General features: G+C 63.6%; 113 protein-coding genes and 2 tRNA genes (1 of these 115 cut by a window edge). 43 read left to right on the top strand and 72 right to left on the bottom strand.

Annotated elements, in window-relative coordinates; translation table 11 throughout:
* The 3 genes from D618_RS0116290 to D618_RS0116280 all read left to right on the top strand — a co-directional run.
* Positions 1-422 carry the 3' portion of a GNAT family N-acetyltransferase gene (locus tag D618_RS0116290; protein WP_017672601.1) on the top strand. 151 nt of this gene lie to the left of the window's left edge, so the window shows 422 of its 573 coding nt (coding positions 152-573); the start codon falls outside the window, past its left edge; it ends in the stop codon at positions 420-422.
* Between the two features lie 128 nt (positions 423-550).
* Positions 551-3,226, top strand: a complete 2,676-nt coding sequence (locus D618_RS0116285) for a TonB-dependent receptor (protein ID WP_026091781.1) — start codon at positions 551-553, stop codon at positions 3,224-3,226.
* A gap of 72 nt (positions 3,227-3,298) precedes the next feature.
* Positions 3,299-3,790, top strand: a complete 492-nt coding sequence (locus D618_RS0116280; protein ID WP_026091780.1) for a RidA family protein — start codon at positions 3,299-3,301, stop codon at positions 3,788-3,790.
* A 128-nt stretch (positions 3,791-3,918) separates the two neighbouring features.
* Here D618_RS0116280 and bla read toward each other — a convergent pair whose 3' ends face one another.
* A complete protein-coding gene (bla, locus tag D618_RS0116275) occupies positions 3,919-4,704 on the bottom strand; it encodes a subclass B3 metallo-beta-lactamase (RefSeq protein ID WP_238550701.1) in 786 nt (261 codons plus the stop codon).
* A gap of 181 nt (positions 4,705-4,885) precedes the next feature.
* On the opposite strand from bla, the gene D618_RS0116270 reads away from it, so the two are divergent.
* The gene (locus tag D618_RS0116270) at positions 4,886-5,776 is read left to right on the top strand and encodes a LysR family transcriptional regulator (RefSeq protein WP_017672597.1); all 891 of its coding nucleotides are present in this window, start codon (positions 4,886-4,888) and stop codon (positions 5,774-5,776) included.
* A 67-nt stretch (positions 5,777-5,843) separates the two neighbouring features.
* Here D618_RS0116270 and D618_RS0116265 read toward each other — a convergent pair whose 3' ends face one another.
* The 16 genes from D618_RS0116265 to D618_RS19185 form a co-directional block, all read right to left on the bottom strand.
* Positions 5,844-6,545, bottom strand: a complete 702-nt coding sequence (locus tag D618_RS0116265; RefSeq protein ID WP_026091779.1) for a VIT family protein — start codon at positions 6,543-6,545, stop codon at positions 5,844-5,846.
* Positions 6,546-6,583: 38 nt separating this feature from the next.
* Entirely contained in the window at positions 6,584-7,840 is a 1,257-nt protein-coding gene (locus D618_RS0116260) for a TolC family protein (protein WP_017672595.1), read from the bottom strand.
* Positions 7,837-10,947 carry a CusA/CzcA family heavy metal efflux RND transporter gene (locus D618_RS0116255; RefSeq protein ID WP_017672594.1) on the bottom strand — a complete coding sequence of 1,037 codons (3,111 nt, stop codon included), beginning with the start codon at positions 10,945-10,947 and terminating at the stop codon, positions 7,837-7,839. The genes D618_RS0116260 and D618_RS0116255 overlap by 4 nt, the downstream gene beginning before the upstream one ends.
* Positions 10,948-10,952: 5 nt before the next feature.
* Positions 10,953-12,077: an efflux RND transporter periplasmic adaptor subunit gene (locus tag D618_RS0116250; RefSeq protein ID WP_026091777.1), complete on the bottom strand. Its 1,125-nt coding sequence runs from the start codon at positions 12,075-12,077 to the stop codon at positions 10,953-10,955.
* Between the two features lie 48 nt (positions 12,078-12,125).
* The gene (locus D618_RS0116245) at positions 12,126-13,130 is read right to left on the bottom strand and encodes a HAMP domain-containing sensor histidine kinase (protein WP_040370986.1); all 1,005 of its coding nucleotides are present in this window, start codon (positions 13,128-13,130) and stop codon (positions 12,126-12,128) included.
* A gap of 12 nt (positions 13,131-13,142) precedes the next feature.
* Entirely contained in the window at positions 13,143-13,814 is a 672-nt protein-coding gene (locus D618_RS0116240; protein ID WP_017672591.1) for a response regulator transcription factor, read from the bottom strand.
* Positions 13,815-13,829: 15 nt separating this feature from the next.
* The gene (locus D618_RS0116235) at positions 13,830-14,561 is read right to left on the bottom strand and encodes a cytochrome b/b6 domain-containing protein (protein ID WP_017672590.1); all 732 of its coding nucleotides are present in this window, start codon (positions 14,559-14,561) and stop codon (positions 13,830-13,832) included.
* Between the two features lie 191 nt (positions 14,562-14,752).
* Positions 14,753-14,829 (bottom strand) — tRNA-Pro (locus tag D618_RS0116230).
* A 593-nt stretch (positions 14,830-15,422) separates the two neighbouring features.
* Positions 15,423-15,953, bottom strand: coding sequence for a hypothetical protein (locus tag D618_RS18735; protein ID WP_040370949.1), 531 nt, complete (start codon positions 15,951-15,953; stop codon positions 15,423-15,425).
* Entirely contained in the window at positions 15,950-16,870 is a 921-nt protein-coding gene (locus tag D618_RS19775) for a hypothetical protein (RefSeq protein ID WP_152414795.1), read from the bottom strand. Before D618_RS19775 ends, D618_RS18735 begins: the two co-directional genes overlap by 4 nt.
* A 262-nt stretch (positions 16,871-17,132) precedes the next feature.
* On the bottom strand, positions 17,133-17,462 hold the full coding sequence (locus D618_RS0116210) for a hypothetical protein (RefSeq protein WP_152414794.1): 330 nt from the start codon (positions 17,460-17,462) through the stop codon (positions 17,133-17,135).
* Positions 17,463-17,476: 14 nt separating this feature from the next.
* Positions 17,477-17,902, bottom strand: a complete 426-nt coding sequence (locus D618_RS19770; RefSeq protein ID WP_152414793.1) for a hypothetical protein — start codon at positions 17,900-17,902, stop codon at positions 17,477-17,479.
* An 843-nt stretch (positions 17,903-18,745) separates the two neighbouring features.
* Entirely contained in the window at positions 18,746-20,023 is a 1,278-nt protein-coding gene (locus D618_RS19555) for a site-specific integrase (protein ID WP_081590551.1), read from the bottom strand.
* A 294-nt stretch (positions 20,024-20,317) separates the two neighbouring features.
* Positions 20,318-20,394, bottom strand: a tRNA-Ile gene (locus D618_RS0116200).
* Between the two features lie 96 nt (positions 20,395-20,490).
* On the bottom strand, positions 20,491-21,480 hold the full coding sequence (locus D618_RS0116195; RefSeq protein WP_017672584.1) for a polysaccharide deacetylase family protein: 990 nt from the start codon (positions 21,478-21,480) through the stop codon (positions 20,491-20,493).
* A gap of 75 nt (positions 21,481-21,555) precedes the next feature.
* Positions 21,556-23,490, bottom strand: coding sequence for a HAMP domain-containing sensor histidine kinase (locus tag D618_RS19185; protein WP_017672583.1), 1,935 nt, complete (start codon positions 23,488-23,490; stop codon positions 21,556-21,558).
* Positions 23,491-23,784: 294 nt separating this feature from the next.
* On the opposite strand from D618_RS19185, the gene D618_RS0116185 reads away from it, so the two are divergent.
* On the top strand, positions 23,785-24,252 hold the full coding sequence (locus tag D618_RS0116185) for an Lrp/AsnC family transcriptional regulator (RefSeq protein WP_017672582.1): 468 nt from the start codon (positions 23,785-23,787) through the stop codon (positions 24,250-24,252).
* Between the two features lie 98 nt (positions 24,253-24,350).
* Here D618_RS0116185 and D618_RS0116180 read toward each other — a convergent pair whose 3' ends face one another.
* Entirely contained in the window at positions 24,351-25,697 is a 1,347-nt protein-coding gene (locus D618_RS0116180; RefSeq protein ID WP_152414792.1) for a hypothetical protein, read from the bottom strand.
* Positions 25,698-25,927: 230 nt separating this feature from the next.
* On the opposite strand from D618_RS0116180, the gene D618_RS0116175 reads away from it, so the two are divergent.
* The 3 genes from D618_RS0116175 to gyrA all read left to right on the top strand — a co-directional run bounded on the left by D618_RS0116175 (position 25,928) and on the right by gyrA (position 30,220).
* A complete protein-coding gene (locus D618_RS0116175) occupies positions 25,928-26,686 on the top strand; it encodes a YaaA family protein (protein WP_017672580.1) in 759 nt (252 codons plus the stop codon).
* Positions 26,683-27,378: an SDR family NAD(P)-dependent oxidoreductase gene (locus D618_RS0116170; protein WP_017672579.1), complete on the top strand. Its 696-nt coding sequence runs from the start codon at positions 26,683-26,685 to the stop codon at positions 27,376-27,378. Before D618_RS0116175 ends, D618_RS0116170 begins: the two co-directional genes overlap by 4 nt.
* A gap of 139 nt (positions 27,379-27,517) precedes the next feature.
* Positions 27,518-30,220, top strand: coding sequence for a DNA gyrase subunit A (gyrA, locus tag D618_RS0116165; protein ID WP_017672578.1), 2,703 nt, complete (start codon positions 27,518-27,520; stop codon positions 30,218-30,220).
* Positions 30,221-30,223: 3 nt separating this feature from the next.
* Here gyrA and D618_RS0116160 read toward each other — a convergent pair whose 3' ends face one another.
* Genes D618_RS0116160 through D618_RS0116150 form a run of 3 tightly spaced genes read right to left on the bottom strand, consistent with a single transcriptional unit; the run spans position 30,224 to position 31,543 of the window.
* Entirely contained in the window at positions 30,224-30,613 is a 390-nt protein-coding gene (locus D618_RS0116160; protein ID WP_017672577.1) for a type II toxin-antitoxin system death-on-curing family toxin, read from the bottom strand.
* Positions 30,610-30,840 (bottom strand): AbrB/MazE/SpoVT family DNA-binding domain-containing protein, encoded by a 231-nt coding sequence (locus tag D618_RS0116155; RefSeq protein WP_017672576.1) that lies wholly within the window; start codon positions 30,838-30,840, stop codon positions 30,610-30,612. The genes D618_RS0116160 and D618_RS0116155 overlap by 4 nt, the downstream gene beginning before the upstream one ends.
* A 31-nt stretch (positions 30,841-30,871) precedes the next feature.
* Positions 30,872-31,543 (bottom strand): lysoplasmalogenase, encoded by a 672-nt coding sequence (locus D618_RS0116150; protein WP_017672575.1) that lies wholly within the window; start codon positions 31,541-31,543, stop codon positions 30,872-30,874.
* 93 nt (positions 31,544-31,636) lie between these two features.
* Between D618_RS0116150 and trmFO the strand changes: the two genes are divergently transcribed.
* Entirely contained in the window at positions 31,637-33,010 is a 1,374-nt protein-coding gene (gene trmFO, locus D618_RS0116145) for a methylenetetrahydrofolate--tRNA-(uracil(54)-C(5))-methyltransferase (FADH(2)-oxidizing) TrmFO (protein WP_017672574.1), read from the top strand.
* On the opposite strand, the gene D618_RS0116140 is transcribed toward trmFO, so the two are convergent.
* Together D618_RS0116140 and D618_RS0116135 are read right to left on the bottom strand one after the other, a co-directional pair.
* Entirely contained in the window at positions 33,011-33,463 is a 453-nt protein-coding gene (locus tag D618_RS0116140; RefSeq protein ID WP_017672573.1) for an EF-hand domain-containing protein, read from the bottom strand. It abuts the gene before it with no gap.
* 36 nt (positions 33,464-33,499) lie between these two features.
* Positions 33,500-34,162 (bottom strand): squalene/phytoene synthase family protein, encoded by a 663-nt coding sequence (locus D618_RS0116135; RefSeq protein WP_017672572.1) that lies wholly within the window; start codon positions 34,160-34,162, stop codon positions 33,500-33,502.
* 128 nt (positions 34,163-34,290) lie between these two features.
* On the opposite strand from D618_RS0116135, the gene D618_RS0116130 reads away from it, so the two are divergent.
* The 3 genes from D618_RS0116130 to D618_RS18725 are packed head-to-tail and all read left to right on the top strand — an operon-like array spanning position 34,291 to position 37,771.
* On the top strand, positions 34,291-36,288 hold the full coding sequence (locus D618_RS0116130; protein WP_017672571.1) for a TadE/TadG family type IV pilus assembly protein: 1,998 nt from the start codon (positions 34,291-34,293) through the stop codon (positions 36,286-36,288).
* A complete protein-coding gene (locus D618_RS0116125) occupies positions 36,288-36,884 on the top strand; it encodes a TadE family protein (RefSeq protein ID WP_017672570.1) in 597 nt (198 codons plus the stop codon). The genes D618_RS0116130 and D618_RS0116125 overlap by 1 nt, the downstream gene beginning before the upstream one ends.
* 14 nt (positions 36,885-36,898) lie before the next feature.
* On the top strand, positions 36,899-37,771 hold the full coding sequence (locus D618_RS18725; protein ID WP_193746735.1) for a TadE/TadG family type IV pilus assembly protein: 873 nt from the start codon (positions 36,899-36,901) through the stop codon (positions 37,769-37,771).
* Positions 37,772-37,822: 51 nt separating this feature from the next.
* Here the strand turns inward: D618_RS18725 and D618_RS0116115 are convergent, their stop codons facing one another.
* The 4 genes from D618_RS0116115 to eno form a co-directional block, all read right to left on the bottom strand.
* The gene (locus tag D618_RS0116115) at positions 37,823-39,211 is read right to left on the bottom strand and encodes a pyruvate dehydrogenase complex E1 component subunit beta (RefSeq protein ID WP_017672568.1); all 1,389 of its coding nucleotides are present in this window, start codon (positions 39,209-39,211) and stop codon (positions 37,823-37,825) included.
* Positions 39,211-40,230: a pyruvate dehydrogenase (acetyl-transferring) E1 component subunit alpha gene (gene pdhA / locus D618_RS0116110; protein WP_238550705.1), complete on the bottom strand. Its 1,020-nt coding sequence runs from the start codon at positions 40,228-40,230 to the stop codon at positions 39,211-39,213. The genes D618_RS0116115 and pdhA overlap by 1 nt, the downstream gene beginning before the upstream one ends.
* 224 nt (positions 40,231-40,454) lie before the next feature.
* On the bottom strand, positions 40,455-40,766 hold the full coding sequence (locus tag D618_RS0116105) for a septum formation initiator family protein (RefSeq protein ID WP_017672566.1): 312 nt from the start codon (positions 40,764-40,766) through the stop codon (positions 40,455-40,457).
* 83 nt (positions 40,767-40,849) lie between these two features.
* Positions 40,850-42,124 carry a phosphopyruvate hydratase gene (gene eno / locus D618_RS0116100; protein WP_017672565.1) on the bottom strand — a complete coding sequence of 425 codons (1,275 nt, stop codon included), beginning with the start codon at positions 42,122-42,124 and terminating at the stop codon, positions 40,850-40,852.
* A gap of 214 nt (positions 42,125-42,338) precedes the next feature.
* Between eno and D618_RS19180 the strand changes: the two genes are divergently transcribed.
* The 4 genes from D618_RS19180 (at position 42,339) to D618_RS0116080 (ending at position 44,218) form a co-directional block, all read left to right on the top strand.
* Positions 42,339-42,995 carry a hypothetical protein gene (locus D618_RS19180; protein WP_017672564.1) on the top strand — a complete coding sequence of 219 codons (657 nt, stop codon included), beginning with the start codon at positions 42,339-42,341 and terminating at the stop codon, positions 42,993-42,995.
* Positions 42,996-43,021: 26 nt separating this feature from the next.
* Positions 43,022-43,459 carry a phage holin family protein gene (locus tag D618_RS18715; protein WP_017672563.1) on the top strand — a complete coding sequence of 146 codons (438 nt, stop codon included), beginning with the start codon at positions 43,022-43,024 and terminating at the stop codon, positions 43,457-43,459.
* Positions 43,456-43,836 carry a hypothetical protein gene (locus D618_RS0116085; RefSeq protein ID WP_017672562.1) on the top strand — a complete coding sequence of 127 codons (381 nt, stop codon included), beginning with the start codon at positions 43,456-43,458 and terminating at the stop codon, positions 43,834-43,836. Before D618_RS18715 ends, D618_RS0116085 begins: the two co-directional genes overlap by 4 nt.
* A 160-nt stretch (positions 43,837-43,996) precedes the next feature.
* Positions 43,997-44,218 carry a DUF4170 domain-containing protein gene (locus tag D618_RS0116080; protein ID WP_026091771.1) on the top strand — a complete coding sequence of 74 codons (222 nt, stop codon included), beginning with the start codon at positions 43,997-43,999 and terminating at the stop codon, positions 44,216-44,218.
* 9 nt (positions 44,219-44,227) lie between these two features.
* Here D618_RS0116080 and D618_RS0116075 read toward each other — a convergent pair whose 3' ends face one another.
* The 3 genes from D618_RS0116075 to carB form a co-directional block, all read right to left on the bottom strand.
* Entirely contained in the window at positions 44,228-44,896 is a 669-nt protein-coding gene (locus D618_RS0116075) for a rhomboid family intramembrane serine protease (RefSeq protein ID WP_017672560.1), read from the bottom strand.
* Between the two features lie 12 nt (positions 44,897-44,908).
* Entirely contained in the window at positions 44,909-45,385 is a 477-nt protein-coding gene (gene greA / locus D618_RS0116070) for a transcription elongation factor GreA (RefSeq protein WP_017672559.1), read from the bottom strand.
* A 106-nt stretch (positions 45,386-45,491) separates the two neighbouring features.
* Positions 45,492-48,845, bottom strand: a complete 3,354-nt coding sequence (gene carB / locus D618_RS0116065; RefSeq protein WP_017672558.1) for a carbamoyl-phosphate synthase large subunit — start codon at positions 48,843-48,845, stop codon at positions 45,492-45,494.
* 59 nt (positions 48,846-48,904) lie between these two features.
* Here carB and D618_RS19175 point away from each other — a divergent pair, with 59 nt between their 5' ends.
* Both D618_RS19175 and D618_RS0116055 read left to right on the top strand, forming a co-directional pair.
* Positions 48,905-49,204: a hypothetical protein gene (locus D618_RS19175; protein ID WP_017672557.1), complete on the top strand. Its 300-nt coding sequence runs from the start codon at positions 48,905-48,907 to the stop codon at positions 49,202-49,204.
* Entirely contained in the window at positions 49,201-49,605 is a 405-nt protein-coding gene (locus D618_RS0116055; protein WP_017672556.1) for a PIN domain-containing protein, read from the top strand. The genes D618_RS19175 and D618_RS0116055 overlap by 4 nt, the downstream gene beginning before the upstream one ends.
* A gap of 8 nt (positions 49,606-49,613) precedes the next feature.
* Here D618_RS0116055 and D618_RS0116050 read toward each other — a convergent pair whose 3' ends face one another.
* A complete protein-coding gene (locus D618_RS0116050; protein WP_017672555.1) occupies positions 49,614-49,985 on the bottom strand; it encodes a ribonuclease E inhibitor RraB in 372 nt (123 codons plus the stop codon).
* A complete protein-coding gene (carA, locus tag D618_RS0116045) occupies positions 49,982-51,160 on the bottom strand; it encodes a glutamine-hydrolyzing carbamoyl-phosphate synthase small subunit (RefSeq protein WP_017672554.1) in 1,179 nt (392 codons plus the stop codon). Before carA ends, D618_RS0116050 begins: the two co-directional genes overlap by 4 nt.
* A gap of 222 nt (positions 51,161-51,382) precedes the next feature.
* Between carA and D618_RS0116040 the strand changes: the two genes are divergently transcribed.
* The 5 genes from D618_RS0116040 to D618_RS0116020 all read left to right on the top strand — a co-directional run bounded on the left by D618_RS0116040 (position 51,383) and on the right by D618_RS0116020 (position 59,309).
* Positions 51,383-51,841, top strand: a complete 459-nt coding sequence (locus D618_RS0116040; RefSeq protein ID WP_017672553.1) for a GatB/YqeY domain-containing protein — start codon at positions 51,383-51,385, stop codon at positions 51,839-51,841.
* Positions 51,842-51,922: 81 nt separating this feature from the next.
* A complete protein-coding gene (locus tag D618_RS0116035; RefSeq protein ID WP_017672552.1) occupies positions 51,923-52,279 on the top strand; it encodes a GIY-YIG nuclease family protein in 357 nt (118 codons plus the stop codon).
* Positions 52,276-54,171 carry a DNA primase gene (dnaG, locus tag D618_RS0116030; RefSeq protein ID WP_017672551.1) on the top strand — a complete coding sequence of 632 codons (1,896 nt, stop codon included), beginning with the start codon at positions 52,276-52,278 and terminating at the stop codon, positions 54,169-54,171. Before D618_RS0116035 ends, dnaG begins: the two co-directional genes overlap by 4 nt.
* 156 nt (positions 54,172-54,327) lie before the next feature.
* Positions 54,328-56,340 (top strand): RNA polymerase sigma factor RpoD, encoded by a 2,013-nt coding sequence (rpoD, locus tag D618_RS0116025; RefSeq protein WP_017672550.1) that lies wholly within the window; start codon positions 54,328-54,330, stop codon positions 56,338-56,340.
* 464 nt (positions 56,341-56,804) lie between these two features.
* The gene (locus D618_RS0116020) at positions 56,805-59,309 is read left to right on the top strand and encodes a TonB-dependent receptor (RefSeq protein ID WP_017672549.1); all 2,505 of its coding nucleotides are present in this window, start codon (positions 56,805-56,807) and stop codon (positions 59,307-59,309) included.
* Positions 59,310-59,645: 336 nt separating this feature from the next.
* Here D618_RS0116020 and D618_RS0116015 read toward each other — a convergent pair whose 3' ends face one another.
* From D618_RS0116015 to D618_RS0116005, 3 genes are read right to left on the bottom strand one after another with little or no spacing between them, the layout of a single operon-like run.
* Positions 59,646-60,161: a hypothetical protein gene (locus D618_RS0116015; RefSeq protein WP_152414791.1), complete on the bottom strand. Its 516-nt coding sequence runs from the start codon at positions 60,159-60,161 to the stop codon at positions 59,646-59,648.
* A gap of 22 nt (positions 60,162-60,183) precedes the next feature.
* Complete coding sequence (locus tag D618_RS0116010; RefSeq protein ID WP_017672547.1) at positions 60,184-61,380, bottom strand: DUF1343 domain-containing protein; 1,197 nt, start codon at positions 61,378-61,380, stop codon at positions 60,184-60,186.
* A gap of 36 nt (positions 61,381-61,416) precedes the next feature.
* On the bottom strand, positions 61,417-61,926 hold the full coding sequence (locus D618_RS0116005) for a DOMON-like domain-containing protein (RefSeq protein WP_152414790.1): 510 nt from the start codon (positions 61,924-61,926) through the stop codon (positions 61,417-61,419).
* A 175-nt stretch (positions 61,927-62,101) separates the two neighbouring features.
* Here D618_RS0116005 and D618_RS0115995 point away from each other — a divergent pair, with 175 nt between their 5' ends.
* The gene (locus tag D618_RS0115995) at positions 62,102-63,043 is read left to right on the top strand and encodes a fatty acid desaturase family protein (RefSeq protein ID WP_017672544.1); all 942 of its coding nucleotides are present in this window, start codon (positions 62,102-62,104) and stop codon (positions 63,041-63,043) included.
* A gap of 9 nt (positions 63,044-63,052) precedes the next feature.
* On the opposite strand, the gene D618_RS0115990 is transcribed toward D618_RS0115995, so the two are convergent.
* From D618_RS0115990 to D618_RS0115975, 4 genes are all read right to left on the bottom strand, one after another.
* Positions 63,053-63,622, bottom strand: coding sequence for a type 1 glutamine amidotransferase domain-containing protein (locus D618_RS0115990; protein ID WP_017672543.1), 570 nt, complete (start codon positions 63,620-63,622; stop codon positions 63,053-63,055).
* Positions 63,623-63,694: 72 nt separating this feature from the next.
* The gene (locus D618_RS0115985; RefSeq protein WP_017672542.1) at positions 63,695-64,675 is read right to left on the bottom strand and encodes a magnesium and cobalt transport protein CorA; all 981 of its coding nucleotides are present in this window, start codon (positions 64,673-64,675) and stop codon (positions 63,695-63,697) included.
* A complete protein-coding gene (locus D618_RS19170) occupies positions 64,672-65,073 on the bottom strand; it encodes a hypothetical protein (RefSeq protein ID WP_017672541.1) in 402 nt (133 codons plus the stop codon). The genes D618_RS0115985 and D618_RS19170 overlap by 4 nt, the downstream gene beginning before the upstream one ends.
* A 13-nt stretch (positions 65,074-65,086) precedes the next feature.
* Positions 65,087-66,670, bottom strand: coding sequence for a lysine--tRNA ligase (locus tag D618_RS0115975; RefSeq protein ID WP_017672540.1), 1,584 nt, complete (start codon positions 66,668-66,670; stop codon positions 65,087-65,089).
* Between the two features lie 41 nt (positions 66,671-66,711).
* Here D618_RS0115975 and D618_RS0115970 point away from each other — a divergent pair, with 41 nt between their 5' ends.
* The 3 genes from D618_RS0115970 to D618_RS0115960 are packed head-to-tail and all read left to right on the top strand — an operon-like array spanning position 66,712 to position 70,732.
* A complete protein-coding gene (locus D618_RS0115970; RefSeq protein ID WP_017672539.1) occupies positions 66,712-69,654 on the top strand; it encodes an ATP-dependent DNA helicase in 2,943 nt (980 codons plus the stop codon).
* Positions 69,651-70,196 carry a histidine phosphatase family protein gene (locus tag D618_RS0115965; RefSeq protein WP_017672538.1) on the top strand — a complete coding sequence of 182 codons (546 nt, stop codon included), beginning with the start codon at positions 69,651-69,653 and terminating at the stop codon, positions 70,194-70,196. The genes D618_RS0115970 and D618_RS0115965 overlap by 4 nt, the downstream gene beginning before the upstream one ends.
* A 5-nt stretch (positions 70,197-70,201) precedes the next feature.
* Positions 70,202-70,732 (top strand): GNAT family N-acetyltransferase, encoded by a 531-nt coding sequence (locus tag D618_RS0115960; RefSeq protein ID WP_017672537.1) that lies wholly within the window; start codon positions 70,202-70,204, stop codon positions 70,730-70,732.
* A gap of 9 nt (positions 70,733-70,741) precedes the next feature.
* On the opposite strand, the gene D618_RS0115955 is transcribed toward D618_RS0115960, so the two are convergent.
* The 5 genes from D618_RS0115955 to rpmF all read right to left on the bottom strand — a co-directional run bounded on the left by D618_RS0115955 (position 70,742) and on the right by rpmF (position 73,810).
* Positions 70,742-71,113: a MerR family transcriptional regulator gene (locus tag D618_RS0115955; protein WP_017672536.1), complete on the bottom strand. Its 372-nt coding sequence runs from the start codon at positions 71,111-71,113 to the stop codon at positions 70,742-70,744.
* A complete protein-coding gene (locus D618_RS0115950; protein ID WP_026091770.1) occupies positions 71,106-71,405 on the bottom strand; it encodes an integration host factor subunit alpha in 300 nt (99 codons plus the stop codon). Before D618_RS0115950 ends, D618_RS0115955 begins: the two co-directional genes overlap by 8 nt.
* A gap of 119 nt (positions 71,406-71,524) precedes the next feature.
* Entirely contained in the window at positions 71,525-72,517 is a 993-nt protein-coding gene (locus D618_RS0115945) for a beta-ketoacyl-ACP synthase III (protein ID WP_017672534.1), read from the bottom strand.
* Complete coding sequence (gene plsX, locus D618_RS0115940) at positions 72,514-73,584, bottom strand: phosphate acyltransferase PlsX (protein WP_017672533.1); 1,071 nt, start codon at positions 73,582-73,584, stop codon at positions 72,514-72,516. Before plsX ends, D618_RS0115945 begins: the two co-directional genes overlap by 4 nt.
* A 49-nt stretch (positions 73,585-73,633) precedes the next feature.
* Positions 73,634-73,810, bottom strand: coding sequence for a 50S ribosomal protein L32 (rpmF, locus tag D618_RS0115935; RefSeq protein WP_026091768.1), 177 nt, complete (start codon positions 73,808-73,810; stop codon positions 73,634-73,636).
* A gap of 219 nt (positions 73,811-74,029) precedes the next feature.
* On the opposite strand from rpmF, the gene D618_RS0115930 reads away from it, so the two are divergent.
* Positions 74,030-74,428, top strand: coding sequence for an MAPEG family protein (locus tag D618_RS0115930; RefSeq protein ID WP_017672531.1), 399 nt, complete (start codon positions 74,030-74,032; stop codon positions 74,426-74,428).
* Between the two features lie 158 nt (positions 74,429-74,586).
* Here the strand turns inward: D618_RS0115930 and D618_RS0115925 are convergent, their stop codons facing one another.
* From D618_RS0115925 to D618_RS0115910, 4 genes are read right to left on the bottom strand one after another with little or no spacing between them, the layout of a single operon-like run.
* A complete protein-coding gene (locus tag D618_RS0115925) occupies positions 74,587-75,264 on the bottom strand; it encodes an MBL fold metallo-hydrolase (protein ID WP_026091767.1) in 678 nt (225 codons plus the stop codon).
* Between the two features lie 37 nt (positions 75,265-75,301).
* On the bottom strand, positions 75,302-75,685 hold the full coding sequence (locus D618_RS18700; protein WP_017672529.1) for a helix-turn-helix transcriptional regulator: 384 nt from the start codon (positions 75,683-75,685) through the stop codon (positions 75,302-75,304).
* A gap of 9 nt (positions 75,686-75,694) precedes the next feature.
* Entirely contained in the window at positions 75,695-75,949 is a 255-nt protein-coding gene (locus D618_RS0115915; RefSeq protein ID WP_017672528.1) for a type II toxin-antitoxin system RelE/ParE family toxin, read from the bottom strand.
* Positions 75,950-75,995: 46 nt separating this feature from the next.
* Positions 75,996-76,715 carry a S24 family peptidase gene (locus D618_RS0115910; RefSeq protein WP_026091766.1) on the bottom strand — a complete coding sequence of 240 codons (720 nt, stop codon included), beginning with the start codon at positions 76,713-76,715 and terminating at the stop codon, positions 75,996-75,998.
* A 112-nt stretch (positions 76,716-76,827) separates the two neighbouring features.
* Between D618_RS0115910 and D618_RS0115905 the strand changes: the two genes are divergently transcribed.
* Positions 76,828-77,019 carry a hypothetical protein gene (locus D618_RS0115905; protein ID WP_193746734.1) on the top strand — a complete coding sequence of 64 codons (192 nt, stop codon included), beginning with the start codon at positions 76,828-76,830 and terminating at the stop codon, positions 77,017-77,019.
* Complete coding sequence (locus D618_RS18695; protein ID WP_017672525.1) at positions 77,016-77,348, top strand: hypothetical protein; 333 nt, start codon at positions 77,016-77,018, stop codon at positions 77,346-77,348. The genes D618_RS0115905 and D618_RS18695 overlap by 4 nt, the downstream gene beginning before the upstream one ends.
* A gap of 12 nt (positions 77,349-77,360) precedes the next feature.
* Here the strand turns inward: D618_RS18695 and D618_RS0115895 are convergent, their stop codons facing one another.
* The 5 genes from D618_RS0115895 to D618_RS0115875 form a co-directional block, all read right to left on the bottom strand.
* Positions 77,361-77,837, bottom strand: a complete 477-nt coding sequence (locus D618_RS0115895; protein ID WP_017672524.1) for a hypothetical protein — start codon at positions 77,835-77,837, stop codon at positions 77,361-77,363.
* Positions 77,838-77,841: 4 nt separating this feature from the next.
* Positions 77,842-82,149 carry a hypothetical protein gene (locus D618_RS0115890; protein ID WP_017672523.1) on the bottom strand — a complete coding sequence of 1,436 codons (4,308 nt, stop codon included), beginning with the start codon at positions 82,147-82,149 and terminating at the stop codon, positions 77,842-77,844.
* The gene (locus D618_RS0115885; protein WP_238550704.1) at positions 82,130-83,950 is read right to left on the bottom strand and encodes a hypothetical protein; all 1,821 of its coding nucleotides are present in this window, start codon (positions 83,948-83,950) and stop codon (positions 82,130-82,132) included. Before D618_RS0115885 ends, D618_RS0115890 begins: the two co-directional genes overlap by 20 nt.
* Before the next feature lie 342 nt (positions 83,951-84,292).
* Positions 84,293-86,275, bottom strand: coding sequence for a heme-binding protein (locus D618_RS0115880; RefSeq protein WP_026091765.1), 1,983 nt, complete (start codon positions 86,273-86,275; stop codon positions 84,293-84,295).
* 94 nt (positions 86,276-86,369) lie between these two features.
* Complete coding sequence (locus tag D618_RS0115875) at positions 86,370-87,752, bottom strand: multiheme c-type cytochrome (RefSeq protein ID WP_017672520.1); 1,383 nt, start codon at positions 87,750-87,752, stop codon at positions 86,370-86,372.
* A gap of 263 nt (positions 87,753-88,015) precedes the next feature.
* Here D618_RS0115875 and D618_RS18690 point away from each other — a divergent pair, with 263 nt between their 5' ends.
* Positions 88,016-88,693 (top strand): cyclic nucleotide-binding domain-containing protein, encoded by a 678-nt coding sequence (locus tag D618_RS18690; RefSeq protein ID WP_040370960.1) that lies wholly within the window; start codon positions 88,016-88,018, stop codon positions 88,691-88,693.
* Between the two features lie 7 nt (positions 88,694-88,700).
* Here the strand turns inward: D618_RS18690 and D618_RS19165 are convergent, their stop codons facing one another.
* The 14 genes from D618_RS19165 to coxB all read right to left on the bottom strand — a co-directional run bounded on the left by D618_RS19165 (position 88,701) and on the right by coxB (position 99,982).
* On the bottom strand, positions 88,701-89,363 hold the full coding sequence (locus D618_RS19165; RefSeq protein ID WP_152414788.1) for a fasciclin domain-containing protein: 663 nt from the start codon (positions 89,361-89,363) through the stop codon (positions 88,701-88,703).
* Between the two features lie 27 nt (positions 89,364-89,390).
* A complete protein-coding gene (locus D618_RS0115860; RefSeq protein WP_026091764.1) occupies positions 89,391-90,176 on the bottom strand; it encodes an SDR family oxidoreductase in 786 nt (261 codons plus the stop codon).
* Positions 90,173-90,556: a dihydroneopterin aldolase gene (locus D618_RS0115855; RefSeq protein ID WP_017672516.1), complete on the bottom strand. Its 384-nt coding sequence runs from the start codon at positions 90,554-90,556 to the stop codon at positions 90,173-90,175. Before D618_RS0115855 ends, D618_RS0115860 begins: the two co-directional genes overlap by 4 nt.
* A gap of 102 nt (positions 90,557-90,658) precedes the next feature.
* Positions 90,659-91,555 carry a class I SAM-dependent methyltransferase gene (locus D618_RS0115850; RefSeq protein WP_017672515.1) on the bottom strand — a complete coding sequence of 299 codons (897 nt, stop codon included), beginning with the start codon at positions 91,553-91,555 and terminating at the stop codon, positions 90,659-90,661.
* A 9-nt stretch (positions 91,556-91,564) separates the two neighbouring features.
* Positions 91,565-92,980 carry a threonine synthase gene (thrC, locus tag D618_RS0115845; RefSeq protein ID WP_017672514.1) on the bottom strand — a complete coding sequence of 472 codons (1,416 nt, stop codon included), beginning with the start codon at positions 92,978-92,980 and terminating at the stop codon, positions 91,565-91,567.
* 53 nt (positions 92,981-93,033) lie between these two features.
* A complete protein-coding gene (locus tag D618_RS0115840; RefSeq protein ID WP_017672513.1) occupies positions 93,034-93,540 on the bottom strand; it encodes a GNAT family N-acetyltransferase in 507 nt (168 codons plus the stop codon).
* A 31-nt stretch (positions 93,541-93,571) separates the two neighbouring features.
* Positions 93,572-94,147, bottom strand: a complete 576-nt coding sequence (locus tag D618_RS0115835) for an SURF1 family protein (RefSeq protein ID WP_017672512.1) — start codon at positions 94,145-94,147, stop codon at positions 93,572-93,574.
* On the bottom strand, positions 94,144-94,542 hold the full coding sequence (locus D618_RS0115830; RefSeq protein ID WP_017672511.1) for a DUF983 domain-containing protein: 399 nt from the start codon (positions 94,540-94,542) through the stop codon (positions 94,144-94,146). Before D618_RS0115830 ends, D618_RS0115835 begins: the two co-directional genes overlap by 4 nt.
* A 30-nt stretch (positions 94,543-94,572) precedes the next feature.
* The gene (locus D618_RS0115825) at positions 94,573-95,388 is read right to left on the bottom strand and encodes a cytochrome c oxidase subunit 3 (RefSeq protein WP_017672510.1); all 816 of its coding nucleotides are present in this window, start codon (positions 95,386-95,388) and stop codon (positions 94,573-94,575) included.
* Between the two features lie 43 nt (positions 95,389-95,431).
* Positions 95,432-96,007: a cytochrome c oxidase assembly protein gene (locus D618_RS0115820; protein ID WP_017672509.1), complete on the bottom strand. Its 576-nt coding sequence runs from the start codon at positions 96,005-96,007 to the stop codon at positions 95,432-95,434.
* A complete protein-coding gene (locus D618_RS19925; protein ID WP_193746737.1) occupies positions 96,004-96,156 on the bottom strand; it encodes a hypothetical protein in 153 nt (50 codons plus the stop codon). The genes D618_RS0115820 and D618_RS19925 overlap by 4 nt, the downstream gene beginning before the upstream one ends.
* Before the next feature lie 17 nt (positions 96,157-96,173).
* Positions 96,174-97,109 carry a heme o synthase gene (locus D618_RS0115810; RefSeq protein WP_051041411.1) on the bottom strand — a complete coding sequence of 312 codons (936 nt, stop codon included), beginning with the start codon at positions 97,107-97,109 and terminating at the stop codon, positions 96,174-96,176.
* Positions 97,110-97,240: 131 nt separating this feature from the next.
* Positions 97,241-98,908: a cytochrome c oxidase subunit I gene (gene ctaD / locus D618_RS0115805; RefSeq protein ID WP_017672506.1), complete on the bottom strand. Its 1,668-nt coding sequence runs from the start codon at positions 98,906-98,908 to the stop codon at positions 97,241-97,243.
* 15 nt (positions 98,909-98,923) lie between these two features.
* Complete coding sequence (gene coxB, locus D618_RS0115800; protein WP_017672505.1) at positions 98,924-99,982, bottom strand: cytochrome c oxidase subunit II; 1,059 nt, start codon at positions 99,980-99,982, stop codon at positions 98,924-98,926.
* A 198-nt stretch (positions 99,983-100,180) separates the two neighbouring features.
* On the opposite strand from coxB, the gene pyrE reads away from it, so the two are divergent.
* From pyrE to D618_RS0115765, 7 genes are all read left to right on the top strand, one after another.
* A complete protein-coding gene (gene pyrE / locus D618_RS0115795; RefSeq protein WP_017672504.1) occupies positions 100,181-100,774 on the top strand; it encodes an orotate phosphoribosyltransferase in 594 nt (197 codons plus the stop codon).
* Positions 100,774-101,868, top strand: coding sequence for a serine hydrolase domain-containing protein (locus D618_RS18680; protein ID WP_017672503.1), 1,095 nt, complete (start codon positions 100,774-100,776; stop codon positions 101,866-101,868). Before pyrE ends, D618_RS18680 begins: the two co-directional genes overlap by 1 nt.
* Complete coding sequence (locus D618_RS0115785; protein ID WP_017672502.1) at positions 101,865-102,605, top strand: pyridoxine 5'-phosphate synthase; 741 nt, start codon at positions 101,865-101,867, stop codon at positions 102,603-102,605. Before D618_RS18680 ends, D618_RS0115785 begins: the two co-directional genes overlap by 4 nt.
* Positions 102,606-102,798: 193 nt before the next feature.
* Entirely contained in the window at positions 102,799-103,203 is a 405-nt protein-coding gene (acpS, locus tag D618_RS0115780) for a holo-ACP synthase (RefSeq protein WP_017672501.1), read from the top strand.
* A gap of 37 nt (positions 103,204-103,240) precedes the next feature.
* Positions 103,241-104,119, top strand: coding sequence for a signal peptidase I (gene lepB / locus D618_RS0115775; RefSeq protein WP_017672500.1), 879 nt, complete (start codon positions 103,241-103,243; stop codon positions 104,117-104,119).
* A 115-nt stretch (positions 104,120-104,234) separates the two neighbouring features.
* Positions 104,235-105,539: a homoserine dehydrogenase gene (locus D618_RS0115770; protein WP_017672499.1), complete on the top strand. Its 1,305-nt coding sequence runs from the start codon at positions 104,235-104,237 to the stop codon at positions 105,537-105,539.
* 4 nt (positions 105,540-105,543) lie between these two features.
* Complete coding sequence (locus D618_RS0115765) at positions 105,544-106,479, top strand: DUF808 domain-containing protein (protein ID WP_017672498.1); 936 nt, start codon at positions 105,544-105,546, stop codon at positions 106,477-106,479.
* A 27-nt stretch (positions 106,480-106,506) separates the two neighbouring features.
* Here D618_RS0115765 and D618_RS0115760 read toward each other — a convergent pair whose 3' ends face one another.
* Positions 106,507-107,037 carry a GNAT family N-acetyltransferase gene (locus D618_RS0115760; RefSeq protein WP_017672497.1) on the bottom strand — a complete coding sequence of 177 codons (531 nt, stop codon included), beginning with the start codon at positions 107,035-107,037 and terminating at the stop codon, positions 106,507-106,509.
* Complete coding sequence (locus D618_RS19160; protein WP_152414786.1) at positions 107,034-107,573, bottom strand: hypothetical protein; 540 nt, start codon at positions 107,571-107,573, stop codon at positions 107,034-107,036. Before D618_RS19160 ends, D618_RS0115760 begins: the two co-directional genes overlap by 4 nt.
* Positions 107,574-107,670: 97 nt before the next feature.
* On the opposite strand from D618_RS19160, the gene glpX reads away from it, so the two are divergent.
* The 3 genes from glpX (at position 107,671) to D618_RS0115740 (ending at position 110,317) form a co-directional block, all read left to right on the top strand.
* Positions 107,671-108,672 (top strand): class II fructose-bisphosphatase, encoded by a 1,002-nt coding sequence (gene glpX, locus D618_RS0115750; RefSeq protein WP_040370955.1) that lies wholly within the window; start codon positions 107,671-107,673, stop codon positions 108,670-108,672.
* Between the two features lie 74 nt (positions 108,673-108,746).
* Positions 108,747-109,595, top strand: a complete 849-nt coding sequence (gene nadC, locus D618_RS0115745; RefSeq protein ID WP_017672494.1) for a carboxylating nicotinate-nucleotide diphosphorylase — start codon at positions 108,747-108,749, stop codon at positions 109,593-109,595.
* Positions 109,595-110,317, top strand: a complete 723-nt coding sequence (locus tag D618_RS0115740; protein ID WP_017672493.1) for a ribonuclease T2 — start codon at positions 109,595-109,597, stop codon at positions 110,315-110,317. Before nadC ends, D618_RS0115740 begins: the two co-directional genes overlap by 1 nt.
* Positions 110,318-110,339: 22 nt before the next feature.
* Here D618_RS0115740 and D618_RS0115735 read toward each other — a convergent pair whose 3' ends face one another.
* Both D618_RS0115735 and D618_RS0115730 read right to left on the bottom strand, forming a co-directional pair.
* Entirely contained in the window at positions 110,340-111,695 is a 1,356-nt protein-coding gene (locus tag D618_RS0115735; protein WP_017672492.1) for an MFS transporter, read from the bottom strand.
* Positions 111,692-112,027, bottom strand: coding sequence for an antibiotic biosynthesis monooxygenase (locus D618_RS0115730; protein ID WP_017672491.1), 336 nt, complete (start codon positions 112,025-112,027; stop codon positions 111,692-111,694). The genes D618_RS0115735 and D618_RS0115730 overlap by 4 nt, the downstream gene beginning before the upstream one ends.
* 129 nt (positions 112,028-112,156) lie before the next feature.
* On the opposite strand from D618_RS0115730, the gene D618_RS0115725 reads away from it, so the two are divergent.
* On the top strand, positions 112,157-112,816 hold the full coding sequence (locus D618_RS0115725; RefSeq protein WP_017672490.1) for a methyltransferase domain-containing protein: 660 nt from the start codon (positions 112,157-112,159) through the stop codon (positions 112,814-112,816).
* Between the two features lie 66 nt (positions 112,817-112,882).
* A complete protein-coding gene (gene rpoZ, locus D618_RS0115720; protein WP_017672489.1) occupies positions 112,883-113,227 on the top strand; it encodes a DNA-directed RNA polymerase subunit omega in 345 nt (114 codons plus the stop codon).
* Between the two features lie 132 nt (positions 113,228-113,359).
* Here the strand turns inward: rpoZ and D618_RS19550 are convergent, their stop codons facing one another.
* A complete protein-coding gene (locus D618_RS19550; protein WP_081590550.1) occupies positions 113,360-113,683 on the bottom strand; it encodes a GIY-YIG nuclease family protein in 324 nt (107 codons plus the stop codon).
* Positions 113,684-113,896 lie beyond the last annotated feature (213 nt).

Below are 113,896 nucleotides of genomic sequence, written 5' to 3'. Positions count from 1 at the left end.
CCGATGGCACCTATCTGCTGGTCGACATCGATGGCCAGATTGCCGGCTGTGGCGGCTGGAGCCGGCGGGCGACGCTGTTCGGATCGGACCGGTTCTCGGGCCGCCAGTCGGGCTATGTCGATCCTGCTACCGCACCCGCCAAGATCCGGGCGTTCTTCATCGCACCCGAATTCGCGCGGCGGGGCATCGGCACGGCGCTGCTCACGGCCTGCGAGGAGGCTGCGCGCGCGGCGGGTTTTTCCCAGGCCGAACTGATGGCGACGCTTCCTGGCGTGCCGTTCTATGCCACGCACGGCTATCTGCCGGGAAGTCCGATCACACAGGTTTATGACGGCGTCGAAGTGCGCTTCGTGCCGATGCACAGGTCGCTCCGCGCCCTAGGTGAGCAGGAAGCCGGCACGAACAGTATTTTCCAGGCCTAATCATGCAATCGTTGTCGAAGCCACATTGCGGTGCGGCGTCACCATGCTTCGATGACGATGACCAACGTAATCAGGGTAACGAGAGAGGATGATCTGAAAGCTCGACTTCACAACAAAGGGGGCTTTAGATGAACATGAACGGGAGCATTTCCAGGGCCGCGATGGTCGTGGCCCTGCTGGCGTCTTCGCACACGGCATGGGCGGCCAGCGCCGCCGACGATGTCGGTGCCGATGTCCAGGCAGCAGAAGCACAGGATGACGAAACCCCCGAAAGGGCCGATATCGTCGTCACCGGAACACGGCGAACCGACCGGACGGTCATCGAATCTTCGGTACCGATCGATGTCTTCACTTCAGACGACCTCAAGACCCAGCCAAGCCCGCAATTGCAGACGATCCTGCAGACGCTCGTTCCCTCGTTCAATCAGCAACGCAACCTGCTGGGCGACGCGTCCGCCTTTGTCCGACCGCCAACGTTGCGCGGCCTTCCGCCGGATCAGATCCTGGTCCTGATCAACGGCAAGCGCATGCACCGTTCCGCGCTGGTCCAGGTCGCCGGTGGCCAGCTGGCGCAAGGCTCGCAGGGCCCCGATCTGTCGCAGATTCCGGGTCAGGCGCTCGGCCGCATCGAGGTGCTGCGCGATGGTGCATCCGCACTGTACGGATCGGACGCCATTGCCGGCGTGATCAATCTGGGGCTGAGCACCAAGGACAGCGGGCTCGACATGCAGGTGCGCTATGGCCAGACCTATCAGGGCGACGGCCAGGACACCCAGGTCTCGGCGATCTGGGGCAGCAAGCTGGGCAGCGACGGCGGCTATTTCAACGTCACGGGCGAGTTCATCGACCAGAATGTCTTTGACCGTTCCTCGCCCCGCCCTGAAATCGCGCCGTTGGTCGCGGCCGGGATCACGCCCGATATTCCCAACGGCAACCGGCTGGGTCAGCCTGAAAACCGGGCCTATCGGCTGGTATGGAATGCCTCGCTGCCGCTGGGCGACAAGGACGAGCTTTACCTGTTCGGCAACTGGGGCACGCAGCGCCAGGGCAATGACTTCAACTATCGCCGCCCGATCGGCGTGACCGCCACACCGATCACCGGTCGCGGGCCGGGCTTCGGCAATACCGGCGCGCTGGGCAAGTCGATCAACACCACCTATCTCGACCGCCTGCCCAACGGCAATTTCAGCGAAACCGGTCGCACCTTCGAGGCTAGTGAGATCTTCCCCAATGGCTTCACGCCATTCTTCGAGGCCGAGAACGAGGATTTCTCGATCGTCGGCGGCTACAAGGGGGAAACCAACGGCGGCCTGCGCTATGACCTGTCGGCGGCATCGGGCACCAACAAGATTCGCTATTTCATGAGCAACACGCTCAACCCCTCGATGGGCCCCGACAGCCCGACCAGCTTCTATCTCGGCAAGCTGGTGCAAACCGAAACCAACCTCAATCTCGACCTGAGCTACCCGGTCGAACTGGGCCTGGCCAGCACGTTGAACATCGCAGGCGGGGTCGAATTCCGGCGCGAAAGCTACGAGGTGGGCCTGGGCGATCGGGCCTCGTGGCTGACCGGACCGTTCGCGGCGCAGACGGTGCAACGCGCCAACGGCACCACCTTCCTGTCGACCAAGCCGGTGGGCGCGAACGGCTTTCCAGGCTTTGGCCCGGATTCGGTGACATCAGGCGGGCGCAACAGCATTTCGGCCTATCTCGACCTGGAAGCCGATGTGCTGGAAAGCGTGACGCTGTCAGGCGCGCTGCGCTATGACCGGTTTACCGATTTCGGCGACACGGTGAACGGCAAGATTTCGGCGCGCTGGGCCGCATCGGACGCGATAGCGGTGCGCGGCAACTTCAACACCGGTTTCCGCGCGCCGACGCCTGGCCAGCAATTCACCCAGAACGTGCAGACCGCATTCCCCAATGGCAGCCCGGTACCGGTCGCGGTCGCCACGGTACGGCCGGACAGCATTGTCGGCATCGCGTACGGATCGTCAGCGCTGACCCCCGAAAAGTCGACCAGCTTTTCCGGCGGCCTGGTGCTGACTCCGGGGGGCGGCTTCACCTTCACGCTCGATTATTACAACATCAAGGTGAAGGACCGGATCGGCATTACCGGCAATTTCAACGTGACGGCCGCCAATCGCACCGCGTTGCTGGGCCTGGGTGTCGCCAACGCGCTCGATCTGGGCCAGATCAACTTCTTCACCAATGGCTTTGCCACCCGCACACAAGGGGTAGACGCGGTGCTGACCCATCGTGCCACCACCGGAATGGGCAGCTTCAACACCAGCCTGGCGGTCAACTGGAACAAGTCGAAAGTCACCGATATCCGCTCGGTCACCCCGTCCGCCGCGATCGGTGGCACCGCGCGACCGCTGATCGACCGGGTGCGCGAAGGCAATATCGAGGAATCGCTGCCACGCTGGCGCGCGGTGCTGTCAGAAACCTTCACCAGCGGCATGTTTGATGTCACCGCGCGGGTCAATTATGCCAGCAGCTTCACCACCTATTTCGCCCCGGCGACCGGCTTCGACCCGGCCTTTGCCTCGCTTTACCCCAACCCCTGGCCCAAGACCTTTTCTGCCGAAGTGTGGGGCGATCTCGAAATTGGGGTCACGTTCGAGGAGAAATATCGCATCGCCGTGGGAGGCCAGAACATCTTCGACAATTACCCCGAGCGCGAAACACGCAACATCTATCCGCAAACCGGGGGTGCAGCCAACGGATCCTTCTATCCCGACACATCGCCTCTCGGCTGGGCCGGCGGATTCTGGTACGTTCGGGGCAGCGTGAGTTTCTGAGCCGCCTCTCCCCGCCCCGGCGCGCCTGCCGGCGCCGGGGCCCATCATCTTAGCCTGCGAAAGGAAGATTCCTTGATCCGACATCTCGTGCTGACCACCGTTGCTGCCGCCCTGTCACTGGGCGTGGCGCATGCCCAATCGATCGTCCGCCATACCAACCCGCCACCTGCGATCATCCTGAGCGGTGTGACCATTCCGCCTGGCGCGGAAGTTCTGATGCTCAGCGGGCAGCTTGCCAGCCCGATCGACCCCGCCAAGACCGAGGGCATCGAAGCCTATGGCGACACCAAGACCCAGACAGTCAGCACCTTCAGGAAGATCGAGGCGGCGCTGGCCAAGCAGGGCTATGCCATGTCCGATGTGGTCAAGCTGACCGTGTTTGTCGTGGGCGACCCCAAATTGGGCGGCAAGATGGACTTTGCCGGATTCAACGCGGGCTATCGCGAATTCTTCGGCACGGCGGCAAACCCCAACCTCGTCGCGCGCTCGACGGTCCAGGTGGCTGCGCTTGCCGGGCCGCAGTTCCTGATCGAGATCGAGGCGACGGCGGCCAAGGCGAAATAGCACCGAAGCCGGAAAGTCCCGCCAAAGCCGAAGGGCGGCACCCTGACCCGTGCCGCCCTTTGCTGGCTGCTGCGCGATTGCGTCCCGGTCAACCGGGCTTGCCACTACGCAAACCGGGCAAGACCAGCCTAACGGGCGGTCTCTGCGCGCTCGCGGGCCAATCGGTCGGCGAGGCGCTTGCGGGACCGATCGGCATAGGCGCGACAGGCTCCCGGCGCGCTGCTGTAGCGCCCTTCACCTGCATTGTCGGGGTGCGCGGCGATCAGGATATCGCATGCCAGGCCCGCCATGCGCTTGTGGCTGGCCGCAAAGCCCTTGACGATGGGAGCGCTGGCGGGCGCGCTGTAGCGATAATCGTCGGACGAGACCGGGTTGAGGCTCGATGCGAAGAGGATTGCCTTGCACGCCTGTTGCTCGCACGCCTTCCAGCTCCAGCTCATGCTGCCCATGGTATGGCCGGGCGTCGCGTGCGCGGTGATCGCGGTTTTGCCAAGGCGGATCACCTGTCCGTCGCGCACCACGCGAATTCGCGTGACGCGGGGCCAACTGCCACCATAAGCGGCTTGCGGATCATCCTTGGCATGCGCACCGGCGCGGAGCCCCTCGGCCCCGCGCGCGCTGGCCAGCACGGTCGCCCCGGTATCGCGTGCCAGCGCAGCAATGCCGCCACTGTGATCATAATGCGGTTCGGTGCTCAGAATAAATTTGATGTCTTTGGGGTCGAAACCCAGTTTGCGGACATTGTCCAGGATCATCGGCGCGGCCTGGGGCAGCGCGCCATCGATCAGCACCAGCCCGGCGCCTGTGTCGATCAGCACCACGCTGAGCCCGCCGAACCCGACGAGGTAACTCGTCCCGAAAATCTTCTCCGGCGGCGCTGGTGCGAGCCATTCATCGGCCCTTTCCAAAGCCATCGGACGCGTCAATGGATCCTCTGCGTTCGGTGCGGCAACGCTTGCAGCCCCCATCAGCCAAGCTGCGATAGTCGTCATGACGATCATGTCTGTCTCCCTTCACGGCTGGAATGCCCCCCGACTGCGCATGCGACAATGGATCATTTCTCGACAAAGCCATGAGCAAAGCTCATGCTAAGCCATGGACCGCGCCCAACTCCCGCTTAATGCGCTTCGTGCCTTCGAGGCAGCAGCGCGCCACCTCAATTTCACCCGAGCCGCGATCGAACTGTGCGTCACACAGGGCGCGGTCAGCCATCAGGTGGCACAGCTTGAACACCGGCTGGGCACCCGGCTGTTCCACCGCCTGCCCCGCGGACTGGCGCTCACCGAAGAGGGCCATGCGCTGGTTCCGGTGCTGGCCGACGCCTTCGACCGCGTGGGTGCAACGCTCGATCAATATGCCGATGGTCGCTTTCGCGAGACCCTGAAGGTGGGCGTCGTCGGAACCTTCGCGACGGGCTGGCTGCTGCCGCGGATCGAAGCGTTCAATCGCGCGCATCCCGCGATCGACCTGCGGATATCGACCAACAACAACCGGGTGGACCTTGCCGGCGAAGCGCTGGATTTCGCCATCCGCTTTGGCAATGGCGCGTGGCACGGCACGCATGCCGATCCGTTGCTCGCAGCGCCGATGGCTCCGGTCTGCGCCCCCGCCATCGCCGAACGACTCACCGGCCCCGCCGATCTTGTTCATGAGTCGTTGCTACGCTCGTACCGGCCCGACGAATGGGCCCTGTGGTTTGCAGCGGCGGGCGTTCCGGTGCCGGTGCTGCGCGGGCCTGTGTTCGACAGCTCGGCGTTGATGGTCTCGGCCGCCACTGCCGGGCTTGGCGTTGCGCTGGTGCCGCCTGCGATGTTCGCGCGCGAACTCGCGTCAGAGCAGCTCGTTCAGCCGTTCGCTGCCACCATCGATGTCGGGCGCTATTGGCTCACCCGCCTGATATCCCGCCCCGAGCACGAGCCCATGCGCCGCTTTCGCGAATGGTTGATGGCCCAGATCGACGCAGGGTCGGCGCTGCCGCCAGAATGACGCGCATTGACCCTGCCAGGTCCGCAGGCCGCCTGCAGCAAAGACAGCGCTGGCCGAGTGTCCGCAGCTATAGCGCGGTGCCCACCAGCCTGCCGATACCTGCGGTCAGCGCCATTGCCAGCACGCCCCAGAAGACGACACGGGCCACCGGCCTGGCGATGGCCGCGCCCCCGGCGCGCGCACTCACCGCGCCCAGCAGCGCAAGGAACAGGATCGACCCGCCCGCCTCGCCGATTACCAGCCACCCCATCGGCAGCACGGCCGCCAGCACGAGCGGCAGCGCCGCGCCCAGCGTGAATGTCAGGGCCGATGCAACGGCGGCCTGCAGCGGCTGGGCCGCTGTGCTCGCGTTGATGTGCAGTTCATCGCGGGCATGGCTGCCCAAGGCGTCGTGCGCCATCATCTGAGCGGCCACGATATCGGCGACCGCAGGCTCGACACCGCGCCCGACATAAATCGCGGCCAGTTCGGCCTGCTCGTGCTCGGGATCGCTGGCCAGCTCGGCACGCTCCCGCGCCAGATCGGCGGCCTCGGTATCCGACTGGCTGCTGACCGAGACATATTCTCCCGCAGCCATCGACATCGCGCCAGCGACCAGACCAGCTGCCCCTGCAACCAGCAGCGCCTGGCGATCCGCGCCAGATGCCGCTACGCCAACGACAAGGCTTGCGGTGGAAACGATCCCGTCATTCGCGCCCAGGACAGCGGCGCGAAGCCACCCGATCCGCGATATCTGGTGGCTTTCGGAATGCATTTTCGTCTTTGGCATGGGGTTTTCCCTTGGGCTGATGGAAAGACCATGCCTGCTTATAGATCATCGCCGATCCAGATACTGTGACTGTCGATCAAAATGCGCGTGATGGCTCGCAAGGCGGCGGTGCGGGCCTGTACCTCGGACCGGAACATGTCCTGCGTCTGCCGCTCGGACAGCAACAGATCGGCAAGGTCGATGGCGCCGAGATCATAGCCCTTGCGCATCTTCAACACGGCAGCGACCTGGGCTTTGGCGCCATCGCGGCTGCGCAGCCAGGCTTGCCAGGCGGTGTCCGCGCTGACGACATCGGTATCGGCCATTTCCTGCACGTCAAACCCGACTGCAGTCGCCTCGGCGGCGGCAGCAGCAGCCTCGCCACTGGCGCGATCGGCCAGGGCGCTGCGATGACGCCCTCCCAACGGGATGGTGGCGATCAGACCCAGACCCGTTTCTGCCCCGCCGCGTTCGCTGAATGCGCGCACGCCGATGCTGGGATCGGCGATCCGATCACGACCAGCGCGGTCGGCCAGAGCCTGCAGCCGGTCTGCCTCTGCCTTGGCCGCGCCAACCTCATGGCTGCGCTCGATGACGAGGCGGCGCAACTCGGCCAGGCTTGCCTGCGGCAGTTCGGGCAGAGGCAGATCACCGGGCGCGCTGGGCAGGACCAGGCCCGGAAACTGGGCCTGCAACCGTGCCTTGGCGATGGCCGCGCGCCCGGCTGACTGCTGGACCTGCAACCGCGCCACACTCAACGCCGCCTCCGCCTGATCGACCTCCATCGGCGCGGCATCGCGCTGCTCAGCCCGGCGGCGGATGCTCGACAGGGAGCGCTCCAGATTTTCGGTCGCCTGACGGTCGATTTGCTCCTCGGCAGACGCGCCCAGCCAGTCCCACCAATAGTCGGCCAGCAGCAACGCCGCCTGGTGCCTTGCATCCTCCATCCGGTTTTGTGCCGCCTCGATGCCCGATGCCCCCGCCTGTCGGTCGAGCCGCGCCTTGCCGGGCAGTCGGATCGGGCGGCTCAACGCGGTGTCGAATTCGGCATAGCGCCCATCGCGATCGACCGTGCGCTGGATGACGCTGGTGGTCAGCGAAAACTCGTGCGGCCCCACGCGCAGCGCTTCATCATCGGCACGCGCCGCTTGCACGCGGGCAATGGCCGCACGCACCAAGGGGTGCTCGTCCAGCGCCGCGCGCACCTGCAGCTCGGGCGGCAGGCCGGGCTGGCCCAGCGCAGCAGACGCGCTGGCCAGCACGGCGGCGGCCAATGTGGGAAGCAGGACGGAGATCAAGGGAAACCGGGCCATCATGCTGCCTCTCCCGCCGCTGCATCGCGGTTGCCCGCCGCGCGCTCGGCCCGGCTTTCGCCAAAGCGTTCATACAGGATCGGCAGCAGGATCAGCGTCAGCATCGTCGCGCTCACCAGCCCGCCGATCACCACGATGGCAAGCGGCCGCTGGATTTCGGAGCCCGGCCCGGTCGCAAACAGCAACGGCACCAGACCGAAGGCGGCGATGGTTGCGGTCATCATCACCGGGCGCAATCGTCGCACCGCGCCCTGTCTCACCGCCTGCTCAAGGCTCAGCCCGTCCTCGCGCAGCTGGCGGAAGCAGGTCACCATCACGAGCCCGTTGAGCACCGCGATGCCGAGCAGCGCGATGAACCCGACCGAGGCCGGGACCGAAAGATACTCGCCCGCCAGCGCCAGCGAGACCATGCCGCCCACCATCGCGAACGGAATGTTGGCCAGGATGAGCAGGGCAGCGCGCACCGAGGAAAGCGTAGCGAACAGCACCAGAAAGATGAGCACGAGCGAGATCGGCAGCACCACCATCAGCCGGGCCGAGGCGCGCTGCTGGTTCTCGAACTGGCCGCCCCAGACCAGCCGATAGCCCTGCGGCAGATCCACATTGGCTTCGATGTCGCGCTTGGCGGCATCGACATAGCTGACCAGATCGCGCCCACCGACAAAGGCCTGCACCATCGCGTAGCGCGACCCGTTTTCATGCTCCAGCTTCACGGGACCGGCGACCTGGCGGATCTGCGCGACGTCGCTGGCGCGGACGAGCTGGCCCGAGGGCGCGCGATAAATCTGGTCGGCAAATGCCGCAGGGTCCATGCCATCGCCACCGATCCCCTTGATCATCACCGGAACCCGGCGTCCGTTTTCGGTGACCGTCCCGGCGCGGATGCCCTCGACATTGGCGCGCATCATGTCCTGGAGCAGGTCAACCGGCATCCCGGCGCGCCCGGCCGCAACGCGGTCCATGTCGAGCTGAAGGTAATCCACGGTGTCATTGGCCACGGTCATCGCCTCGGTGGTGCCTTCGATCTTCTCGAGCCGCCCCTGGATCTCGCCCGCCAGCCGCGAAAGCTCGTTGATATCGGGGCCGAACAGCTTGATCACCAGATCGCCGCGCGCGCCGGTCAGCATTTCCGAAATGCGCATCTCGATCGGCTGGGTGAAGGTCGGCTCGATACCGGGAAAATCGTGCATCACGGCGCGGATCTGGTCGGTCAGCCAGGCCTTGTCGGCCCGGCGCCATTCGTCGCGCGGCTTGAGCTGGAGGAAACTGTCGGTCTCGTTGGGGCTCATCGGGTCGAGGCCCAGCTCGTCGCTGCCCACCCGCGCGATCACCGCCTCGATCTCGGGCACATCGGCGAGCAGCGCCTTTTGCACCTTCATGTCCCCTGCCGTGCTGTGGCCGAGGCCGATGCTGGGCAGCTTGGTCAGCTGCACGATGATCGAGCCTTCATCCATCGTGGGAAGGAAGGTCTTGCCGGTGACCGCATAGGCCCCTGCTGCCAGCAGCAGCGCCGCGCCTGCCGCTGCGAACACCCGGCGTGGATGCACAAACGACGCGTCGAGCAACCGCGCATAGCGCGGGGTCATCCAGCGCATCAGTGCGGGTTCGTGCTGCGCTTCGCTGCGCCTGAGGCCGTAATAGGCCAGCACCGGCACCAGGGTCAGGGCCAGGATCAATGCCGACAGCAAGGCCAGCACGATGGTCATCGCCACCGGCGCGAACAGCTTGCCCTCCAGCCCCTCGAGCGTCAGCAACGGCAGAAAGACCAGGGCGATGATCGCCATGCCCGATGCCACCGGAGTTGCGACCTCCGATGTCGCGACAAGCACGCAGTTGAGCTTGCTGGCGCTGCGATGCTTCGCGTCGGACAATCGTTCGACAACATTCTCGACGACCACGACGGCACCATCCACCAGCATGCCGACCGCGATGGCAAGGCCCCCCAGGCTCATCAGATTGGCGGTCAGGCCGATCGCGCGCATCCAGATGAAGGTCATCAGCGCCGCCATCGGCAGGGCGACAGCGACGATGACCGAAGCGCGCACATCGCCCAGGAACAGCAGCAGCAGGATGACGACGAGGATCGTCGCCTCCAGCAACGCCTTTTCCACCGTGCCGACGGCGCGGCCGATCAGGTCCGACCGGTCGTAGAACGTCGCTACCGTGACGCCAGGCGGCAGTGTCGGTTGCAATTCGGCCAGCCGCTGCTTGATCCCGGCCACGATCTTGCTCGCATCCGCGCCGCGCAGGCCGATGACCAGGCCCTGCACCGCTTCACCCTGGCCATTCTTGGTCACCGCGCCATAGCGGGTGAGGCTGCCCATCCGCACCGTGGCGACGTCGCCGACGCGCACCACGCCGCCGCCTGCGCTGCGCACCACCACCGAGGCCAGATCGTCGAGCGAGGCGATCGCTCCGACCGAACGCACGATCAGTGCCTCTTCCGCGACGCTCAGCCGGCCCGCGCCATCATTGCGATTGCTGGCTTCGATCGCCGTCCTGAGGTCGTCGATGGTCAGACTGGCGGCGGCGAGCGCTGCTGGATCAGGCTGAACTTCATAGGTTTCGACCATGCCGCCCAGCGCGTTGACATCGGCCACGCCCGGCACCGTGCGGAGCGCAGGCCGCAACGTCCAGTCGAGCAGCCGCCGTTTCTCGGTCAGCGACAACGGCCCTTCGATGGTGAACATGAACATGTCGGACAAGGGCGTCGAAATCGGTGCCATCCCGCCTTCGACCGTCGCGGGCAGGTCGGCGGTGGCATTGGCCAGCCGCTCGGCGACCTGGCTTCGCGCCCAGTAGATGTCGGTGCCGTCGGCAAAATCGATGGTGATATCGGCGATCGCATATTTGGCGACCGAACGCAGGACCGTCTGCCGGGGGATGCCCAGCATCTCCATCTCGATCGGCGTGATGACCCGGCTTTCCACCTCTTCGGGCGTCATGCCGGGGGCCTTGAGGATGATCTTGACCTGGGTCGAGCTGATATCGGGAAAGGCATCGATCGGCAGGTTGGCGAACGACCAGGCTCCGATCGCTGCGAGCGCGATCGCCAGCCCGGCGACGACCAGCCGGAAATTCAGCGAGGCTTCGACGAGTTTGCGCAACATCGCGGTCAGTTCCCCGCCAGCAGCATCTTGAGTTCGCTCAGACCCGAGACGGCGACGGTGTCCCCCGGCTTCAGACCATCGGACAGGATCGTCAGATCGCCCGACTGCCCTGCGGTGACCACCGCGCGCGGGACGAAACTCTTGCCTGTGCGCACCAACACGTGCGGCTTGCCGTCGATCCGGGTCACCGCGCCGGACGGCACGCTGACGCCGGTTTGAGCGCCATCGCCAACGATCACGACCATCACCGATTTGCCGGCCACCAGGGGCGGCGCGCCATCGATCCGCGCCTTGGCGATGATCGACCGGGTCACCGGATCGAGCGAGGCACCGACCGACACGATCGTGCCGCTGAATTCGGCCATCGCCCCCGATGCAGGCACAAGGATGCGCATGCCGGGGCGCACCTTGCCCGCCAGCCGCTCGGGCAATTGCAGGTCGAGCGTGAACGCTGCGCTGTTCTCGATCACGAACGGGGCGGACGTGGCCATCACCGGCCCGCCGACCTGCGCCGTCATCGCGGCGACGCGTCCGCCGATCGGCGCGCGCAGCGTGACCTCGCCTGCCGGGTTTGCCCCTGCCTGGCGCAGGATACGGGCGTTTTCTGCGACATCGATCCGCGCGACGCGGATCTGGGCGTTCATCTCGTCAGCCCGTGCCCCGGCAATGATCCCTTCCTGCACCAGCTGCCGCGTGCGTGCAGCACTCGCTTCGGCCAGGCCCAGCCTGGCCTCGGCGCGCGCCAGCTCCGCACCATATTGCACCGGCTCGCGGCTTTTCACCGTGGCCAGCGCCTGGCCCGCCGAAACCTGCTGGCCCTGGATGACGTGCAGCCGGATGATCGCCCCATCGAACGGGGCCGTGACCGCGACCTGCGCTTCGGGCGGCAGCGTTATCGCGCCGGAGACGGTTCCCAGAGGAATGTCTGCCGCTACCCTGGCAGATACGGTGCGAATGCCCAGCCGCTGCACTTGCTGCACGCTGAGCACTCCGGGCGCTGCCTGTGATCCGGCAGCCTCTGCGCCCGCATCATCGGGCTGATCCGACCCGCCCAAAAACTGATACCCTGCGACCGCGCCGACAATCGCCAGCGCCGCCATGCCCCCGAAAATGATCTTTGCCCTGTCCATGGCATCGCTGGTGCCGGACAAAGCTGACAACCGCCTGACGGCAGCCAGTTATGGGCAAAAATCGAGGATAAGGCTGCTGCGTCCAGGGTCGGTGCGGATGGTGCCGCCATGCACCTCCATGATGCGGTGGACGATGGCAAGGCCAAGGCCCGCCCCGTCGGGGCTGGCATGGTCGGCACGGGCCGAACGCTGCACCAGCCGGTCGAGCTGATCGGATGACAGGCCGGGCCCCCCATCGGCAACACGGATGGCAGGGCTGCCGTCCAGCATCACCCGCACGGTTCCTGCAGGCGGCGTCACACGCACCGCATTGTCGATCAGGTTGCGCAACGCTGCACCGATGGCCTCGCGTCGGCCGCGCACCAGCGGTGGCAGCGTGTCGCAGACAAGCTCGATCATCCGGCCCGAGGCAATCACGCCGGGCGCAATTCGGGCGATCACATCGCTGGCAAGCTCGGCCAGATCGACATCATCGGTCGCCGTGAGTGCGGCCTGTTGCGCATCCATCTGCGCCAGCAGCATCAGCTGATCGATGAGCCGCCGCATCGCTGCGACGTCGCCCTTCAGCCGCGCAGCCTCAGGCCCCTTCATGCCGTCCAGCTCCAGCATCATCGCTGCCAATGGCGTGCGCAGTTCATGCGCAACATCGGCAGCAAATGCCTCCTGGTGCGCTGCGGATTGTTCCAGCCGCCCCAGCAGTGTGTTGACCGCGGTGGTAAAGGGCAGGATTTCGGCGGGCAGATGCGCATCGTCGACGCGGATATTGCGATCCTGACCGGACACGGCATTCAGCCGTTCGGTCGCGTCCGACAATGGCTGCAGGGCGCGGCGCATCACGAAATGGATCGCCAGCATCATCGGGATGGCGAGCGCCAGCACCGGAAGCACGACGTGCTCGGCCATCTCGCGCAGCGCTGCGCGCAAGGCATCGGGCGCGGGCATCGCGGCAAAGCTGCTCCAGTATTCCAGCAACACCGCCGCCAGCAGCAGAATGGTGCCGCCGCTGACGACCAGCGCAAGCCCGCGCGCCAGCGACCGGAAGATGGAAGGCATGGCCTGGTTCACTCACCCGCTCCGCAGCATGTAGCCGACACCACGCACGGTGTGCAGCTGCCCGGCCAGCCCCGCCTCTTCCAGCTTGCGCCGCAGCCGCGAGACAATGGCTTCGACGGCATTGGGAGTGACCGGCTCGTTGAAGCTGTAGAGCGCGTTCTCGATGGCAGCGCGCACCACGACGCTGCCCAGCCGCCGCATCAGCAGCTCGAGCAGATCGGCCTCCCGCCGCGACAGATCGATGACGCGGCCATCCAGTCGCGCCTCTCGCGTCACCGGATCGAAGCGCAGCGACCCGCTTTCCAGCGCATTGATGGCGCGCGGGCCGGGCCTTCGCAGCAAGGCCCTGACCCGCGCCGCCAGCTCTTCGATATCCACCGGCTTGACCAGATAATCGTCCGCCCCGGCATCGAGACCGGCGATTCGGTCCTCAAGCCCGCCGCGTGCGGTCAGCATCAATGCGGGCACCAGCTGGCGCAGGCTGCGCTGATGCTGGAGCCACGCCAGCCCGTCTCCGTCCGGCAGGCCCAGATCGAGGATGACGGCGTCGAAGCTGGCCCCGGCAAGGCAGTCCTCCGCCGTCGCAAGATCAGGCGCGGTGTCGCAGATGAATCCGCGTCGCCCCAGTCCCTCGGCGAGCAGTCCCGCCAGCCGGTCGTTGTCTTCGATGATCAGCAGGCGCAAGGCGCATGTCCCTGTTCAATCGTCATCGTTGGCCTCCAGCACCGGGCCGCCCAGCGCGGCGTGCTGCTCTGCATGTTCAGCCTCCTCGCGCGATCCGGGGATGAACGCCCCTGCATCATAGCGGATCACGCCCAGCACCAACAGGCCGACAATCGCTACCCCGCCCAGATGGGCCAGCATACGAAATCTGCGCGGTGCCACCGGCAACTGCCCTCCGTGCGCGGCTTTGCGGCCGGTTACCATCGCCTGGGCCAGATTGTCGTGCGTCAGCAACGACATCACCACGACGCCAACGATATGCACGACGATCAGCCCCAGCAACGAAAAGGCGAGAATCTCGTGCAGGTCCTCGCTGCCTCCGCCAGAGGTCATCCGGATACCCGTCCAGGTCACCGCCGCCGTACCCGCCAGCAGCGCCAGCACGGCAAGCCCGCCCAAGGGATTGTGCCCTATCGAGCGCTCCGGTCGCCCGGCGATCAGCTCGCGCAAATGGGGGAACACTGCGGCCGGCTTCACGAAGTTCGCGAACCGCGCCTGAGCATTGCCGATGAAGCCCCAGCACAGCCGAAAACCGATCAGCACCGCAGCGACCCACCCGGCGACCATGTGCCAGGCAGCAAGCGGGCTGTCTTCCTCGGACGATACGAAGGCAAGCGCGATCGCGACAACCAGCGACCAGTGAAAGAGCCTGACCGGAACATCCCAGACGCGGATGGTAGCACCAACAGATCGAGTCGCATGAGCCATGATAGCCTCCTATGCGACCGGGTTTGCCATCCGTGGCTGACGCGAGCCTGACATGCTGACGAAATGAGGCGCGAGCAGCCTGTGTGGCAGCGGAGTAATGTGGTGGTGTTGAATGTTGTGGTGTGGGAGTGCTTGCACAGAGCCATCAGCCCATGGCGACAGGCTGCATCGCCAGATCGATGAAGATAATGTGGTCGGGGAGACAGGATTCGAACCTGCGACCCTCTGCTCCCAAAGCAGACGCGCTACCAGGCTGCGCCACTCCCCGACTCTAAGCAGTTTCATGTTAAATCAACAACTTAACAACCACCAATAGCTTTTCTGGAAAGCCATAGCCGAGGTGCAAGCTGTCGAGGGTGTCCCTTAGGGGGGCCGAGCTAACATTGCTAGCGCAATGTGAATGGGTCGATGAAAAATTACCTGCTAGCCTAGGCGTTACAAGCTTTATGACCTGGTCAATAAGGGTAGCAGGCTTTTCAGCGCAGGTCATGCTAAAAGCGACATTACCCCTCCCTCTCTATGCCCAGCAAAATTTCTGATTTTTTGGTTTTTCCAAACTCACGGTCAACCTACACTTGTGGGCATGTCTGAGAAAATGACCTGTGGCCACTGCGGATCGATTTATGCAGTCACCTATTCTCGCGTGACCATGCGGGACAAGGATCATGCGGACTGCGATGTTTGCGGCTTTCGCCTCGATTCCTGGGACGGCTCAACCATTCCCCATCATGAACTGCTACAGCGTGGAATGCTACCTCCCCCCAAAGCGAATAGTGAGACTTAAGCAAGTACCATAGACGGTGCGAACGGTCTGAAATTGGACGTATCCGCTAGAGTTGCAGAAGACTGACCGCAATCCACTCAATCGGGGCTATCTCGATATTCCTTGTGGAAAAGCGCATGAGAGCGTTTGACAACCATCAACAGCGTCAACAAGAAATGAGCATATAGAAAAACCACGAGAGCAGGGATCAATCCCTTATCATAAGACTTTATAAATGAAACTAACGACACCACCAAAGCAGAACAGCAAACAAGAATAAGGTAGGACAGATTGGCATTCAATTCTATCAATAGTTTTTTTCGGTCAGCAAGAGTTTGAGCCATCGACATCGCAACACGCTTGTCCGTTGGCACTTCCCATTTGCGCTGAAAAATTGAAAACATTGCCACCTGGATGTTCAGTATTAAGGCAATGAAAATTCCGAAGAACGTAATTGATATGTTATATGCATCGGTTTTCAGCGTTAGGTTAAAATAATAAGAAACAGCCGCCGCAACCATTGGGCATCCGTAAAATAAAAAAACATCAGCCAATGAAGCGCGATTGCTTCGGCTGTCGTAAAGGGTTTCGCAATGATCCCGAACGATGGAGATTATATTGATTTTCATGTTTGTTTATTATTCACGATTTCTAAGAAATCCAACAGTATCTTGTCGCATTGAATAACTAGTGATTCATAAGTAGGGTGACCATCTGGCCCGCGTTTTATATCTTGCGTTATATCGATAACGCCAGCGTTGGTATCACTCCCAAAGACTCCAACCGGCCGGAATTTGCCACCAATCTTTACATCGGCATACACTTCTGAAAATTCGATACCGTCATGCAAAACAAGTCCAGCGTCACTTTTTCTCAGTGCGCCCGTAACTTCTTTGAATGTTCCGAGAATTTTGTTGCGGTTTGTAGATAACCGCACTTCAAAATTGACGGTATCAGGAACCCGCCTGCCTAAATAGCGATCAGTTACGTCTTGCGGAGCGTTACGCTTGATCAGACGAAGCCGTTTAACGGGTGCTTTACTATACAGGCCGCTTCCCTCACTCGGTATCAGCTTTTGATATTTCAAAACATACCCTGGATTTCTTGCTGCAAACTCATCTTTCGCTTGCTCCATCACCAAGCCGATGCAGGACCGACCTTGAAACGACTGGAACGCCGCGAAACAAAAATTCTTATTATCAGGCCACCAAAACTCATAAAAAAGTGGTATTTCTTCCGTGTCGTCGATTTCACGTCGGTATTTTTTTGTTTTTGTCTTGCTATTTACGAAATCGCTTTCAAAACCAAAGGTGCCATAATGCGTATAGCCCTTGCTGTTTCCTTTTCCATCTTCATCGCGTTCTTCAAAATACCAGCTACGCTCTTTTTCAGCGTGCTGGACAGCCTCATCATGATCAGCGACAAATTTTGTGAAAAATTTGGGCGGGGTAATATTGAGTTCCGTTGAGCTAAACGGAATCATTGCGCGTTCGCCCTTCTTATGCGCCGTAATCAAATAACCGCGTAGGCCAATTGCACTCGCCATCCTGACACCCCTCTTGTGGTTTTTCTATCAAAGCAAGATGCGACGACAAATTCAATGATCGTTTCAATCATAATGACGGCATGACCGCCTTACGTATTCCGCGCAGAGCTCTACGTGCCACTGATACGAAGCCTTGCCAAGTCCAGTTAAAGGCTCCGTATCACGTTTATCAGCGACTGAGATTTTGCGCCTAGTGAATGGCCACCTTTCCCCAACTCCCCTGGCTGCTGCCCGTTCGCTTTGCCGCGAGATTTTGCATGGACTAGTCCGGTATACGTCCAGCCTCGTCCAGTTCTCGCAAAACTGCTTTTTGGTCCAGGCTCATATCGTCAAGTTCGCGCTGCACCTCTGCAAGCTGCTCGCGCGCAGAATCTCGCTTAGCCACGGCATACATGCCACACATCCGCACAAGCAAATTCTGATCATCTGGCGACAGTCCACCGACTGAGCCGGCATCGCGAATAATCGCCTGCCACTCAAATGCATCTATTGTTGCCTCAGAAGCGGCGCGGCATATGCTCCCGACCTCTTCAAGGTCGTTCATTTCATCTGGCGTTATGAACAAAGGTGCAACTACTTGAAGCAGGAACAACGCACACGCTAGCATCATGCACACCTTAGAAGCATTGCAGCAGCATCGCTCGTAACTTTATCCATCTGCTGCCTGGAAGCCTTTGCGTCAAGACCTGCCCCGGCGCCGCGCAATGCCTTGATGATTCCTTCCGGAGATTCAATCACACCACTTCGCGAAATTCGCGCCATGGATTTCATCAAAAAACCTTCATTTCGCGCTGGCTCAAACACAAAATTATCAAAGCCGACATAAGCCCCATAGGAATTTTTCGCGTTGTATTCGCCACATATCACTGCCCCCTGTGCCCTGACATTGCGAAATTGAACCGCAATGGGATCAGCAGTTGCATTACGGACGGCATCGGTGGCAACTTTGACGGAAGTCTTCGATTGGCCATTGAGCGGCGTTGCGAGCAGAGCAAGGCCAACAACAATCACATTCCTGCCAACAGCATACATACGTTTCTCCAGCCACCCGAACCGGGCGGTTAGTCGGCGCGAACACAGGAACACGCCCCTACGTATTCCCATTCGGTATTTTATTTCGCAGGCCACCCGGCGTGTGCCGGTAGACCTGTGTTTTTGCCGCGTTCAGCGGGCGCTCCTCACGACTAAGATCGGAGCGACGAGAGTTGTTTAGCTAATCCAACCGTTATGTCCAGAGGTAGTGAGTGGACTACCTCCACTCAGCAAATCAATACTGCCCAAAGCATGCCGAGACGATACGACATCATAGACATGCCCCAGATTCCGTTTTAAGCCCCCTCAGGACTCGATTTGAAAGTACCCGGAGGGTGACCCAACCCAAACACCAATCATGCCCTGAGGGGCTTTAAAATCGGATTTTTCAAATACGCTATCACATCGCACAAAAACCGCCAACTTTAGTCAGCGCAAAATCAAGAAATTTCGTCTTAGCCTATGATATACACCATATATACCTTATTTTTTATATCAAAACTAGCTAACGCGTTAAGAAATAAAGAGAATATATATGTATATCCTAGGCTAAGGACAAAAAACGCAATTTAGCGCCGACTAAGTTAAATCGATTTTTGCCCGACCATCCATCCCTCCTCCACCTTCAAAACGCATCTGCTAGGAAACAATCGACGGCTACCAAAATTTAGATAAGGCATACTCTCGGATTTTATAACTCGGTACACCTTCGCCTTACTGCACCTCCAACGCCTAGCCAATTCAGAAACCGTTAAATACTCATTCATATCAAATTCCTTCAATTTTGAAGTAACCTGCATAATGCAATGCCAGTATTTTTGCGACGATTTCCGGATTAAAGCCCTAGCTATTTGGTTTATTTCTTCCAATCAGGCTTGCAACATGGTTATTCCAAGCCTCCAACGCCTTTCGCTTTTCTTCTGAAAAGGCATAGAGGTTATAATGGGCAGCCGTCCCGGTCACAGCATCTCGGCTCTGGACTGCTTCGATTACCTCACCCCGGAAGCCTTGCCGCTGCAATTCAGTCGCAGAAGTGCGACGAAAATCATGGAAAACCCATGGAGGCACTTCACCTAGCGATTTTCGCATACGGGCACTGATCCTCAGCTTAGCGCGACTATCGCTCCCCATATTCCGGGCGAGAGATCGCCGATTGGGGAACAAATGATCACAACCATCGATGCGAGGTAGGCTCTCCAGTAGCGCCAGCATCGGCTGTGTTAATGGAACAGCGTGCTCCCGCGCCATTTTCATCCGGTCAGCAGGAATCAACCAGATTTTCTGGTCGAGATCAAACTCACTCCACCGTGCCCCGAGCACTTCCATCAATCGCTGACTTGATAGCAACAGAAGCTGATAGGCCTTCCCGTATGATCCGGTTTCGGCATCGCAAGCCGCCCAGAATGCAGCTATCTCTGCATCAGACAGACGCCTAGTTCGTGCAGACTGTCGGGGGCTACGTGGCGTTCGCAACTTGTCGGCAGGATTGCGCTCAATGATAGTTCCCCCACCCGACCAACCACGTTCGATTGCCCAATTGTAAATGGCCTTGATCGTTTTGAGGGCATGGTGTGCGGTGGTGGCTCCATTGATTCGCTCGATGTTGGAAACCAATGCAACAACCTCTTGGCGAGAGACCGTGCCCGCGACCTTGCCGTGGAAAGATTGGAGATATTTTTCCACGTATCGTCGCGTCTCCGCTGCCTGCCGACGCAGTGGTTCATCATGAACCCTGCGCAGCCATTCGTTAGCCAGCGCAAGAAAACTGTCTCCGCGCTCCTCTGCTGGCTTGGAAAGCTGCTCTCGTTCCAACTGATACTGGACTCGCGCAGCCTGTCGGGCTGCTTTCCTTTGGGCTACCGGGTCGATACCACGACTCTTGTTGCGGGCTAACTCCCGCACTTTACTCCGCGCCTCTGCTAGAGTGACGGCTGGATAAGATCCGATGCCGACACGCATTTTGCGGCCATTGGACTTTGAGCGCCAGACAAACGACTTTGCCCCGCTCGGCTGTATCACGAGATACAGTCCCTTCTCAGCAGCGTCTCGATGCTCCTCGCGTTTGCCAGTGGTGTTTTGAAGTGACCGAATTCTCAGGTCAGTCAGGGGGGGTAGTTGCATACGACTTCCAGTGCCTTGGGGTGGCCCTTAGGGTGACCTCCCCTTATATGTCGTGGCGAGTCGTCCTGCGCCACAACGATGCACTTAGAGCCTAGGGCTTCCGTTGTTTTCCGGTGAGTTGAGCGCAAATTGTGCGCTCTGGTGACTCACCTTGCAACGTCATGAGTGGCTAACGGGGCTGCTCCCAAAGCAGACGCGCTACCAGGCTGCGCCACTCCCCGATCCAATGGCCGTCATCTGGCCCCTATGTCTTCCAGTCTATGCCGGCTCCTGGTGGTCCGGCGTGAGACGGGCTGGTGGGCCCGGAGGGACTCGAACCCCCGACCTAGCCGTTATGAGCGGCCAGCTCTAACCAACTGAGCTACAGGCCCGTCCCGGCTGTGCCAGAGGGGCGGTTACCCAGCGCAGGGCGACATGGCAAGCGGGAAAAGCGGCTGGATGCGGTTTCCTTCGCTCGCGCGCCGCAATCAGCGCACGACGCTGGCGTCGATCCCGGCGATGCTGGTGGGCTGGACCCCGCGTTGCGAGAGATAGGACAGCACCCGGTGCCACCAATCGTAGAACGCAGCGACATCCTCGTCCTTGCGGACATAAGGGGTGTAGCCGGCCTTCAGTGAGGGCGAGTGAAACGAGAAGTTGAGGATCGGCAGGCCGTCGTCCAGCGCGATATCGATGCCCCGGATCACCTCATCGACCGAAATCCCCTCCGGCGTCAGCGAAATCCTCTCCAGCAATCGCCCGCGCGCCATCAGCGAGCGCGTGAGCCCCGCCATCTGCGCCAATGGAAAGTGCGAACCCTGGCGGCGCAGCAGCCCCCAATAGACCGATGTCACCGGCAGTTCGATGATGCCCAGCGCCTTATCCAGCCAATAGGGCTTGAGCGGATAGCGCGAAAAGTCCGGCCCCTCGGCCTGGCTGTAGTCGAAATTGGCGCGCACCGATGTATCGTAACGCACCCCCGCTTCGCGCAGCAGATTGAGTGTCTGCGGGCCGATGCCATAGCGTCCGGCCCGATACGCGATCGGCTGGGTCCCTGTCGCCTCGGTGATCGCATCGCGCAGCGCGTAGAATTTGGCGCGCTCGAGGTCCTTGGGCAGGTTGCCGGCGTAGGTGTTGCGCTGAGTGACCTCCTCGTCGAACGGCGGGTTCACCCAGGGGTGCAGCTGGATGCCGACCTCGGCCCTGCCCTCGCGCACCAGTCGGCCGTAGATCTCCTTGCCGCGCGGATCGGAAATCACCGGCCAATCGACGAGATACAAAGGCGTTACGCCGTATTCTTCGCACAGCGTCTGAAAGTCGTTGATCGCCTCGACCGCTTCGAGCGAATAGCCCTCGCGCTTGATCGGACGCGTCCAGTCAAACTCTTCCTCGACATCGACCGTGACCAGGTAACGTGGTCCGGCATCGGGCGAGAAATGGACGAAATCATCCTTTCCCGGCAATCTTGCAAAGGTCATTCGCTTCGGTCTCGCAGCGTCGCAATGATCAGGCCGGCGGCTCCCCACCGCCAGGCCCTGCAGCGCCCCTCCCGCTCAAGAACGCGCTACTTCTGCGCTAATCCCCGCATTGGGCAAGGTCAAGCGAAGAGCATCGGGCTCCACCGTCATCTGCCCGCCATGGCTGGCCAGCAGGTTGCGCACCAGACGCAGACAAAAGCCCAGGCCCAGCAGAGGTCCACCATCACGCTGCGACGCATCGCCGCGATCGACATCGAACAGGCTTTCCTCGTCCAGCCCGGCGAGCGACTGCGGGCGGCTGAAGCTGAGATCGATACCATGTGTGCCGGTGGCAAACTGCAGCACCAGCGTTTCTGCGGGGGCACAGCTGCCGATCAGCGCTCCGGCCAGCCGCGGCACGATGCGGTCGAGCGCCTGCGCCGACATGGCGATGATGGCAGCTTCCGGCTGCGGCCCCATGTCCAGCCTGGCGTTGGAAAACTCGATCAGCGGCTGGATGCGGGCCGACAGGCGATCAACCAGATCGGCCAGCGAAACGTGCCCTGCCGGATCGTCGATGGCGTTACGATCAAGCCGCAATGCGGTATCAAGATCATCAAAGCCGCTGAGCAGCTGGCGCGCGTCTTGGCGGATGCGCTGTGCCATCTCGCGATACTCAGTGGCAACCGGGCCGAACAGCTGCTGCTCGATGATCTCGGAAAAACCCATGATCGCGTTGAGCGGGGTACGCAGTTCGTGGACGATCTGGCGCAGGCCATCACGTCCGGTCAGGCCGGCAACACCCGCATCCGGGCCCGCACTTTCCCACGGCATCGGGCGACGCACCGTGCCGCTGTACCCGATGAAACGTCCCGTCGCGCGATCGAAGCTGGGATCGGCATCGACCCGCCACTCGCCTGCCAGTGACGCTGCGCTGCCCAGATCGGCGCGACCGCCGCGAATGGGCATCCGGCGACTGAACGCGGTCGAGACCGCTGCATCGACGCCGCGGTATCCAGACATCGCGGGCATCGCCAGCGAGAGGCCATGCACCATGCCCAGCAGCATGCCCTTGGTGCTGGCGATCGCGCCATCGACGCCGGTGGCGAACTGGAAGTGCTGATGCCCCTCGGGCCATCCGCTTTCGCCGGCCGTTTCGGCCAGCTTGGTCTCGGCAGGCGTCGCTGCGACACCGCCAACCGCGCCTTCGAGCAGGCTCCAGCCTTGCGCGGCATCGACCGGACGGTCCTCCATCGCCTGGCGAATGCGGACCTCCTGCAGGGCTTCGATCCGCTTGACGATCTCGCCGATGCTTTGCGGTCCACCGGTTTCTGCTGGAGCGGGCGCACCGGTGTCGGGCTGGGCTTCTGGCTCTGGCTCTGGCTCTGGCTCTGGCTGGGCCAAAGTCACCGTTTCGAACAGGGGCTCGGGTTCAGGCGATGGCCCAGCGTCAATCAAGGTGACTGGCTCGATCAGGGGCTCTGCCTCGATCGAGGGTTCCGTATCGAGCAAGGGCTCGGGCTGGAACTCGGGTGCAGCGCCGGCTGCGGGCTGGGCTGCAAGCGGCGCGTGTTCGGCGGCGTCGCGAACAGCATCGGGCAGCGCGGTGTCGTACAGCCCCAACTGGTCGAGCAGCGCGCGGGTGCGCGGCCCAAGGTCGCGGCGGTTGCGCAGGAATCCGCGTGCCCTGGTCGGCAGCGACGGCACCAGCGCGGCCCATTGCGCATCGCTCAACCGCGCGGCGCGAATGGCGGCGCTGGCGATATCGGGACGCTCCGATGCCAGGTACTGGACGAGCACCGGCGAGACGAGACGTCCCGAAAGGCATTGCACCGTCAGCAGCCGGTCCGGCTCGGTGACCGAAGAGCGCAGCGCGTGAATCCGGCCCAGGGCGGTCCCATGGCGTTCGTCGACGTCATCGCCTGCAATCTGGCCCAGAATGTCGACCAGCTGCCGGTATTGCGCCACTGCCGCCGTTCCGGCAGGAACTTTGCCGGCCAATACGGTGGAAAGGCGATCATCGTAACGCATGTAGGTTGGGCAGTCCTTGATCGGCTTTGAATTTACAATCTGTCGATGCGATGGCGATACACTGCACGGTGCAGCGCCGACAAGCGTTAGCCATAGCGATCCGTCTGTGAAAGGGCGCTTTTTATCGCGTCGCAATGTGGGACAATTGCGTTACCGAATAATTATATTATAGGTAGGTGGCGTCTTGTTGCGGAAAGTTTCTGTGGAAGACGCCAAGACCACGGGTTGCACGCGGCATGAATGCCCGGGCAGGGCCGCAGTACCAAAATTTCAGGGCAAGGCAGGGGAAGAAGAGTGTCAAGTCTGGACCATATCGACCGGCAATTGTTGACCCGCCTGCAAGACGAGGGGCGGATCACCAATGTCGAGCTTGCCAGCAGGGTAGGGCTGACCGCGCCGCCCTGCTTGCGCCGCGTCCGGGCACTCGAGGAATCGGGCATCATCCGGGGCTATCACGCCGATATCGATCCGCAAAAGCTGGGCTTTGCCATCACCGTGTTTGCGATGGTGAGCCTGAAAAGCCAGGCCGAGAGCGACCTCAAGGCATTCGAGGATCATGTCAGCACGCTGCCGCAGGTGCGCGAGTGTCACATGCTGAACGGCGAGATTGACTTCATTCTGAAAATCGTCGCGCGCGATCTTCAGGAATTCCAGGCCTTTCTGACCTCGCGGCTGACACCCGCTGCCAACGTGGCCAGCGTCAAGACCTCGCTGACCATCCGGACATCCAAACAGCAGCCTGGCGTCCCGCTCGACGAATAGGGGCGGTGCTGGCGTCCCGGCCATCGACCGAACATGAAAACGGCAGGCCGGGCAAGATGCCTGGCCTGCCGTTTCGGCGTCCGGATTAAAAACCGAGCTTAGGCAGCAGGTGCCGCAGCCGGTGCAGCCGCACCCGTCTTCTGATCGATGTACAAGGCCCACAGCTTGGCGATCGGCGCGCGAACGCCGGTCACGCCAGCCAACGTCTGCTTGGCGGGCTCATATTTGCCCTGCTGGACCTGTGCGATGGCCTGCACCATCATCGCGCGCTCCTTGTCCTCGACATTCTTGGTCAGCGCCAGTGCGGCCAATTCCTCGGCTTCGGCGAACTGCTTGTTGGCCAGCATCGCGTCAGCGGTCGCCAGCGTCACATTGGGTGTGGCCTTGCCGCGAGAATCGCGGACCGAGTCCGGCAGCGTTGCGATGTAATCGGCGCGGTTCGAATTGGCGGTCGCCAGCGCTTCCTTGAAGGTCGCATTGCTGTCGGTGATGATGCCAGCGGCCTTGCCTTCCTCGATCAGCGCAATGACTTCGGTCGGGCGGCGGGCGGCTCCTGCAGCCTCGATATACTCCTGATAATCGCTGGCGCTGTTCAGGCCCCCTGCCATCCGCAACAGACGCATGGCATCGAGGCTCTGTTCGCTGGTGAAGTTGCGATTGTCGCCCTGCACCGCGCGGATCACCTCGTTCCAGGCACCCTTGCCGCTGTCTGCCTGCAGCAGCAGCTGCGCCCAGGTGGTGCTGTCGCTCTTGGTCGCCCGTGCGATCTGGAAACCGCGCTTCGCCCAGCTGGCGGCATACTGCTTGTCACCGGCCAGCTGCGCCTCGACCGCGCGCTGCAGGTACGGCAGGCCCTGCGCTGCGAGCGGCGCGTTGGTGGCATCGATGCTGCGTCCACCGGACTTGGCAATGGCTTCACCAAAATGCGCTTCTGCCAGCTGGAACAGGTTGACCGGCCCGGTCTGACCGGCCTGAACCGCTGACGTCAGATAGGTGCGCGCGCGACCAAAGTCGTTCTTGACCAGGGCCTTCTCGCCGATGAAGCTGTTGAACGTGCGCAACTCGACCTCGGTCGACTTGCCACTGGCCAGCGCCATTTCGACGCCCTGCATCTGCATGGCATCATCCTGCTTCTTCAAGCCGATTTGCAGCGTCATCTTGCCGGTCAGATATTTCTCATCCGGGCTTGCAGCGACAGCTGCAGCTTCGGTCAGCTTCGCCTCGGCAGTCACAAAATCATTGGCGCCGAACGCCGTCTGGGCGGCAGCAAACGCATTGCGGAATTCGGGGCTCAGCTCAAGCTGCGGCGCTTCTTCCTTGCCTTTCTTGCCCTTCTTCTCAGCGCGCTGCGCAAAGGCACCGTCGGTGGGCAACATCAGCGAGACGGCGCTCGTTGCGGCCAGAGCCAGCGCGAGGGTCATCGGGAAACGGGAAATGCGACGCATGTAATCCTCCGAGCTAAAGACACGGCCAGACCGTGCCGGGCTTATGCGACCGTTTGCCGGTCGCTTGATGAAGCCGTCCTTAATGACTCTGGCAGAAACGAACAACCGCACTTTGCGGTTCCCCGGCAAAATGCCTGCCAGGGGCTGATCCCTTGCACCAGGCCCAGTGCCAGAGCGCCGAGCGAACGCGCTTTGCATCCAGGGTCGCCCTGCGCTATCCGCCAGCGCCTATGATTATCCTTCTCTCCCCCGCAAAATCGCTGGACTTCGATTCGCCGGTTCCCGCCGTGGACCCCACACCGCTGCGGTTCGAGGCCGAGGCAGGCCGGCTGGTGCGCTCTGCAGCAAGGCTCAGCAAGGCGAAGCTCAAGCAGATCATGCCGGTGTCCGATGCCCTGATCGATCTCAACCATGCGCGCTATCGCGACTTTCACGGCCAGCCTGAACGTGCTGCTGCGTTCGCGTTCAATGGCGATGTCTACACGGGCCTGGCCGCCCGCACGCTGGACGATGCGGGGCTCAGCTTCGCGCAGGATCATGTCCGCATCCTCTCGGGCCTGTACGGTCTCTTGAGGCCTTTTGACACCATCCGCCCCTATCGCCTTGAAATGGGTACCCGCTGGGCGCCGCGACACAAATCGCTGGTGGCCTTCTGGGGGGATCGGATTGCCGCCGCGATCGCAGATGACCTGTCGGCAGCTGGCAGCGATACCGTGATCAATCTGGCGAGCCAGGAATATTTCGCCGCTGCCGACAAGGGCCTCGCCCGGCGCGGCATCCGCATCATCACCGCCGATTTCCGGCAACAGGGCCCCAAGGGTCCGCGCTTCGTCAGCTTCGATGCCAAGCGCGCGCGCGGCATGGCCGCCCGGTTCCTGTGCGAACATCGCCACAGCGATCCCGAAGCGCTCAAGGGCTTTGACAGCGACGGCTATCGCTTCGACGAGGAGGCCAGCGACGATCATATCTGGCGCTTCGTCCGGTCATGAGCCGCCATACGGTCATCATCGGCGCATCGGGCGGCATCGGCGCTGCGCTGGCGCGGCAGGCCCAGGCGCGGGGAGACCAGGTCACCGGCTTTGCCCGCAGTTACGACGGGCCGTTGCACCTCGATCTGGAGGATGAGTCCAGCATCGCTGATGCTGCCGCCTACCTGCGCGAGCAGGAGATCGTGCCGGAGTGCGTGATCGTCGCCACCGGCCTGCTCCATGCCGATGGCAAGGGCCCGGAAAAAAGCCTCAAGGGTATCGACCCGGTGTGGATGGCGCGCAATTTCGCCGTCAACACCATCGGCCCGGCGCTGGTCGCCAAGCATTTCGTGCCGCTGATGCCGCGCAAGGCCCCAGCCCACTTCGCGGCGATCGGCGCACGCGTCGGCAGCATCTCGGACAACCGGCTGGGCGGCTGGTACGGCTATCGCGCGGCCAAGGCGGCGCTGCACATGACGATCCGCAACATCGCGATCGAATGGGGCCGCCGCAACGACCAGGCCATCTGCGTCGCTTTGCACCCTGGCACGGTCGATACGGCGCTCAGCCAGCCGTTTCAGGGCAACGTCGCCGAGGGGCGGCTGTTCGATGCGGACCATAGTGCAAGCTGCCTTCTGGACGCGCTGGCAGGACTTTCAGCCGCCGATTCGGGGGGGATATTCGCCTTCGACGGCAGCGCCATCCAGCCCTGACAAGCGCAACCACTCAAGCGGCTGTATTTCCTGTTGAAAAATAGCGGCTGAACACCCGCAAAAGCTGGCATTTCGCCCCCCCGTCGCCTAGAGCCACAGGGGACGCAAAAGCGTCACAAAAGCAATTAAGGCGTATGGAATGAACGATACCACCGCACCTGCGGAACCCACCGAGATCGAACGCATCGACATCGTCGACGAGATGCGGTCCAGCTATCTGGATTACGCGATGTCGGTCATCGTCAGCCGCGCCCTGCCCGATGTCCGCGACGGCCTGAAGCCCGTCCACCGACGCATTCTCTACGCCAGCCACGAAGGCGGCTTCGTCGCCGGAAAGCCCTATCGCAAGTCGGCCAAGATCGTTGGTGACGTGATGGGTAACTATCACCCGCACGGCGACAGCTCGATCTACATGGCCTTGGCGCGCATGTCGCAGGATTGGGCGATGCGCGTGCCTCTGGTCGACGGCCAGGGCAATTTCGGATCGATGGACCCGGATGCCCCGGCATCGATGCGATACACCGAAGCCCGGTTGAGCAAAGTCGCGCTCAAGCTGCTGGAAGATATCGAAAAAGACACCGTCGATTTCATCCCCAACTATGACGGATCGCGTCAGGAGCCGCAGGTCCTGCCCGCGCGCTTCCCCAATCTGCTGGTCAATGGCGCGGGCGGCATCGCGGTCGGCATGGCCACCAACATTCCGCCGCACAATCTGGGCGAAGTGATCGACGGCTGCCTCGCCTGGATCGAGAACCCGATGATCGAGCTCGATGATCTGATGAAGATCATCCCGGGCCCCGATTTCCCGACAGCACCGCTGATCCTGGGCCAGTCGGGCGCGCGCAACGCTTATTCCAAGGGCCGCGGGTCGATCATCATGCGCGCGCGCTACGCGATCGAGGAAGGACGCGGCGATCGTCGGTCGATCGTGCTCACCTCGATCCCCTATCAGGTCGGCAAGAACGCGCTGGTCGAAACCATCGCCGAAGCCGCCAAGGGCAAGGAAGCGCGGATCGAGGGTGTCAGCGACATTCGCGACGAATCCAACCGTCTGGGTGTCCGCATCGTCATCGACCTGAAGCGGGATGCCTCGCCCGAGGTCGTGCTCAACCAGATCTGGCGCTACAGCCCCGCGCAGTCGAGCTTCCCGGCGAACATGCTCGCCATTCGCGGCGGCCGTCCCGAGGTGCTCAGCCTCAAGGACATCATCGAGGCGTTCGTCCAGTTCCGCGAGCAGGTGATCACCCGCCGCACCAAGTACGAGCTCGCCAAGGCGCGTGACCGGGCGCATATCTTGCTCGGCCTGGTGGTCGCGGTCACCAACATGGACGAGGTGGTGAAGATCATCCGCGGATCGGCTTCGCCCGCCGAAGCGCGCGCAGCATTGCTGGCGCGCGAATGGCCGATCGGCGAGATCGCGCAGTACATCAAGCTGGTCGAGGCGATCGAGGGCGAGCAGGAAGGCGATATCTATCGCCTCAGCGACCTGCAGGTCCGTGCGATCCTCGATCTGCGTCTGCACCGCCTGACGGCGTTGGGCCGCGACGAGATCGGCAACGAACTGAGCGCGCTGGCGGTGGCGATCGCCGAATATCTGGCAATCCTCTCCGACCGTGCCAAGCTGTACGAAGTGCTCAAGGAAGAACTGATCGCGGTGCGCGACGAATTTGCCACCCCGCGCCTGTCGGTGATTGCTCCGGCAGCCGATGGCATTGATGATGAAGACCTGATCGAGCGCGAGGAGATGGTCGTCACCGTCACGCTGCAGGGCTATATCAAGCGCACCCCACTCGAGGCGTTCCGTGCACAGGCACGCGGCGGCAAGGGCCGCTCGGGCATGGCGACCAAGGACGAGGACGCGGTGACCAGCATGTTCGTCACCTCGACGCACACCCCGGTGCTGTTCTTCTCCACGCATGGCAAGGTGTACCGCAAGAAGGTGTGGCGCCTGCCCGAGGGTGGACCTGCCACGCGCGGGCGGCCGATGATCAACCTGCTGCCGCTGGCGCAGGGCGAGACCATCCAGACCGTGCTGCCGCTGCCCGAGGACGAGAGCACCTGGGCCGATCTGCATGTCATGTTCGCCACCGCGAACGGAACCGTGCGCCGCAATTCGATGGATGCGTTCACCAACATCCCCTCGAACGGCAAGATCGCCATGCGCTTTGACGACGATTCCGACGACCGGCTGATCGGCGTGGCGCTGCTGACCGAGGGCGACGACGTTCTGCTCGCCACCCGTCAGGGAAAGGCGATCCGCTTTGCCGCCACCGATGTGCGCGAATTCCAGAGCCGCACCTCGACCGGTGTTCGCGGCATGAGCTTGCGCGAAGGCGACGAGGTGATCTCGCTGTCGATCCTGTCGGGCTTCGAGGCCACGACCGAGGAACGCGACGACTATCTGCGCGCTGCGCCGTGGAAGGGCAACGAGGCCGAACCGACACTGAAGCCTGAGCGGGTCGCCGAATTTGCCGAGGCCGAGCAGTTCCTGCTCACCGTATGTGCCAATGGCTATGGCAAGCTGTCGTCGGCCTATGAATACCGGCGCACCGGTCGCGGCGGACAGGGCATCACCAATATCGACAATATCGATCGCAACGGGCCGGTCCTCGCCAGCTTTCCCGCGCACCAGTCGGACCAGCTGATGCTGGTGACCGATCAGGCCAAGCTCATCCGGCTGAGCCTTTCGACCATGCGCGTCATCGGCCGCAATTCGGCGGGTGTACGCCTGTTCAACGTGGCCGACAACGAACACGTGGTCAGCGCTGCGCGCATTGCCGAAGAGGACAATGGCGACGAGCCTGCCGGCGATGCCGAAGGCGCGCCGGATACGGCGGAGTAAGCCTTAACCGGCTTGCACGATGTGATCGCGAAACCAGCGGGCGACCTCGTCTTCGGACAGGTCGCCTGCGGCGAGCTGCTGCATCATGACCGTCGCATCAGCCTTGTCGAACGCGATCTCGACAGCATTGACCATCAGGAACAGACGCGCAGCAACCCAGGCCGTGCGTTTGTTTCCATCTACAAACGGATGGTTGCGCGCGATGCCGAACGCATAAGCAGCAGCGAGATCAGCAGCTGCCGGCTCTCCATAGCCAGCCAGATTCACGGGCCGGTTCAGCGCACTTTCCAGAAGGCCCTCGTCCCGAATACCCTGGCCACCGCCATGCTCTGCAATCTGACGGTCATGCACTGCCAGAAGAATGGCCTTGTCGAGCCACTTCCAGTCGATCATTTCGCCAAAACGCGAAGAATATCGCGATCCTCGCGCATGATCTGTTCGGCCAATTCCATCTGACTCGCAAATTCGGCATCGTAGCGGTCGAGGCTGATGCGACCGTCAGCGCTTTCGCTCAGATAGATCTCGTCGCCCTGCCCCACATTCATGCGGGCCAGCACATCCTTGGGCAGGATTATCCCGGTCGAATTGCCGATCTTGATGAGTTTGAGGGGCTTGTTCATACAGATGTTATAACACGCAGGGCCTGCCCGCTCAAGCCGCGACGCGCGGGTCTCGGTGGCGCAGCGTCTGGATAACCCCGGTGCAGATCAGAAACTGGCCGAAATAGTAGAGCGGCCAGATCAGCCATTCGGGAATCGCGGAAGCCTCCAGCGGCCCCAGCTGCGCGAAGATCAGCAGGTCCGACGCCACGAACAACAGCGCGCCAAGGCCCACGCGATAGCGCGGGAAATCGCTGGTCCACGCCATCGCCGCCATCACGGCAAGGAACAGGCTGTAGAGCGCAATGCCGGCAGCCCCGCTGCGATCCAGCGGCAACGCCCAGGCGATCAGCACCACGCATGGCACCAGCACAACCGCAAACATCCGCTGGCTGAAGGTGACCGTGGCGCGCCTGTGCCGCGCATAAAGCGCGATCGCGATGGCATGACCGACCAGGAACGCGACTGCGCCATAGATCAGGTCGATTTCGATCAGCATGTCGCCGATCGCACCGAACGCCATGACCCCGCCGATCAGCCGGCCATCCGCCGAATGGTGACGCACGGTGGCAAACACCGCCAGGAAGCTGACGCCCAGCCCCTTCCAGATCATCAGGTACAGGCCCGGGATCTGGGCATCGCTGACGAAATAATAGCTGATCGAGGCCAGCAGGCTGAGCAGCAGCCAGGGCCGCGATTCCACCAGTGCGCGTTTGACGACCATATCGCTCCCCTTGCTGAATCGTCGCGTGATGGCACCGATGTGCCGATCAACGCAAGCTGGGCAAAGCCGTTATCCCGCGCTATCTGCGTGAGCATGACACGCACACAGAATTTCGATCACCAGATTCACATCATCGGCGGCGGCCTTGCCGGGTCCGAGGCAGCCTGGCAGCTGGCGCAGGCGGGCGTTCGCGTACGCCTGTCCGAAATGCGCGGCTGCGGCGACAACATGACGCCCGCGCACCAGACCGATGGCCTGGCCGAGCTCGTCTGCTCGAACAGCTTCCGCTCCGACGATGCCGACCGCAACGCCGTCGGTCTGCTCCACCAGGAAATGCGGACGCTGGATTCGCTGATCATGGCGGCAGCCGAAACCGCCAAGGTACCCGCAGGGTCGGCGCTCGCGGTCGATCGCGATATCTTCTCCGCCAATGTCACCAGGGCGCTGGAAGAGCATCCCAATATCCACATCGTGCGCGAGCGGATCGACACCCTGCCCGACAGCGGCCCGACGATCGTGGCCACCGGGCCGCTGACCGCGATGACGCTGGCCCAGTCGATCGGCGCGGCGACAGGCGAGGATGCGCTGGCGTTCTTCGATGCCATCGCCCCGATCATCCACCGCGACAGCATCGACATGGACATCTGCTGGATGGCCAGCCGCTGGGACAAGGTGGGGCCTGAAGGCGACGGCAAGGATTACATCAACTGCCCGATGGACAAGGAGCAGTACCTTGCGTTCCACCAGGGGCTGATGGACGGCGAGAAGACCGAGTTCAAGCAGTGGGAGAAGGACACGCCCTATTTCGAGGGCTGCATGCCGATCGAGGTGATGGCCTCGCGCGGGGTGGAGACGCTGCGCTATGGTCCGATGAAGCCGGTCGGGCTCGACAATCCGCGCACCGGCCGCTGGCCCTATGCCGTCGTCCAGCTGCGCCAGGACAACAAGCTGGGGACGCTGTGGAACATGGTCGGCTTCCAGACCAAGCTCAAGCATGGCGCGCAGGTCGAATTGTTCCGCACCATTCCGGGGCTGGAAAAGGCCGAGTTCGCACGGTTGGGCGGGCTGCACCGCAACACCTTCATCAACTCGCCCCGGCTGCTCGACGAGCAGCTGCGTCTGAAGAGCGCACCGCACATCCGCTTTGCCGGGCAGATGACCGGCTGCGAAGGCTATGTCGAAAGCGCCAGCGTCGGGTTGATGGCGGGGCGCTTTGCTGCTGCCGAGCTGCAGGGTCGCACGCTCGAGACCCCGCCGATCACCACCGCGCTGGGCGCGCTACTCGGCCACATCACCGGCGGCGCGGAGGCGAGCGACTTCCAGCCGATGAACGTCAATTTCGGCCTGTTTCCGCCGCCCGAGGGCGCGGTGCACAAGAAGCAGCGCAAGGAGGCCTATACCTCGCGCGCGCGGGCTGACCTGCAGCGCTGGATATCGGGTGAAACCGAGGCGATTGCCGCGGAATGATCAGCACTTGCAGCGCTGAACGGCGCGCTTGGGCCGGGTGGTGGCAAACTCCTCCGGGCTGAGCCGCCCATTGTTGTCGCTATCGGCCCCGGCGAAGCGATCGGACGTTGCCACGGCCCATTCCTCGAACGTCAGCAGGTTGTTGCCGTCCTTGTCGAGCGCCTTGAACGCCTTGGTGCGGCTGGCGAGCAGTTCCTCGCGCGTGATGATGCGGTCGCCGTTGCGGTCGAACCGGGCAAAGCGCCGCTGCTCGCGGGTCATTTCGGTGGCTTGCGGAGGCTCGGGACCACGCAGGGCACCCGGATCGACGATCGGCAGCGCGGCATCCTCAGCAAGCGGCGGCGGCGCGGCGATGCTGGCCAGTTCGTCCGCCTGCTGCTGCTGTGCGCGGATCAGGAAGAAACCGCCGACCATCAGCACGATTGCCGCCAGTCCGCCGAACAGGATCCGCATCTGTCGCCTCCAGTTCCCCGGCCCTTGCCCGGCAGCCTAGCGACCGCTCAGTCCGTGCCAGACCAGCCGGGCAAACACCCCCGGGCTGCCCCAGGGACGATCCATCGCCCCCTGCGCGATGTCAAGCTGCACCGCGCGCGCGATGATCGAGAGCGGGCGCAGGTTCCGTGGCAGCCGGATGCGCGCCAGGGCCTGCGCATCGATTCCCCGCACCGCTGCATCGAGCGCCTCTGTCCGCCGGTGAAAGCGCACCATGTCCCACAAGGCCCAGGCCGCACCGATGCGGTGCAGATCGTCCCTCGCCGCGCCCTGCCCCAAGGGTGCGAACGCCGCCATCAACTGCCCGCGCCCTTTGGCGAAGTCTGCAACCGCTGCGCTATCCTCACGGTCGAGCGCAGCCTCCCAGCCGCGGATCACACCGCCCAGCGCGCCCGCCAGATCGAGCCCCTGCGCCTCGAGCGGCAGCAGCGCGGCCAGCACCGGGTTGGCAGAGGGCCGTGATGCTACAGGTTTGGCGATGACATCATGCCACCATTGCAGGCGGATCTGCGCCAGCATCGGCTCGCGCGCCTGCAGCACGATGCCGGCAATTTGCGCATCGAACGCAAACAACGCCTGGCACCACAGCCGCATCTGCGCATCGCCATAGCCGGTGGCCAGCGTCACGAGCGGCGAAACAGGGGTTTGCGAGGCATCCATGCGGCCCGCGCATCGACCAATTTCTGCGGCGGATCAAGGTAAACATGGCGGTAACCAACTCCCTTTGAGGGCTGCTTACCATTCCGCACGTAGAAGGCACATTACGTCTCAGAGGCACTATTCATACCATGACCATCCGCCACACCGACCCACAGCGCCACGACAGCCCCGCGCAGACCTGTGCTGCCGCCCAGCCGCCGCGCCCGGTGCTCAATCGGCTGATCGGGTCGAAGCGCGGCAACGTGCTGCCCATTCTGGCGGCCAGCATTCTGCCGATGGCCGCGATGATCGGCGGCGCGGTGGACATGAGCCGCGCCTATATGGTCAAGTCGCGCATCCAGCATGCCTGCGACGCGGGCGTGCTCGCCGGTCGCCGCGCGATGGAACGCGGCAGTTACAACGACGCAGCCAGGGCTCAGGCCCAGGACTTTTTCGACATCAACTTCAAGGAAGGCTACAACCGCACCACCAATGTGGTCTTCAACACCAGCAACGCCAGCGGTTCCAGCACGGTTCTGGGCACTGCGTCCACCATCATGCCCACGACCATCATGGGCATGTTCGGCAAGGAAACGCTGACCATCGCCGTTTCGTGCGAGGCAGAACTGAACCTCAGCAACACGGATGTCACCTTCGTGCTCGATGTCACGGGCTCGATGGCCTGGACCATCCCCAATGGTTCGGGGGGAACGGTTGTCAGGATCGATGCCCTGCGCAGTTCGGTGATGAGCTTTTATGATACGCTCGCCAGCGCATCGGCTGGCAGCAATGCACGTATTCGCTACTCGTTCGTGCCCTATTCGACCAACGTCAACGTCGGCGAGCTGCTCTACGACGCCAATACGCAGTGGCTGATCGGTGCCAATCCCGCTGATACCTGGAGCTATCAGTCGCGTCGGCCGATCTGGAGCATCACCACCAGCGACACGACAACCGATGTCTCGTCGCAGTCGTCGGTCGATTATCAGACCTATGGGACCACGCTCAACCCCGCCAAATGCACGAACTATGGCAACAACGTCAATTTTGACCAGTTTCTTTGGAACTTTCGCCCCTCCCCGCAGGGCACGCCGATTGTGGTCACCAGCGGCAACGTCAAGACCACAACGAGCTACGAGCCTTATAGCTGGAATGGTCAAACGTCGAACTGGTCCGGAACGAACCGCCGTACGTGCGTGCGCAAGCGCACGACCGTCGTTGAGACGACCACCACCACAACCACGACCACCACTGTCGAATCCCCCGTCTGGCAGTCCGGCGCAACATTCGCGCGGTGGGAATATGGAAGGTTCGCCTTTCCGGTTCATGACTTCGTCCGGTCGATCAAGGCCGCGAACCCCGCCGTGCTCACGCCCAGCGAAGTCAATGGCAGTACCAGCCGCTGGACCGGGTGCATCGAGGAACGCGACACAATTCCGGGCGGTGTCATCGTCAACACCGCCAATGGCATTACCGTTGATGGCAGCAGCAATGCCCACGACCTCAACATTGATGCATTGCCCACCAGCGATGCAACGCGATGGCGGCCGTATTGGGAAGAGACCTATTTCTTCCGAAACAACGACCTGAGCATGAAGAATCACAATCTGGGCTACACAGCGTGCCCCAGCAAGGCCACCTTGCTGGCGTCGATGTCGCGCACCCAGGTGCAGGATTATGTCAACGGGCTGGTGACCGTGGGCGGTACCTATCATGACGTCGGCCTGCTCTGGGGGGCTCGCCTTGCGTCGCCACAGGGACCTTTCCAGTCGACGGTGAACGCCAACCCGGGCAATGCCGGCACAGTCAGCCGCCACATGATCTTCATGACCGACGGCGAGCTCACCAGCTATTTCGAATCTGTCGCGAGCATGTATGGCGTCGAGCAATATGACCTTCGCGTGACAGGCGGCAGCACCGACCCATCGATGTACGAACGGCAGCGGCGACGCTATCTGGCAATCTGCGAAGCGATCAAGGGCAAGGGCATTCGCCTTTGGGTCATTGCCTTTGGCACGACGCTGACCACTGACCTGCAAACCTGCGCCAGCAGCGGCAGCGCCTTCACCGCCGCCAACAGCACCACGCTCAACGCCGCGTTCCAGAACATCGCCAAGCAGATTTCGGAATTGAGGTTGACCAAGTGATGACCATGTTCGCTTTGATCAGGCGCGCAGGTCGCGATCGGCGTGGCGTGACCGTTGCCGAGTTCGGCCTGATTGCCCCAACCTTTCTGATGCTGCTGCTGGGTGTGTTCGACATGGGATACACCGTCTATGCCCGCGCGATCCTGGATGGAGCGGTGCAGAAGGCTGGACGCGATTCCGCGCTCGAAACGGGCACCAGTTCGGTCAGCGTGCTGGATAACAAGGTCAAGGCGAACCTCGGCGGCCTGGCCGAGGGGGCTGATTTTACTTACGACCGACGCAACTATCGCGACTTTGCCAAGGTTGGCCTGCCCGAAGAGCTGGACGACCGGAACAACAACGGCAGCCGGGACCCGACCGAGTGCTTCACCGACGAAAACGGCAACGGAATCTGGGATCGAGATCTCGGCAAGGAGGGCATCGGGGGTGCAAGGGACGTGGTCCTGTACACCGTTCGCATGACCTACCAGCGCAAGTTCCCGCTCTATGCGCTGCTTGGAACCAGCAGCACGGCCACCATTTCTTCGGCCACCGTGCTGCGCAACCAGCCCTTTGGCGACCAGGCATCCCAAACCACAGAGGTGATCTGCACATGATGGCGACCCCGCCCATGGCCGGAAAACCCGGCCTCATCGATAGGACTCGCAAGGCTGCCGGCGCGTTGCGTCGCGACCGTTCGGGGCTGGCGTTGATCGAATTCGCCTTTTCGCTGCCGATCTTCATCGGCCTGGGCTTTTATGGTGTCGAGATATCCAACCTGGCCATCACCCAGATGAAGATGAGCCAGATCGCGCTGAACATGGCGGACAACGCCTCGCGCATCGGCACGCTCAATTCCAACCTGGGCGCCAAGGTGATCAACGAACAGCAGATCAACGATGTGTTCCAGGCAGCATCGATCCAGGCGGGCGCGGCAGGCCTGTATCAGGATGGTCGCACCGTGCTGTCGAGTCTCGAGGTCAACGCCAGCGGTGGGCAGACCATCATGTGGCAGCGGTGCAAGGGCATGGCGATCGAGGATTCGGATTATGGCCCGCAAGGCACCGGTTCCACCGGCACGGGCTTTCCCGGCATGGGCCCTGCGGGCGACAAGATCAGCGCCACGACCGGCACGGCGGTGATGTATGTCGAACTGACCTACACCTACCACCCGCTGTTCGGCACGATGTTCATGGAAGAAAAGGAACTGCGGCAGGAAGCGGCCTATACCGTGCGCGACGCGCGCGAGATCGGCAAGGAACCGACCAACAATGTCGCGCCTGCGCGCCAGTCCACCTGCGACAAATATGACGCGATCCTGCCGCAGACCAGCGATGCACAGATTGCCTCCGCACAGGCAGCAATGTCCGCTGCGCAGAATGGCGGGGACGATGATGATGATGATGATGAGGATTTGCCGGGATATAGTGGAGGCAACAACCCCAACAATCCCGGCAAGGGGCTGTGCGTAGCGGGCCTGATCTGCACAAAGGCGGAGACTTGAACAGGTACCGGCCGGGCTGAACTGCCCGGCCGGTTCTGTTTGCAGCAGGGCTCAGCCCTTGTAGCAGACCTTCTTCACCGCAGCGATCACGCGGGCACTGTCGACCAGCGCCAGTTTCTCGAGATTGGCGGCATAGGGCAGCGGCACGTCTTCGTTGGTGACACGCAGCACCGGTGCATCGAGGTCGTCAAAGCCCTGCTCCATCGCCACCGCGCAGATCTCGCTGGCGATCGAGCAGACCGGCCAGCCTTCCTCGACGACGATCATGCGGTTGGTCTTCTTCAGGCTTTCCAGCACGGTTGCGGTATCAAGCGGACGCAGCGTGCGCAGATCGACCACCTCGGCATCGATGCCTTCAGCCGCCAGCTTTTCCGCTGCATCCAGCGCCACGCCGACGCCGATCGAATAGCTCACGATGGTGACATCGCTGCCTTCGCGCACGATCCGGGCCTTGCCGATGGGCAGCACATGGTCTTCCAGCGCCGGCACATCGAACGTGCGGCCATAGACCAGCTCGTTTTCGAGGAACACGACCGGGTCTTCGGTGCGGATTGCGGCCTTGAGCAGACCCTTGGCATCGGCCGCGTCATAGGGCGCAATCACGATAAGCCCGGGGACGCTGGCGTACCAGGGACCGAAGTTCTGGCTGTGCTGCGCTCCGACGCGGCTGGCCGCGCCATTGGGACCACGGAACACCACCGGACAGCGCATCTGGCCGCCCGACATGTAGTTGGTCTTGGCCGCCGAGTTGATGATGTGGTCGATCGCCTGCATCGCGAAGTTGAAGGTCATGAACTCGATGACCGGGCGGAGGCCGCCCATCGCAGCCCCTGCACCGATGCCGGCAAAGCCGTATTCGGTGATCGGCGTGTCGATCACGCGGCGCGCGCCGAACTCTTCGAGCAGGCCCTGCGTCACCTTGTAGGCGCCCTGATATTCGGCGACTTCCTCGCCCATCACGAACACGCGCTCATCGCGGCGCATTTCTTCGGCCATGGCATCGCGCAAGGCCTCGCGCACGGTGGTGCCCACCATCTGCGTCCCTTCGGGGATGGCAGGGTCGCTGACCGTGGCGCGCTTGGCCGGAACGATAGCCTCGGCAGCCTCTTCCTTGCTGTTAGCAGCGGAAGCGGGAGCCGGCGCAGGCTCGGCAGCAGCGGCAGGTGCAGGCGACGGTGCGGGGGCAGAGGCATCCTCGCCTTCGGCAGCAATCAGCGCGATGACCGCGCCGACCTTCACATTGTCGGTGCCTTCGGCAATCAGGATCTTCGAGATGGTGCCTTCGTCGACAGCCTCGAACTCCATCGTCGCCTTGTCGGTTTCAATCTCTGCCAGGATGTCGCCTGATGCGACGGTATCGCCTTCCTTGACCAGCCATTTGGCCAGCGTCCCTTCTTCCATGGTCGGGGAAAGGGCAGGCATTTTCAATTCGATGGCCATCAATATTGCTCCACCAGCACATCGGTATACAGGTCGGACGGATCCGGCTCGGGCGAGGTTTCGGCAAAGTCTGCCGCCTCGCTGACGACGGCGCGAATGTCCTTGTCGATCGTCTTGAGCGCATCTTCGCTGACGCCCAGACGGATGAGTTCAGCCTTCGCCGCCTCGATCGGATCGGAATTGTCGCGCATGTTCTGCACTTCCTCGCGGCTGCGATACTTGGCAGGGTCGGACATCGAATGGCCGCGATAGCGATAGGTCTTCAGTTCCATCAGCAGCGGGCCGTTGCCGCCGCGGACATATTCAAGTGCAGCTTCTGCCGCACCGCGCACTTCCAGAACGTCCATGCCGTTGACCTGCATGCCGGGGATGCGGAAGGAATCGCCGCGCCGGTAGAACTCGGTCTCGGCGCTGCTGCGCGACACCTTGGTGCCCATCGCATAGCCGTTGTTCTCGATCACGAAGATGATCGGCAGTTTCCAGAGAGCTGCCATGTTGAAGCTCTCGTAAACCTGGCCCTGGTTGGCCGCGCCATCACCGAAATAGGCCATGCACACGCCGCCGTCTTCGGAATATTTGTGCCCGAAGGCCAGCCCCGCGCCCAGCGGAACCTGCGCACCGACGATGCCGTGCCCGCCATAGAATTTGTGCTCGGTCGAGAACATGTGCATCGACCCGCCCTTGCCGCGCGAAATGCCCGCGGCCCGGCCCGTCAGCTCGGCCATGATCACCTTGGGATCGATACCATAAGCCAGCATGTGGCCATGGTCGCGATAGCCGGTAATCACGCTGTCCTTGCCCGGCGTCAGCGCCGATTGCAGGCCCACCGCGACCGCTTCCTGACCGATATACAGGTGGCAGAAACCACCGATCAGGCCGAGGCCATAGAGCTGGCCGGCACGCTCTTCAAAGCGGCGGATCAGCAGCATTTCCTTGTAGAAATGCATCAGCTCTTCCTGGCTCGCCTCGAAGCGTCCGGGCGTGCGGGGACGGGGGTGGTTGCTGCCCTCTTCAGGCAGAACAGGCGCTTTGGCTTCGGCCTTAGCAGGTGGCTTACGAACGGGCTTTGCAGCGGGTGTCTTTACCAAGACGAAAAAACCTTTCACGCTGAAGGATCAGTGCCATGAGGCGGGGGAGGATTTGACCGCCTGTCTATAGAAGCATGGGCGCGCTTTACGCAACGGCGAAGGCGGTTTTTGCGCAAGATTCCCGCAGCATCAGCAACGCCGCAAGGCGCATTCGATCATTTCAGCGGAACGATGATCTCATCGGGATGCGCGACATTCAGGTCGCGGCGCACCAGCTCGCTGACCAGGTCCGGGTCGACCGCGCGCGGATCGAGCAGTTCAACGCGATTGCGCAGCGCGTCGCGTTGCTTGTGCAGCCGGGCAAGCTCCACTTTCTGCACCTCGAGCCGCTGGCGATAATCGCCCCAGGCGAGCACACCCGTCGGCCCCAGCAGGGCATAAGCCGCAATCACCAGCAGCGCGACGAGCGAGATGCCCGGCGCGATGGCCTGTTTTGCGGGTTTGATGACGGGTTTGCGGGACGACATTGATCGCTTGAATCACAATTGATTCGGGCTGGCAAGCCGAAACGGCCAGCCCGAATCAAATATGCGATCAATGCCTGCCAAGATCAGCGAAAGATGGCGGCTCCGGCATAGTGCGCGCTGGCGCCCAACTCTTCTTCGATACGGATCAACTGGTTGTACTTGGCCAACCGGTCCGAGCGCGCGAGCGATCCGGTCTTGATCTGGCCGCAGTTGGTCGCAACCGCCAGATCGGCGATGGTTGCATCTTCGGTTTCGCCCGAACGGTGCGACATCACCGCGGTGTAACCCGCGCGGTGCGCCATGCTGACGGCTTCCAGCGTCTCGGTGAGCGTACCGATCTGGTTGACCTTGACCAGCAGGCTGTTGGCCAGCCCCTTGTCGATGCCCATCGCCAGCCGCGCGGGATTGGTGACGAACAGATCGTCGCCGACCAGCTGCACCTTCTTGCCGAGCAGTTCGGTGACGGCCAGCCAGCCTTCGAAATCGTCTTCGCTCATGCCATCCTCGATCGAACGGATCGGGTATTCGTCGCACAGCTTGCCGAGATACTCGGCCATCTGCACGGGGCTCAGCGACAGACCCTCGCCGCTGATCTCGTACTTGCCGTTGCGGAAAAACTCGGTCGCGGCGCAGTCGAGCGCCAGCACCACGTTTTCGCCGGGCTTGAAGCCTGCCTTTTCGACCGATGCCATGATGAAATCGAGCGCGGCGCGGGTCGAGGCGAGGTTGGGCGCAAAGCCGCCCTCATCGCCCACCGCCGTCGCCAGGCCCTTTTCGTGCAGACCCTTCTTGAGCGTGTGGAAGATTTCCGAGCCCCAGCGCACCGCTTCGGCCAGGCTGTCCGCGCCGACGGGCATGATCATGAATTCCTGGAAGTCGATCGGGTTGTCGGCATGCTCGCCGCCATTGATGATGTTCATCATCGGAACCGGCAGCACATGCGCGGACACGCCGCCGACATAGCTGTAGAGCGGCAGGCCGCGCGCGTCGGCAGCGGCCTTGGCAACGGCGAGACTGACGCCCAGAATGGCGTTCGCACCCAGCCGCGACTTGTTCTCGGTACCATCCAGGTCGATCATCGCCATGTCGATGTCACGCTGGTCTTCGGCGTCGAGGCCAACGACGACCTCGAAGATTTCGCTGTTGACCATGTCGACAGCCTGCATCACGCCCTTGCCGAGATACATCGACATGTCGCCATCGCGTTTTTCGACGGCTTCGTATGCGCCGGTGGATGCGCCCGAGGGCACCCCTGCCCGGCCGAAGCTGCCGTCTTCCAGCAGCACATCGACTTCCACCGTCGGGTTGCCACGGCTGTCGAGAATCTGGCGGGCGTGAATGTCCATGATCGCGGTCATAAGCGGCACTCTTTCGGGTCAGGCAGGTGAATGAATGGCGTCCCTCTAGGCGCTCGCCTGCGGCATTGCAACTCTGCGGGCGCGGGCGGATCCAGCGCGATGCTGCGTCCGCGAAATCGCTTGAAAATGTGACCAGACTGGCCAGAATAACGCACAAGCGAGCGGAACCCCTGCGGCGCTTCGTGCGTCTGCCCTGAAGCTTGAGGAGGAATTGATGTCCGACAATGAAACCGGGGCCGACGCGCCTGAAAACGCTGCTCCCGCAAACGCTGCGCCCAAGAAGCCGCGCGCGAGGAAAGCGGCGAGTGCCGAAAGCGCTCCCCAGACCGAGGCTGCCACAGACAAGCCCAAGCGCAAGGCGGCTCCCAAGCCCGCTGCCGCAACACCCCCGGTGGACCATGCGCCCGCCGCCAGCGACCCGACCCCCACGCCCAATACGGCAGTCCAGGTATCGAGTGGCGCTGCTGGAGCAGGTGCAGCCGCCGCGACCCATTCCTCTGGCGCACTGAGCGCCGTGACTGACAAGGTAAGTGCAATGATTCCCGAAGACATGACCACCAAGGCCAAGGACGCAGCGGTCGAGGTTAAGGATATGGCCTGCGACGCCGCGCATGGCATCGCGCGGATCATCAGCGACAGCGCGGATGCCATCGACGACAATATCGGCCCCAAATATGGCGACTATGCCCGCAGCGCGGCGCAGTCGGTCACCGACGCAGCAGACCGTCTGCGCGCCAAGCCGGTCGAGGAAATCGCCGAAGACACCAAGGAATTCGTGCGCAACAAGCCGGTCGCCGCAGCGGGCATCGCGGCGGTGTTCAGCCTGGTACTGGCCAAGCTGCTGTCATCGGTCTTTGGCAAGCGGCGCTGAGCGCGCACGACGCCCGGACGAAGATCTTGGAACAGCCTGCTCACCCCAGCGCGCCCCTGCCCGGCGCGAACCCTGCCCCGCCGCAGCCGGATACGCAGGCAGACAAGCCGGGCATGATCGCGCAGCTGCGCGGACTGTATGACGACGGGCGCGAGCTGATCGACGCCGAGATCGGCTTTCAGAAGGCGCGCATGGCCGCCGTCGGGCGGCAGGTGCGCGCCATGGCCCTGCTCGCGGTGGTCGGGCTGATCTTGATCAGTTGCGCGCTGATCGCTCTGGTGGTCGGCACCATGATTGCGCTGATCCCGATCATGGGAGCGTGGGCCGCCATGGGCGTAACGGTGCTGGGATCGCTGGTGCTTGCCGGATTGTGCTTCTGGCTCGCGGCCGGACGCATCGGCAAGGTTGGCGCACTGTTCGAGAGCGATGGCGATCAGACCGCAGACACCGGGAACGCTGCATGACCCAGCCGGACAAGACCGACATATCGCACGTTGACGTTGACGATGACGCCGCCCAGTCGCTGGCGGAAGTCTCTGCACGCCGCCTGGCGGCGCGCAGCCAGTGGCAAATGGCGCTCGCCCGCGCAAAGGACCGTTTCGCCCCCGCCAATCTGCGCGACGAGGCGATCGATACGGCAGCGCATGCAGTTGGCAATGCCGCCGATCGCGGGGCGTCGCTCGCCTGGGCACATCGCGGCAAGATCGCGCTCGCAGGATTGCTGGGCGGGCTGTTTCTCGCCCGCAAGCCGATCCGCGAGGCTGCCGGCCCCCTGACGACGAAGGCCAAGGGGCAGATCAGCAAGGTCAGCGCCAGCGTTGGGCGGGCGCGCAAGCGGTAAGCCCGCCGCCCGTTGCGGCGACAACCGCAACAGGGCTTTAAAATCCTGCCAAACCGCATTATGGCCCAGCCGCAGAGCGCAAGGGGCTGGAAGCAAACCGTCCCTGCAGGAGAGGATGCCGCCCGGCGACGGGTTCATCGGTCATGGGACGCACACACTAATGAGCAAACTTCACCTCGTCATGGGCGGCCGCGTCAGCGACCCGCAAACCCTGGATTACTGCGAACTCGACAAGATGGATCTGGTCGGGGTGTATCCCGATTACGCCAGCGCCGAGGAAGCCTGGCGCAGCAAGGCGCAGTCGACCGTCGACGATGCCGAAATGCGCTATGTGATCGTGCACCTGCATCGGCTGCTCGATCCGGAAACGCCCTCCGCCTGACGGCGCGCGTCAGGGAATATCGTGCCGCGGCCGCCGGATGCGGTGGCCGCGCGCCAGCGGGATCGCCAGCATCAGCCCCACTATGAAACCGCCGATATGCGCCCAGATGGCGATTCCCAGCGCGCTCCCTGCAAACGCAAGCTGGCTGAGCAGGTTGATGCCCACCCACGCCGCCAGCAGCCACGCGATATGCACGGCCACCGCTGGCAAAGGTCCGATTGCGGGCGGCCTGCGTCTGGAAAACAGCAGGAAATAGGCGGCGAGCAGCGCTGAAATCGCGCCGCTGGCCCCCACCACCGGGGTCGTCGACAGCGGATCGACCAGATAATGAACGGCGGCTGCGCCGGCGATGCCCGCAGCGTACAGCAGCACGAAGCGTTCTGAGCCAAGAGCGGCTTCCACCACCCGGCCAACGACCACCAGCAGCAGCATGTTCATCGCCAGGTGGAACAGCCCGGCGTGCAGGAATGCCGACGTCACCGGCGTCAGCCAGACCGGAACGACCCAGGGATAGCCGATCGGTAACGCGCTGCCATGCCCGTTCAGGGCATCATGCAGCCGCGCGGCCCAGAAGCCGCCCTCGATCTGCATCGGTTCGGTCCAGCCGGTGATGAACCCGACGAGCCACACCAGCACATTCAGGATGACCAGCGCGTTGGTCGCCGCTCCGCGCGGCATTTGGGGCATGGTTCAGATGAACTCGATCTTTGACACCAGGTAGAACTTGTCGCCCGAAGGGACGCTCACCTCGACCTCGTCATCGAGCTGACGCCCGATCAGCGCGCGGCCAAGCGGGCTGGAATAGCTGATGCGGCCCTTGCGCGCGTCGGCTTCCGCCTCGCCGACGATCTGGTACTTCACCGGCTTGTCGTCTTCGTCGAGCAGGGTGACGGTTGCGCCGAACACGATCTTGTCGCCCGACAGCGTAGTGGGATCGATGATCTGTGCACGGCTCAGCTTGCCTTCGAGGTCGCCGATTGTGGCCTCGACCTGGCCCTGGCGCTCCTTGGCTGCATGATATTCCGCGTTCTCGGACAGATCGCCATGCGCGCGCGCCTCCTCGATCGCTTCCACGATCAACGGGCGCTCTTCCTTGAGCATCTTCAGCTCGCGCGAGAGCTTTTCATATCCTTCTTGCAGCATCGGCAGCTTATCGACGGTTGCCATTCGGCATATCCCTTCTTCTTTGGCTGAGCATGGCCAAGCATCTGACAAAAATACCCGCTACGGCCCGTCATCCGGGCCGCATCGGATTAACGACTTGTCAGGGGGCTCAAGCTTCAGATCGTTTATAATAAGCCTGAAGCGGCTTTACTTCAAGGCTGGTCTTGGCAAGCGACGCCATCGCCTTCACCGACGCAACGCTGGCTGCTGCCGTGGTGAAGTACGGAATCTTCCCCGTCAGCGCGCTGGCACGGATCGATTGCGAATCCTTCAGGCTCTGCCAGCCTTCGGTGGTGTTGAAGATCAGCGCAATCTCGCCGTCTTTGATGCGATCGACGATGTGCGGGCGCCCCTGCGCCACCTTGTTGACCTCGGTGACCGCAACCCCGTTATCGGCCAGATAGCGGGCGGTGCCGCTGGTCGCGACGATATCCATGCCCAGCTCGATCAGGCCGCGCGCCGCTTCCAGCACTACCGGCTTGTCGTTTTCCTTGACAGAAATGAACACCGTGCCCTTGGTCGGCAGGGTGAGCCCCGCGCCGATCTGCGCCTTGGCAAAGGCGGTGGCAAAGTCCTTGTCGATGCCCATCACCTCGCCAGTCGATTTCATCTCGGGGCTCAGCACCGGGTCGACGCCGGCAAAGCGCGCCCAGGGGAACACCGCTTCCTTGACCGCCATATGGTCGATGTTGCGGTCGATCACCGGCAGATCCGCCAGCATCTCGCCGGCCATCACGCGCGCCGCGAATTTGGCAACTGGCTGGCCGATCGCCTTGGCGACGAACGGCACGGTGCGGCTGGCGCGCGGGTTGACCTCGATGAGGTAGACCTGACCATCCTTGACTGCGAACTGAATGTTCATCAGGCCGCGGACCTTCAAACCTTCGGCCAACGCGCGCGTCTGGCGCTCCATCTCGGCAATCAGGTCATCCGAAAGGCTGTAGGGCGGCAATGTGCAGGCGCTGTCGCCCGAGTGCACGCCGGCTTCCTCGATATGCTGCATGATGCCGGCAATCGCGACATCGCGGCCATCGCAGATCGCATCGACATCAACCTCGATCGCATCGCGCAGATACTGGTCGATCAACACGGGGCTATCACCCGAGACCTGCACAGCCGTGGCGATGTACGATTCGAGCTGCGCCTGACCGTCGACGATCTCCATCGCGCGGCCGCCCAGCACGTACGAGGGGCGGATGAGCACCGGATAGCCGATGCGGCTCGCCACCGCGATCGCCTCTTCGCGGCTGCGCGCGATGCCGTTCATCGGCTGCTTGAGGCCCAGCTTGTCGACCAGCTTGGCAAAGCGCTCGCGGTCTTCGGCCAGATCGATGGCATCAGGCGAGGTGCCGAGGATCGGGATGCCCGCATCCTCGAGCGCCTGCGCCAGCTTGAGCGGAGTCTGTCCGCCGAACTGCACGATCACGCCAACCAGCTCGCCGGTCGAACGTTCGACATCGAGGATCTCGAGCACATCCTCGGCGGTCAACGGCTCGAAATACAGCCGGTCGGAGGTGTCATAGTCGGTTGAGACCGTTTCGGGGTTGCAGTTGATCATGATCGTCTCGAACCCGGCATCGCCGAGCGCGAAACAGGCATGGCAGCAGCAGTAATCGAACTCGATCCCCTGGCCGATGCGGTTGGGTCCGCCGCCCAGGATCACCACCTTGCGGCGATTGGTCGGCTGGCTTTCGCACTCCGGCTCGCCAAAGGTCGGGGCCTCATAGGTCGAGTACATATACGGCGTTTTCGCCTCGAACTCGGCTGCGCAGGTATCGATCCGCTTGAACACCGGGCGCACGCCCAGCTTGTGGCGCAGCGCGCGCACCTCTTCCTCGGTGACGCCGCCGGTCATCGCGACCACGGCATCGCGCACCAGTCCCGATCCGCGCGCCAGCGCCTGGCCCATGCCGGGGCGCAGATGCGCCGATTTCAGCGCCAGATAGGCAAGACGCTTGTCAGAAAAGCCCATCGATTTCAGCCGCCGCATGCCAGCGGCATCGCGCGGCAGACCATCGGCCAGCACCTCGGCTTCGGCATCGACAATCTGCTGGATCTGCTCGAGGAACCACGGGTCGTACTTCGCGACCGCGTGCACCTCGGCGACGGTCATGCCTTCACGCAGTGCCTGTGCGGCAACCAGCAGCCGGTCTGGCGTCGCCTGGCTGAGTTCGGCGATGATGTCCTCGCGCGGCGCGCCGACCAGATGATCGACGAAGTTGAAGCCGGACAGACCGGTTTCCAGCCCACGCAGCGCCTTCTGCATCGATTCCTGGAAGTTGCGGCCGATCGCCATCACCTCGCCCACCGATTTCATCGCGGTACCAAGCAGCGGGCTCGATCCCTTGAACTTCTCGAAGGCAAAGCGCGGAATCTTGGTGACCACATAGTCAATGGTCGGCTCGAAGCTGGCGGGCGTCGCGCCGGTGATGTCGTTGGTGATTTCGTCGAGCGTGTAGCCGACGGCCAGCTTGGCCGCGACCTTGGCAATCGGGAAGCCGGTCGCCTTCGACGCCAGCGCCGACGAGCGCGACACGCGCGGGTTCATCTCGATGACGATCAGGCGGCCGTCCTTGGGGTTGACCGCGAACTGCACGTTCGACCCGCCGGTCTCGACGCCAATCTCGCGCAGCACCGCGATGCTGGCCGAGCGCATGATCTGATATTCCTTGTCGGTCAGCGTCAGCGCAGGCGCCACGGTGATGCTGTCACCGGTGTGCACGCCCATCGGATCGACATTCTCGATCGAGCAGATAATGATGGCGTTGTCGTGTCTGTCGCGGACAACCTCCATCTCATACTCTTTCCAGCCGAGGAGAGACTCCTCGATCAGAACCTCGGTCGTTGGCGAAGCATCGAGCCCGCCGGTGACGATCTGGACGAACTCGTCGCGGTTGTACGCGATGCCGCCGCCGGTGCCGCCCATCGTGAAGCTGGGGCGGATGATCGAGGGCAGCCCGGTGCGTTCGAGCACCGCCAGCGCCTCATCGATGGTGTGGGCAATGCCCGACCGCGCCGATTCCAGCCCGATCTTGTCCATCGCGTCGCGGAACTTGAGCCGATCCTCGGCCTTGTCGATCGCTTCGGCCTTCGCGCCGATCAGCTCGACATCGTATTTTTCGAGCGTGCCATCGGCATCCAGCGCCAGCGCGGTGTTGAGCGCGGTCTGCCCGCCCATCGTCGGCAGCACCACCAGCTTCTCGTCCGGGCGCTCGGCGCGCTCCTTGGCGATGATCTTGGCGACGATCTCGGGGGTGATCGGCTCGACATAGGTCGCATCGGCCATATCGGGATCGGTCATGATCGTGGCGGGGTTGGAATTGACGAGGACGATGCGATAGCCCTCCTCCTTCAACGCCTTGCATGCCTGCGTGCCCGAATAATCGAACTCGCACGCCTGGCCGATGATGATCGGGCCTGCGCCGATGATCAGGATGCTGTCTATGTCGGTGCGCTTGGGCATTGTTATTGTGCTCTCTTTGTATACATTGATTGCATTGATATCATTATGAGGAGGCCGCTATGGCCAGCCTGACTGTTCGTAACCTGCCCGATGAGGCCAAGCTGCGCTTCCGCCAGGCCGCTGCCGCGCATGGCCGCTCGATGGAAGAGCATCTGCGCCAGCTGATCATCGAGGCTGCTGGCATGGGTTCTGCCAAGCCTGCGGTTGCCGATGCATCGGTACCGTTCCAGGGGCTTGAGCCCGATGCGAAAGCCGAAAGTCGCGCGCGGATCGAAAAGCTGATCGAGGCAGGCCGTGGTATCGGCTGGGAGCCTGAACCGCGCAGCATCGGGACAATCAAGGAAACGGACTTTTCTTGATCATCGTCGATACCAACGTGTGGAGCGTTCAGTTCAGTCGCCATCCGAACCCAAGGGTGGTCGACTGGCTGATCGCACACGAACGCTCCCTCTGGCTGTCGACCATTGTCATCGCCGAAATTCGCTATGGCGCCGAACTGCCGAAAGCCAAAGCAATTCGCCTTCGACTTGTGCGTTGGCTGGACATTCTCGAAACGACCTACGCGGACAGGATTTTGCCCTTTACCAGCGACGCCGCACACCTCTGTGGTGCCTTGCGCGCGCAGCGACCCGACACGACGACATTGCTCGACCTTCAGATAGCTGCGCAGGCGCTGGCGCACGATTGTCCGATCGCCACGCGCAACGTGACCGACTTCGCCTGGACGGGCGTCAAGCTGATCAATCCGTGGGGCGACTGACCGCATTATCAATGCACCGTGCCGACCTGGGCTTCGCAGCCCCAGCCGTCATATTCGACATCGAATATCATTTCGATCTGCAGGCAGATGCGCGTCAGATCCTTGATCGACTGCGCATCGACCGCCTGGAACCGCTCGAAGAACAGATACGGCTCGCCGCCCTCGGCATCGTCCTCGCGGTCGAGCTCGACCAGCCCGAAGGTCTTCGCGCCTTCTGACAACCGCTCGAGATTTTCTTCGGACCCGCGAAAGCTCACATCGACCGCGCGCTTGATCTCGGCCCGGTCGCCGTTCTCAGCCAGATTGCGCAGCACGTCCTGATCGGCCGCCCATTCCTGCTCCATGCGCGCAGGATCGACCTTGGGGAGTTTCATGCTCATGCTGCGTGTTCCGATGCCTTGAGGCCGCTGACGAATTTCTCGAACAGGTAGAAGCTGTCCTGCGGGCCCGGCGACGCTTCCGGGTGGTACTGCACGCCGAACGCGTTCTTGTCGGTGAAGGCGATGCCGCAGTTGCTGCCGTCGAACAGCGAGACATGGGTTTCGACGACATTGGCGGGGAGCGTCGCGGCATCGACCGCGAAGCCGTGGTTCATGCTGGTGATCTCGACCACACCCGTTTCAAGGCGCTTGACCGGATGGTTCGCGCCGCGATGGCCCTGGTGCATCTTGGTCGTGCGCGCGCCAGCGGCCAGGCCCAGCAGCTGGTGGCCAAGGCAGATGCCGAAGATCGGAACATCGCGCTCGAGCAGGCCCTGGATGACGGGAACGGCATAGGCTCCGGTCGCCGCCGGATCGCCCGGGCCGTTCGAGAGGAACACGCCTGCCGGCTCCAGCGCGAGGATCGCGTCGAGCGGGGTTTGCGCGGGCACCACGGTCACCTTCGCGCCGGCCTGCACCAGCGAGCGGAAGATATTGTGCTTGGCGCCGTAATCGATCGCGACGACATGCGGCCGCTCGCCCTCGCCATTGCCCGCATAGCCCTGGCCCAAGGTCCAGATGCCGCCCTGCCAGTCGCGGGTGTCGGCACCGGTAACCTCGATCGCCAGGTCCATGCCCTCGAGCCCGGCCCAGCTCTTGGCCTGCGCGAGCAGAGCGGGCATGTCGAACACCCCGTCGGGGGCATGCGCGATCACCGCATTGGGGGCGCCCGCCTCGCGGATGCGGCGCGTCAGCGCGCGGGTGTCGATGCCTGAAATGCCGATCTGGCCGTTCGCTTCCAGCCACTGCGTGAAATGCTGCGCCGAGCGGAAGCTGCTGGGGTTGGTGACGTCCTCACGCACGATGCAGCCCAGAGCCTGGGGCACGTCCGCCTCGATGTCTTCCGGGTTCGCGCCGACATTGCCGATATGCGGAAAGGTGAAGGTGATGATCTGCCCGGCATAGCTCGGGTCGGTCAGGATTTCCTGATAGCCGGTGATCGATGTGTTGAAGCACACCTCGCCCGCCTTGGCCCCTGCGGCGCCAAAGCCCCTGCCCCAGATCGCCGTGCCATCGGCCAGAAGCAGCAAACCGGTCGCGCCTTGGGGTTGAGCGGAGGTGGTGGCGTGCGCCATGGATCGTTTTCCTTGTCGTGCGTTGAGTCGCAAATGAGCCGGGCCGCAGATTATGGCAGGTTCGGGCAAGGCCAAAGCCCCGTTCACACCCCCTGCCGACGCGCGGCCAAATTGGCGGGTCACTAGGCGGGGCAGGCTTGCACGGTCAATCTATGAAAAACATTTTTATCCGGCTAGGTTGGTAACTTGTTCCAAAATTCATCGGGGAAAGGATGCGTTCGCATGATTCGCGATTCGCTTAAGGCTGCGCAGGTTGCGGCAATGAAAGCCGGAGACAAGCCGCGCACGGCGGCGGTTCGCCTGATTCTGGCCAAGATCAAGGACCGCGACATCGAACTGCGCACGGCATCGGCGCCGGCGGATGACGATGCGATGGTCACCGAAGTGCTGCAGAAGATGATCAAGCAGCGCCGCGAATCGATTGCCATGTACGAGCAGGGCGGCCGCGCAGAGCTCGCCGCGATCGAGGCATCCGAAGTGGCGATCATCGAGGAGTTCCTCCCCGCGCAGCTCGATGAAGCCGCCGCCAAGGCTGCGATCGCCGCCGTGGTCGCGCAAACCGGCGCATCCAGCCTCAAGGACATGGGCAAGGTCATGGCCGAGGTAAAGGCGCGCCACGCGAGCGAAATCGACATGAGCAAGGCCAGCGGCTGGGTGAAGGAAGCGCTGGCGGGGTCCTGAGTCCGTCAGCTCCGCCTCCCCCCCTCCCGTCTGTCCCGAGCGAAGTCGAGGGACGTATGCGCAACCATCGAGACCAAAGTCATGGCGTTCTGGGTCTACATCCTGAAATGCGCAGATGGCCGGTTCTACACCGGACACACAGATGACCTGGAACGCAGGATGGGCGAGCATCAATATGGCGGGTTTTGCGATTTCACTTCGCGAAGGCGGCCAGTGGAACTCGTCTGGAGCGATTGGTATCAAACGCGCGACAATGCGTTGGAGGTCGAGCATCAGATCAAGTCGTGGTCGCGCGCCAAGAAAATCGGTCTGATCAATGGGGATTGGGAGATGGTCAGTCTGTTTGCGCGACCGCCCCACGAACGTCCCTCGACTTCGCTCGGGACAGACGGAGGAGGGGGTAATCCCTCTATGCCAAAGGGCGAAGTGCGAAAATGACTCTCTCCCCGCAATGGCTGGACGAATTGCGTTCGCGCATCACGCTGTCGACGCTCATCGGGCGGCACGTGAAGGTGCAGCGTGCGGGGCGCGAGTTCAAGGCGTGCTGCCCGTTCCACAACGAGAAGACCCCCAGCTTCACGATCAACGACGACAAGGGCTTTTATCATTGCTTCGGCTGCGGCGCGCATGGTGATGCGATCCGGTTCATGACCGATCACCAGGGCCTGGGCTTCATGGACGCGGTCAAGGAGCTCGCCTCCGAAGCCGGGATGAGCGTTCCCGCGCCCGATCCGCGCGCGGCGAGGCAGGCCGAGGAGCGCGCGTCGCTGCACGATGTCTGCCAGGCGGCGCAGGACTGGTTCGTCGCGCAGCTCAATAGCGCGGCAGGTCAGGAGGCGCGCGCGTACCTGAAGAACCGGGGGTTCACCGCAGAAACGATCGAGCGGTTCGGCATCGGCTTTGCGCCTGACAGCCGCAACGGCATGAAGTCTGCGCTCGCCAGGATCGACGAGGACCTGCTGATCGAGGCCGGGCTGCTGATCAAGGTCGACGACAAGGCGCCGTACGACCGCTTCCGCGGCCGCGTGATGATCCCCATCCGCGATCCGCGCGGGCGCGTCATCGCGTTCGGCGGCCGCATTCTGGGCCAGGGCGAGCCCAAATATCTGAACTCGCCCGACACGCCCTTGTTCGACAAGGGCCGCACGCTCTACAACTTGCACCTTGCCGCCCCCGCGTCGCGCCAGACGGGCCGCATCGTCGTGGTCGAAGGCTATATGGATGTCATCGCGCTGGCGCAGGCGGGCTTTGGCGAGTGCGTCGCGCCGCTGGGTACCGCGCTTACCGAACACCAGATCGAGCGGCTGTGGAAGATGGTCGACCGGCCCTTGCTGTGCTTCGATGGCGACAATGCCGGACAAAAGGCGGCGATGCGCGCCGCTGCGCGTGCGCTGCCGCTGCTCAAGCCCGGGCTGTCGCTGGGCTTCGTATCGCTACCCGCCGGGCAGGACCCCGACGATCTGGTGCGCGCGTCCGGCCCGCAAGCGTTCACATCGTGCATCGATCAGGCCACCGGGCTGCTCGACCACCTCTGGACGCACGAGCTCAATGCCGCGCCGCTGACCAGCCCGGAATCGCGCGCAGGGCTGAAGGCCCGGCTGAACGCGCATGCCGACACGATTGCCGATGGCGACATCAAGGCCCTGTACCGGCGCGAGATCGGCGAGCGGTTTTCCGACATGTTCTTTGCCGCGCGGGGCCGCCCCAATGCAAACGGTGGTACAGGCTTCCCCGGCCCTGCCCGTCCGCAGCAACGCGGATCGGGAAAACCGTGGCCGCGCCGCGACGAGCCTGTTCCCCCCAGCGAGGAACTGCGCGCGTTCAGCCGTCAGCCGATGAGCGACTTGATCGTGCGGGGCGTTCTCACCGGGCTGCTGCTGCGACCGGCGCTGATCCTGCGCCATTCGGAGACATTGAGCGAATTCGTTTCCCTGGCAGACCGCTGGGCCGATCTGCTCGATGCGATGCTCGATGCAGCGCATCTGGCCGCACCGGACGCTCTTGATACGCCGGGGCTGATGACCATATTGCAAGGCAAGCGGCTGGCAGACGCGGTGGACAGGCTGAAAATGGGCGAAAAACCCCCGTTTTCCTTTTGCACCAAACCGGCTCAGCCTGTTGATGAACAGCGCGAGTCCCGGATTGCAGATGACTTTGCCGAGGCCATCGAGGTGATGACCACCCGCCCCCGGCTGGAGGCGGCGTTGCAGGATGTGACCCGTCGTTTCGAAAATGACATGCAAGACGGTTTGTTTTTGGAGCAGCAGCAGCTAAGGGCAAGAAAGGAAGCGTTTGACCAGCGCCTGATAGAATTGACGGAGCGAAGCTGATAAGCGGCCCATGGTGTCCGCCAGACAGTCCCTCGCACGCCGGATCAGGCCGGGCACGCAACAGATTTGAACGGGCCCCATGCGGCTTGATAAAACGGTTTTTCTCCGCAGCCAGGACGCGGGCGGCGGCGACACAGGTGACAGGAAGTACGTAAATTGGCAAGCAAGGCACCGAAAGACAGCAAGGCCGACAGCACCGATGCACCGCTGATCGATCTGAACGAAGCCTCGGTCAAGAAGCTGCTCTCGCGCGCCAAGAAGCGCGGTTACATTACCTATGACGAGCTGAACGAGGCGCTGCCGCAGGACCAGATGTCGTCCGAGCAGATCGAGGACGTGATGTCCGCGATCTCCGAAATGGGCGTCAACATCGTCGAGAACGACGAGGAAGGCGGCGAGGAACAGCCTGCCGCCGACGACGACACGCCCGACGACGGTTCGGAACAGCTCAACATCTCTCCTGAAAAGAAGAAGGAGACGATGGACCGCACCGATGACCCGGTGCGCATGTACCTGCGCGAGATGGGTGCGGTCGAGCTGCTCAGCCGCGAAGGCGAAATCGCGATCGCCAAGCGCATCGAGGCCGGCCGCGACACGATGATCCTGGGCCTGTGCGAAAGCCCGATCACCTTCCACGCAATCATCGAATGGTCGACCGCGCTCAACGACGGCGAAATGCAGCTGCGCGAGATCCTCGATCTCGACGCGATGCTTTCGAAGGAGCCCGCGCCCGAAAGCCTGTCCGAGGACGGCGAGGACGATGGCGAGATCAGCGAAAAGACCGCAGGACCCAGCTTCAAGGAAGAAGACGAGGTCGAAGAGGTCGCCGAGTCGAACGACGACGAAGACGATCTGACCGAGCGCCGGACGCGTCGTCCCGATGACGACGAGGAAGAGGACAACACCCTCAGCCTCGCGCAGATGGAAGCGCAGCTGAAGCCTGCCGCGCTCGAGAAGTTCGCGCTGATCACCTCGCTGTTCCGCAAGTTCGAGAAGATCCAGCGCGATCGCCTGAACGCGCTCAGCATTGGCGACGATTTCCCGTCGGCCAAGGAAAAGAGCTATCACAAGCTGCGCGAGGAACTCACCGCCGAGGTCGAGTCGGTGCAGTTCCATGCGAACAAGATCGAATATCTGGTCGACCAGCTCTATTCGTTCAACCGCCGCCTGACCGCCCTGGGCGGCCAGATGCTGCGCCTGGCCGAGCGTCACAAGGTGCCGCGCAAGGATTTCCTCGACCGCTATGTCGGTCACGAGATGGACGAGGCCTGGCTCGAAGCCATGGCGGGAATCGACAAGAAATGGGCCGCATTCGCATCGAACGAAGCCGCCGCCGTCGACCGCATCCGCTCCGAAATCTCGGACATCGCAGCTGCCACCGGCATGTCGCTGGGTGAGTTCCGCCGCATCGTCAACATGGTGCAGAAGGGCGAGCGCGAAGCACGCATCGCCAAGAAGGAAATGGTCGAGGCCAACCTGCGTCTCGTGATTTCGATCGCCAAGAAATACACAAACCGCGGCCTTCAGTTCCTGGATCTCATTCAGGAAGGCAATATCGGCCTGATGAAGGCGGTGGACAAGTTCGAGTATCGTCGCGGCTACAAGTTCAGCACCTACGCAACGTGGTGGATTCGTCAGGCGATCACCCGGTCGATCGCCGATCAGGCGCGCACCATCCGCATCCCGGTGCACATGATCGAGACGATCAACAAGCTGGTGCGCACCAGCCGCCAGTTCCTGCACGAACAGGGCCGCGAACCGACGCCGGAAGAGATGGCCGAGCGCCTGTCGATGCCGCTCGAAAAGGTCCGCAAGGTGATGAAGATCGCCAAGGAACCGATCAGCCTCGAAACGCCGATTGGCGACGAGGAAGATTCGCACCTGGGCGATTTCATCGAGGACAAGAACGCGATCATCCCGGTGGACGCCGCGATCCAGGCGAACCTCAAGGAAACGGTCACCCGCGTGCTGGCATCGCTCACCCCGCGCGAAGAGCGCGTGCTGCGCATGCGCTTCGGCATCGGCATGAACACCGACCACACGCTCGAAGAGGTCGGCCAGCAATTCTCGGTGACGCGCGAACGTATCCGCCAGATCGAGGCCAAGGCGCTGCGCAAGCTCAAGCATCCGAGTCGGTCGCGCAAGATGCGGTCGTTTCTCGACCAGTGAGGCGGACCCGGTGCCGCGGGATGGTCGGCACGCACTGACCCTCCCGCTGATTGCCGCACGCCCATGGATTCCGGGTCGTTGCGGCATGCGTTGCGCGGCCCAATGCTCTGGGCTGGACAGCAGGCAGGTAGCAAAGTTTTCAGGCAGATAGGCTAGCTTCGCTTTCGCGCGCGCCCTATCCGCCTGGCAAACATTTACCCAACAGATCAGCTGCGATCGTCGCCTGCGTGATAGCCGGCGCGTAAAATTGCGTCTGCCAGCCCTGTAAAATGACGCTTTTCAGCCGGAAATGATAGATTACCGACAGGCCGGAACTTGCCATCGCATAAACAAACATGGCTAACGGAACGGTTAAACTAAAACTTTACTATTAGAACATAGTCATTCCCTAGCCGCTCAGCATGCTGCTCCGTCACACGGCGATGGAGTCAGGGGGGCGCGGTCACTTGAGGGGAAGACTTACCATGGCCAAGACGGCATTTTTTCTTGTAACTTCGTATCTGGCGCTTTCGACGCCAGCCTGGGCGGAAACCGCCGCTGCAAACAGCACCGAGGCGACTGCCGAGGCAGAGGCTGACACGCAGGGCGCAGATCAGACCGCCAAGCCGCCGGTCGAGGTATTCTCCACTGGCGTCGCCAAGGGCCGTGACCGGCTCGACAGTGCAACGTCGACCAGCGCGCTGCGCGGCGGTGACATCACCATCCTTGGCCCGCGCCCCATTGGCGAGGTGCTGCGCACCATGGCCGGCCTGCGCGTGGCTGTCAGCATCGGTGAAGGCAACAACAACTTCACCGTGCGCGGATTGCCACTGGCTGCCGGTGGTTCGAAGTACATGCAGATTCAGGAAGACGGCCTGCCGCTGCTCGAATTTGCCGATCTGTTCAACGTCGGAGCCGATGTCTATCTGCGCAACGACCTGACCGTGAACGCGATCGAGACGATCCGTGGGGGCTCGGCGTCGACCTTTGCGTCAAATTCGCCGGGCGGCGTGATCAACATCCTGTCGCGCACTGGCGAGGTTGAGGGTGGATCCATGCAGCTCACCACCGGGGTCGACTTTGACACCAAGCGTGTCGACTTCACCTATGGTGCAAAACTGGGCGAGAACACCCGCTTCCAGATCGGTGGATTCTACCGCCAGGGCGAAGGTCCGCGCAACAACGGCTTTGATGGCTGGAAGGGCGGCCAGATCAAGGCCAACATCACACGCGAATTCGAGAACGGCTATGTCCGGCTGTACCTCAAATATCTCGACGATCGCTCACCGGTCTTTGCACCCTATTTCGCCAACATCACCGGCACCAATGCCGATCCGATCATTCGCAGTTTTCCGGGCTTCGACCTGCGCAACGACACCATCCTGTCGTCGTTCCTGGGCCCGGTGATCACGCTGGATCAGAACAACCAGCCCGCAGCGTTCCCGGTCGCCACCGGCCAGAGCGCCGAATCCAAGTCGATCGGCGTGGAAGCCCAGTTCGACGTCGCCGGTTGGACGATTACCGAACGGATGCGCTATGCTGCCAATGGCGGCGACTTCAGCCGCGGCTTCCCCAACACGGCCAACACCGTGTCGGCATTTGCAGCAGGACAAGGCGGTGTTGGTGCAACAGCGCGTTATGCCAGCGGACCGCTGGCGGGCCAGCTGATCGACCCCAATGGGCTGATCAACGGCAATGGCCTGCTGTCGCTCTACTTCTTCTCGTTCGTACGCGCACGCTCGCTCGACAATTTCACCAACGATGTCCGTGCCTCCAAGGTGTGGGAGTTGCCCGGCGGCAAGCTGACCACCACGGTGGGCGCTTATCTCGCGACCCAGGATCTCAACACCACCTGGCTGCACACGGCGATGAATATCGACGCCAATGGCAACAACGGAACCGCCCAGGTCGACATCTTCAATGCCGCAGGTCAGCCACAGACGCTGAACGGCTATTTCGCCTTTGCCCGCGCCTCCAGCCTGTTCCGCCGGGCGTTTGACGTGAACTACAAGGTGTTCGCACCTTATGGATCGGTGAACTATCATTTCGGCAAGATCGCCATTGGCGGCAGTCTGCGCTATGACACCGGCCGGGTCCGCGGTTCGCTGGTTGGCGCGGATCTCAACAATGGCAGCGTCGGCCTGATCACGCAGGACATCAACTCCGATGGCCTGATCAACCCTGCTGAACGACGGGTGGCGTTCCTGCCCTTCACCCAATCGGCTCCGGTCAACTACAATTACGGCTATCTCAGCTATTCGGCCGGGATCAACTATCGCGTAGCAGAGCCGGTGTCGCTGTTTGCACGCTACAGCAAGGGCGCACGCGCCAATGCCGACAAGGTGCTGTTCACGCCGCTGATCAACAATGCCGATGGCTCGATCCGCAGCACGCGCGACAAGCAGGATGACGTCAAGCAGCTCGAAGGCGGCTTCAAGTTCCGCAACGATGGCTTGACGTTCAACGCGACCGCCTTCCGCGTGACGGCAGCAGACCATAATGTGATCAACGGCGCTGCGAACCGCACCGACCGTACCTATCGCGCGACCGGCGTCGAGATGGAAGGGGGGGTACAAAAAGGCCCGTTCAGCCTGATGATCGGGGCGACCTATACCAAGGCCAAGATCACTGCCGATCTTCTCAACCCTGCGCTGACCGGCAAGGAACCGCGCCATCAGCCTGACTGGACCTACTTTGTCACGCCCTCGGTGGATCTGGGCCGAGCCGTGATTGGTGCCAGCATCGTTGGCGTGACCAAGAGCTTTTCGCAGGATTCGAACCTGCTGGTCATGCCTGGTTTCACCACGGTCGACCTGTTCGGCCAGATCAAGCTGTTCAATGGCGGCAGCCTGCAAGTCAACGCCAACAACGTGTTCAACACGCTGGGAATTTTCGAAGTGAACCAGGCAAGCGTACCGGCGAATGGCGTCGGCTTTGCCCGGGCGATCAACGGACGGACCATTTCGGCCTCGTTCCGCTTCGATTTCTGACGGCGCAAGGCAGCGCCTGCTGCTTGCGTTGGCGATGCGACCACTGGCCGGGGGGCAATGGTCGCACCGCAGGGCGGGAGAATGGACGGGAGAGGATGGCATCCATCCGCTCTGTCTCAATTCTCCCGCCTTTTTTCATGCCGACGACACGGTCATCCCAGCGCGATGGGCGCGTGGCCCGCTTGTGCCGAAATGGTGTGGAGCCCGCATCATGAAGACGTGGGTCAGCCCCCGCTCTGCAACCGTGACGGCGGTGCGGGACTGGTATAGGCAACTGACGCGCTACAGGTGTGGTCGGCCAGAAAGTGAGCGAGGATTTGGTGTCGTGCGCTGAGATCAGGCCACGCGTTTGCTGCGCTCGTCTGAAACTGCGGGACCGCTGCCTTCGCAGTCTTCATCAGCCAAAAGCCAAGCTTCGGCCTCTTCGATGCTGGAGAAATACTGCGCGCTGCGGTTGGCGGATGCACGCAGCAGTTGCATCCGCGCCAGCGACAACGCGACCACGAACGCCAGTTTTCGCGAATGGTAGCGCGGATCGGCCATCACTGCGGTGAAGGTCTTGACGATATCCTGCTGCTGGATCTTCATATCGCGCACATCGACCAGCGTGACATGCTGATTGGGAGCGCAGGTCAGCCGCTGATGGGCGGCATTTCGCGCGGCCACATAGCGCTCGACATCTGCCGGCTCAAAGAACCCGGCAAGGTAATGCCGGACGACATTGCGCACCGGATCGACGTCGACTCTGTAGTTGGCATCCATGCGAACGGTGTAGCCGGAGTTGGTAAAAATGCGGTAAGCGCAGCCTTCGCATTCCCGCGTACAGCGTTGGCCAAAACCGCGAGGCGTCACCCTCTCCGCGTGGCAGTGCGCGTTAATACAGCCGCAGCCCGCGCACCGAATCCCAAGCCGCTTCGTCGGGCTGGGTCAGCGCATCAAGGTCTTCCGGAACCGCCGATGCATCATCCACCCATTCGCGCAGCGCCGGTCCGCCGTTGATCACGTCGATAGCCAGCTTGCCGAGTTCGTACTCGTAGGGAAAATCTCGCCAGAGCGGATAGTTTGGGTAGAGAGTGCGGATCGCCTTGAAGGCGAGTGCCTGAACGCGCCACGGGCGGAACGCGGCGTGGTCGTAGAACGCGCCTTCGGCATGGATGTGGACGCCGTGGCACAGCTTGCCAACATGCTTGTGGAAGGTCGGCTCGAACCAGATCTCGCACAGGGCGCAGCCGGTGAGCCAGTGCGGCGCAATCTCGCGCATCTTCGCGATGACGGCGCGCGCGTCGATATCGGGCGCGCCGAAGATCTCGAGCGGGCGCGTCGTCCCCCTGCCCTCGCTCAAGGTCGTGCCTTCCAGCATCACGGTGCCGGCATAGGCGCGCGCCATGTTGACGTTGGGCGCATTGGGGCTGGGGTTGATCCAGACGCGGCTTTCCGGCCAGCCGAAGCCGGGCGCGGCATCCGGCTGCCAACCCTGCATCTGGATCACCCGGTAATCGACGTCGAGCCCGTAATGCTGGATGAACCAGTGCCCCATCTCGCCCAGGGTCATGCCGTGGCGCATCGGCATGGGACCAGCGCCAACGAAGCTTTCCCAGCCTTCGCGCAGGATCAAGCCCTCGACCGGGCGTCCGGCGGGGTTGGGGCGATCGAGCACCCACACCGACTTGCCCTCCTTCGCCGCCGCCTCGAGCATGTAGAGCAACGTGGTGACGAAGGTGTAGATGCGGCAGCCCAGATCCTGCAGGTCGATCAGCACGACATCGAAGGTGCTCATCATCTGCCCCGTCGGGCGGCGAACCTCGCCATAAAGGCTGAACACGGGGATACCATGCACCGGATCGGTAAAATCCGGGCTTTCGACCATATTGTCCTGCTTGTCGCCGCGCAGGCCATGCTGCGGCCCGAACGCTGCGGTGAGCGTTACATCGTCGAGCGCGGCCAGCGCGTCGAGCGAGTGGGTGAGATCAGCCGTCACCGAAGCAGGGTGCGCGACCAGCGCGACGCGCTTGCCGGCCAAGGGCTTGCGCAGATCAGGCTCTGCCAGAAGACGATCGATACCGAAGAGCATATGCAAACTCGCGCTGCCGAAAAGGGTGCTGGTTCTTTACCCCAGCCGCGCCGCAAAACAATCCGCGTGGTGAAAATCGGGCTGGCCCGCCGGATGCGCGAGCGACCAATAGCTCTTGCTGCAGTCCTTCGCCTCGATCACCGCGGTGATCGCAAGCCGCCAGGGTGCGGGGCCGATGAGGTCGTCCAGCCCCATCAGATCGAGCGTCGCGCGCCATTGGCCGGGGCTTGAGTGCGCGACCAGCGGCGACGCGGCCAGCGCAAGCTCGCGCATCCCGGCGCGATAGTCATCAAACGCATACGCCGCCCATGCGCCCGACGGGGCAAGGTTGAACTCGGCATAGGTGGAGGGTCGGCCAGAGGCCATGAACGCCTCGAAACAGCTGTGCTGCCACAGACTATCGGTACGCCCCGATGCAGCAGTGGGCCAGAGGATCGCACGGTGCGGATCGATGACACGGTAATCGATCGCCAACCGGTGGCTCTCCATCGCCCATTCGGCCGACACGGCGACGCCATCGGGCGGCGGAAAGTCTGGGTGGGGCATGAGATCGTGGTGCGGCATGACCTCAACTGTCGCGCGCAATCGGCTGGAATTCAAGCGATTTGGTCAAGCAACCTTTGGCTGGAACCGGCCCGTCATGGCGGCGTTTGCGTGACTCCCCCAAGCCTGTTAGACTGACGCAAGCGTAAAGCAGAAACGCAACAGGAGAGCCCGCCTCATGGCACTGGTCAAGGCCGCCAACCCGACACAAATCTTTGGCCGCGATCGTTTTCGCGAACTCACGACAGTGTCGAAGTGGAAAGGTCTGGCGTTGGTCGCGCATGGCTGGGCGGTGATTGTCGCACTCGCCTGGGGTGCGGCGTATCTCGGCACATGGTGGGCATGGGCAATCGCGATCGTGCTGATCGGCGGGCGGCAGCTTGGGCTTGCCATCCTGATGCACGAAGGCGCGCATGGCCTGCTGCACCCCAATCGCGCGGTCAACAACTGGGTCGGGCAATGGATCACCGGGGTGCCGATGGGCACCGATCTGCACGCCTATCGCACCTATCACCTGACGCACCACCGCTACACGCAGCAGCCCGAAGACCCCGATCTGTCGTTGTCCGCGCCCTTCCCCACCACACGCGCCAGCCTGATGCGCAAGGTGGTTCGCGACCTCACCGGCCAGACGTTCCTCAAGCAGCGCGGCGCGCAGCTGGCGATGGCGCTCAAGGGTTTCGGTCCCGGCGCGAAGGAACAGAATCTGTTTGTCGGCAAGGTCGTGTTGCGCTTCATCGCAGCGCAGTTCGTGCTGCTCGCGCTGTCCTTCGCCACCGGCCTAGGGGCGCTGCCCTATCTGGCGTGGCTGATCGCGCTCGCGACGACGTTCCAGCTGTATCTGCGCATCCGCAACATCGCCGAGCATGCCTGCACCGCGACGGGGTGCGACGATCCGTTCACCCACGCGCGGACAACGTACGCGAACTGGCTGGAGCGCGCCACGGTCGCGCCCTATTGGGTGAACTTCCACAGCGAGCATCACCTGTTCATGGGCGTGCCCTGCTACAACCTGCCCCGCGCCCACACATTGCTGATCGACGCGGGCCATTCACACCGCATGACCATCGCGCGCGGCTATGCGCAGGTTATGCGGCAGGTTGTCAAACCCGCCGCATAACCGGTCACATCAGACAGTTTCGGAACGCGCGTCGGCCATCTCGCTGACCATCTTGGCGATTGCCTCGCCGAATGCGGGCAGATCATCCGGGTTGCGGCTGGTGATCAGGTTGCCGTCCACGGCCACTTCCTGGTCGACATAGTTCGCACCGGCGTTCTTCAGATCGGTACGGATCGAATTGTAGCAGGTCAGCGTCTTGCCCTCGACCAGGCCCGCCTCGATCAGCAGCCAGGGGGCGTGGCACACGGCGGCGATCGGCTTTCCGGCATCCGCGAAGGATGTGATCAGCGCCATTGCAGTCTCGTCGACGCGCAGCAGATCGGGGTTGATCTGGCCGCCCGGCAACACCAATGCGTCGAAATCTTCCGCCTTCGCGCCATCGAGCGGCGCGTCGACCGAAACGCTCTGACCCCAGTCGTCACCCTTCCAGCCACGGATTTCGCCGCTTTCGGGTGAAACAATGGTCACTGTGGCGCCTGCGCCCTTCAGGTCGTCGCGCGGCTGGATCAGCTCGGATTGTTCGAAGCCGTGCGTTGCCAGAATGCAGATGCGGCGGCCAGTCAGGTCGGGAAGTGTCATGGGGAATTCTCCGTCATTGGGGGGGATATATGCCTTACGACCCCCAGTGCCGGTTCGTTCCATCGGGTCGCGCTACAACCACTTCGCCCATTTGAACCGGGCGTAAAGCGTCACGCAGACCGCCGCCATGATGCCAACCACCGCGAAATAGCCATAACGCCATTCCAACTCGGGCATGAACTTGAAGTTCATCCCGTAGATCCCCGCAATGGCCGTCGGCACCGCCAGGATCGCGGCCCAGGCGGCAAGCTGCCGGGTAATCACGCCCTGGCGCTGCTGCTCGAGCAGGCCACTCGTTTCGATCACCGATGTCAGCGTATCGCGCAGACCGGCGACGCGGTAATCGGCGCGGCGGACATGATCGTGCAGGTCGCGGAAATACGGCTGCATGTCGTGGTCGATCTGCGGCAGTTCGAGATGCAGGCAGCGGCTGGCGACGTCCTGCATTGGCCCCAGCACGCGTTGCAGCCGGAACAGGTCGCGGCGCAGCGAGAACAGCTGCGCGGTCTGCTCGCGGTCCAGAAACGCGTCGAGCGCGCGGTCTTCCATCGCCAGCACGCGGTCCTCCAGCGCGTCGATGACATCAAGATAGCCATCGACGATGAAATCGAGGATCGCGTGCAGCACGAAATCGACGCCACGCGCCAACAACTGCGGTGTCGCCTCGAGCTGCTGGCGCACCGGGCTGTGATCGCGCAATGACCCATGCCGCACGGTGACGATGAACTGTCGCCCCATGAAAACGGCGGTGTTGCCATAGGTGATCGCGGTGTTGCTGTCGCTTTCATCGAGATGCACGGTCCGCGCGACGGCAAACAGATGCTCGCCATAAGGCTCGATCTTGGGCAGGTGCCGCCGGTCGAGCGCGTCTTCCACCGCCAGCGGATGCAGCCCCAGCTGGGTCTCGATCGGTTCCAGCTCGTCCGCTGTCGGTTCGTGCAGGCCAATCCACAAAAGCGCCGCCGGGTCGTCGAGTGACGGCAATGGCTGCGCCAGATCGACATCGGCCACCTTCTTGCCATCGCGATACAGGCGCGCGGCAATGACGGTCATCCAGCGATGACCTGCACCCATTGCGCCTTGACCCAGCCGGTCTTGCATGGTCCGGCATAGGGGCGATCTGCGCTGACCGGCGATCCGACGCCGCAATCGACATCGGGATCGCGGCTGTAGACGATGCCGATCATGTCGCTGCCCTCATCGCCGTCACACAGCCAGACCTGCTCGCCATCGGACATGAAATCGATCGCATCGGGATCGGTGGTGTTGCTTGGGAACACCATGATCGCGCCCTCGCCCGCGCCGGTGATCGCACCCAGCGCGCAGGGGTCCAGCCCATCATCGGCCTTGAGCATGACCGGGCGGTTGGCACCGGTCAGCAGCGGTTGGGCGCATGAAGGTGATCCGATGGTCAGCGCACACAGCGCCATGCCCGCAACAATGGCCTTCATGTCGTCTCTCCCCTCAGGCAACCGAGGCCAGCGCCTCTGCGATCAGCTTGCGCGTGTTGGCGATGCCATACAACGCGATGAAGCTGCCCATGCGCGGGCCCTGTTCGGAACCCAGCAGCGTCTCGTACAGAGCCTTGAACCAGTCGCGCAAGTTGCCGAAACCATAGGCCTCGTCCTTGCCGATGGCGTAGACGATGTTCTGGATGTCCTCGGCGGTCGCGTCGTCTCCCAGCGCGGCCAGCTCGGTATCCAGCGTCTTGAGCGCTGCAACCTCGGTGCCGACCGGCGCGCGGCGCTTGAGCGTCGGCGCGATGAAGTCACGACCATAGTTCACCGCATTGGCGATCAACCCGTCAAGCTCGGGATGCGTTTCGGGCGACACGCCCGGCGCATATTTCTGCACGAAGCCCCAGACGAGGTCCTTGTCGTCCATCCCCGGCAGGCTGACGACGTTGAGCAGCAGCCCGAACGTCACCGGCGGGCTGCCTTCGGGGACTGCACCGGCATGGATATGGTGCGCAGGGTTGCCCAGCCGCTTGTCGGCGTCCTGCGCGTGCCAGTTGTCGCGGAACTGGAAATATTCGTCCACCGCGCGCGGCACCACGGCCAGGCTCAGCTGCTTGGCGGCCTTGGGCTCACGGAAGATGTAGAACGCCAGGCTGTTCTCGCTGCCATAGCGCAGCCACTCGTCGATCGAGAGGCCATTGCCCTTGGACTTCGAGATCTTCTCGCCCTTTTCGTCGAGGAACATCTCGTAGATCATGCCTTCGGGCTTCTGTCCGCCCAGCACGCGCGCGATCTTGCCCGACTGCACGCCGCTGTCGGTCAGGTCCTTGCCGTACATCTCGTAATCGACGCCCAGCGCCACCCAGCGCATCGCCCAGTCGACCTTCCACTGCAGCTTGGCGCCGCCGCCCAGGATCGACTGCTCGATGGTCTCGCCCTCGTCGACGAAGCGCACGATTCCCGCTTCGGCATCGACCACCTCCACCGGCACCTGCAGCACCACACCCGACTTCGCGCTGATCGGCATCACCGGCGAATAGGTCGCGGCGCGTTCGGCACGCAGCGTCGGCAGCATGATGTCGAGGATCGCCTGATAGTTGCGCAGCACGCCGCGCAGCGCCTCGTCGAAGGCACCGCTTTGGTAACGCTCGGTCGAGGAGACGAACTCGTAATCAAAGCCGAACTGGTCGAGGAACGCGCGCAGCATCGCGTTGTTGTGGTGCGCGAAGCTTTCGAACTTGTCGAACGGATCGGGGATCTGCGTCAGCGGCTTGCCCAGATGCGTGCGCAGCATGTCCGGATTGGGCACGTTGTCGGGCACCTTGCGCAGGCCGTCCATGTCGTCGCTGAACGCCACCAGCCGCGTCGGTGCGCCACCGGTGAGCGTCTCGTACGCGCGGCGCACGAGCGTGGTGCGGAACACCTCCTGGAACGTGCCGATATGCGGCAGGCCCGAGGGGCCGTATCCGGTTTCGAACAGCATCGGGCCTTGCGCCTCGGGCTTGCCGCCGGGATAGCGTTTCAGCAGCTTGCGGGCCTCCTCGAAGGGCCAGGCCTTGGATCGCATTGCTGCCTCGCGATACGCGCTCACGTGTGTTTCCTTTTCGTTCCGATGCCGCCATAAGAGGCGCAATGACCGCTTCCCTAAACTTTCCAGCCCTGCATGCAAGCCATAGCGCGATCTGGTTCGCGCGTCCCGGCGAGCCTGCCGTGCGCATCTCCAAGGGCGATGCGATCGGCCGCGCGGCCGAGACTCCGCTGATCATGCTCAACGCGCCGCTGTTGGCCCAGCGGCTGGGCTATCCCGAGCTGTCCGGGCTCGACCTGCTCGAGATGTTCGCGTTCGTCCATCCGGCACAGTTCATGGTGCCAACGCCGATGGGGCTGGCGCGGGCTTTGGGCCTCGCTCTCCCCGACCACGCCACCAGCACGTTCCCCCGCGAAGGCGGGGGCCCATCACCTGAGCTTTCGGGTCTGTGGGCGGGTGGGGATGCAAAACCTGCAGACGCAAATCGCTCCGGCCAAAGTGCCGACCGCTCCATCCGCAACCCTTCGGAGATGGCCCCCCGCCTTCGCGGGGGACCGGAAAATGGCGGTGATCAGGGATTGCCCGATTCCGCCATCCCCGCCCTCCTCCACGCCGCCGCGCAAGCGCTTGTCGCGACGCTGGAAAGCACCGAATGGCCGCAGCGCGAAGGCGCGTGGTCGTCGCTCCAGGCGCTCGCCAAGCTGCGCTGGCCCTGGGCGGGCGTTGCCGCAAAGCACCTCAAGCAGCCTGAAAAGGCCGAACGCTGGCTGTTTTCGAAGCTGCCCGAATGGGAAGAGCAGCCGCCGCGCGCCCAGCCTCGCCAGATCACCCTCGCCGAGGACGAGGCCGAAGCGCAGCTCGAGGCGCTGACCGGCGCAGGCGCAGAGCGGCGCGAGGGCCAGCGCCAGTTTGCGCGCACCGCCAGCCACATCTTTGCACCGCGCGATCGCGCGCCGGGCCAGACCGCAGAGCCGCACATGCTGCTGGCAGAAGCCGGCACCGGCATCGGCAAGACTTTGGGCTATCTCGCCCCGGCCTCGCTCTGGGCGCACGGTGCCGGCGGCACGGTGTGGATTTCCACCTATACCAAGGCGCTGCAACGCCAGCTGTCGCGCGAGACCGAGCGCATCTACGGCAACGAGGCCACGTTCCGCAAACGCGTCGTCATCCGCAAGGGGCGCGAGAATTACCTTTGCCTGCTCAATCTGGAGGACGCGCTGCAGGGCGGCTTCCAGAACCGTGCGGCGGTGCTCGCGCAGCTGGTCGCGCGCTGGGCCGCCTATAGCCGCGATGGCGACATGATTGGCGGCGATCTGCCCGGCTGGCTGACCACATTGTTCCGGCGCGCAGGAGTCACCGCGCTCACCGACCGGCGCGGCGAGTGCGTCTATGCCGGCTGCCCGCACTATCGCAAATGCTTCATCGAGCACGCCACGCGGTCGAGCCAGAATGCCGATCTCGTCATCGCCAACCACGCTCTGGTGATGGTCAATGCGGCGCGTGCGCGCGAACAGCAGGGCCGGCCGACGCGGATCATCTTCGACGAGGGCCATCATCTGCACGATGCCGCCGATTCGATGTTCGCGGTCGCGCTGACCGGCCAGGAAACGGTCGAGATGCGCCGCTGGATCATGGGGCCGGAGGGCAAGTCGCGCGGACGCCGGCGCGGGCTCGCCGCGCGCCTGTCCGACGTTGCCTCGTATGACGAACTGGGCGGCCGTGCGATCGAGGCGGCGCGGATCGCGGCCGAAGCGCTGCCGGGCGAAGGCTGGCTGGCGCGCATCCGCGAAGGCGCACCCTCGGGCGAGATCGAGCAGCTGCTCGCCGCGATCCGGGGCACGGTCTACGCGCGCGACGAGAGCGGCGCAGAGGATGCCGGCTATGGGCTCGAGACCGAGCTGGCCGAACTCGACGGCCCGCTGATCGGCGCGGCGCTTGATGCCGCACGCGCGATCGATGCGCTGCACGGGCCGCTGGTGGCGTTGGGGCGGCGGCTGGAGGCGCTGATCGAGGATGGTCCCGACTGGCTCGATGGTCCGGCGCGTGCGCGGATCGAGGGCGCGCTGGCGTCGCTTGGCTGGCGGATCGACCTGCTCGCCGCCTGGGCAGCGCTGCTGGGCCGGATCGGCGGGCCGACCGACCCCGATTTCGTCGACTGGCTGGCGCTCGACCGGGTCGAGGGGCGCGAATACGACATGGGGCTGCACCGCCGCTGGCTCGACCCGGGCAAGCCGCTCGCCGAAGCGGTGATCAAGCCCGCGCACGGCGTGCTGGTCACCTCCGCCACGCTCAAGGCGGGTGCGGACTGGGCCCCTGCCCTGACGCGCAGCGGTGCGATCCATCTCGACAAGCCGCCTGAACTGTTCGAGGCGCGCAGCCCGTTCGACTATGCCAACCAGGCCGAGGTGCTGATCGTCACTGACGTCAAGCGCGGCGACATGGCGGGGCTCGCAGGCGCCTACGGGCGGCTGATCGAGGCGGCGGGCGGCGGCGCTCTGGGGCTGTTCACCGCGATCCGGCGGCTGCGCAGCGTCCATGGCCGCATCGCCGACCGGCTCGCGCAATCGGGGCTGCCGCTCTACGCGCAGCATGTCGACCCGATGGAGACCGGGACGCTGGTCGATATTTTCCGCGACGATCCGCGCGCCTCGCTGCTCGGCACCGACAGCTTGCGCGATGGCGTCGACGTTCCGGGCGATTCGCTGCGGCTGGTGATCATGGAAGGCGTGCCCTGGCCCAAGCCCAGCATATTGCACCGCGCCCGGCGCGCGGCGGGCGGCGGCACGCAATATGACGACATGATCATCCGCGCGCGGCTGGCGCAGGCATTCGGGCGGCTGATCCGCCGCGCCGATGATCGCGGGCGCTTCGTGATGCTGTCCTCGGCCTTCCCCTCGCGCCTGCTCAGCGCCTTTCCGGCTGGCACGCCGGTGCGACGGGTGACCCTTTCCGAAGCTTTACAAGCGGTGCAAACTGGCGTTTCTGCGCCGCGTAACGACACCGTGCGAATCGATCCCGTTGCGGGGTCCGGGGGAGAGGGACGATGAAGAGGCTGACCTTGCTGCGGCATGCCAAATCGGACTGGCTGGACCGATCATTGCGCGACTTCGACCGCCCCCTCAACGCCCGCGGCATGCGCGGCGCCAAGGCGATGGGCCTGTATGCAGCGGAAAAGGCGATGGCGTTCGACGCGGTCGTCGCTTCGCCTGCGGTGCGCGTCACCGAGACGATCGATCATTTCGAGGCCGCGTTTGGCCACACGCTCAACCCCGATTGGGACCGCCGCATTTACCTCGCCTCGTCGGTCACGCTGATCGACGTGCTGCGCGGCATGCCCGACAGCGCGAACCATGTGCTGATGGTGGGGCACAATCCGGGGCTGGAAGATCTGGTGTTCGACCTCGTTCCCGACGATGGCTCCAGCCCGTTGCGCGATGTGGTGGAAGAGAAATTCCCCACCGCCGCGCTGGCCACGCTCGACGTCGCGATCGACCGATGGGAACAGCTCGACAACAACACGGCGACGCTGGTGGAGCTGATCCGCCCGCGCGATCTGGACCCCGATCTGGGGCCGCAGGACGACGATTGAGCCCGATGACCGCGGCGTTACCCGAGACGATCCTGCGCCGCGCCGGGCCAGAGGATGCGCCCAAGCTGGCGCTGCTGGGTTCAGCCACGTTCCTCACCGCATTTGCCAGCGACCATCCGGGCGAGGCTCTGGTCGATCATTGCACGATCGAGCACGGCGTCGCGCGCTATGCCGCCTGGCTGGAGCAGCCCGACTATGCCTTGTGGCTGATCGAAACCCCGCTCGGCGCACCGATTGCCTATGCGATGCTGTGCCCGCCCGAGCTGGACATCACCCCCGATGCCGACGCGCTGGAGCTCAAGCGCATCTATGCACTCTCCGGATGGCAAGGCGCCGGGCTGGGCCAGCGATTGATGGAGGCGGTGATCGATGAGGCCCGCGCGCGCGGTGCGCCATCACTGTACCTGTGCGTCTACACGATCAACGTTGCTGCACAGCGTTTCTACGCCCGGTTCGGATTTGAACAGGTGGGGCAGCAGCAGTTCATGACCGGCAATGTGCCGTTTACCGACTGGATTTTGCGTAAGGCGCTGTAAGTCCGGGGATCAGGCCGCTTCGAGCGCCGCAGCAAGCCGATCGCGGATGGCACGCAGCGCGGCGACATCCAGCGGCGGCGTTGGCTGCACCGGCGCTTTGGGGGTTTCAACTACAGCAGGCCCAGTCTTGCTTGCCAGAAGCTGGCGCGCGCCGCGCACGGTAAAGCCCTCCTGGTTGAGCAGGCGGTTGATGGTGCGCAGCGTCTCGACGTCTTCCGCGCGGTAATAGCGACGCCCTCCGGCGCGCTTGAGCGGGGTGATCGTGTCGAACTGCGCCTCCCAATAGCGCAGGATATGCGGCTTGACGCCAAGCTCCGCCGAAACCTCGCCGATGGTGCGCATCGCGCCCTCGGCCTTGGCGGAGACGGTTGGATCAGTCACCCGCCATGATCCTTTCCTTCATGATCTGGCTGGCGCGGAAGGTGAGGACACGGCGCGGGGTGATCGGCACCTCGACCCCGGTCTTGGGGTTGCGGCCGACTCGTTCGCCCTTGTCGCGGAGCAGGAAGGTGCCGAAGCCCGAGATTTTCACGTTCTCGCCGCGCTCCAGCGCATCGGTCATGTGGTTGAGAACCGATTCCACCATTTCAGCTGCATCTGCACGCGACAGACCAACCTGGTTGTTGATCGTGTCGGCCAAATCTGCCCGTGTCAAAGTGCCTACCGAACGCATCCCGACGTCTCCTAACCCCGCTATGAGGGTAAAACTAGCCGATTAGCGGGGCGATGGCAAATGCCGCCAAGGCAAAAACAGTGCTAAAAGAGCGTATTGGCGCGTAAAATCGCGCGATGTTAATAACGGACGACCGCCGCACCCCAGGTCAGGCCACCACCCATGGCCTCGAGCACCAAAAGGTCGCCGCGCTTGATCCTGCCATCGCGGACGGCGGTATCCAGAGCCAGCGGCACCGATGCAGCCGATGTGTTGGCGTGCTGGTCGACGGTAATCACCACCTTTTCAGGCGGCAGCCCCAGCTTGCGCGCGGTCGCATCGAGGATGCGGGCATTCGCCTGATGCGGCACGACCCAGTCGATATCGGCACTGGTCAGGCCCAGCGGCACCATCACCTGTTCCATCACTTCAGCCAGGTTGACGACCGCGTGGCGGAACACTTCGCGCCCCTTCATCCGCACCTTGCCGACCGTTCCGGTGGTCGACGGACCGCCATCGACATAGAGCAGGTCGTGATGACGGCCATCGGCATGCAGCTGCGTCGCCAGGATGCCGCGCGGAGCGTCGTCGTCCGGTTGCGCAGTCTCCAGCCCCAGCACCACCGCGCCCGCGCCATCACCGAACAGCACGCAGGTGCCGCGATCTTCCCAGTCGAGAATGCGCGTGAAGGTCTCTGCGCCAATGACCAGCGCGCGCTTGGCCATGCCGGTGCGCAGCATGCTGTCGGCCACGCTCAAGGCATAAAGAAAGCCCGAGCATACCGCCGCAACATCGAAGGCGATGCCGCCGGTCATGCCGATGGCTGCCTGTACCTTGGTGGCCGTGGCCGGAAAGGTGTTGTCGGGCGTCGCCGTTGCCAGCACGATCAGGTCGATATCGCCACCGGTCAGGCCCGCAGCGTCGAGCGCAGCGCGCGCAGCATCGGTGGCCAGTGTCGAGGTCGTCTCATCAGGCCCGGCGATGTGGCGAAACTTGATGCCGGTGCGCTCGGTGATCCATTCATCCGAGGTATCGACGGTTTCAGACAGTTCGGCATTGGAGACGCGGCGGGCAGGCAGAGCCGAACCCGTGCCCAGAATGACACTGCGCGCTACCGGAAGGTGATCGCTCATTTGGGTGATTCGCCCGATCCATTGGAGGCAACGCCGTTACTGGCAATCGCACTGGTGTCGAAGTCCTTCAGCACATCGCCGATGCGCTGGGTGATATTGTCTTCCACCAGCCGCGCGGCGACTTCCACCGCGTTGGCGACGCCCTTGATGCTGGCCGAGCCATGGCTTTTGACGACCACGCCGTTGAGACCAAGGAAAACCGCGCCATTGTGGTTGTTGGGGTCGAGATGGTGGCGCAGCAGGTCGGTCGCCGGGCGCGAGATCAGGAAGCCGATCTTGGACCGCAGCGAGGACTGGAAGCTGCGCTTGAGCAGATCGGTGACGAAGCGCGCAGTGCCTTCGAGCGCCTTGAGCGCGATATTTCCCGAAAAGCCGTCGGTCACGACGACATCGACATCGCCGCGCGAAATCTTGTCAGCCTCGGTAAAGCCCTGGAAATCCATCGGCAGATGCGTTGCTGCGCGCAGGGCGGCAGCGGCATCGCGCAGCGCATCGGTGCCCTTGGAATCCTCGGTCCCGATGTTGAGCAGGCGCGTGCGGGGCTTTTCAAAGCCGAAGATGATCTGCGAATAGACCGCGCCCATCACCGCGAATTGCACGAGGTTGCGCGCATCGCATTCGGTGTTGGCGCCCAGGTCGAGCATCACCAGATCGGTTTCTTCGAGCGTGGGAAGAAGTGCGGCCAGTGCGGGCCGATCGATGCCGGGCATCGTGCGCAGCGCCAGCTTGGCCATCGCCATCAAAGCGCCAGTATTGCCCGCGCTGACTGCAGCACCGCAATCGCCCGATTTGACCGCCTGAATAGCGAGCCCCATCGACGAGTTCTTGGATTTTCGGATGGCCTGGCTCGGCTTGTCCTCACCCCGCACCACCTCATCGGTGTGCAGGATTTCGGATGCCGCGCGCAGATTGGGGTGACGGTCCAGGCCTGCCTTGATCTGCTTTTCGTCTCCGACCAGCAGAAAGGTAAAGCGCTCATGGCGGTGGCGGGCTTCCGCCGCACCACCCAACATGACACGCACGCCTTCATCACCGCCCATCGCATCAATCGCGATCCGCGGCTTCATCGGCACCAGTTAATCCCCCTGAAAAAGTGCAAAGGCCGTCTGATCTGAATCAGGCGACTGCAAGCACCTCACGGCCGTTGTAATGGCCGCATGCGCCGCAAACGTGGTGCGGGCGCTTCAGTTCACCACAGTTCGAGCATTCGCTGAACGCATCGACGGTGAGCGAATCGTGGCTGCGACGCATGCCGCGCTTGGAAGGTGAGGTTTTTCTTTTAGGAACAGCCATGGCAGGATCTGCTTACCTTATTTGTTTGTCTATCAATGCGATATTGCCATGTTTTCCGTAGCGGGCGCGTTTTGCGCAGCCAGCCGGCGGAGCAACAAAGCCCGTTCGCGTGCGAAGGCGGGGCTATAGCGAAAATCTCGTGCGTTGCAAGCATTGTCACGCTACCCCTCGCCCGGAAATCGCCACACGCACAGTGGCGCAACGCTGAGGGAAGACCATATGAACCTGCCGCTGACACTCACCATGGCCGCCGCCGCCGGATTGATCAACATCTGGCTTGCCATCCGCATCGGCCAGGTGCGCACCAGCCAGAAGGTGAGCGTGGGCGATGGCGGCAACGAATTCGTCATCCGCCGCATGCGCGCGCAGGCCAACTTCGTCGAGTTCACGCCGTTCGTGCTGATCCTGATCGGCGCGCTGGAGTGCTCAGGCTATGCCGCAACCTGGCTGTGGGTGGTCGGCGTGGTCTACATGATCGGCCGGCTGGCACATGGCCTGGGCATGGATGGCGGCGCCTTCGGGCTGGGCCGGACGATCGGCACGATCACCACGCTGCTGACGCTGCTCGGGCTGTCGGGCTATGCGGTCTATGTCGCGAGCATTCTGCCGGTAGCGTGAGGGCGCACCTCCCGCTCCAAAAGCTCCCCTCCCTCTGAGGGAGGGGCTGGGGGTGGGTAGGCCGTTACAGAAAAGCCGTCCGCCCTATACCGCCGCAGACCCACCCCTAACCCCTCCATGGCCAGGGAGGGGAACGCGCACAACACCTGGGGAGAGAATTAAGCCAGCACGTGATCCGCAACAAAGCCGTTGCGCTGGCGTTCGAAACCGAAATTGCTCGTCGGTCCATGTCCGGGGACGAACACCGTCTCGTTCCCCAGCGGCCAGAGCTTCTGCGTGATCGAATCGATCAGGTCCTGATGGTTGCCGCGCGGAAAGTCGGTGCGGCCGATCGATCCCTGAAACAGCACGTCCCCCACGATCGCCAGCTTTGACGGCGCGTGGTGGAAGACGATGTGCCCCGGCGTGTGCCCCGGGCAATGGATGACATCGAGAACCAGATTGCCGACGGTGACGGTATCGCCATCTTTCAGCCAGCGATCAGGCTCGAACACCGCGCCTGCAATCCCGTAATTGCGGCCATCGTCATCGAGCCGCGAGATCCAGAACCGGTCTTCCTCGTGCGGCCCTTCGATCGTCAGCCCCAGCTCCTTCGCCAGCGTGCCGGTCTCGCCGCAATGGTCGATATGCCCATGCGTCACCAGCAGCTTTTCCAGCGTCACGCCTGCCTGAGCCACAGCCGCCTTGAGCTTGGGCAGATCGCCGCCCGGATCGACCAGCGCGCCCTTCATTGTCTCAGTACACCACATCAAAGTGCAGTTCTGCTGCAACGGCGTCACCGGAATGATCGCGGCACGAAGCGGCGGCTGGGCGGGGTTGGCGGAGGTGTCGGTCATGCCAAGCTATGTGGCAAGGATGGCGGGTGGGTGCAAGTCAGTCGTCTTCGATCGACCACAGCGGAGCATCGAGCACACCAGCGATGGCACGGCGCAGCTTGGCAGCACCGCGCGCTGTGCCCGCCTCGATCTTGCTCAGCCAGACCTGGCTGCAGCCCGCTTTTTCCGCCAGATCTGTCTGCGATATGCCCCGATATTTGCGCCATGCAGCGATGGGGCTCATCTCGTCATTGATCATGAACGCGACAACCTCCCCAGGAACGCCCTGCTCGCCTTGGCGAATACGCTCCAATTGCAGACGCGCGGCGACCACGTCCTCTGCATCATCAGCAAGATCACGCAACCGGTCGAATTCGGCAGCGGTCAGAACGACCATCTTGGTACCATCGGGTGCCGTAAAGTGCTGCGGTTCGTAACCCATTAGCTAACCTCAATCATAAGCACTGCCACGTGGCGCGATCTGCACGATATGAACGACCACCCTGTCCTCGTTAAATATCACCCGCCAATCCCCGACCCGCAGTCGCCACAATCGATCCTCGCCCTTAAGCCGCTTGACCTGGTTGGCCAAACTTGCCGGGTCATCGGCATATTGCGCAACCTTGACTTGAATCCGCTTCGCGGTCGCATTGTCGATTGACCGCAGGGTTTTCAGGGCATCTCGGGCATAGATGATCTGACGCACGTCATCATGCTATAACGGTTCGTACGAAAATCCTATAACCAATCGATCAAACCCGCCGTCCGGCCCAGATCACGCGCCCCACGATCGCAATGCTCTCCGGTGCGACATCCGGATAGCTCGGGTAAAGCGCGTTATCCGAAGTCACCGACAGCCTGCCATCCGGGCGGAAGGCGAGCCGCTTGACGATCAGCGCATCGTCCATGCGCAGCACATGAATGCCATCGCGGCGACGCTTGCCAGTATCGACGGGCGTGGCGACGAGGATGTCGTCGCCATCGCTGAGCGTCGGGGCCATCGAATCGCCCTCGACCTGGATCATCGTCACCGCGTCCGACCCTGCCCCCAGTCGCCGCAGCCAGGCCTCATCGAACGCGATTTCGGCCACCGGTGCCTCATCCTCGGCCAGTGCGCCCGGCCCCGCCGATGCGCCCACCGCAAGGCGGGGGATCAGCCGCATGCGCGCGGGCAGGCTGCGATGACCACTGCGCGCAGGAACGCTGCGCCCACCCCTGGACTGCGCCAGATCTGATCGCCCGTCCGGAAGCGCCTCATCGGGCGCGCCCAATTGCTGTTCCGACACGCCGAAGAACTGCGCCAGCAACCGCCGGTCACGCTCGTCGAGCCGCTTTGGCGATCCTCGGCGGATGAACTGCTGGATATAGGCCGGGTTCTTGCCGAGCAGCTGCGACACCCCGGCGAAGCTCACGCCCCGCGCCGCGATCAACCGCTCCAGCGTCTGGCGAACATCATGCTCCATATTGGACATATAGCACGGCCGGCAGTTTCTTCAAGGATATTTCCTACACTCTGCGAATCGCCTATAGGATTATTACTACTTCCCACCAGCGGCCCGCCGCTGCCGTTCGATTCGAGGAGACATGCCGATGCCGCTGCTGCGCCTGGTCGAAAAATTCCTGCGCGAAACGGGGATGCCGCGCACCCGCTTCGGTCGCCTGTCCGCGCGCGATCCCCGGCTGGTCGATGACCTGCGCAATGGCCGTGAACCTCGCGAAGACTTGCGCCAACGAATAGAACATTTCATGAACATTTACCGGCAGGAGCAGGCATGATCCACCAAAAGATTCGCCACGACCCCGCCACCGCGCTGATCCGCGCGGTGCTGACGCTGGCCGCAGGTGCAGCGCAGCTCGAGGAGCATCGCGGCACCGCCTGGGCCAGCGCCACCTTCACCGGAATGCGCCACGTGATGCGCATTTCATTCGAGAACAGTCTGGGAGTCGAAACCGGCGCATGGCTGGCGAAGACCCTGCCCGAGCATGAATTCACCATCGCGGGTCATCTGGTGGCCGATCTGGCGATCACCGAAGTGCACCGCCGCTCAGAAGGCACGCCGATGATGACGCTGACGATCGAAGCGCTCACCGTCGAAGCGGATTGATCGCGCGTGCCTTCAATCGGTCCAGCGGTCGGCGATGGATGACGCATTGGCTGCAATGGCTGACGCCGGATAGCGCAGCCGGTCCGATGCGATAGACGCCGGATCGAAGCCAGACAGCGCCACCTGTGGCGGCTTGCCAGCCCGTGCCACAGCCGCCTTGGCCAGCTCGGCTGCCAGCGCCGCATCGAACAGCGCAAGTCCGCTGGGATCGCTTGCCGCCAGATCGAGCCTCCGAAAAAGGTCTATCACGTAATAGGGCGTGACCGGCTGGTGCTGCTGCAGCGCATCGGCCATCGCCTGCCGTGTCTCGGCACCATCGGCGATCGGCTGGGCGCCGCCCAGATCGCGAAGGCCAAAGTGCCGCGGGATAAGGCCGACGATCACCGCCAGCGCCTCGTCCCCCAGCAGCGGCGCCATGCCCGCCACAATCGCGTTGGCCATGCTGGGCTGCCGCCGCGCGAAGACGCGGGTCAGCAGCCCCCTGAACACGCGGCTATTGCCCCCTGGCTGCCAGCATCGCCGGACGCGGACCGAGCCAGTCGGCCATCGTCACCGTGTCGCTGACCTTGTATGGCTTGCCGCTGCGGTTGAGGAACAGCTTTTCCATCTCGCTGCGGGTGAATGGCCGCGAGCCCAGCCGCCCGAAGACTGCCATCTGCCCCCCCGATTCATCGACACCGCGATCGCGATCGAGCCCCTTGGCCACCGCCAATGCGGCCGAGGGCGTGCGCGCGAACGCAATCAGATCGGGCCGGGGATCGGGCGAGAAGCCGTAGAAATTGGGCTGGCTCGACGGCGAGGTCAGCTGCAGCACCTTCATGCCGTTGCGGCCATCGGCGACGTAGGCGAACAGTGTCGCGTTGGTCGAACCGACGATCACATCCTCGGCATCGTTGAGCAGGCCGCCGGCGTTGTAGCGCATGTATTCGCGCGGCGCTTCGGGGTTCGTCATGTCGATGATGACGAGCCCGTCCTGCTTGGCGGCGACATAGGCGAAGGTGCGCGCGAGATAGAGCTTGCGTGCATCGGCGAGCCGTACCGTGCCCGAGGGCACCGCGACGGGCGCTTCGAGCCGCGTGATGTCGAACAGCTTGATGCCGTCGGCATCGGTGACCCACAGATAGCGGAACTGCACCGCGCTTGCGCGCGCATCATTGAGCGGCAGCACCGCCATCAGACGGGGGTTGAGCTTGCTGTAGTCGAAATCGCGCGGCGCATTGGCGGGCGGATCATCCGCCAGCCGCACCACGACCAGCCCGGCATCGGCGGTGATATAGGCAAAGTCGCCAGCCAAGGTGATGTGGCGTGCGCCCTTGAGCACATTGTCCGGGTTCCAGGTCAGCGTCCGCTTGAAGAAGTTGTTGCGGAATTCGCCATCGGCCAGCGTATCGATGTTGACCGCGATCAGTCCTTCGACGCTGTCGGTGACAAAGGCGTAGTGATAGACCGCGCGGAACGGCTGTTCCTGATTGGCCTCGCGCATTTCGGGCGTGTTGCGCGTCGGTGCGATCGGCTGCGTAGTGGCGATCGCCATGCAGGTCGCGTTGGTCGTCTTGACGTGCGTGTCATGCCCCAGCGACGAGAACGGCGCGCGGATGATGCGTTCGGAAAAGCCCTTGTTGCCGATCGAGGCGATGTCATAGGCACGGAAACCGCCCTTGCCTTCCGCAACGAACATGTACTCGCCCCGGTTCTGCAGGCAGTTCACCCGGCCGTCGGTGCCCTGGACGACATTGGCGAACTCTTCGCGCGCATAGGTCTCGCCCGAGAACTTGTCGTCGAAGATCGGACCGCGCGTCCAGTTCTTCAGCTCGCGGCCGTTCTGTTCGACATGCAGCTTGTAATAGTCGGGATAGGCATAGCGGTGGAGATACGATCCGATCACCGCCTGCGGCTCGTCCCATTCGGTGACGCGCACCGCCTCGAAGCCGCCTTCGAGCCCGAACCAGCTGTTGAGCCCGACGAAGTTGACGAAATTGGTGCCGAGCAGCAGCAGCTGCGACATCACCGCATTGTTGTCGTTCGCCTCGCTGAGGTGGCAATCCGAACACTGCTTGGTCTCGGTCTTGCGCACGGTGTGCGGGAAATGCGGCGCGAACGCCTGTGACGAGAAGCCGGGTGCCGAGATCGGCGGCTGCTGCACATAGATGCGCTCACGGTTGATGTTGGTCGACGACAGGATCAGCGCCGAGGTCGAGCGGATCGGGGCGATGATGTTGCCCTTGCTCGTCTGGTGGCGGCCGATCTGGAACATCTCGTCACGCGCGACCTGCGGGTTGTAGGTCGCATAGTTGCGCGTCTCGTCTTCCTCGTATTTGTGGACCTTGGCCTTCCAGTTGGCCTCGATCGGCAGATGGCAGCCACCGCACGATGTTGTCCAGCTCAGATGGCAGGTGAAGCACGCCATCTCTTCGGTGTTGTGCGCGCGGTCGGCCTTGGCGACTGAGGGACCGAAGCTGTACTTGCCTGTGTTGGCACCATCCTTCGCCATCAGCTTGGAGCGCGCGGCCTTGGGGTTGAAATCGGGGCTGGCGGGGTCGACCGCGTCCTTGACCAGGCTGACCTGCCACGACAGTTCGGGATCGAGCACCGACCGCTGCAGCAGCACGCGCTTGCCGCTGGCGTCCTTCATCCATTCGAACCGGCGCTGGCCATCGGGATTGCGGATCAGCGACAGGTTGTTGCCCTTGGGCCGGGCCGCGAGGTTCGATGTGAACAGCGTCGGATAGGCATCGGGCGTGCCGTGGCAGTCCTTGCAGCCGATCTCGACCGCGTTGGCGACCTCGCCATAGATCAGGCCGTTGCCGTGCCCGTCCTGGCTGAAGTGGCAATCGACGCACTGCATGCCGAGCTCGGCATGGATGTCCATCATGTGCACCGACTTGCCGGGGTTGGTGCCGACGGGGACGAACTTGCCCTCGCCCGCCTTGCGGAACTTCTCCGGATCATCCGGAAAGACCATGTTGGCGGTATCGGTGCCCCAGGTCGCCATGTTGCCTTCCGCATCGAGCAGATTGCCCTTGCGGTCGCGCTTGAGGATCGCGCGGAAGTTCCAGCCATGGCCGTGGTAATCGGCAAACTGCGTGTCCTTGGCCTCGGTGTTGAGGTCATAGACGTTGCGGACGAAATCGATATCCGACCACAGGCCGCGCGCAGCTGCGCCTTCGGGATTGCGGTCCAGCGTCGCGCGCACCTCCTTGGCGGTGGGATAATGCTGCTGCTTGTAGATCCGCTGGTAATCCTGTTCGGACATGCCCTCGGGCTTGGGCGCGCGGTTTTCCGGCCCCGGCCACATCAACGGCGCGTCGGATTCATAATCCCACATCGTGTAGCCAAGATAGCTGTTCAGGAAGATGTTGGGCTGGTGCATGTGGCAGTTCATGCACTGCGCAGTCGGGATCGCGCGGGTGAAGGCATGCTTGAGCGGGTGGCCCTTTTCCTTGAACGCGGCTTTCTCGGCGTGCGCGTCCTTGGCACCATGACCATCGCCGCCGCCATGGCCATCTCCATGCGACGCGCCGTGCTCGCTCGCGCCTTCGGCCAGCGTCGTGCCGTGATCGCCGCCATGCTCTTCGTGATGCTCTGCCGCGTCATAATCGCCATAGCGACCGGGGCGCTTCTGCCCTTCGGTCAGCGTGTTGATCGTGGGATCGTCGGTAATCGTCTGGCCGTCGCGGCCGTACTTGGCGTACACTAGGCTGTGGCGCGGTTCGCGGTCGTTGGCATAGACGACGTGACACGCCGCGCAGCCCGAAGCGCGATAGTCGCCGGGCTGGTCGTTGGTGCCCATCTGCCACAGGAACGGATCGTTGAGGCGGGTCTTGTGGATGTTGATCACCGGCACCGCCACGCGCAGGCCCGTGCCCGGGCCCCGGTTCGACTGCTTGAGGTCAGGGCGGCCCGGCTCTTCGAGACGCTGGATGATGCCGCCGATATTGGGCAGGCCGATTTCGGGGAACTGCGAGTTGATGTTGCGCCCGCCGCGCTCGAACACGCGGAAGATGTCGCCCGGCGGCAGGATGTGCCAGGTCGGCAGCGGATACATCACCGGCAGCGCGCCGCGCGCCTTTTCGGCAGCGGTCACCGTGCCATGCGCCGCGCCCGCTTCGGTCGCCGCCGACTTGATCATCGCCGGCTTGCCATCGCGGGTGAACGCCTCGCCGAACATGTAGTTCTTGAACGGGACGATGCCGTTGTTATACGCCGCGCCGCCCCACAGCATTGCACCAGTCGCCATCAGCGAGCGCTCCGAGGCCTCGATGATCTCGATATGGCAGGCGCCGCACGATTCGCGCACCACGCGGTAATCGGACGGGTTGACGAAGCGGATGAACTCGGGCGCTTCCTTGGCGAGCAGCGCGTAGGAGCGCTGCGGGTTCGCCGAAGACGGCCATTTCCATGCCACCGGATATTTCGGCAGCACGTGGCTCTTCATCAGCGCGTCCTGATACGGCAGGCTGTCGCGGCCCCAGGCGTTGTCGCCCATGATCGCCGCATCGCCGCCATGGCAATCGGTGCAGCCCAGCACGACGGCGGGCGATGCGTGCATCGTCTTGTGGTCGCTGGCGGTGTGGCAGCTCTGGCAGCCTGCGCTCTTGGCGTCGGCCTCGGCCCATTCCTGGTTTGCGGGCGCGGGCGCGGTGAAGGTGTACTTGACCTTCTGCGCCTTTTCCTTGCTCGATGCGAGCAACTGATCGGCGGGCAGCGCAGTGAAGGTGACGAGCAACAGCCCCGCCAGCAGCAGCTTCCAGTTAAAGGCTGGCGCGTTGCCGCGCGCCCGATCAGTACGCCAGAATTGCATTGAACAGCACCGAATAAAAGAGGTCTGACTTGCCCGATTGGGTGAACAGGTCGCGGAAACCCCTGGACGGGTCGAACACCGCGCCGGAGAGGCGGAAGACGAGGTTCTGGTTGGCATTGGGCCGCCAGATCAACGCTGCCGAGACATCGGTGCCGATCGAGCTGGGCACCGTGCCCTCCTGACGCAGCGCCTCGATCGTGTCGGTCTTGTGGAACCACAGATGGTTGACGTTGGCCGACAGCCGCGTCGTCGCGCTCAGGTCAAAGTCCGCCCCTGCGCCCAGCAGCACCGTGCCGGGGTTGTTGAAGTTCGACTGGCCCTGCTCTTTCGACGAACGCAGGTTGTTCAATATGCCGTTGCGGGTGTTGACGCCCACCGCGCGGCCACCGCCGGCAAACGGAATGACCTGGCGGATCCAGTAGCTGGTATCAGCGCCTGCGAAGATCGGGTTCTCGAAGATCGCGTCGAACCCGGCCTCGGTATCGTTATACGGATCGCCATCGCCACTGGCGAACAGGCCCTGCAGGCGGAAGCGCGCCCAGTCACTGTCATAGCTGAGCTCCGCCGCACCGAAATACGAGGCGATATCGGCCTTGCGGCTGGTGAAGAAGCTGTTGCGATCCTCGCCGAACGCGCCGTACAGCTGGCCGGTCAGGTTGATGCGCCCGATGCGGCCATCGACCGCATAGCCCAGATACACCACGTCATATTCGCGGCTGCGCAGGTCGCCCAGCAGCGCCGGCCGTACCGGGAAGCCGTTGTCGTCGATCTTGAGCTCGCGCCCGCCCTCGCGGTTCATGTTGTACGTGACCGAGAGCTGGCTGGTCAGGCCGACCAGCGGGAAATCCTGGCGATAGGCGTTGGCGAAGAACACCCAGTCGTCGCGCGGGCTATCGACGATGCTGTTGAGGCCCGAATTGGTGTCCTTCTCCAGCCGCCAGAACGCGCCGACATTGAACTGGAAGCGGTTGTTGTCGCGGTTGCCGAACAGGCGGATGCCCAGCTGGTTGTCCTGAAACAGGAAGCCGCGGAAATCGGCCTGCATCGGCTGGATGCCCGCGCGCACCGAGATGAAGTCATAGCGCGACGTGTCATAGGCGCCGAGGTGATAATCGATGAACGCTTCCTGCACCCCCACGAAATGGTCGGTGCGGTGCGTAGGCCGCGATGGCTCGACGAACAGGATGCGCCGCTCGTTGACGTCAACATGGTTGACCTGCGCGGCCAGCGTCAGGCGGTATTCGATCGCGGGCGGCTTGTACGTCGTCTCGCCCTTGATCAGCGCCACTCCTGCGATGATCGTCTGCGCCAGCACCAACGAATCCGCGCGGCCGAACACGTCGAGGCTGTCGGGCCGCGAGGTTGTCTGGACGCCTACCGGGGTCGGGAAGCTGCGCGGTTCGACCACGGTGTCCGACACGACGTTGGCGACGAAGAACCAGTCGTCCTCTTTCAGGAAGCCGGGGCGCTTGCCTTCGGGCAAAGGCCGGTCGCCCTTGAGGATGTTCTGGTGGTACGGATCGAGCTTCGACCGGCAAACGCTCGAGAGGTTGGGATACAGGCCATAGATCGACTGATCGCCGCCCTTTTTGGGGCACAGCGAAGTCACGATGCGCCAGCGATCGGGCACCGGAAACTCGTCGGTCGGGAAAGCCTCGGGCGCAGGCGCGCGCACCGCGCCCGGATTGTCCTGCGTCACTCGATCGGGCAGCTGCTTCTCAACGCCGGGGCGGCGGCGATCGTCGATCAGCGCTTCGTCGGCTTCGATGGCATCGGCATCGGTATCGGCAGGCGGCGGCATTGCCCCTGGAGCCGACGGTGCTTCCTGCTCGGCGGTGAGCAGCAGCATGTCATCGGCGGCGCCCTGGAAGAACAGGCTATGATCGGCCAAAGCGCGCGGCGAGCTGAGACGCTGCGGTGCGGCGGGCGCGGCCGTCCTTGTCGTCCGCGCCACCGGCGCGGCATCGGCGGTCAACGCGATGCGGGTCAATGCCACGCTGCGCCCCAGCTCGGCAGCGGCCAGCGCCGCGACCGCGGTCTGCGGGCCGCTGTGCAGCACCGGCCCGGCGATGGGCGCGCCTGCAACGTCGCCAGTCCCGGCGAAGGCCATCAGCGGGATCAGGGCAACGAGCGGCACGGTCATTTACAGACCCTCGCAGACGTTCTGGGTGTTGGTATCGAGGAACGGCGCAAACGGGCAGCTGACATAGCGCAGCCGCACCTGCGCGTTGCCCAGGTTCACCACCACCCGGTCGGCGCGCATGTCCTTGGGCGCATTGCCCACCGTGCCGACGCGCGCGCCACCGTTGTTCAGCCCGAGAAAGCTGACCATGTCGTCTTGATCGATGCCGTCGCCCGAAACGCCGATACCGCCGACAAGCACGTTGCCGCGATAGATCGGAACAGATCCGGGGAATATCTGAATGCCGTTTTCCAGACGGTTCTGGCCCTGCACCGTATCGGGCAGCGCGGTGCACCGCTGCGCGGTATCGGTCGGCGAAGCGCCCGAGACGAACTGCGAATGCTGGATGATGTTGGCGGCCACCAGCTGCACCTGCAAGCCCACCGCGAACGGGTTGAAATCTTCGATCGGACGCGAGAACGGACCGGGAGGGCGACCCAGTTCACCATCGGGGAAATACGGCCGCGACAGATTGCCGTTTGCCCTGTCCGAAAAGGCGATGGTCCCGGTCAGCGCCTGCGGATTACCGAGAAACGTGCGGAGCGCCGACACGAACGGGGCAACGCCGCCGCCGGCGGACATGAGATTGGACGCCGCCTGCGGGTGCGAGAAGAACATCGCTGTGCGCGCCTTCTGCAACGAGACATCGATGCCGAAGATCGGCGCATCGGGCGACCGGACGATGCCCAGCACCTCGCCATGCGTATCGACGACCGAGATCGACGCCTGCATGCGGCTGTCGAGCGGGCGACGGATCTGCGCGCGCGCGCGGGTCAGCACCGTGAACGCCTCTTCCAGGATGGCACGGACCTCCGCGGCGGTCAGCGGCTGCGAATTGCTGACGCTGTCAGTCCCGGCGCGGATCGGATAGCGGTTGTTGCCGGCACCATCGGTGAGGATGAACGCATCGGCATTGGCGAATTCGGCCGCGCGTGCGGCACGCATTCCGGACGCCTCGGTGCCATAGGGGGTGCCCGCAATGATCGACGCCGTGCTGTAGCCGCGCACCGCGATCACGCTGCCCGCCGTCCCGTTGATCGCAGCAAAGTTGCCCGATAGCGGGCCGATGTCGCTGGCGATGATATCGGAAAAGCGCAGTGTCGTGCCATCGACGGTGATCCGGTCGGCGCGAATGGCCTCGGCGGCGGCAAATCCTTGCGTGCCGGCAAAGGCGATCGCCTCTTCGGGATCGATATCGCGGTCGAGAATGTTGGGGTCGAAGCCATAGTCGCCATCGCCCATGACGCCGATTGCGCCGACGACGACACCGTTCTTGTACAGCGGCAGCCCGCCGGGGTCAGCCGCCAGGCCCAAAGGCGAACGCTTGGGGCCAATGAGCGCCGATGCGCCGCCTGCCGCCTGAAAGCGCGCCGACAGGTCCGAACAGGGCAGCTGGCTGAACTGCACGCCGAACAGCGGTCCGCTTTCCAGCCCGCGCGTCGAAGGCGCAGGCGGGAAATGCTGCTGCACGATCTGGCTGGCGGTGCGGCTCGAGAACGCATTGCCGCCGCTGGAGAGGTACGCGCCGGTCACCGCCTTGGAGATCGCGGCGATCTCTGCCGGAACGTCGAGCCCCTGCGCATCGACCAGCGGGCTGTTGATCCCCGCTTCGGTCAGCGCGCTGGTGCGCGCGAGCGTGCGCGCGCCGCTCATGCGGAACACGCCGAGCACGTTGCCGACCCGGTCGACCACCGCGATCACCGATGGCAGGTTGCGCCTTTGCGCCTCGCCCACCGCCTGCGCGATGATCTGCTGCACCTCGCCGACGCTCAGCGATTCCTGCGCGGGCGCGGTGAAATTGCCACCGGCGGGCGGCGGCGCGGGATTGGGGGTGGGCGTCGGGCTGGGCGCAGGCGTGGTGCCGCTGCTGTTGCCGCCCCCGCACGAGGTGAGCACCAGGGCCATCGCCGCCAGCGACGTCGCCATCTTTCCGATCCGCATCATGCCGCGATACTCCGCAGGCATGCGACCCGGCCCGATGTCACAGAACTGAACTCACCCAAACGTTCCACTGCGGTCATCTCCCTGCCCACCGGCGTTATTGCAACGACCGGATGGTGCGCACGGCCCCGCCAAGGGCCCGGCGGAATTCCAGCGGCTTGTAGGCATTCGGCTCGGCAACGGCGGCATAGGCCTGGTTGATCTGCGCGCGCAGCGATGTCGCCGCACCGCCCGAGACCTGGCCTTGCGTCACCAGACCGCTGAGCAACGTATCCACCGCCATCACCGCCTGCACGCTGCCTTCGTAATCGGTAAAGCGTGGGGAAATCGCCTCGCTCGCGATCGATTCCATGATCGCAAAAGTCTGCGCGCGGGTGAAATCGCTGCGGCTGAACCGATCCGCCAGCGCCATCGCGGTCTGGCGCAACCGGTTGGCCGCTTCGACCGCCGGGCCCCTGCCCTGTGCCATCGCGGCGTGGAACGCGCGCGCCTGGCCTTCATACTGGCCCGCCAGTTCGGGCGCGGCAATCCGCACCGCCGCCGAGAGCATGATCATGTTCTCGTCGTTATAGGGCGGCATGCCCGACGGGATCGGACGGCCTGGATTGCTCAGCTTGCCCGGACGGGCATCCTCTTCGTCATAGATCCGGCGGTGGCAGCTGTGACAATCGAAGAAATAGAATTCGGGGAACATGCCTTCGGTGCCCAGACCGGGCTTGCCGAACAGGCTGAGCGATCGGTCGAGCGCGATCGCCTGCCCCACCGCCCACATGCGCATCGAATTGGTCTTGCCCTTGCGCTGGCGGTAATCGGCGTCCTCGTCATGATGCTGGGTGAGCGTCGAGAACAGGTCGAGCTCGAAGGCGATGCGCGGATGGCCCGCCGCCATGATCCGGTGGTTGACGAACTGGCCGGGCGCGTCGTTGCCCAGGTGACAGTCGAGGCAGACGCCAGCACGCGCCTGCGCGCTTTCCAGTGGCACTAGACCCTGCGAAACATTCCGCGCGTGGCTGGTGCCCGTGGCGTAATGGCTCGACAACCAGCCCGATGCTGCGCCGTGGCACGCTTCGCAGCTGACGCCGTCGCTGGCCTGATAGCGCGCGCCCCTGGATGCGGCCGGGGTGGAATGGCAGCCCAGGCACATCGCGGCAGACCGCGGATCGCCGATGCCGAGTTTCTTGCCAATGGCGAGGCTGCGCGGTTCGCCCAGCACGCGATAGGCACGCGAATGCGCGCCGCCGGGCGTCGATTCTTCCTGCCAGCGCCACAATTCGTCCTGCCGCACGACGGCGCCATCGGCCTCGTTGCGGCCGTGGCAGGTCGATCCGGCGCAGCTGCCCACGCCCATGTGCGTGCCACGCGGAGCGGCCGAAGCTTGCGCCTCGAGCCGCTCGGCCCCTGCCAGATTTGCGATGAACAAAGCGCCGACCGCCATGGCAAGACAGGTCGCGCCGACAAACGCGGCACGCAATCCACCCATGCGAGATATGGCCCAAAGCCGTAATGTGTGCATCGTCGCTTTTCCCCCGGCTTCGCGAGAAACCGGCCCCCGATAGACTAACGATGCGACCCCTTAGTCTTGTCTTCGCAGCCTTATCGCCGGTTCGCCTGCCACTTTCAAGGCAATGATTGGCGGCGGTTGCAAAAAACCGGTGGATCAAGGCGATGACCGAATTCCGGCTGCGCCGCTTGCCGCAACGTGGGACATTTGCCATGCTGCGCTGCACATCTGGAGATTGGGGCATGACATTAGGCTTGGGGTTTTCCGACGGAGCCTGGCTGGGGCATCTGGCGTTCATGATCCTGGCGATCGCCCTTATCGCCCCGCCGATGCCGTGGATGCGAGTCGGTATCGTTTTGTCGTCGATCGCGGGCCTTGGCTATGCTCTGGGCTTTGCCAACGATCTGGGGCTGGCTTTGTGGTTCTTCGTACTGCTGGTCACCGGCGCATCGATGCTGCTGGGCTATCTGATGGCGGAACGCAATTCGCGCTTCTCGTCCGAAGAAGAGGCGCTGCGGGCCAGCTTCATGGACGAGATGACCCGCGCCGGTGCCCGCCACCTGATGGACCAGGGCAACTGGATCACGGGCCGCGCCGACGAAATCCTGATCAACGAGGGCGAGGCGATCAGCCACCTGTTCTATCTGCACGACGGCGCCGCGCAGATCAGCCTGCACGGCAATGTTGTCGGGCAGGTTGGCAGCGGCGATCTGATCGGCGATGCCACGGCGTTGAGCGGAGAGCCGGCCACCGGCACTGTCCGGTTGATCGAGGACAGCCGGTTCTGGTGCGTCTCCGCCCCCAAGTTGCGCCAGTATCTGGAATTGCACCCCGATGCCCGCACCGTGATCGAGCGGCAGATCAACAGCGCGCTCGACCGCAAGCTGCGCGCCGCCAACGCTGCGCTGGCGAGCAGCTGACCCGGCGTTATTCGGCCGGGGTCACCGCTGGTTGCGATGCGGTCGCCGCTGGCCGCGCCGCGCCCTGGGTCGCGCGTTCCTGTGGGCTGAGCACGGTTTCGATCACGTGCACCATGCCGTTGCTCGCCTTCAGGTCGCCGGTGGTGACCGATCCCACATTGCCGCTGGCATCGGACAGGCGCAGCTGGTCGAGCTCGATCGAGACATTGAGCCGCTCGCCTTCCAGCGTCTCGATCTCGACGCTGCCGCCCTTGTCCGCGATCTGCTTGCGCATATCAGCCACGCTCAGGCGGCCAGGGATGACGTGGTAGTTGAGCACCATCGCCAGTCGGCCCTTGTTCTCGGGCAGCAGCAATTCGGCCAGCGTGTCGACACCCAGCTTGTCGAACCCGCCATTGTCGGGTGCGAACAGGGTCATCGGGGTTTCCGCAGCCAGCGCAGCGTTCAGGTCCGCCGCCTTGATGGCGCGCGCCAGCGTCGACAGGTCGGGATTGCGCAGCACCACCTCGTCCACGCGCAGGATCGCGTCCACATCCGCCGCAGCCGCATCCTGCGCGTCCAGGCTCGCGGCATCGACGCGCTTGACCGGATCACCACCGCCATCCTGGCTGCCACAGGCCGAAAGCGCGAGGGCAAGCCCCAGAAGGGGGACAGTGGCAGTGAAACGCATGGTGATCTCCAATAATCGGGCGGGCGGTCAGGTGTCGTCCTGCTTGTCGAGGAAAACGAAGTCCCGCTCCATACTGAGCATATGGGCACCGCCATCGACGAAAAGCAACTGACCGCTGATCGCGGGTTCTGTAGCCAGATAACGCACTGCGCGCGCAATGTCTCCCGGTGTCGACAAACGATGCAGCGGCATCCGCGCCGCGAGCCGCTCCATCTGCGCCTCGTCATAGTCTTCGGTCGCCAGCGTCAGGCCCGGAGCCACGCCATTTACCCGCGCCCGCGCGCCAAATGCCCGCGCCAGTGTGCGGATCGATTCGGCCAATGCCTGTTTGGACAGCGTATAGGACAGCTGGTCGCCATTGGGGTTGCGCACCCTCTGGTCGATGATCTGGACGATCGCGGGGCAATCCCCCTCGCCTGCGGCCGCGACCACTGCACGGGTCAGCAGCATCGGGGCGAACAGGTTGACGGCGAAATGGTCCTGCAGCATCGCGGCACTCATCGTGTGCCAGTCATCATATTCGAACAGCGAGGCGTTGTTGACCAGCAGCATCGGCGCGCGCCCGAAATGCGCGGTCACCTGAGCCACCAGGGCATCGGGTGCAGCAGGGTCCGCCAGATCGGCAGCAAAGCCATGCCACGGCGTTTCGCAATCGCGCAGCGTCTGCGCCAATGCCGGTTCGGGGTTGAGGTCGCTGCGTCCGTGCAGCGCCAGCGCCCAGCCTGCGCGCGCCAGTTCCGCCGCGATGGCCCCACCGACCCGGCGCATTCCGCCGGTCACGAGGGCAACGCGAGGCACCGGCGGGCCGCTCACCGGCGGGTCCGGGTCAGCGTGATGCCGATCGATTCGCCGTTCTCCGCGATCGCCAGCTTGATGATCTTCAGCTTGATCCGCCAGATGCGCGCATCCTGCAGGAACAAGGTCTCGATGACATGGTCGGCCACCGCCTCGATCAGCGTGAAATGCACACCCTGCGGCAGCGCGGTCGAAGCCGCGTGCTTGAGGTCCATATAGTTCTTCGAGGCGGACAGCGGCGTATCGGGCCCGTAATGGTCCTCAGCCAGCATTTCGACCGCAATGGTGAAACGCAGCGGCTGCGGCAGTTTGGTTTCCTCGGAATAGATGCCAGTGAGGACGTTGACGTCGAAATCGGCAACTTCGAGGATCAGGCTATCGGGCGTGGTGTCGGTCAACGTGCAGTGCCAATTCTATCAGGAGAGCGGCGACTGCCGGAACTGCCGGCACGTCGTCAATGTGGCTGCGCGTTCGCAAATTGTGCGCCGCAACGCAAGCGTTCAGACATTCGACCAGCGCGCGAAGATCGCGGTGGGTAGCAGCCGCCCGCCCGATTGTTCGCGCACGGCCAGTTCGCCGATCTCGATCTTGCCCGGCAGATCGGCAAAATGCGCTGCCAGCAGCTCGCCCAGCGCCAGCGCCGACATGCGCACCGCATACACGGTGAGGAACAGGCAAGCCGACTGGTCGTCGAGCAAGCGGCGGCAATCGGCGATCAGCGCGGGCAGATGCTCTTCCAGCTTCCACACCTCGCCTTCGGGTCCGCGCCCGAACTTGGGCGGATCGAGCAGGATCGCATCATAGCGTTTGCCGCGGCGGACCTCGCGCGCGGCGAACTTGACGCAATCATCGACCAGCCAGCGGATCGGCACATCGTCCATGCCCGAAAGCGCGGCATTGGCGCGTGCTGCGGCCACCGACTTCTTCGAGGCATCGACATGCGTGAGCTGCGCGCCTGCCGCCGCCATCGCCAGCGTGCCGACACCGGTATAGCCGAACAGGTTGAGCGCCCTGGCTTTTTCCTCGCCCTGGTGATCCGCAATATGCCCGCGCAGCCAGCGCCACACCGGGTCCATGTCGGGAAAGAAGCCCAGATGTCGGAACGGCGTGTTGAGCGCGGTCAGCCGCACCTCTTCCCACGCGAGCGGCCAGCCCTCGCGCGGTACGTTCGGCTCGAGCTGCCAGCGTCCGCCGCCGTCCTCGTCCGATCCGGGGATGAACGCGCCATCGGCGTCCCAGTCGGCCAGGCTGGTCGGCCACATCGCCTGCGGCTCGGGGCGGACGAAGCGATACGGGCCGTAAGCCTCAAACTTGCGCCCGCCGCCGCTGTCGATCAGCGTGTAATCCGCGCGCGGTTCGCCAATCATCAGCACCGGTTGCGGATCGAGTATGGCCATGAGACGGCGTCAGCCCTTGGCGGGCACGGCGCGCGCGGCGATGTAGTCGCGCACGGTGTGATAGTCGCCCGCCAGCTTGTCGAACCGCTCGGCCCGTTCGAACAGATCGCCGACGCGGGTCGGCAGACGCGGACGCAGGCCGGTGGCGCGCTCGACCGCATCGCGGAACTTGGACGGATGTGCCGTCGCCAGCGTGACACATGGGATCGACCGGTCGAGCGTCCCTGCATCCTGCAACCGGTGCGCTGCACCCAGGCCGATCGCGGTGTGCGGATCGAGCACCTGCCCGGCCTGATCCCACGCCCGGCGCATGGCGATGCCCATCTCTTCGGGATCGATGCTGGCACTGGCGAAGATCGCCTCGGCCCCGGACCGCATGTCGGCAGTAAGCTGCATCGCCTTGCTCGATTCGAAACCCTTCATCCGCACCGAGGTCAGCGCGCCATCGCGGCCTTCCAGATCGAACAGCAGCCGCTCGAAATTCGAGCTGACCTGGATGTCCATCGACGGTGCTGCCGTCGGCGTGACGCTGCCTGCCGAATAGTCGCCCGCGCTTAGCGCCCGGTGGAGGATATCGTTGACGTTGGTCGCCACGACCAGCCGGGCAATCGGCAGACCCATCTGTGCGGCGACATAGCCCGCGAACACATCGCCGAAATTGCCGGTGGGGACCGAAAACGCGATCGGCCGGTGCGGCGCACCCAGTTGCAGTGCAGCGGCGAAATAATACACGATCTGCGCCATCAGCCGCGCCCAGTTGATCGAATTGACCGCCGACAGCGTGAACTTACTCGCAAAGTCGGGATCGCCGAACATGCGCTTCACCATCGCCTGCGCATCGTCGAAGCTGCCGTCGATCGCGATATTGTGCACGTTGGGCGCCAGCACCGTCGTCATCTGCCGCCGCTGGACGTCGGAGACGCGGCCATCGGGGTGCAGCATGAAGATATCGACCTTCTCGCGCCCGGCCACGGCATCGATCGCGGCAGAGCCGGTATCGCCCGAGGTCGCTCCGACGATGGTCAGATGCGTATCGCGATTCGACAGGAAGCGCTCGAACAGATGGCCGAGCAACTGCAGCGCGACATCCTTGAACGCCAGGGTCGGTCCGTGGAACAGCTCGAGCAGCCAGTTGCTTTCATCGAGCTGGACCAGCGGCGTCACGGCCGTGTGTGAAAAGCGCCCATAAGCTGCCTGGCACAGACCGCGCAGCTCATCTTCGGTCAGGCTGCCTGCGACGAAGGGCGCCATCACACGCACCGCGAGCTCGGCATAAGGCAGGCCCGCCATCGCGGTAATCTCGGCGTGCGTGAACCTGGGCCAGACGCGCGGCACATAAAGCCCGCCGTCGCTTGCCAAACCTGCCAGCGTCACGCCCTCGAAATCGAGCGCGGCGGCTTCCCCCCTGGTGCTGATATAGTCCATGGGGTGGACCCGTTAGCGGTCATGCCCCGTGCTTGCAACCTGCGCGTGCGGGATCACTCTTCTTCCGGGCTTTCGTAGAACATCAGCACCGCAGGACCTTCGGGCGTATCGATCAGACCCGTCTCGACAAAGCCTGCACGAATATAGGCGCTGCGCGCGCGCATGTTCTCGGGATCCGGATCGATGCACAGCACCCGCACGCCTTGGGCCGCGAGCTGCTTGGCAAGCATCGCCAGAAGCTTTGCGCCATGGCCCTTGCCGATCAGCCCGGGCACGCCAATGAAGCAATCCACCGCGCGCGCGCCCTGCGGCAGGTCCTGCAGATGCTTTTGCGGCCAGGCGTGCACCTCGAAATGCTGGATATAGGCAATCGGCCGGCCATCGAGCATGCCGATCAGCTGGACCATGTCGGGATTGTCCATATCCTCCATGATCAGCGCCAGCTCGTGCTTCGGGTCGCCCCACCACTTTTCGACCTCGGGCGTCTGCAACCACGATTCGATCAGAGGAATGTCCGAATGGGTGACCCGGTGAAAGCCGTAATAATGTCCGCCCTGCATGATCTCTCCTCAAGGCACCGCGTCGAACCGGTCAAGATTTTGACCGTCGTGCAACTGCCATCACATATATAACGGCAGCAATGCCCGCGAATAAAAACCATTGTACGGCATAGGCCCAATGGTTGTTCGGAATATCCTCTGGCGAGGGCGGCTGAACCGCGTCCAGCCCGGCCACCGGCGGCGCTGCGATCAGCCGGATCAGATGGGCGCTGTCTGGCGCGATCACGCCGCTGACCGCTCCGCCTGTCCAGTCCGGATTGTCAGGCCGCAGCGACCATCCTGCCACGACCTGCGCGCCCGGCCCTTCCGCGCCGGTGCGGCACGAGGCGATGTGCACCCAGCCCGACTGGCCGCGTGCGCTGCGTCCGCTGGCCGATCGCCATCCCGTCACCTCAAGGCAATTGACGCTCGACTTGCGGTACAGCGGCAGCGACGCCGCGTCGGGCACCACAGGCCAGGCGATCGCAGGCCTGTCGGCAGCATCGGCATATTCGGCGAGCAGAGCGTCCTTCCAGGCCATGCGCTGCACCTGCCACACGCCCAGGCCGATCATCACCGCGATCGCGATGCCGACGATCAGCGTCGGCCAGAAAGGCAGGCGTTTCATTGCGACTTGTCTCCGCCGCTGTCGATGCGGCCTTCGCGCACCTGTGCGCGCGCTTCGTGGATCAGCATGGCGGCCTTCGAGACTCGCAGCGACAGCAGCACCAGCGCCGTGGTGAAGGGCACCCAGAGCACGATGTGCACCCAGAATGGCGGGCTGACCTTCACCTGCAATACCAGCGCAGCTGCGCAGACGATGGCGCCGATCACCAGGATCAGGAAGGCGGCCGGCCCATCGCCGACGTTATAGGCATTGAAATCATGCCCGCAGGCGCGGCAGCGGGGGGCAAAGCGCACCCAGCCGGCGAACAGCGTCCGCGCGCCGCACGCCGGGCACTCGCCAAAAAGGGCAGCCTGGACCAGACCAGACTGCCCTTTTGGAAGCTGCGGATCAGGCATCCTGTCCGCCTGCTGTCAGTGCATTGACGGTCAATGCGTCGCAGCGCCCCATCCGCCCCAGACATAGATGACCAGGAAGAGGAACAGCCACACGACATCGACGAAGTGCCAGTACCATGCAGCGGCTTCGAAACCGAAATGCTGCTTGGGGGTGAAGTGACCCTTGTAGGCGCGCACCAGGCAGACGATCAGGAAGATCGTGCCGACCAGAACGTGGAAGCCGTGAAAACCGGTCGCCATGTAGAAGGCCGAACCATAGTTCAGATCCTTGAACGGGAACGGCGCGACCGAATATTCATAGGCCTGAACGCCGCTGAACACCGCGCCCAGGATGATGGTGCACCACAGACCCTTGATCAGGCCATCGCGGTCGCCATTGATCAGCGAGTGGTGCGCCCAGGTGACCGTGGTGCCCGAGCACAGCAGGATCAGCGTGTTGAGCAGAGGCAGTTCGAAGGCATTGAGCACTTCGACGCCCTTGGGGGGCCAGGTTCCGCCGATGACGTCCGCGGTCGAAGGGAACAGCGAGAAATCGAACCATGCCCAGAACCAGCCCACGAAGAACATGACTTCCGAGGCGATGAACAGGATCATGCCGTAACGCAGGTGCAGCTGCACCACCGGGGTGTGGTCACCCGCATGCGCTTCCTTCACGACCTGCGCCCACCAGGCGTACATCGTGCCCAGAACACCGGCGGTACCGGCGTAGAACACCAGCCCTGCGGTATCCATGCTGTGCATCCAAAGGATGGCACCCACCGCCATGACGAGCGCCGACATCGATCCGGCGAACGGAATGATGCTGGGCGGCAAAATATGATAATCGTGGTTCTTTGTTCCGGCCATCGGTCTGGTCCCTGTCGTCCCTAAAGCGTCTTGTAATCAGCCCTTAACTGCCCTTTTTCGCCTGGTCCAGCGGGTAAAAGGTGTAGCTGAGGGTTATCTCTTCGATATCCTTGGTATCCGGATCGGTCAGGATCGCGGGATCCACGTAATAGATCACCGGCATCCGGACCTTTTCGCCTGGCTGCAGGGTCTGCTCGGTAAAGCAGAAGCACTGCACCTTGGCGAAATAGCGCCCTGCCTGCACCGGGGTGACGTTGAACGTCGCGGTGCCGGTGACGGGCTTGCTTGACAGATTCTCTGCCACGAACGCGGCCATGTCGCGCGCGCCGATGGTGATCTTCTCGGTCGGATTTTCCGGCTTGAAGCGCCACGGCAGTGCCGACGACACGTTCGAATCGAACCGGACGGTGATCTGCTTGTCGGTCACCGCGATCGCCGAGGCGGTCGCCTCGCTGACCTTCATCGTGGTGCCGCCAAAGCCGGTCGCCTCGCAAAAGATGCGATACAGCGGCACGGCGGCATAGCCCAGAGCCAGCATGCCCAGCGCAAAGCTGAGCGCAATGATTGCGGCGCGCTTGTTGCGGCGAGCGACGTCGTTCGGAATGGTTGCTGCGTTCATCCCCACACCCCGATCTTGACGATGGTGATGACGTAGAACAGCACGCACAGTGCGATCAGGATACCGGCCATGAACAGCGCCCGGCTACGCTGACGTGCCCGAAGCTGCGCCAGCACGGCGGGATCGTTGAAGTCGGGGGCCGAAGACACGGGGGTTGGCTGCTCACTCATACGCCGATCACCGGAACGACGGCACGGTCGACGACCAATGCCGTGAACACCATGAACAGATACACGATCGAATAGGCAAACAGCTGTTTTTCGGGTTTCAGCGTATCGCCCTCGCCTGCCACGCGGAAGCCGACGCGCGCGGCGAGCGCCACGAAGATGCCGGTCAGCACAGCTGCGCTGATGCCATAGGTCGCGCCGGTGAGGCCCAGCGCATAGGGCGCCATGGTGATCGCGAACAGCACGAGCGAATAGCCGAACACCTGGTGACGCGTGGACTTTTCGCCTGCGACATTGGGCATCATCGGAATGCCGACGCGCGCGTAATCCATCTTCACGAACAGCGCGAGCGCCCAGAAGTGCGGCGGCGTCCAGAAGAAGATGATCGAGAACAGCAGGATCGGCAGCATGGTGACATCACCGGTCACCGCCGCCCAGCCAATCACTGGCGGGAACGCCCCTGCCCCGCCACCGATGACGATGTTCTGCGGCGTGTTGGGCTTGAGCCACACGGTGTAGATCACCGCGTAATAGAAGATGGAAAAGGCGAGGATCGCGGCCGACAGCCAGTTGACCGCCAGCCCCATGATCACCACCGAAAAGCCCGACAGCGCCAGACCGAACTGGAGCGCGGCTTCGCGGTCCATGCGACCTGCCGGGATCGGGCGGTTGGCGGTACGCTTCATCAGCGCGTCGAGATCGGACTCGTGATACTGGTTGAGCGCGGCAGCGCCGCCTGCGCCCATCGCGATGCACAGGATCGCGACGAAGCCGATCACCGGATGAATATGACCCGGTGCGGCCAGCAGACCGCACAGTCCGGTGAACACCACCAGACGGATGACGCCCGGTTTGGTGAGCGCCCAGAAATCGCGCCAGTGCGCGGGCATGATGACACCCGGCTGGCCGGCCAGCGCGGCTGGCTGGGCATTCATCTGCGGAACGGCTTCGGTCATGGTCTTGTCGTTACCCATATGGCAAACCCCTCTCGAAAGCCGGGAGGGGTGCCGGGGCCGGATGGGACAATTCCCGATCCGGCCCTGTCAGATGTGCAACGCTGCTGCGATCACTTGATGACGGGCAGCGTTTCGAACTGGTGGAACGGCGGCGGGCTGGACAGGGTCCACTCCAGCGTCGTTGCACCCTCGCCCCAGTAGTTGCCTTCGGCACGACGTCCGGCAACCAGCGCATAGGCGATGTTGATGAAGAAGATCAGCATGCCGGCAGCCATGATGGCATAACCCAGCGAGGCGATCTCGTTCCAGTAGGCGAACGCTTCAGGATAATCGGGATAGCGACGCGGCATGCCCTGACGGCCCAGGAAGTGCATCGGGAAGAACAGGATGTTCACGCCGACGAAGAACACCCAGAAGTGCAGGTGGCCGAGCAGTTCGCTGTAGTGGCGGCCGCTCATCTTCGGGAACCAGTAATAGAAACCGGCGAAGATCGAGAACACCGCACCCAGCGAGAGCACGTAGTGGAAGTGCGCGACGACGTAATAGGTGTCGTGCATGTTGTCGTCGACGCCGCCATTGGCGAGGACAACACCGGTCACGCCACCCACGGTGAACATGAAGATGAAGCCAAGCGCCCAGATCATCGGCGTCTTGAAGGTGAGCGATCCGCCCCACATCGTTGCGATCCACGAGAAGATCTTGATGCCGGTGGGCACCGCGATGACCATGGTGGCTGCAGTGAAGTACATCTTCATGTTCACCGACAGACCGACGGTGAACATGTGGTGCGCCCACACCACGAAGCCAACGACGCCGATGGCGACCATGGCATAAGCCATGCCGAGATAGCCGAACACCGGCTTCTTCGAGAAGGTTGCAATGATGTGGCTGATCATGCCGAAACCGGGCAGGATCATGATGTACACTTCGGGGTGACCGAAGAACCAGAACAGGTGCTGGTACAGAACCGGGTCACCACCGCCAGCGGCGTTGAAGAAGGCCGAGCCGAAGTTGCGGTCGGTCAGCAGCATGGTGATGGCAGCGGCCAGAACCGGCAGCGAGAGCAGCAGCAGGAATGCGGTGACCAGCATCGACCACACGAACAGCGGCATCTTGTTGAGCGTCATGCCCGGAGCGCGCATGTTGAAAATGGTGGTGATGAAGTTGATCGCACCCAGGATCGACGAGGCACCGGCAAGGTGCAGCGACAGGATGGCAAGGTCGACGGCGGGTCCGACCGAACCGCTGGTCGACAGCGGAGCATAGACCGTCCAGCCGGTACCGGCACCCAGGCCCGAACCGCCGGGCACGAAGGTCGAGCCGAGCAGCAGGGCAAAGGCAGGAACCAGCAGCCAGAACGAGATGTTGTTCATCCGCGGGAAGGCCATGTCGGGTGCGCCGATCATGATCGGAACGAACCAGTTGCCGAAGCCGCCAACCATCGCGGGCATGACCATGAAGAACACCATGATCAGGCCGTGCGCGGTGATCAGCACGTTCCACATGTGATAGGCCTGATCGAGCGTGGCTTCGCTGCCCTGCATCATCGTGGCCCAGCCCTGCAGATACTGCACGCCGGGTTCGGCGAGCTCCATCCGCATCAGGCCGGAAATGGCACCGCCGATGATCCCCGCGAAGATCGCGAAGATCAGGTACAGCGTACCGATGTCCTTGTGGTTGGTCGACATGAACCAGCGCTGGAAAAACGCAGGCTTGTGGTCGTCATGTGCATGATCATGGTCATGCAGATCGGCCGGATTGGCAGCAATCGTGGTCATGGTCTTGCCCTGTCCTTACTGAGCGGCTGCAGGAGCGGCGGCGGCTGCGGCCGCGCCTTCTGCTGCGGGAGTGGTGGTGGCGGCTGCCGGAACAGCAGCAGGAGCGGCGGCGGCGACTTCGTCACCCTTGACGGTGCCGCCCTGCGAACGGACCCATGCGTCGAACTTGGCACGGGGCAGAGCCTCGACCGCGATCGGCATGAAGCCATGACGCGCGCCGCACAGCTCGGAGCACTGGCCGTAATACACGCCAGGCTCCTTGATGATCAGCATCTTCTCGTTCGAACGGCCTGGAACGGCGTCCATCTTGAACCAGAGCGAAGGCACCGAGAAGCTGTGGATCACGTCCGATGCGGTGGTGATGATGCGGATCGGCTCACCGGCGGGAACGACCATGCGGTTGTCCACGGCCAGTTGGAAGGGCTCGCCGCTCTTTATGGCGTCTTCCTCGGTCAGCATGTTCGACACGACTTCGAAGTCGCCATTATCGGGATAGGTGTAGCCCCAGTACCACTGGTAGCCGGTCACCTTCACAGTCACGGCAGACGCCGGCGCCGGCTTGTACTGCTTGGCGAGCAGATCGATCGACGGAACGGCAACGCCAACCAGGATGAGAACCGGAACCAGCGTCCAGATCACCTCGATGGTGGTGTTGTGCGTCACCCGCGACGGATTGGGGTTCGCAGCGGCGCGATAGCGGAACACCACCCAGAAGAGCAGCGCCAGCACCAGCAACGAGATGGCGACGATGATCGGCAGCAGCACCGAGGTGTCGAGCCAGTGCGCGTATTCGCCAAGTTCCGAATACTGCTTCTGGAAATCGATGCCCTTGTCGACGGGCATGCCCTTGCCCGCAGTAGGCGCCATCGGCGTGTAGCTCGAATCGAGCGCCGAGGCAGCTGCATCAGCAGGCGCAGCATCCGCTGCCGGCGCGTCAGTGGCCGGAGCGACTTGCGTGCTGGGGGTCGGAGCCGTCACCGGCGGAGCGGGCGGCGTTTGGGCCAGCGCCAGCGGCGCGGTAACGAGAACAAGGGCTGCGAAACCGATCGATTTCGTCCAAGATGCGAACGCCATTCGTAGAATGTCCCTGTATAGGCAGGGCATCCGTCCACGTCCCGTAGTGCCGGATCACTGCCGTGTTTGCGTCATAGCTAAGCGTGCCTATACGCAGGCTTGCCGCCAGTCTCAAGCCAATCTAGGGATATTTTTTAAGCGCACGTTCAGCCGGCTACGGCGCGAACGGCATGGACGTTACGTAAAGGGCATATCGTGATGCAGGATGATGAGATTCTGGCCGAATTCCGCGCCAGCCAGGCACTGCTAGAAGGACATTTCATCCTGTCCTCGGGGCTGCACAGCGCCCATTATCTGCAATGCGCGCGCGTGCTGATGGATCCGATGCGCGCCTCGCGCCTCGCCAGCGCGCTGGCCGCGCGCATGCCGCGCGATGTTCGCAGCCAGATCGACCTTGTGATCTCGCCCGCCATGGGCGGCCTTATCATAGGGCATGAGATGGGCCGAGCGCTCGGCGTCGAGGCGATGTTCGTCGAACGCCCGACCGGCACGTTCGAATTGCGCCGCGGCTTTGCCATCAAGCCGGGACAGAAAGTGCTGCTGATGGAAGACGTCGTCACCACCGGGCTTTCGTCGCGCGAGGCGATCGTGGCGGTGAACGCAGCCGGCGGCAACGTGATCGCAGCCGGCGCACTGGTCGATCGCTCCGGCGGAGAAGCCTCGCTAGGTGTGCCGTTTTTCCCCCTGATTTCGCTCAATTTCCCAAGCTATCCCGCCGATGCCCTGCCCCCGGAACTCGCCGCCACACCCGGCGTGAAACCCGGCAGCCGCAAGGAACCGGAAGCCGCGTGATGCATGCGTTCATCGCCCCTCTGGCAGCGATGATGCTGGGTGCAGGCGCGCCTCCGCCGGCATTCGATGCCGATTCCGTTACAGCCGCGCTTGATGTGGCCAAGGCTCCCGGCACCGTCCTGATCGCGCGCGGCGATACCATCGTCTACGAGCGCGCCTTCGGGCTGATCGACCCGGCGGGCATGGCCGAACACCAACTGGGACAGACCTGGCGCTGGGCATCGGTGACCAAACAGGTGACGGCAACCATCGCCATGCAGGAGGTCGCAGCCGGGCGGCTCGATCTTGACGTCCCCATCAACACCTACCTTCCCGACAGCAAGGCCCCGTTCGCAGGCACCATCACCGCGCGAATGCTGATGCAGCACGTGTCGGGGCTGCCGCGCACCGAAGAGGGGCCGATCGGCAGGGACGAATGGCCGACCTTCTACATGGTCGATCGCGCCAGTCCCGAAACCGGGCGCACCTGGTGCGAAGGGCCAACCACGCGGACACCGCCGGCCCAGTTCTTTTACGGGGACTGCGATTTCATCCTGATGGCTGCCGTAATCGAGGCCACCAGCGGCAAGTCTTATGAAGCGCTGATAACCGAGCGCATCGCGCAGCCGCTGGGCCTTGCCAGCGTGGGCCTGTTCCCGCGGGCCGAACCGACGGTGGCGGGCTATGCCGAAGGCAAGCCGGAGACATCGGCGTTCCGACTCGATAACTTCGGCGGAGCTGGCGCTCTCTATGGCACGACGCGCGATCTGCTCGCCTTTGATCGCGCGCTGATGACCGGCAAGCTTATCCCCGAAGCCCAGCGTGCGCAGATGTGGGACGGCAAGCCCCAATACGGCTATGCCGCGCTCGGCCAATGGTCGTTCAGCGTACCTTTGAAGGATTGCGGTGACACCCCGGTGCGCATTGTCGAGCGGCGCGGCTTCATTGGCGGCGTGGTGCTGCGCAACATCATCTTGCCCGATCTGGACATGGTGATCATCATGACATCGAACCGCGCCGAGGCCGAAGCGGCCTATGGCGAAATCTGGCAGCAGGCCGGCATCACCCATGATGTGATGCGCGCCGCCGTGTGCGCCACTGGAGCTCCCTTATGACCCCTCACCTGCGCCTTGGCGTCAATATCGATCATGTCGCCACCATCCGCAACGCGCGCGGCGGCGATCATCCCGATCCGATGCGCGCGGTGCGCATCGTGCAGGCTGCGGGCGGCGACGGCATTACCGTACATCTGCGCGAAGACCGGCGGCATATCCGCGACAGCGATCTCGACACGATCATGGCGGGCGCGACCTTGCCGATCAATCTGGAGATGGCCGCGACCGACGAGATGCTCGAGATTGCGCTGCGCCACAAACCGCATGCCGCGTGCATCGTGCCCGAAAAGCGCGAGGAACGCACCACCGAGGGCGGGCTCGATGCCGCGGGGATGCACAACACGCTGGCGCCGATGGTCGCTCGCCTTGCTGATGCGGGCATCCGGGTGAGCCTGTTCATCGAGCCCGAGGCGCGGCAGATCGAAGCCGCGATGCAGCTGGCAGCGCCCGTGGTCGAGCTGCACACCGGCCGCTATGCGCATCTGCGGCTGGACGAGGATGCCGCCGGGATCCAGGTGGAGCTGAAGCGAATCGCCGATGCCGCTGCACTGTGCGCCAAGAACGGCATCGAACCGCACGCGGGCCACGGCCTCACCTTCGACAACGTCCAGCCGATCGCCGCGATTCCGCAGCTCGCCGAGCTGAACATCGGCCACTACCTGATCGGCGAGGCGATTTTCGATGGCCTGGAAGCCTCCATCCGTCGCATGCGCCAGCTGATGGACGAGGCGCGATGACCGTTGCAACCCTGGAGGCACGCACTCCCCTTCCCTCTCCCTTCACGGGAGAGGGAGCGAGACTTGGCAGCTTGCTGCCTAGTCGCAGCGGGAGAGGGCTGATGCGCTATGCCGTCCCCCTCTCCAGGAGTTGCCAGGCAGCAAGCTGCCAGGCCAACTCCGTCCTCCCCCGCAAGGGGGGAGGAGAATTGGCATGATCATCGGGCTGGGCTCTGACCTGTGCAATATCGAGCGGATCCAGAAGTCGCTCGACCGGTTCGGCGCGCGGTTCGAGCAACGCGTGTTCACCGAAGTCGAGCAGGCCAAGGCCGCCCGCCGCCCGTTCACCAAGGCGGGCACGCTCGCCAAGCGATTTGCCGCCAAGGAAGCTTTTTCGAAGGCGGTGGGAACCGGGTTCAAGGCAGGCGTGTTCATGAAGGACATCGGCGTCGTCAATGCCCCCTCCGGCGCGCCGACACTGCATCTGACCGGGGGCGCGAAGGCACGGCTCGACAGCATGATTCCCGCAGGTCACCGCGCCGTCATTCATCTCACGCTCACCGACGATCATCCATGGGCGCAGGCGTTTGTCATCATCGAGGCGCGACCGCTTGACTGACACGCCCCCTCCCCGTCCTGACCCGAAAGACAGCAGCATGGCCCCTGAAGCTTCCAACGTCGCCGGAGAGCCAGAAAGCCCGCGCGTCACCCCTGCGTCGGACACCGAAAAGCCGGTCAACTGGTTCGAGGAAATCCGCGGTCTCGCCCTGCTGCTGCTGGCGGTGCTGGCGTTCCACTCGCTGGTCGCCAAGCCCTTCTACATCCCCACCATGTCGATGATGCCCAACCTGCTGGTCGGCGACCGGCTGGTGGTGAGCAAATATCCCTATGGCTGGTCGTGGGTCTCGGTCTCGTTCCACCTGTTGCCGCCCATGAAGGGCCGCATCATGGGATCGACGCCCGAATATGGCGATATCGTCATCGCCACGCCCCCTGGCGCGAACAGCGACTATATCAAGCGCGTGATCGGCCGCCCCGGCGATACCATCGAAGTGCGATCGGGCCGGGTGATCCTGAATGGCGAAGAAATCTCGCGCTCGGTGCAGCCCAACCTGCTGCTGCCGGTCGACCTCAATTCGCCCTGCAACGCCAGCGATTTTCCGATGCTCAAGATGCGCGGCGCGGACGGCAAATTCTATTGCGAACTGCCGATCATCCGCGAAACCCTGCCCAATGGCGTGTCGTACAACACCATCGATCTTGGACCCGATTATCCACTCGACAATTACGGCCCCTACAAGGTGCCTGCAGGCCATGTCTTCCTGATGGGCGACAACCGCGACCGCAGCGCCGATAGTCGCGCGAGCCTGGATGAACTGGGCCTGGGTGGCGCGGTGCCGTTGGAGAATATCGGCGGTCGCGCCGAGATCGTCACCTTCTCGCTCGACGGCAATACCAACTGGAACCCGGTGAGCTGGTGGCAATCGCTGCGCGGGGACCGGGCAGGCGCGTCGCTGCGTCCCGACAAGGACTGATGACCGCGCCCCCCGCTACAGCTGCGCGCGGGCCGCAACACCGCCTGCCCTCTTCCCTTTGCCGCATCACACGTTAAGGACGCTCACGGTGGAATGATCTGTAAGGGACGGTTAAATGGGTGAAACGCTGAACATCGCGCTGGTCGGGCTGGGTACCGTGGGCGCGGGCGTAATCCGGCTGCTGGAAGAGAATGCGGCGCTGATCGCCCGGCGTGCGGGCAAGCCGATCCGCGTCGCTGCCGTCACCGCGCGCGATCGTTCCAAGGATCGCGGCGTCGACCTTTCCTCCTATGAATGGGTCGACGACATGGGCGAGTTCGCCACGCGCGCCGACATCGACGTCGTTGTCGAGCTGATCGGCGGCGCCGATGGTCCGGCGCTCACGCTGGCGAAGGAAAGCATCGCCGGCGGCAAGGCGTTCGTCACCGCCAACAAGGCGATGGTCGCGCATCACGGCCTCGATCTGGCGCAGCGCGCCGAGACGGCCGGGCTGGCGTTCAAGTACGAGGCGGCGGTCGCAGGCGGAATCCCGGTCATCAAGGGCCTGCGCGAAGGCGCGGCCGCCAACCGGCTGAGCCGCGTTTACGGCATCCTCAACGGCACCTGCAATTTCATCCTCTCGGCCATGGAAAAGACCGGGCAGGATTTTGCCGAAGTGCTCGCCGAAGCGCAGGCGCGCGGCTTTGCCGAGGCCGACCCCAGCTTTGATATCGATGGCGTCGATGCCGCGCACAAGCTGTCGATTCTCGCCGCGCTCGCCTTTGGCACCGAGCTCGATTTCGAAGGGATCGAGCGCAGCGGCATCCGCAAGATTCTGTCCGCCGATATCGCGCAGGCGGCGGCTCTGGGTTATCGCATCCGCCTGATCGGCATGGCCGAGCTCGACGGGCACAATGGCGATGCGCGGCTGTTCCAGCGCGTTCACCCGTTCCTCGTTCCGATGAACCACCCGCTGGCGCATGTCGAGGGATCGACCAATGCGGTCGTGGCCGAAGGCAATTTCTCGGGGCGGCTGCTGTTCCAGGGCGCAGGCGCAGGCGATGGCCCGACCGCCAGCGCCGTGGTCGCCGACCTCATCGACATTGCACGCGGCGAAATCGGCCCTGCGTTCTCGATGCCGGTGCGCGAGCTCGACAAGGTGGGCCGCGCCGAAACCGGTCACCGCACCGGCAAATGCTATCTGCGCTTCGAGGTGGCCGACCGCCCCGGCGTGCTGGCCGAGATCACCGCCGCGATGCGCGATAGCGGGGTCTCGATCGAAAGCCTGATCCAGAAGGGCCGCAGCCCCAATGGCAGCGTGCTCGTCGCGATGGTGACGCACGAAGGCCCCGAAAGTGCGGTGGCTGCAACCATTTCCGCGCTGAACGGTTCCCCCAGCTTGCACGCCGACCCCCTCGTCATCCACATTCTGGGAGATTGACCCCATGCCATCCGGCCTTGCCGCCCTTCTGGACGATGTTGCGGCACTGACCCGCCTCGCCGCCGTATCGCTCGATGATATCGGCGCCGCATCGGCCAAGGCCGGGGCCAAGGCCGCAGGCGTGGTGGTCGATGACGCGGCGGTCACCCCGCAATATGTCACCGATTTCAAGCCGGAGCGCGAGCTGCCGGTGATCTGGCGGATCGCCAAGGGGTCGCTGTTCAACAAGTTCGTCATCCTGCTGCCCATCGGGCTGCTGCTGAGCGCCTTCCTGCCGTGGCTGATCACCCCGATCCTGATGATGGGCGGGCTCTATCTGTGCTTCGAAGGCGCGGAGAAGGTGATTCACAAGCTTGGCCACCAGCAGGAAGTGGCCGAAGACGTGGCGCAGGTTCAGGACATGTTCGCGCTGGAAAACGACCGGGTCAGCGGCGCGGTGCGCACCGACCTCATTCTCTCGGCAGAGATCATGGCGATTGCGCTGTCGGAAGTCGCCGAACGCCCCATCATGATCCAGGCGGCGGTGCTGGCGGTGGTCGGACTGCTGATCACGATCGCCGTCTATGGCGCGGTTGCGCTGATCGTGAAGATGGACGATTTCGGACTGCACCTTGCCCAGAAAAAATCAGCTGCAGCGCAGGGCTTTGGCCGCGGTCTGGTGAAAGCCATGCCCATCGTCATGTCGGCGCTGGCGATCATCGGCACGGCGGCGATGATCTGGGTGGGCGGGCAGATCATCATCCACGGGCTCGCAGTGTTCGGCATCGCCGGGCCCGAGCATGTCATCCACGATATCGCGGTGGCAGCGGGTAATGCCGTACCGGCTGTGGGCGGACTGGTTGAATGGCTGGTAGGCGCGCTGGGCGCGGGCATCGTGGGCATCATCCTGGGCGGCATCATCGCGTTCGCACTCAAGGCGCTGCCCAGCAAGGCGCATTGATCGGCCCGTGCCACCAGAGCGCTTTGCTCAGTCCAACGGACGGGCCCGCGCATAGACATTGACCGGGTGATCAGCATGCTCGCCCTGCCCGATCTGGAAAAACCCCAGTTTCGCCGCGACATGTTCTGACGCGCCATGCCCCGGATCGATGATGCAGCGCACCACCGGCGCGTGCAGCACCGTGTCGCTCCAGCGCAGCACCGCCTGCATCGCCTCGGTCACCAGCCCCTGGCCCCAGTGATCCGGGGCCAGCGCCCAACCGGCTTCGGGCAGGCCTTCCAGATACGGCAGGCCGCGCTCGAAATTGGCAAGGCCGCCGACGCCGATCAACGCATCGGTATGACGGTCAGCGAACAGCCAGTAGCCATAGCCGCACAGCGCCCACAGCCCGTGCATGCCGATGAAGCGCGTCCAGCTTTCGTTGCGGGTGCGCGGTGTGCCGCCGATGAAGGCGGTGACGCGCTCATCCGCCCACATCGCGGCATAAGCCTCGAAATCGCCAATCACCGGCGCGCGCAGGCGGAGGCGTTCGGTCTCGATGATGGGAATGGTGTTCACTGGGCCCCCTCGTTGTCCTTTGCACCGTTCGGGTCGCGCTTGGCGTCCTGCTGGCGCCTGAGCTCTGCCGCCTCGGCTTCGCGCGCCTTTTTCAGATAGTCCTCATCGACCTCGGGCAGTTTGGAATAGTCGATGAAATAGGCCGGCGGTGGCGGACAGGGCGGGACGATGCAGCCCAGCCCCATGGTCGCCTTGCCCTTGAAGATGCCGTCGCCCGCCACATCGGGCGCAGGCGGTGGTCCGCCGGTGGCCAGCCTGCCTTCGGTATCGGCAGGCACGCGAAACTTGGCATTGGGATCGGTCTCGCCGCACACGACGATATCCTGGCCCGCAGCGCTGGGCTGGCAGCGCTTGGCGCGCTCCTCCTTGCCGGTCCACTCATCCGCCTTGCGAATCAGCTGCTTTACCTTAGCGTCAACCGGATCGGGTTCGCGCTGCTCGGGATCGGGCAGGCGCGTGTCGTCCTGTGCATCCTGAGCCATTGCTGCAGGCGACAAAAGTCCCGAAATGGCGAGCGCGATGGCCACCAACAGCATTCTCGACAATGCAATAATGCTCCCTTATGGACCGGGCTCAATGCACCTGGCCTGGAACGCAACGGGTGCCCCACAAAAGAAGGATGACCCGCCTGCCATGTCCAGCGCAAGCCTGAAAGCGACCACCAGCTCACAAACCCCGCAACTGGACCGTGTCCTGGTGCTCGAAATGGTCCGCGTGACCGAGGCAGCCGCGATTGCCGCAGCGAACCTCATCGGCCGAGGCGATGAAAAGGCGGCGGATGCTGCGGCGGTGGAAGCGATGCGCGCCGCGCTCAACGGGCTCGATATCGACGGCACCGTGGTGATCGGCGAAGGCGAGCGCGACGAAGCCCCGATGCTCTACATCGGCGAAAAGGTGGGCCTGGGCAACGAAGGCGCACCGCGCATCGACATCGCGCTCGATCCGCTGGAAGGCACGACCATCACCGCCAAGGCCGGCCCCAACGCGCTGGCCGTGCTGGCGATTGCCGAAAACGGCTGCCTGCTCAACGCGCCCGACGTGTACATGGACAAGATCGCGGTCGGCCCCGGCTATCCCGAAGGCGTGATCGACCTCAACAAGACGCCGACTGAAAACGTCAAGGCAGTTGCCGCCGCCAAGGGCGTCAAGCCCGGCGAGATCATCGTGTGCGTGCTCGACCGTCCTCGCCATGCCGAGATGATCGAAGAACTGCGCGGCCTGGGCTGCGGCATCATGCTGATCCCCGATGGCGACGTTGCGGGCGTCATCGCCACCACCAACCCCGATACCACGATCGACCTGTACATGGGTTCGGGCGGCGCGCCGGAAGGCGTGCTGGCCGCAGCCGCGCTGCGCTGCGTCGGAGGCCAGTTCAAGGGCCGCCTGCTGTTCCGCAACGATGATGAACGCGCCCGCGCGCGCAAATGGGGCATCGAAGACCTCAATGCGGTCTACGACCTCACCGATCTGGCCAAGGGCGACTGCATCTTCGCTGCAACCGGCGTCACCGACGGTTCGCTGCTGCAGGGCGTCAAGCGTCGCCGCGACGGCATCATGACCACCGAAACCGTGGTGATGCGCTCCTCCAGCGGCACCGTGCGCTGGGTCAAGGGCGAGCACCGCATCGCCAACTGATCGTCACATCGGGGGCGGTCGGCCATCGGCCGCCCCACGATACCGCGCGGCGATGAGCCTAGGGAAATTCGGACATGGCCTTTTCGATCAACGACTTTGATTTGGGACGGTTCGTTGCTGCCACGCTGGCAGAAGACCTGGGGCCAGACGGTCGCGATGTGACCTCGCTCAGCGTGATCCCCGAAGACGCGCGCTTTACCGGCGTGATGGACGCGCGGCACGATATCGTCGTTGCGGGACTGCCGATCGCAGAGGCGTTTTTTCGCGCGCTCGACGCTGATTGCACCGTCGAACTGCTGGTCGGCGAAGGCGAAGCGGTTCGCGGCGGCACCGACATCCTTTCGGTATCTGGCAAGGCGCGCGCGCTGCTGACGGCAGAGCGATCGGCGCTCAACACCGTGCAGCACCTGAGCGGCATCGCCAGCCTGACGCGGCTGTATGTCGATGCCATCGCGGGCACCGGCGCGGTGCTGCTCGATACCCGCAAGACCATCCCCGGCCTTCGCCTGCTGGAGAAATACGCGACCCGCATGGGCGGCGCGAAGAACCACCGCATGGGCCTGTGGGATGCCGCCATGATCAAGGACAACCATGTCGCGGTGGCGGGCGATATCGGCGAGGCGGTGCGCCGTGCGGTCGCCGCCGGGATCGCGCAGATCATCGTCGAGGTCGATCATGTCGAACAGATCGAACCTGCGCTGGCCGCGGGCGCCACGCATCTGCTGCTCGACAACATGGGTCCGGCGACGCTGCGCGGGGCGGTGACCCTGGTGGGGGGCCGCGTGCCATGCGAGGCCTCGGGCGGCGTCACGCTCGAGACGATCCGCGCGATTGCCGAAAGCGGCGTCGATTATGTGTCGGTCGGTCGTATCACCCAGTCCGCGCCCGCTGCCGATATCGGGCTCGATTTCAAGGCAGCGTGATGCGCTGGCCTGCTGCGCTGATTGCGGTGGCCGTTGTGGCGATGGCCAGTCCCGCACCGCTGATGGCGCAGGCGTATCAATGCCGCATGCCCGAAAAGCTCTCGCCCCTGCCCGCGCCGAAGCGGTCGCGTTCGGACGTCCGCCGGGTGCTGCCGGTTGCAGGCTATACGCTGGCGCTGAGCTGGTCGCCCGAATATTGCCGCGGGCGCGAAAGCCAGGCGAGCGAGGTCCTGCAGTGCAGCCGCGACCATGGCGAGTTCGGCTTCGTGCTGCACGGCCTGTGGCCCGAAGGCAAGACCTCCACCTACCCGCAATATTGCGCCAGCCGGCCCTCGCCGGTGCCCCTCTCGGTCGTTCGCCAGAGCCTGTGCGTCATGCCATCGCAGCGGCTGATCCAGCACCAGTGGGACAAGCACGGCAGCTGCATGGCGCGTGACCCGGCACAGTATTTCCAGACCGCAACAAGGCTTTACCGCGCAATACGACTACCAGATCTTGAACGCATGTCGCGCCGGGAGCTGACGTTCGGCATGGTGAGGCGCGAGATCGCGCGCGCCAATCCCGGCATGACGCCGCAGGCGATTGCCATCCGCTCCAATGGCCGGGGCTGGCTGCAGGAGGTGCGGATCTGCCTGGGGCTGGACTATCGCCCGCGCGCCTGTCCGGCGCATGTCCGCCAGCCGCGCGGTGACACGCCGCTGCGCATCTGGCGCGGGCTGTAGCCAGACCGCGCCGGCGCCGCGCCTAGCGGACCAGCACCTCGTCGGCCTGCAGCGCTTTCTGCCCCCAGACCAGCACGAAAATGCAAAGGCCGATGATGATCGCGAACGATTCGAACGGGGCGATATTGTAGAGCCACACACCGATCGCGGGTGCGACGATATAGGCCGCGCCGTTGACCGATGCGACGATGCCCGCCACCTGGCCCTGCTCGGCGCGCGTGACCGCCAGCGATGATCCGGCGGTAAAGCCCGGGCGGAACAGCCCGAAGCCCAAAGATGCCAGCGCAAAGCCCACGGTGATGGCGTTGAGGCTGTCCGAAAAGGCCACCATCGTGCACCCCAAGGCGCCCAGAGCCATGCCCCAGAGCGTCGAGGTTCGCGGCCCCATCTTGAGATACGGGATCAGCCCCCATTGCGCGAGCAGGGTGGCAAATGCGCCCGACATCAGCACGATCCCCGTTGGTCCAGCGGCGAGCTCCGGCGTGGCGCGCAGATCGAGCCGGTCGAGCAGCATGAAGCCGACCAGCCCCAGGATCATCGCATTGGCATGGCCACCGACGAGCCCGGCGATCAACCAGGGGCGCAGCCGGGCATCACGCCACGACAGGCGGGCGGCCATGGGCTGGCTGGTTTGGGGCTCCTCGTCATGCTCATCGGCGTTATAGACCTCGCCCGCTGCGCCCGAACTCATCGGCTCGGACATCAGCCGCCCGCGCACGGCATAGCTTGGCGTATCATCGGGCAGGCGGATCTTCAGCGTGACCATGACCAACAGGCCAAAGGCGGCAAAGACGAAGAACGGACTGGGCAGCCCCAGGAACGGCAGGATGATCAGCGGGGCGAGCGCCGGGCCGATCACGGTGCCCAGGCCAAAGGACGAAGAGATCATCGACAGCGCCTGCGTGCGCTCCGCGCGGCTGGTGCGCGCGGCGACATAGGCCTGCACCGCAGGCGGACCGGCAGAGCCCAGGCCGCCATACAGGCTGCGGAACAGGGCGAAGATCAGCAGCGTCCAGACGGCAGACAGATAGCCGTGCAACCCCGCCATCAGCGTGAGCCCGCACAGCGCAAACGACGAGATGAAGCCCAGCAGCCCCAGGTTCATCAGCGCCTTGCGGCCGCGCTTGTCGGACAGGCGCGCCCAGCGCGGCGCGAACACCATCCACAGCAAAGCCGACCAGCTATAGGCCAGGCTGACCCAGAAATCGGCAACGCCCAGCCGCGTGCCGATGGCCGGCATCACCGATTGCATCGCGGTGTTGCCCGCAGCCGTCACCAGCATGACCATGAACAGCAGCGCCATCCGGTCGGTGGGCAGCTTCTGCCCGCCATCGGTGTCGATGCCGCCAGCGCTCTGCGAGGGGTCTGTCGTGCTCATGGCCAGGCATATCCTCGCTCGATCCGGGCGACATGCAGTGTGTAGCGGTCGTACCACCGATCCCGGCCCGCCTCGCGCGCGGCGCGATGTTCGGGATTGTCGCGCCAGGCGCGCGCACTGGCATCGTCGGACCAGTAGCTCACCGTGATGCCGAACCCGTCGGCACCCCCGGCATGGTCCATGCCCAGAAAGCCCGGCTGGCGCGCAGCCAGCGCATCCATCGCCGCTGCCATTTCGGCATAGCCGGATGCATCCCGACCGCTGTGCTGCGCGGCGAAGATGACGGCGATGGCACCGTTGGCGTGAATGCGGGAATCTGCTGTCGCTTGCATGTCCGCTGCTCTAGGCGCTAGCGGCGATGTTGCAAAGTACTGCTATGCAACACTGACACACATCATTGCTTTGCCTGGCCCAATCTGCAATTGTGAACGCTAGGTTACAGCCAATTCGAGAGGTTTTTCATGCATTCCAACGACCTGGCCCAGCTGCCTTTGCGGCAGCGCATCAAGACGCGCGCGGAGCGGACGTTCGGGGCCTGGGGTGTCTTCGTCAAGGGTTTCGTCAAGCATCCACGCATGGTGGGCTCGATCGTTCCCTCGTCGGAACGCACCATTCGCAAGATGCTGGCGCCGGTCGATTGGCAGAGCGTTGAACTGTTCGTGGAGTACGGCCCCGGTGTCGGCACCTTCTGCCGCGCGGTGCTCGATCACCTGCCCCGGACCGCGACCTATATCGCCATCGATACCAACCCGGATTTCATCCGCTATCTGCGCAAGACCGTGCCCGACAGCCGTTTCATCGCGGTGCACGGATCGGCAGCGGACGTCGAATCGATCATCGCCGCGCATGGCTTTGCCCATGCCGATTACGTGCTTTCGGGCCTGCCGCTCTCGACCCTGCCCGATGGCATCGCCGACCAGATTGCCAGCGCCACCTATCGCGCGCTCAAGCCTGGCCGCGCGTTTCTGGTCTATCAGTTCACCAGCTTCACCGCAGGGCTGATGCAGCCGTATTTCGACCGCATCGATCGCGGAATGGAGGCCTGGAACGTGCCGCCGGCGCACCTGTTCTGGGGCTGGAAGTCCAATGCCGATGGCTCGCAGGCACGCGGCCATCATTGACTTTGCGCTGGCCAGCGTCTAAGCGCCGCCTTTCCCTGATATATAGCTTGAGTCTGGAGCCCGTTCATGGCGCGCGTAACCGTTGAAGATTGCATCGACAAGGTCACCAACCGGTTTGACCTGGTACTGCTCGCCGCCCAGCGCGCGCGCGAGATCAGCGGCGGCGCCGAACTGACCATCGACCGCGACCGCGACAAGAACCCGGTCGTCGCCCTGCGCGAAATCGCCGACGAAACCGTGTTCCCCGAAGAACTGCGCGAAAGCCTGACCGTCTCGATGCAGAAGGTCCAGATGGACGACGACGATGCCGCCGACGAAATCGGCTCGCTGAGCCTGTCGGCAGAGGCCCTGCGCCTCACCGCATCGGCGCCCGCGCGTACCAGCAACCTGGGCGGCGATTTCGACGCCTGATTGCTGAGAGCTAGAGTTACAAAAAGCCGCGCGAGCCAGAAGGTTCGCGCGGCTTTTTCATTTGCCCCCTGAACCCACCCCCGCTCAGCCTGAGCCTGTCGAAGGCCCCGCGCCATCCCGCACCACCCCCGCTCAGCCTGAGCCTGTCGAAGGCCCCGCGCCCTCACCAGCGGAATTGCGCAACCCCTTCGAGAGCCTCGAAATCAGCTCCCAATCCCCAGCAATCAGCGCCTCTTTCTTTGCGCGTGACCAACCCTTAATTTGCCGCTCCACCCAGAAGGCGTCTTCGCGCGACGGAAAATCGTCCGACCAGACCAATTCAACAGGACGTCTTGTCGCGGTATATCCCCCGCAGGCACCGCTGCCATGCTGCGACAACCGATGCTCGAGGTCGTCGGTATGCCCGGTATAATAGCTGCCGTTATTGCACCGCAAAAGGTAAGCGTAAAAGGCCATAGTCCAGACTAGCGATAGCGCGGGGCCTTCGACAAGCTCAGGCTGAGCGGGCGGGGTTGGCTTTGGGCATGCCCGGGACAGTAATTGCGGTTCCCAACTAGCCCCCGTCATCAGCACCAGACTCACCACCCCCGCTCATCCTGAGCCGCGGGCTTCAGCCCGCGAAGTCGAAGGACCCGCGCCCACGCTGGCCGTATAGCGGGGCCTTCGACA

Source organism: Blastomonas sp. AAP53, assembly GCF_000331245.1.
Lineage (GTDB): Bacteria > Pseudomonadota > Alphaproteobacteria > Sphingomonadales > Sphingomonadaceae > Blastomonas.
The sequence above is the reverse complement of the archived record's forward strand: the minus strand, read 5'-3'. Positions and strand labels throughout refer to the sequence as shown.

Coding starts and splice junctions, on each gene's coding strand:
- rpmF (WP_026091768.1), bottom strand. CDS start 73,810: ATGGCTGTTCCTAAAAGAAAAACCTCACCTTCCAAGCGCGGCATGCGT.
- D618_RS0116140 (WP_017672573.1), bottom strand. CDS start 33,463: ATGCGGATCCTGTTCGGCGGACTGGCGGCAATCGTGCTGATGGTCGGC.
- D618_RS0116075 (WP_017672560.1), bottom strand. CDS start 44,896: ATGCCGCGCGGAGCGGCGACCAACGCGCTGGTCATCCTGAATGTGCTG.
- D618_RS0115950 (WP_026091770.1), bottom strand. CDS start 71,405: ATGCGTTCGGTAGGCACTTTGACACGGGCAGATTTGGCCGACACGATC.
- D618_RS0116150 (WP_017672575.1), bottom strand. CDS start 31,543: ATGGTCGTCAAACGCGCACTGGTGGAATCGCGGCCCTGGCTGCTGCTC.
- bla (WP_238550701.1), bottom strand. CDS start 4,704: ATGGCTTTGGAAAGGGCCGATGAATGGCTCGCACCAGCGCCGCCGGAG.
- acpS (WP_017672501.1), top strand. CDS start 102,799: ATGATCATCGGGCTGGGCTCTGACCTGTGCAATATCGAGCGGATCCAG.
- D618_RS0116130 (WP_017672571.1), top strand. CDS start 34,291: ATGACCATCCGCCACACCGACCCACAGCGCCACGACAGCCCCGCGCAG.
- D618_RS0115810 (WP_051041411.1), bottom strand. CDS start 97,109: ATGAATGCCCAGCCAGCCGCGCTGGCCGGCCAGCCGGGTGTCATCATG.
- carA (WP_017672554.1), bottom strand. CDS start 51,160: ATGGCGCACGCCACCACCTCCGCTCAACCCCAAGGCGCGACCGGTTTG.
- D618_RS0116035 (WP_017672552.1), top strand. CDS start 51,923: ATGGCGTTCTGGGTCTACATCCTGAAATGCGCAGATGGCCGGTTCTAC.
- D618_RS18695 (WP_017672525.1), top strand. CDS start 77,016: ATGATCCACCAAAAGATTCGCCACGACCCCGCCACCGCGCTGATCCGC.
- D618_RS0116115 (WP_017672568.1), bottom strand. CDS start 39,211: ATGGCCATCGAATTGAAAATGCCTGCCCTTTCCCCGACCATGGAAGAA.
- D618_RS0115990 (WP_017672543.1), bottom strand. CDS start 63,622: ATGACACTTCCCGACCTGACTGGCCGCCGCATCTGCATTCTGGCAACG.
- D618_RS18735 (WP_040370949.1), bottom strand. CDS start 15,953: ATGAAAATCAATATAATCTCCATCGTTCGGGATCATTGCGAAACCCTT.
- D618_RS0116285 (WP_026091781.1), top strand. CDS start 551: ATGAACATGAACGGGAGCATTTCCAGGGCCGCGATGGTCGTGGCCCTG.
- D618_RS0116260 (WP_017672595.1), bottom strand. CDS start 7,840: ATGATGGCCCGGTTTCCCTTGATCTCCGTCCTGCTTCCCACATTGGCC.
- D618_RS0115740 (WP_017672493.1), top strand. CDS start 109,595: ATGCGCTGGCCTGCTGCGCTGATTGCGGTGGCCGTTGTGGCGATGGCC.
- ctaD (WP_017672506.1), bottom strand. CDS start 98,908: ATGACCACGATTGCTGCCAATCCGGCCGATCTGCATGACCATGATCAT.
- thrC (WP_017672514.1), bottom strand. CDS start 92,980: ATGGACTATATCAGCACCAGGGGGGAAGCCGCCGCGCTCGATTTCGAG.
- D618_RS0116005 (WP_152414790.1), bottom strand. CDS start 61,926: ATGCCCCACCCAGACTTTCCGCCGCCCGATGGCGTCGCCGTGTCGGCC.
- D618_RS0116085 (WP_017672562.1), top strand. CDS start 43,456: ATGACCCAGCCGGACAAGACCGACATATCGCACGTTGACGTTGACGAT.
- rpoZ (WP_017672489.1), top strand. CDS start 112,883: ATGGCGCGCGTAACCGTTGAAGATTGCATCGACAAGGTCACCAACCGG.
- D618_RS0116010 (WP_017672547.1), bottom strand. CDS start 61,380: ATGCTCTTCGGTATCGATCGTCTTCTGGCAGAGCCTGATCTGCGCAAG.
- D618_RS0115890 (WP_017672523.1), bottom strand. CDS start 82,149: ATGCAATTCTGGCGTACTGATCGGGCGCGCGGCAACGCGCCAGCCTTT.
- D618_RS0115725 (WP_017672490.1), top strand. CDS start 112,157: ATGCATTCCAACGACCTGGCCCAGCTGCCTTTGCGGCAGCGCATCAAG.
- D618_RS0116265 (WP_026091779.1), bottom strand. CDS start 6,545: ATGCCAAAGACGAAAATGCATTCCGAAAGCCACCAGATATCGCGGATC.
- D618_RS0115825 (WP_017672510.1), bottom strand. CDS start 95,388: ATGGCCGGAACAAAGAACCACGATTATCATATTTTGCCGCCCAGCATC.
- D618_RS0115930 (WP_017672531.1), top strand. CDS start 74,030: ATGAACCTGCCGCTGACACTCACCATGGCCGCCGCCGCCGGATTGATC.
- D618_RS19160 (WP_152414786.1), bottom strand. CDS start 107,573: ATGCTGTTGGTGGCCATCGCGCTCGCCATTTCGGGACTTTTGTCGCCT.
- D618_RS0116245 (WP_040370986.1), bottom strand. CDS start 13,130: ATGCCTTCCATCTTCCGGTCGCTGGCGCGCGGGCTTGCGCTGGTCGTC.
- D618_RS0115880 (WP_026091765.1), bottom strand. CDS start 86,275: ATGATGCGGATCGGAAAGATGGCGACGTCGCTGGCGGCGATGGCCCTG.
- D618_RS0116135 (WP_017672572.1), bottom strand. CDS start 34,162: ATGGATGCCTCGCAAACCCCTGTTTCGCCGCTCGTGACGCTGGCCACC.
- D618_RS19775 (WP_152414795.1), bottom strand. CDS start 16,870: ATGGCGAGTGCAATTGGCCTACGCGGTTATTTGATTACGGCGCATAAG.
- D618_RS0116050 (WP_017672555.1), bottom strand. CDS start 49,985: ATGAGCATGAAACTCCCCAAGGTCGATCCTGCGCGCATGGAGCAGGAA.
- plsX (WP_017672533.1), bottom strand. CDS start 73,584: ATGAAGCCGCGGATCGCGATTGATGCGATGGGCGGTGATGAAGGCGTG.
- D618_RS0115765 (WP_017672498.1), top strand. CDS start 105,544: ATGCCATCCGGCCTTGCCGCCCTTCTGGACGATGTTGCGGCACTGACC.
- D618_RS0116170 (WP_017672579.1), top strand. CDS start 26,683: ATGAGCCGCCATACGGTCATCATCGGCGCATCGGGCGGCATCGGCGCT.
- D618_RS0115910 (WP_026091766.1), bottom strand. CDS start 76,715: ATGTCCAATATGGAGCATGATGTTCGCCAGACGCTGGAGCGGTTGATC.
- D618_RS0115735 (WP_017672492.1), bottom strand. CDS start 111,695: ATGAGCACGACAGACCCCTCGCAGAGCGCTGGCGGCATCGACACCGAT.
- D618_RS19555 (WP_081590551.1), bottom strand. CDS start 20,023: ATGCAACTACCCCCCCTGACTGACCTGAGAATTCGGTCACTTCAAAAC.
- D618_RS0116250 (WP_026091777.1), bottom strand. CDS start 12,077: ATGGACAGGGCAAAGATCATTTTCGGGGGCATGGCGGCGCTGGCGATT.
- D618_RS18680 (WP_017672503.1), top strand. CDS start 100,774: ATGCATGCGTTCATCGCCCCTCTGGCAGCGATGATGCTGGGTGCAGGC.
- D618_RS0115885 (WP_238550704.1), bottom strand. CDS start 83,950: ATGCCGCCGCCTGCCGATACCGATGCCGATGCCATCGAAGCCGACGAA.
- D618_RS0116155 (WP_017672576.1), bottom strand. CDS start 30,840: ATGAACAAGCCCCTCAAACTCATCAAGATCGGCAATTCGACCGGGATA.
- D618_RS19165 (WP_152414788.1), bottom strand. CDS start 89,363: ATGCGTTTCACTGCCACTGTCCCCCTTCTGGGGCTTGCCCTCGCGCTT.
- D618_RS19550 (WP_081590550.1), bottom strand. CDS start 113,683: ATGGCCTTTTACGCTTACCTTTTGCGGTGCAATAACGGCAGCTATTAT.
- D618_RS19770 (WP_152414793.1), bottom strand. CDS start 17,902: ATGTATGCTGTTGGCAGGAATGTGATTGTTGTTGGCCTTGCTCTGCTC.
- D618_RS19170 (WP_017672541.1), bottom strand. CDS start 65,073: ATGAAGGCCATTGTTGCGGGCATGGCGCTGTGTGCGCTGACCATCGGA.
- D618_RS18725 (WP_193746735.1), top strand. CDS start 36,899: ATGGCCGGAAAACCCGGCCTCATCGATAGGACTCGCAAGGCTGCCGGC.
- nadC (WP_017672494.1), top strand. CDS start 108,747: ATGGCCTTTTCGATCAACGACTTTGATTTGGGACGGTTCGTTGCTGCC.
- trmFO (WP_017672574.1), top strand. CDS start 31,637: ATGACACGCACACAGAATTTCGATCACCAGATTCACATCATCGGCGGC.
- D618_RS0116040 (WP_017672553.1), top strand. CDS start 51,383: ATGATTCGCGATTCGCTTAAGGCTGCGCAGGTTGCGGCAATGAAAGCC.
- D618_RS0116195 (WP_017672584.1), bottom strand. CDS start 21,480: ATGACCTTTGCAAGATTGCCGGGAAAGGATGATTTCGTCCATTTCTCG.
- D618_RS0115925 (WP_026091767.1), bottom strand. CDS start 75,264: ATGACCGACACCTCCGCCAACCCCGCCCAGCCGCCGCTTCGTGCCGCG.
- D618_RS0115835 (WP_017672512.1), bottom strand. CDS start 94,147: ATGAAACGCCTGCCTTTCTGGCCGACGCTGATCGTCGGCATCGCGATC.
- D618_RS0116160 (WP_017672577.1), bottom strand. CDS start 30,613: ATGATCGACTGGAAGTGGCTCGACAAGGCCATTCTTCTGGCAGTGCAT.
- pyrE (WP_017672504.1), top strand. CDS start 100,181: ATGCAGGATGATGAGATTCTGGCCGAATTCCGCGCCAGCCAGGCACTG.
- D618_RS0115960 (WP_017672537.1), top strand. CDS start 70,202: ATGACCGCGGCGTTACCCGAGACGATCCTGCGCCGCGCCGGGCCAGAG.
- D618_RS0115730 (WP_017672491.1), bottom strand. CDS start 112,027: ATGCAAGCGACAGCAGATTCCCGCATTCACGCCAACGGTGCCATCGCC.
- D618_RS19180 (WP_017672564.1), top strand. CDS start 42,339: ATGTCCGACAATGAAACCGGGGCCGACGCGCCTGAAAACGCTGCTCCC.
- lepB (WP_017672500.1), top strand. CDS start 103,241: ATGGCCCCTGAAGCTTCCAACGTCGCCGGAGAGCCAGAAAGCCCGCGC.
- D618_RS0116080 (WP_026091771.1), top strand. CDS start 43,997: ATGAGCAAACTTCACCTCGTCATGGGCGGCCGCGTCAGCGACCCGCAA.
- D618_RS0115820 (WP_017672509.1), bottom strand. CDS start 96,007: ATGAACGCAGCAACCATTCCGAACGACGTCGCTCGCCGCAACAAGCGC.
- D618_RS0115840 (WP_017672513.1), bottom strand. CDS start 93,540: ATGCAGGGCGGACATTATTACGGCTTTCACCGGGTCACCCATTCGGAC.
- D618_RS19175 (WP_017672557.1), top strand. CDS start 48,905: ATGGCCAGCCTGACTGTTCGTAACCTGCCCGATGAGGCCAAGCTGCGC.
- D618_RS0115970 (WP_017672539.1), top strand. CDS start 66,712: ATGACCGCTTCCCTAAACTTTCCAGCCCTGCATGCAAGCCATAGCGCG.
- eno (WP_017672565.1), bottom strand. CDS start 42,124: ATGACCGCGATCATGGACATTCACGCCCGCCAGATTCTCGACAGCCGT.
- D618_RS0116180 (WP_152414792.1), bottom strand. CDS start 25,697: ATGCGTCGCATTTCCCGTTTCCCGATGACCCTCGCGCTGGCTCTGGCC.
- dnaG (WP_017672551.1), top strand. CDS start 52,276: ATGACTCTCTCCCCGCAATGGCTGGACGAATTGCGTTCGCGCATCACG.
- D618_RS0116235 (WP_017672590.1), bottom strand. CDS start 14,561: ATGGCTCATGCGACTCGATCTGTTGGTGCTACCATCCGCGTCTGGGAT.
- D618_RS0116175 (WP_017672580.1), top strand. CDS start 25,928: ATGATTATCCTTCTCTCCCCCGCAAAATCGCTGGACTTCGATTCGCCG.
- D618_RS0115785 (WP_017672502.1), top strand. CDS start 101,865: ATGACCCCTCACCTGCGCCTTGGCGTCAATATCGATCATGTCGCCACC.
- D618_RS0115905 (WP_193746734.1), top strand. CDS start 76,828: ATGCCGATGCCGCTGCTGCGCCTGGTCGAAAAATTCCTGCGCGAAACG.
- D618_RS18700 (WP_017672529.1), bottom strand. CDS start 75,685: ATGGGTTACGAACCGCAGCACTTTACGGCACCCGATGGTACCAAGATG.
- D618_RS19185 (WP_017672583.1), bottom strand. CDS start 23,490: ATGCGTTACGATGATCGCCTTTCCACCGTATTGGCCGGCAAAGTTCCT.
- glpX (WP_040370955.1), top strand. CDS start 107,671: ATGTCCAGCGCAAGCCTGAAAGCGACCACCAGCTCACAAACCCCGCAA.
- D618_RS0116020 (WP_017672549.1), top strand. CDS start 56,805: ATGGCCAAGACGGCATTTTTTCTTGTAACTTCGTATCTGGCGCTTTCG.
- D618_RS0115770 (WP_017672499.1), top strand. CDS start 104,235: ATGGGTGAAACGCTGAACATCGCGCTGGTCGGGCTGGGTACCGTGGGC.
- gyrA (WP_017672578.1), top strand. CDS start 27,518: ATGAACGATACCACCGCACCTGCGGAACCCACCGAGATCGAACGCATC.
- D618_RS0116105 (WP_017672566.1), bottom strand. CDS start 40,766: ATGTCGTCCCGCAAACCCGTCATCAAACCCGCAAAACAGGCCATCGCG.
- D618_RS0116255 (WP_017672594.1), bottom strand. CDS start 10,947: ATGTTGCGCAAACTCGTCGAAGCCTCGCTGAATTTCCGGCTGGTCGTC.
- coxB (WP_017672505.1), bottom strand. CDS start 99,982: ATGGCGTTCGCATCTTGGACGAAATCGATCGGTTTCGCAGCCCTTGTT.
- D618_RS18690 (WP_040370960.1), top strand. CDS start 88,016: ATGACATTAGGCTTGGGGTTTTCCGACGGAGCCTGGCTGGGGCATCTG.
- D618_RS0115945 (WP_017672534.1), bottom strand. CDS start 72,517: ATGAGCGATCACCTTCCGGTAGCGCGCAGTGTCATTCTGGGCACGGGT.
- D618_RS0116125 (WP_017672570.1), top strand. CDS start 36,288: ATGACCATGTTCGCTTTGATCAGGCGCGCAGGTCGCGATCGGCGTGGC.
- D618_RS0115995 (WP_017672544.1), top strand. CDS start 62,102: ATGGCACTGGTCAAGGCCGCCAACCCGACACAAATCTTTGGCCGCGAT.
- greA (WP_017672559.1), bottom strand. CDS start 45,385: ATGGCAACCGTCGATAAGCTGCCGATGCTGCAAGAAGGATATGAAAAG.
- carB (WP_017672558.1), bottom strand. CDS start 48,845: ATGCCCAAGCGCACCGACATAGACAGCATCCTGATCATCGGCGCAGGC.
- D618_RS0115985 (WP_017672542.1), bottom strand. CDS start 64,675: ATGACCGTCATTGCCGCGCGCCTGTATCGCGATGGCAAGAAGGTGGCC.
- D618_RS0115875 (WP_017672520.1), bottom strand. CDS start 87,752: ATGGGTGGATTGCGTGCCGCGTTTGTCGGCGCGACCTGTCTTGCCATG.
- D618_RS0115965 (WP_017672538.1), top strand. CDS start 69,651: ATGAAGAGGCTGACCTTGCTGCGGCATGCCAAATCGGACTGGCTGGAC.
- D618_RS0115830 (WP_017672511.1), bottom strand. CDS start 94,542: ATGCCTGATCCGCAGCTTCCAAAAGGGCAGTCTGGTCTGGTCCAGGCT.
- D618_RS0116270 (WP_017672597.1), top strand. CDS start 4,886: ATGGACCGCGCCCAACTCCCGCTTAATGCGCTTCGTGCCTTCGAGGCA.
- D618_RS0115850 (WP_017672515.1), bottom strand. CDS start 91,555: ATGGCCATACTCGATCCGCAACCGGTGCTGATGATTGGCGAACCGCGC.